101 protein-coding genes, 1 tRNA gene and 2 pseudogenes (2 of these 104 only partly in view) are annotated in these 113,021 nt (G+C 63.4%); 55 read left to right on the top strand and 49 right to left on the bottom strand.

The annotated features are described in order from the left end of the window. Window positions 1-915: pseudogene (locus tag CAG34_RS29440) on the bottom strand (cache domain-containing protein); its annotated part reaches 102 nt to the left of the window's first position; the annotation flags it as partial. A 170-nt stretch (window positions 916-1,085) separates the two neighbouring features. Here CAG34_RS29440 and CAG34_RS12890 point away from each other — a divergent pair. Then, window positions 1,086-2,561, top strand: a complete 1,476-nt coding sequence (locus CAG34_RS12890) for a helicase HerA-like domain-containing protein (protein WP_085590384.1) — start codon at window positions 1,086-1,088, stop codon at window positions 2,559-2,561. Between the two features lie 170 nt (window positions 2,562-2,731). Here the strand turns inward: CAG34_RS12890 and CAG34_RS12885 are convergent, their stop codons facing one another. Both CAG34_RS12885 and CAG34_RS28995 read right to left on the bottom strand, forming a co-directional pair. Further along, on the bottom strand, window positions 2,732-4,204 hold the full coding sequence (locus CAG34_RS12885) for an inorganic phosphate transporter (RefSeq protein ID WP_085590382.1): 1,473 nt from the start codon (window positions 4,202-4,204) through the stop codon (window positions 2,732-2,734). Window positions 4,205-4,516: 312 nt separating this feature from the next. Beyond that, window positions 4,517-4,717: a hypothetical protein gene (locus CAG34_RS28995; RefSeq protein ID WP_003259583.1), complete on the bottom strand. Its 201-nt coding sequence runs from the start codon at window positions 4,715-4,717 to the stop codon at window positions 4,517-4,519. A gap of 489 nt (window positions 4,718-5,206) precedes the next feature. Here CAG34_RS28995 and pcaR point away from each other — a divergent pair, with 489 nt between their 5' ends. From pcaR to pcaC, 9 genes are all read left to right on the top strand, one after another. After that, window positions 5,207-6,097, top strand: coding sequence for a pca regulon transcriptional regulator PcaR (gene pcaR, locus CAG34_RS12875; RefSeq protein ID WP_025340494.1), 891 nt, complete (start codon window positions 5,207-5,209; stop codon window positions 6,095-6,097). 330 nt (window positions 6,098-6,427) lie between these two features. Beyond that, complete coding sequence (locus tag CAG34_RS12870) at window positions 6,428-7,774, top strand: MFS transporter (RefSeq protein WP_025340493.1); 1,347 nt, start codon at window positions 6,428-6,430, stop codon at window positions 7,772-7,774. Between the two features lie 239 nt (window positions 7,775-8,013). Then, window positions 8,014-8,874: a CoA transferase subunit A gene (locus CAG34_RS12865; RefSeq protein WP_015271654.1), complete on the top strand. Its 861-nt coding sequence runs from the start codon at window positions 8,014-8,016 to the stop codon at window positions 8,872-8,874. Further along, window positions 8,871-9,650, top strand: coding sequence for a CoA-transferase subunit beta (locus tag CAG34_RS12860; protein ID WP_015271653.1), 780 nt, complete (start codon window positions 8,871-8,873; stop codon window positions 9,648-9,650). The genes CAG34_RS12865 and CAG34_RS12860 overlap by 4 nt, the downstream gene beginning before the upstream one ends. Continuing rightward, window positions 9,647-10,852: a 3-oxoadipyl-CoA thiolase gene (pcaF, locus tag CAG34_RS12855; RefSeq protein WP_178080880.1), complete on the top strand. Its 1,206-nt coding sequence runs from the start codon at window positions 9,647-9,649 to the stop codon at window positions 10,850-10,852. Before CAG34_RS12860 ends, pcaF begins: the two co-directional genes overlap by 4 nt. Before the next feature lie 188 nt (window positions 10,853-11,040). After that, window positions 11,041-12,330, top strand: a complete 1,290-nt coding sequence (locus tag CAG34_RS12850) for an MFS family transporter (protein WP_085590378.1) — start codon at window positions 11,041-11,043, stop codon at window positions 12,328-12,330. Between the two features lie 9 nt (window positions 12,331-12,339). Continuing rightward, on the top strand, window positions 12,340-13,692 hold the full coding sequence (locus CAG34_RS12845) for a 3-carboxy-cis,cis-muconate cycloisomerase (RefSeq protein WP_085590376.1): 1,353 nt from the start codon (window positions 12,340-12,342) through the stop codon (window positions 13,690-13,692). An 11-nt stretch (window positions 13,693-13,703) separates the two neighbouring features. Then, on the top strand, window positions 13,704-14,495 hold the full coding sequence (pcaD, locus tag CAG34_RS12840; protein WP_015271650.1) for a 3-oxoadipate enol-lactonase: 792 nt from the start codon (window positions 13,704-13,706) through the stop codon (window positions 14,493-14,495). 10 nt (window positions 14,496-14,505) lie between these two features. After that, on the top strand, window positions 14,506-14,901 hold the full coding sequence (gene pcaC / locus CAG34_RS12835) for a 4-carboxymuconolactone decarboxylase (RefSeq protein ID WP_003259581.1): 396 nt from the start codon (window positions 14,506-14,508) through the stop codon (window positions 14,899-14,901). Between the two features lie 113 nt (window positions 14,902-15,014). Here pcaC and CAG34_RS12830 read toward each other — a convergent pair whose 3' ends face one another. The 6 genes from CAG34_RS12830 to ttgA form a co-directional block, all read right to left on the bottom strand. Continuing rightward, window positions 15,015-15,539 (bottom strand): DUF962 domain-containing protein, encoded by a 525-nt coding sequence (locus tag CAG34_RS12830; protein ID WP_085590374.1) that lies wholly within the window; start codon window positions 15,537-15,539, stop codon window positions 15,015-15,017. Window positions 15,540-15,732: 193 nt separating this feature from the next. After that, a complete protein-coding gene (locus CAG34_RS12825) occupies window positions 15,733-16,656 on the bottom strand; it encodes a LysR family transcriptional regulator (protein ID WP_085590372.1) in 924 nt (307 codons plus the stop codon). 181 nt (window positions 16,657-16,837) lie between these two features. Then, on the bottom strand, window positions 16,838-18,094 hold the full coding sequence (locus CAG34_RS12820) for an OprD family porin (protein ID WP_085590370.1): 1,257 nt from the start codon (window positions 18,092-18,094) through the stop codon (window positions 16,838-16,840). Between the two features lie 360 nt (window positions 18,095-18,454). Next, entirely contained in the window at window positions 18,455-19,912 is a 1,458-nt protein-coding gene (locus CAG34_RS12815) for an AdeC/AdeK/OprM family multidrug efflux complex outer membrane factor (RefSeq protein WP_085590368.1), read from the bottom strand. Next, the gene (ttgB, locus tag CAG34_RS12810; protein ID WP_085590366.1) at window positions 19,909-23,061 is read right to left on the bottom strand and encodes a multidrug efflux RND transporter permease subunit TtgB; all 3,153 of its coding nucleotides are present in this window, start codon (window positions 23,059-23,061) and stop codon (window positions 19,909-19,911) included. Before ttgB ends, CAG34_RS12815 begins: the two co-directional genes overlap by 4 nt. Window positions 23,062-23,064: 3 nt before the next feature. Further along, window positions 23,065-24,219, bottom strand: coding sequence for a toluene efflux RND transporter periplasmic adaptor subunit TtgA (ttgA, locus tag CAG34_RS12805; protein WP_025340483.1), 1,155 nt, complete (start codon window positions 24,217-24,219; stop codon window positions 23,065-23,067). Window positions 24,220-24,477: 258 nt separating this feature from the next. Here ttgA and ttgR point away from each other — a divergent pair, with 258 nt between their 5' ends. Next, window positions 24,478-25,110, top strand: a complete 633-nt coding sequence (ttgR, locus tag CAG34_RS12800) for an efflux transport transcriptional regulator TtgR (protein ID WP_025340482.1) — start codon at window positions 24,478-24,480, stop codon at window positions 25,108-25,110. A gap of 221 nt (window positions 25,111-25,331) precedes the next feature. Here the strand turns inward: ttgR and CAG34_RS12795 are convergent, their stop codons facing one another. Continuing rightward, entirely contained in the window at window positions 25,332-26,783 is a 1,452-nt protein-coding gene (locus CAG34_RS12795; RefSeq protein ID WP_085590364.1) for an MDR family MFS transporter, read from the bottom strand. A 440-nt stretch (window positions 26,784-27,223) separates the two neighbouring features. On the opposite strand from CAG34_RS12795, the gene CAG34_RS12790 reads away from it, so the two are divergent. Continuing rightward, window positions 27,224-28,093, top strand: a complete 870-nt coding sequence (locus tag CAG34_RS12790) for an oxaloacetate decarboxylase (protein ID WP_025340480.1) — start codon at window positions 27,224-27,226, stop codon at window positions 28,091-28,093. 133 nt (window positions 28,094-28,226) lie between these two features. Here the strand turns inward: CAG34_RS12790 and CAG34_RS12785 are convergent, their stop codons facing one another. Further along, the gene (locus tag CAG34_RS12785; RefSeq protein WP_085590361.1) at window positions 28,227-29,132 is read right to left on the bottom strand and encodes a LysR family transcriptional regulator; all 906 of its coding nucleotides are present in this window, start codon (window positions 29,130-29,132) and stop codon (window positions 28,227-28,229) included. A gap of 103 nt (window positions 29,133-29,235) precedes the next feature. Here CAG34_RS12785 and CAG34_RS12780 point away from each other — a divergent pair, with 103 nt between their 5' ends. Further along, window positions 29,236-30,111, top strand: coding sequence for an MBL fold metallo-hydrolase (locus tag CAG34_RS12780; RefSeq protein ID WP_085590359.1), 876 nt, complete (start codon window positions 29,236-29,238; stop codon window positions 30,109-30,111). A gap of 27 nt (window positions 30,112-30,138) precedes the next feature. Continuing rightward, window positions 30,139-30,753 (top strand): NAD(P)-dependent oxidoreductase, encoded by a 615-nt coding sequence (locus CAG34_RS12775; protein ID WP_085590357.1) that lies wholly within the window; start codon window positions 30,139-30,141, stop codon window positions 30,751-30,753. 98 nt (window positions 30,754-30,851) lie between these two features. On the opposite strand, the gene CAG34_RS12770 is transcribed toward CAG34_RS12775, so the two are convergent. After that, the gene (locus tag CAG34_RS12770; RefSeq protein WP_085590354.1) at window positions 30,852-31,727 is read right to left on the bottom strand and encodes a LysR substrate-binding domain-containing protein; all 876 of its coding nucleotides are present in this window, start codon (window positions 31,725-31,727) and stop codon (window positions 30,852-30,854) included. A gap of 114 nt (window positions 31,728-31,841) precedes the next feature. Here CAG34_RS12770 and CAG34_RS12765 point away from each other — a divergent pair, with 114 nt between their 5' ends. After that, window positions 31,842-33,479, top strand: a complete 1,638-nt coding sequence (locus CAG34_RS12765; protein ID WP_085590352.1) for a 5-guanidino-2-oxopentanoate decarboxylase — start codon at window positions 31,842-31,844, stop codon at window positions 33,477-33,479. Window positions 33,480-33,614: 135 nt separating this feature from the next. On the opposite strand, the gene CAG34_RS12760 is transcribed toward CAG34_RS12765, so the two are convergent. Then, window positions 33,615-34,535: an AraC family transcriptional regulator gene (locus tag CAG34_RS12760; RefSeq protein ID WP_085590350.1), complete on the bottom strand. Its 921-nt coding sequence runs from the start codon at window positions 34,533-34,535 to the stop codon at window positions 33,615-33,617. A 202-nt stretch (window positions 34,536-34,737) separates the two neighbouring features. Here CAG34_RS12760 and CAG34_RS12755 point away from each other — a divergent pair, with 202 nt between their 5' ends. Together CAG34_RS12755 and CAG34_RS12750 are read left to right on the top strand one after the other, a co-directional pair. Further along, window positions 34,738-35,031 (top strand): putative quinol monooxygenase, encoded by a 294-nt coding sequence (locus tag CAG34_RS12755; RefSeq protein WP_075046210.1) that lies wholly within the window; start codon window positions 34,738-34,740, stop codon window positions 35,029-35,031. Between the two features lie 130 nt (window positions 35,032-35,161). Continuing rightward, window positions 35,162-35,428, top strand: coding sequence for a hypothetical protein (locus tag CAG34_RS12750; protein ID WP_015271637.1), 267 nt, complete (start codon window positions 35,162-35,164; stop codon window positions 35,426-35,428). Here CAG34_RS12750 and CAG34_RS12745 read toward each other — a convergent pair whose 3' ends face one another. Further along, complete coding sequence (locus CAG34_RS12745) at window positions 35,429-36,034, bottom strand: flavin reductase family protein (protein ID WP_085590347.1); 606 nt, start codon at window positions 36,032-36,034, stop codon at window positions 35,429-35,431. A gap of 238 nt (window positions 36,035-36,272) precedes the next feature. Then, window positions 36,273-36,635: pseudogene (locus CAG34_RS12740) on the bottom strand (heme utilization protein); the annotation flags it as partial. Between the two features lie 343 nt (window positions 36,636-36,978). Between CAG34_RS12740 and CAG34_RS12735 the strand changes: the two are divergent. Continuing rightward, window positions 36,979-37,731 carry a hypothetical protein gene (locus tag CAG34_RS12735; protein ID WP_085590343.1) on the top strand — a complete coding sequence of 251 codons (753 nt, stop codon included), beginning with the start codon at window positions 36,979-36,981 and terminating at the stop codon, window positions 37,729-37,731. A gap of 256 nt (window positions 37,732-37,987) precedes the next feature. Here CAG34_RS12735 and CAG34_RS12730 read toward each other — a convergent pair whose 3' ends face one another. From CAG34_RS12730 to bglX, 4 genes are all read right to left on the bottom strand, one after another. Further along, window positions 37,988-39,307 carry an MFS transporter gene (locus CAG34_RS12730; RefSeq protein ID WP_075046206.1) on the bottom strand — a complete coding sequence of 440 codons (1,320 nt, stop codon included), beginning with the start codon at window positions 39,305-39,307 and terminating at the stop codon, window positions 37,988-37,990. 279 nt (window positions 39,308-39,586) lie between these two features. Beyond that, window positions 39,587-40,921, bottom strand: coding sequence for a sigma-54 dependent transcriptional regulator (locus tag CAG34_RS12725; RefSeq protein WP_085590341.1), 1,335 nt, complete (start codon window positions 40,919-40,921; stop codon window positions 39,587-39,589). Next, on the bottom strand, window positions 40,915-42,672 hold the full coding sequence (locus tag CAG34_RS12720; RefSeq protein ID WP_085590339.1) for an ATP-binding protein: 1,758 nt from the start codon (window positions 42,670-42,672) through the stop codon (window positions 40,915-40,917). The genes CAG34_RS12725 and CAG34_RS12720 overlap by 7 nt, the downstream gene beginning before the upstream one ends. An 85-nt stretch (window positions 42,673-42,757) precedes the next feature. Then, on the bottom strand, window positions 42,758-45,049 hold the full coding sequence (gene bglX / locus CAG34_RS12715; RefSeq protein ID WP_085590337.1) for a beta-glucosidase BglX: 2,292 nt from the start codon (window positions 45,047-45,049) through the stop codon (window positions 42,758-42,760). Between the two features lie 186 nt (window positions 45,050-45,235). Between bglX and CAG34_RS12710 the strand changes: the two genes are divergently transcribed. Beyond that, window positions 45,236-45,853 (top strand): TPM domain-containing protein, encoded by a 618-nt coding sequence (locus CAG34_RS12710; protein WP_075046203.1) that lies wholly within the window; start codon window positions 45,236-45,238, stop codon window positions 45,851-45,853. Window positions 45,854-46,123: 270 nt separating this feature from the next. Continuing rightward, complete coding sequence (locus CAG34_RS12705; protein WP_085590335.1) at window positions 46,124-47,347, top strand: SAM-dependent methyltransferase; 1,224 nt, start codon at window positions 46,124-46,126, stop codon at window positions 47,345-47,347. A 4-nt stretch (window positions 47,348-47,351) separates the two neighbouring features. Here the strand turns inward: CAG34_RS12705 and CAG34_RS12700 are convergent, their stop codons facing one another. Continuing rightward, window positions 47,352-48,230 carry a DNA-binding response regulator gene (locus CAG34_RS12700; protein ID WP_085590333.1) on the bottom strand — a complete coding sequence of 293 codons (879 nt, stop codon included), beginning with the start codon at window positions 48,228-48,230 and terminating at the stop codon, window positions 47,352-47,354. Between the two features lie 448 nt (window positions 48,231-48,678). On the opposite strand from CAG34_RS12700, the gene CAG34_RS12695 reads away from it, so the two are divergent. The 14 genes from CAG34_RS12695 (at window position 48,679) to CAG34_RS12630 (ending at window position 61,480) form a co-directional block, all read left to right on the top strand. Continuing rightward, on the top strand, window positions 48,679-48,870 hold the full coding sequence (locus CAG34_RS12695; protein WP_054571983.1) for a Flp family type IVb pilin: 192 nt from the start codon (window positions 48,679-48,681) through the stop codon (window positions 48,868-48,870). 32 nt (window positions 48,871-48,902) lie between these two features. Then, window positions 48,903-49,433 carry a prepilin peptidase gene (locus CAG34_RS12690; RefSeq protein WP_085590389.1) on the top strand — a complete coding sequence of 177 codons (531 nt, stop codon included), beginning with the start codon at window positions 48,903-48,905 and terminating at the stop codon, window positions 49,431-49,433. A 2-nt stretch (window positions 49,434-49,435) separates the two neighbouring features. Then, a complete protein-coding gene (locus CAG34_RS12685; protein ID WP_085590331.1) occupies window positions 49,436-50,764 on the top strand; it encodes an AAA family ATPase in 1,329 nt (442 codons plus the stop codon). A gap of 12 nt (window positions 50,765-50,776) precedes the next feature. Continuing rightward, entirely contained in the window at window positions 50,777-51,589 is an 813-nt protein-coding gene (gene cpaB, locus CAG34_RS12680; RefSeq protein WP_085590329.1) for a Flp pilus assembly protein CpaB, read from the top strand. Window positions 51,590-51,676: 87 nt separating this feature from the next. Beyond that, window positions 51,677-53,164, top strand: coding sequence for a type II and III secretion system protein family protein (locus CAG34_RS12675; protein ID WP_085590327.1), 1,488 nt, complete (start codon window positions 51,677-51,679; stop codon window positions 53,162-53,164). A gap of 15 nt (window positions 53,165-53,179) precedes the next feature. Then, window positions 53,180-53,461, top strand: coding sequence for a hypothetical protein (locus tag CAG34_RS12670; protein ID WP_085590325.1), 282 nt, complete (start codon window positions 53,180-53,182; stop codon window positions 53,459-53,461). Between the two features lie 11 nt (window positions 53,462-53,472). After that, complete coding sequence (locus CAG34_RS12665) at window positions 53,473-54,816, top strand: TadE/TadG family type IV pilus assembly protein (RefSeq protein WP_085590323.1); 1,344 nt, start codon at window positions 53,473-53,475, stop codon at window positions 54,814-54,816. A gap of 9 nt (window positions 54,817-54,825) precedes the next feature. Further along, window positions 54,826-55,296 carry a TadE/TadG family type IV pilus assembly protein gene (locus tag CAG34_RS12660; RefSeq protein ID WP_085590321.1) on the top strand — a complete coding sequence of 157 codons (471 nt, stop codon included), beginning with the start codon at window positions 54,826-54,828 and terminating at the stop codon, window positions 55,294-55,296. Beyond that, on the top strand, window positions 55,296-55,799 hold the full coding sequence (locus tag CAG34_RS12655) for a TadE/TadG family type IV pilus assembly protein (protein ID WP_085590319.1): 504 nt from the start codon (window positions 55,296-55,298) through the stop codon (window positions 55,797-55,799). Before CAG34_RS12660 ends, CAG34_RS12655 begins: the two co-directional genes overlap by 1 nt. Further along, window positions 55,793-57,010 (top strand): AAA family ATPase, encoded by a 1,218-nt coding sequence (locus CAG34_RS12650; RefSeq protein WP_085590317.1) that lies wholly within the window; start codon window positions 55,793-55,795, stop codon window positions 57,008-57,010. Before CAG34_RS12655 ends, CAG34_RS12650 begins: the two co-directional genes overlap by 7 nt. Window positions 57,011-57,013: 3 nt before the next feature. Next, window positions 57,014-58,456 (top strand): CpaF family protein, encoded by a 1,443-nt coding sequence (locus CAG34_RS12645; RefSeq protein WP_085590315.1) that lies wholly within the window; start codon window positions 57,014-57,016, stop codon window positions 58,454-58,456. Beyond that, entirely contained in the window at window positions 58,453-59,439 is a 987-nt protein-coding gene (locus CAG34_RS12640; protein WP_085590313.1) for a type II secretion system F family protein, read from the top strand. Before CAG34_RS12645 ends, CAG34_RS12640 begins: the two co-directional genes overlap by 4 nt. Window positions 59,440-59,466: 27 nt before the next feature. Further along, the gene (locus tag CAG34_RS12635; protein ID WP_085590311.1) at window positions 59,467-60,435 is read left to right on the top strand and encodes a type II secretion system F family protein; all 969 of its coding nucleotides are present in this window, start codon (window positions 59,467-59,469) and stop codon (window positions 60,433-60,435) included. A gap of 1 nt (window position 60,436) precedes the next feature. After that, entirely contained in the window at window positions 60,437-61,480 is a 1,044-nt protein-coding gene (locus CAG34_RS12630; RefSeq protein ID WP_085590309.1) for a lipopolysaccharide assembly protein LapB, read from the top strand. Window positions 61,481-61,921: 441 nt separating this feature from the next. On the opposite strand, the gene CAG34_RS12625 is transcribed toward CAG34_RS12630, so the two are convergent. Then, window positions 61,922-62,932: a DUF4917 family protein gene (locus tag CAG34_RS12625; protein WP_085590307.1), complete on the bottom strand. Its 1,011-nt coding sequence runs from the start codon at window positions 62,930-62,932 to the stop codon at window positions 61,922-61,924. A 239-nt stretch (window positions 62,933-63,171) separates the two neighbouring features. Here CAG34_RS12625 and CAG34_RS12620 point away from each other — a divergent pair, with 239 nt between their 5' ends. After that, entirely contained in the window at window positions 63,172-64,239 is a 1,068-nt protein-coding gene (locus CAG34_RS12620) for a glycerophosphodiester phosphodiesterase family protein (protein ID WP_085590304.1), read from the top strand. Between the two features lie 82 nt (window positions 64,240-64,321). Here CAG34_RS12620 and CAG34_RS12615 read toward each other — a convergent pair whose 3' ends face one another. From CAG34_RS12615 to CAG34_RS12605, 3 genes are all read right to left on the bottom strand, one after another. Continuing rightward, complete coding sequence (locus CAG34_RS12615; RefSeq protein WP_085590302.1) at window positions 64,322-64,609, bottom strand: DNA-binding transcriptional regulator; 288 nt, start codon at window positions 64,607-64,609, stop codon at window positions 64,322-64,324. Further along, window positions 64,606-64,926 carry a type II toxin-antitoxin system RelE/ParE family toxin gene (locus CAG34_RS12610; protein ID WP_085590300.1) on the bottom strand — a complete coding sequence of 107 codons (321 nt, stop codon included), beginning with the start codon at window positions 64,924-64,926 and terminating at the stop codon, window positions 64,606-64,608. Before CAG34_RS12610 ends, CAG34_RS12615 begins: the two co-directional genes overlap by 4 nt. Window positions 64,927-65,112: 186 nt before the next feature. Further along, window positions 65,113-66,819, bottom strand: coding sequence for a SulP family inorganic anion transporter (locus CAG34_RS12605; protein ID WP_075046185.1), 1,707 nt, complete (start codon window positions 66,817-66,819; stop codon window positions 65,113-65,115). On the opposite strand from CAG34_RS12605, the gene CAG34_RS29075 reads away from it, so the two are divergent. Further along, entirely contained in the window at window positions 66,818-66,994 is a 177-nt protein-coding gene (locus CAG34_RS29075; protein WP_218191906.1) for a hypothetical protein, read from the top strand. The two genes, CAG34_RS12605 and CAG34_RS29075, sit on opposite strands and share 2 nt — an antisense overlap. Here the strand turns inward: CAG34_RS29075 and CAG34_RS12600 are convergent. The 4 genes from CAG34_RS12600 to CAG34_RS12585 all read right to left on the bottom strand — a co-directional run bounded on the left by CAG34_RS12600 (window position 66,983) and on the right by CAG34_RS12585 (window position 69,418). Then, window positions 66,983-67,056, bottom strand: a tRNA-Gly gene (locus CAG34_RS12600). The two genes, CAG34_RS29075 and CAG34_RS12600, sit on opposite strands and share 12 nt — an antisense overlap. Before the next feature lie 111 nt (window positions 67,057-67,167). Then, the gene (gene phaG, locus CAG34_RS12595) at window positions 67,168-68,055 is read right to left on the bottom strand and encodes a (R)-3-hydroxydecanoyl-ACP:CoA transacylase (protein WP_085590298.1); all 888 of its coding nucleotides are present in this window, start codon (window positions 68,053-68,055) and stop codon (window positions 67,168-67,170) included. Window positions 68,056-68,503: 448 nt separating this feature from the next. Beyond that, window positions 68,504-69,196, bottom strand: coding sequence for a pseudouridine synthase (locus tag CAG34_RS12590; RefSeq protein WP_085590296.1), 693 nt, complete (start codon window positions 69,194-69,196; stop codon window positions 68,504-68,506). Window positions 69,197-69,205: 9 nt separating this feature from the next. Then, window positions 69,206-69,418, bottom strand: coding sequence for a cysteine-rich CWC family protein (locus CAG34_RS12585; RefSeq protein ID WP_085590294.1), 213 nt, complete (start codon window positions 69,416-69,418; stop codon window positions 69,206-69,208). Window positions 69,419-69,561: 143 nt separating this feature from the next. Between CAG34_RS12585 and CAG34_RS12580 the strand changes: the two genes are divergently transcribed. Then, window positions 69,562-70,014: a hypothetical protein gene (locus tag CAG34_RS12580; RefSeq protein WP_085590292.1), complete on the top strand. Its 453-nt coding sequence runs from the start codon at window positions 69,562-69,564 to the stop codon at window positions 70,012-70,014. Window positions 70,015-70,144: 130 nt separating this feature from the next. Here the strand turns inward: CAG34_RS12580 and CAG34_RS12575 are convergent, their stop codons facing one another. Further along, window positions 70,145-71,251 carry an enoyl-CoA hydratase/isomerase family protein gene (locus CAG34_RS12575; RefSeq protein WP_025340440.1) on the bottom strand — a complete coding sequence of 369 codons (1,107 nt, stop codon included), beginning with the start codon at window positions 71,249-71,251 and terminating at the stop codon, window positions 70,145-70,147. A 126-nt stretch (window positions 71,252-71,377) separates the two neighbouring features. Between CAG34_RS12575 and ung the strand changes: the two genes are divergently transcribed. Next, window positions 71,378-72,070 carry a uracil-DNA glycosylase gene (ung, locus tag CAG34_RS12570; protein WP_085590289.1) on the top strand — a complete coding sequence of 231 codons (693 nt, stop codon included), beginning with the start codon at window positions 71,378-71,380 and terminating at the stop codon, window positions 72,068-72,070. A 120-nt stretch (window positions 72,071-72,190) separates the two neighbouring features. Here the strand turns inward: ung and CAG34_RS12565 are convergent, their stop codons facing one another. The 5 genes from CAG34_RS12565 to CAG34_RS12545 all read right to left on the bottom strand — a co-directional run bounded on the left by CAG34_RS12565 (window position 72,191) and on the right by CAG34_RS12545 (window position 77,646). Then, the gene (locus tag CAG34_RS12565; RefSeq protein ID WP_085590287.1) at window positions 72,191-73,222 is read right to left on the bottom strand and encodes an AbrB family transcriptional regulator; all 1,032 of its coding nucleotides are present in this window, start codon (window positions 73,220-73,222) and stop codon (window positions 72,191-72,193) included. Next, entirely contained in the window at window positions 73,215-74,729 is a 1,515-nt protein-coding gene (locus CAG34_RS12560) for a tripartite tricarboxylate transporter permease (protein ID WP_025340437.1), read from the bottom strand. Before CAG34_RS12560 ends, CAG34_RS12565 begins: the two co-directional genes overlap by 8 nt. A 3-nt stretch (window positions 74,730-74,732) precedes the next feature. Beyond that, complete coding sequence (locus CAG34_RS12555) at window positions 74,733-75,191, bottom strand: tripartite tricarboxylate transporter TctB family protein (RefSeq protein ID WP_085590285.1); 459 nt, start codon at window positions 75,189-75,191, stop codon at window positions 74,733-74,735. A gap of 138 nt (window positions 75,192-75,329) precedes the next feature. Then, window positions 75,330-76,310, bottom strand: a complete 981-nt coding sequence (locus CAG34_RS12550) for a tripartite tricarboxylate transporter substrate binding protein (RefSeq protein WP_025340435.1) — start codon at window positions 76,308-76,310, stop codon at window positions 75,330-75,332. A gap of 46 nt (window positions 76,311-76,356) precedes the next feature. Continuing rightward, window positions 76,357-77,646, bottom strand: a complete 1,290-nt coding sequence (locus CAG34_RS12545; RefSeq protein WP_025340434.1) for an OprD family porin — start codon at window positions 77,644-77,646, stop codon at window positions 76,357-76,359. A 199-nt stretch (window positions 77,647-77,845) separates the two neighbouring features. On the opposite strand from CAG34_RS12545, the gene CAG34_RS12540 reads away from it, so the two are divergent. Then, entirely contained in the window at window positions 77,846-78,517 is a 672-nt protein-coding gene (locus CAG34_RS12540; RefSeq protein WP_025340433.1) for a response regulator, read from the top strand. Then, on the top strand, window positions 78,510-79,889 hold the full coding sequence (locus CAG34_RS12535; RefSeq protein WP_085590282.1) for a sensor histidine kinase: 1,380 nt from the start codon (window positions 78,510-78,512) through the stop codon (window positions 79,887-79,889). Before CAG34_RS12540 ends, CAG34_RS12535 begins: the two co-directional genes overlap by 8 nt. A gap of 218 nt (window positions 79,890-80,107) precedes the next feature. Here CAG34_RS12535 and CAG34_RS12530 read toward each other — a convergent pair whose 3' ends face one another. Next, window positions 80,108-80,914, bottom strand: a complete 807-nt coding sequence (locus CAG34_RS12530; RefSeq protein ID WP_025340431.1) for an HDOD domain-containing protein — start codon at window positions 80,912-80,914, stop codon at window positions 80,108-80,110. Window positions 80,915-80,969: 55 nt separating this feature from the next. Then, a complete protein-coding gene (locus CAG34_RS12525; protein ID WP_085590280.1) occupies window positions 80,970-81,911 on the bottom strand; it encodes a folate-binding protein YgfZ in 942 nt (313 codons plus the stop codon). Window positions 81,912-82,044: 133 nt separating this feature from the next. Here CAG34_RS12525 and CAG34_RS12520 point away from each other — a divergent pair, with 133 nt between their 5' ends. Next, window positions 82,045-82,299 (top strand): succinate dehydrogenase assembly factor 2, encoded by a 255-nt coding sequence (locus CAG34_RS12520; protein ID WP_003252043.1) that lies wholly within the window; start codon window positions 82,045-82,047, stop codon window positions 82,297-82,299. Next, window positions 82,283-82,741: a protein YgfX gene (locus tag CAG34_RS12515; RefSeq protein WP_085590278.1), complete on the top strand. Its 459-nt coding sequence runs from the start codon at window positions 82,283-82,285 to the stop codon at window positions 82,739-82,741. The genes CAG34_RS12520 and CAG34_RS12515 overlap by 17 nt, the downstream gene beginning before the upstream one ends. A gap of 118 nt (window positions 82,742-82,859) precedes the next feature. On the opposite strand, the gene nadB is transcribed toward CAG34_RS12515, so the two are convergent. Continuing rightward, window positions 82,860-84,464 carry an L-aspartate oxidase gene (nadB, locus tag CAG34_RS12510; protein ID WP_085590276.1) on the bottom strand — a complete coding sequence of 535 codons (1,605 nt, stop codon included), beginning with the start codon at window positions 84,462-84,464 and terminating at the stop codon, window positions 82,860-82,862. Window positions 84,465-84,898: 434 nt separating this feature from the next. On the opposite strand from nadB, the gene rpoE reads away from it, so the two are divergent. The 10 genes from rpoE to pdxJ all read left to right on the top strand — a co-directional run bounded on the left by rpoE (window position 84,899) and on the right by pdxJ (window position 94,879). Then, window positions 84,899-85,480, top strand: coding sequence for an RNA polymerase sigma factor RpoE (gene rpoE / locus CAG34_RS12505; protein ID WP_003252049.1), 582 nt, complete (start codon window positions 84,899-84,901; stop codon window positions 85,478-85,480). Between the two features lie 31 nt (window positions 85,481-85,511). Then, a complete protein-coding gene (locus CAG34_RS12500; protein WP_013973999.1) occupies window positions 85,512-86,102 on the top strand; it encodes a sigma-E factor negative regulatory protein in 591 nt (196 codons plus the stop codon). Between the two features lie 12 nt (window positions 86,103-86,114). Next, window positions 86,115-87,077 carry a MucB/RseB C-terminal domain-containing protein gene (locus CAG34_RS12495; protein WP_085590274.1) on the top strand — a complete coding sequence of 321 codons (963 nt, stop codon included), beginning with the start codon at window positions 86,115-86,117 and terminating at the stop codon, window positions 87,075-87,077. Window positions 87,078-87,299: 222 nt separating this feature from the next. Continuing rightward, window positions 87,300-88,700 carry a DegQ family serine endoprotease gene (locus CAG34_RS12490; RefSeq protein WP_371257967.1) on the top strand — a complete coding sequence of 467 codons (1,401 nt, stop codon included), beginning with the start codon at window positions 87,300-87,302 and terminating at the stop codon, window positions 88,698-88,700. Window positions 88,701-88,881: 181 nt separating this feature from the next. Then, complete coding sequence (lepA, locus tag CAG34_RS12485) at window positions 88,882-90,681, top strand: translation elongation factor 4 (protein ID WP_063913174.1); 1,800 nt, start codon at window positions 88,882-88,884, stop codon at window positions 90,679-90,681. A gap of 5 nt (window positions 90,682-90,686) precedes the next feature. Further along, window positions 90,687-91,541 (top strand): signal peptidase I, encoded by an 855-nt coding sequence (gene lepB / locus CAG34_RS12480; RefSeq protein WP_003258486.1) that lies wholly within the window; start codon window positions 90,687-90,689, stop codon window positions 91,539-91,541. Between the two features lie 161 nt (window positions 91,542-91,702). After that, entirely contained in the window at window positions 91,703-92,392 is a 690-nt protein-coding gene (gene rnc, locus CAG34_RS12475) for a ribonuclease III (RefSeq protein WP_003258487.1), read from the top strand. Continuing rightward, window positions 92,385-93,287 carry a GTPase Era gene (era, locus tag CAG34_RS12470; RefSeq protein ID WP_015271595.1) on the top strand — a complete coding sequence of 301 codons (903 nt, stop codon included), beginning with the start codon at window positions 92,385-92,387 and terminating at the stop codon, window positions 93,285-93,287. Before rnc ends, era begins: the two co-directional genes overlap by 8 nt. Window positions 93,288-93,411: 124 nt before the next feature. After that, window positions 93,412-94,095: a DNA repair protein RecO gene (recO, locus tag CAG34_RS12465; protein ID WP_015271594.1), complete on the top strand. Its 684-nt coding sequence runs from the start codon at window positions 93,412-93,414 to the stop codon at window positions 94,093-94,095. 61 nt (window positions 94,096-94,156) lie between these two features. Beyond that, on the top strand, window positions 94,157-94,879 hold the full coding sequence (gene pdxJ / locus CAG34_RS12460) for a pyridoxine 5'-phosphate synthase (RefSeq protein WP_371858041.1): 723 nt from the start codon (window positions 94,157-94,159) through the stop codon (window positions 94,877-94,879). Between the two features lie 127 nt (window positions 94,880-95,006). On the opposite strand, the gene CAG34_RS12455 is transcribed toward pdxJ, so the two are convergent. Further along, on the bottom strand, window positions 95,007-96,389 hold the full coding sequence (locus tag CAG34_RS12455; RefSeq protein WP_085590268.1) for a heavy metal sensor histidine kinase: 1,383 nt from the start codon (window positions 96,387-96,389) through the stop codon (window positions 95,007-95,009). Further along, window positions 96,386-97,060: a heavy metal response regulator transcription factor gene (locus CAG34_RS12450; RefSeq protein ID WP_003258489.1), complete on the bottom strand. Its 675-nt coding sequence runs from the start codon at window positions 97,058-97,060 to the stop codon at window positions 96,386-96,388. Before CAG34_RS12450 ends, CAG34_RS12455 begins: the two co-directional genes overlap by 4 nt. A gap of 403 nt (window positions 97,061-97,463) precedes the next feature. On the opposite strand from CAG34_RS12450, the gene CAG34_RS12445 reads away from it, so the two are divergent. Continuing rightward, the gene (locus tag CAG34_RS12445) at window positions 97,464-97,667 is read left to right on the top strand and encodes a hypothetical protein (RefSeq protein ID WP_085590266.1); all 204 of its coding nucleotides are present in this window, start codon (window positions 97,464-97,466) and stop codon (window positions 97,665-97,667) included. A 69-nt stretch (window positions 97,668-97,736) separates the two neighbouring features. Here CAG34_RS12445 and cmoB read toward each other — a convergent pair whose 3' ends face one another. The 7 genes from cmoB to CAG34_RS12405 all read right to left on the bottom strand — a co-directional run bounded on the left by cmoB (window position 97,737) and on the right by CAG34_RS12405 (window position 108,943). Next, window positions 97,737-98,693, bottom strand: coding sequence for a tRNA 5-methoxyuridine(34)/uridine 5-oxyacetic acid(34) synthase CmoB (gene cmoB, locus CAG34_RS12440; protein WP_085590264.1), 957 nt, complete (start codon window positions 98,691-98,693; stop codon window positions 97,737-97,739). After that, window positions 98,690-99,433: a carboxy-S-adenosyl-L-methionine synthase CmoA gene (gene cmoA / locus CAG34_RS12435; protein ID WP_025340420.1), complete on the bottom strand. Its 744-nt coding sequence runs from the start codon at window positions 99,431-99,433 to the stop codon at window positions 98,690-98,692. Before cmoA ends, cmoB begins: the two co-directional genes overlap by 4 nt. Window positions 99,434-99,579: 146 nt before the next feature. Then, window positions 99,580-99,972: a protease inhibitor I42 family protein gene (locus tag CAG34_RS12430; protein ID WP_075046169.1), complete on the bottom strand. Its 393-nt coding sequence runs from the start codon at window positions 99,970-99,972 to the stop codon at window positions 99,580-99,582. Window positions 99,973-100,142: 170 nt separating this feature from the next. Then, on the bottom strand, window positions 100,143-102,563 hold the full coding sequence (gene lon, locus CAG34_RS12420; protein WP_025340416.1) for an endopeptidase La: 2,421 nt from the start codon (window positions 102,561-102,563) through the stop codon (window positions 100,143-100,145). Between the two features lie 237 nt (window positions 102,564-102,800). Then, window positions 102,801-105,212 (bottom strand): glucose/quinate/shikimate family membrane-bound PQQ-dependent dehydrogenase, encoded by a 2,412-nt coding sequence (locus CAG34_RS12415; RefSeq protein WP_075046167.1) that lies wholly within the window; start codon window positions 105,210-105,212, stop codon window positions 102,801-102,803. A 30-nt stretch (window positions 105,213-105,242) separates the two neighbouring features. After that, window positions 105,243-106,577 (bottom strand): carbohydrate porin, encoded by a 1,335-nt coding sequence (locus tag CAG34_RS12410; RefSeq protein ID WP_085590260.1) that lies wholly within the window; start codon window positions 106,575-106,577, stop codon window positions 105,243-105,245. Between the two features lie 320 nt (window positions 106,578-106,897). Continuing rightward, window positions 106,898-108,943 (bottom strand): TonB-dependent receptor, encoded by a 2,046-nt coding sequence (locus CAG34_RS12405; RefSeq protein ID WP_085590258.1) that lies wholly within the window; start codon window positions 108,941-108,943, stop codon window positions 106,898-106,900. A gap of 165 nt (window positions 108,944-109,108) precedes the next feature. Between CAG34_RS12405 and CAG34_RS12400 the strand changes: the two genes are divergently transcribed. Both CAG34_RS12400 and CAG34_RS12395 read left to right on the top strand, forming a co-directional pair. Then, a complete protein-coding gene (locus CAG34_RS12400) occupies window positions 109,109-109,330 on the top strand; it encodes a VF530 family DNA-binding protein (RefSeq protein WP_003252112.1) in 222 nt (73 codons plus the stop codon). Window position 109,331: 1 nt separating this feature from the next. Beyond that, window positions 109,332-109,967 (top strand): Pr6Pr family membrane protein, encoded by a 636-nt coding sequence (locus CAG34_RS12395; RefSeq protein ID WP_085590256.1) that lies wholly within the window; start codon window positions 109,332-109,334, stop codon window positions 109,965-109,967. Window positions 109,968-110,066: 99 nt separating this feature from the next. Here the strand turns inward: CAG34_RS12395 and CAG34_RS12390 are convergent, their stop codons facing one another. From CAG34_RS12390 to CAG34_RS12380, 3 genes are all read right to left on the bottom strand, one after another. Next, window positions 110,067-110,828, bottom strand: coding sequence for a siderophore-interacting protein (locus CAG34_RS12390; protein WP_085590254.1), 762 nt, complete (start codon window positions 110,826-110,828; stop codon window positions 110,067-110,069). Then, entirely contained in the window at window positions 110,821-111,366 is a 546-nt protein-coding gene (locus CAG34_RS12385) for a PadR family transcriptional regulator (RefSeq protein ID WP_046614772.1), read from the bottom strand. The genes CAG34_RS12390 and CAG34_RS12385 overlap by 8 nt, the downstream gene beginning before the upstream one ends. Before the next feature lie 89 nt (window positions 111,367-111,455). Further along, a protein-coding gene (locus tag CAG34_RS12380; RefSeq protein WP_085590251.1) for a transglycosylase domain-containing protein crosses the window boundary here: on the bottom strand, window positions 111,456-113,021 show its end. It continues 1,584 nt past the right edge of the window; the window shows 1,566 of its 3,150 coding nt (coding positions 1,585-3,150); its start codon lies beyond the right edge, outside the window; the stop codon is at window positions 111,456-111,458.

The raw sequence follows: 113,021 nt of genomic DNA, 5'->3' as shown, positions 1-113,021 counted from the left end.
GGCGCGGGTCATGGTGTGCAGCGGCTGCATCAGCACACGGATCAGCAGGCCGAGCAGGCCGATGATGATCACCACCGCCACCAGCGTGGCGATCACCGCCGAGGTGCGGAAGGTGCTGAGCATCGAGAAGGCCTTGTCCTTGTCCACCGACAGGCCGATGTACCAGTTGGCCGAAGGCAGGCCGGTGATCGGGGTGAAGGTCAGCAGGCGGGCCTGGCCTTCGCTCTGCACTTCGGTCAGCTCACCGGTCAGTTTCGGCGTGTGCTGCGGGAACAGGTCCGACAGCGACTTCATCACCAGGTCTTTGTCCGGGTGCACCAGGATCTTGCCCTGGTCGTTGACCAGGAAGGCGTAGCCCATGCCGCCGAAGTTCAGCGAGTTGATGATCTGCACCAGGCCGTCCAGGGCCAGGTCGCCACCGACCACGCCGACACTGGCGGAAACCTTGCTGAGGATGCCGATGACCATCTTGTTGGTGGTCATGTCGATGTACGGCTCGGTCAGGGTCGCGCCGGCGGCATTCATGCCGTCCTTGTACCAGGGGCGGGTGCGCGGGTCGTAGCCGTCGGGCATTTTCGAATCAGGGCGCACGCTGAAGCCGCCGTCGACCTTGCCCAGGTAGACGGTGAGGAAGCTGGAAACCAGCGCATTCTGGCCCATCAGGGTTTCGGCGTTGGTCGGGTCCTGGGCTATGTTCTGTGCCAGGTTTTCCACCAGCTTGATACGGCCTTCGAACAGGTTGCGGATATTGGTCGAAGTGGAAGCGCCCATTTCAGCCAGATAGTTTTCGAGGTCCTCGCGGATCGCATTACGCTGGAGGTAATCGTTGTAGAGCGTGAAAAGGCTGAAGGCGAGTATCACGATCAGTGACGCTGCCAAAAGAATCTTGTGGCTGAAACGAAGGCTTTTGTTCATGGCGTAATCGGTTCCGCTAAGGTTTCATATCAGGCGTTTGCACGCGTGGAGTCGCAAAGCAGTGCAACATCCCGAAAAAGTCCCTTTTCGGTTGTTCCTCTCTATTAAGGCGAATATCACCCACAGGTATCGGCCGAATTACGGTAAAGCTTGAGCAGAGGATTAAAGAGATGTCGGAAATTTCGACCATCGTTGTAGGTGCTGGCCCGGATGGCCAGCCAGTTGGGCAAGCGATGAGGCTGGCTAACCGCCATGGCCTGGTGGCGGGCGCGACGGGTACTGGCAAGACCGTCACCCTGCAGCATCTGGCGGAAGCGTTCAGTGACGCGGGGGTTGCGGTGTTCGCCGCCGATGTCAAAGGTGACCTGTGCGGCCTGGGCGCTGCTGGTGCGCCGCAGGGCAAGGTGGCTGAGCGCATCGCCGGCATGCCCTGGCTGGGGCACAGGCCCCAGGCTTACCCGGTGAGCCTGTGGGACATTGCCGGGCAGTCCGGCCACCCGCTGCGCACCACCCTCAGTGAAATGGGGCCGCTGCTGCTGGGCAACCTGCTGGAACTGACAGACAGCCAACAGGCGGCGCTGTACGCGGCGTTCAAGGTGGCCGACCGTGAAGGCCTGCTGCTGCTCGACCTCAAGGACCTCAAGGCGCTGCTCGCGCACCTGAAGGACAACCCGCAATTGCTGGGCGAAGACAGTGCGCTGATGACCACGGCCTCCACCCAGGCGCTGTTGCGTCGATTGGCGACCCTGGAACAGCAGGGCGCCGAGGCGTTGTTCGGTGAACCGGGGCTGCAGCTTGAGGACCTCCTGCGGCCAGACCCGGATGGCCGTGGGCGTATCCACCTGCTGGACGCCAGCCGGTTGGTTCACGATGCCCCCAAGGTGTACGCGACCTTCCTGTTGTGGCTGCTGGCCGAGTTGTTCGAGCAACTGCCCGAGCGCGGTGATGCCGACAAGCCGGTGCTGGCGTTGTTCTTCGATGAAGCGCACTTGTTGTTCAACGATACGCCCAAGGCATTGCAGGATCGCCTGGAGCAGGTGGTGCGGCTGATTCGTTCCAAGGGTGTGGGGGTGTACTTCGTTACCCAGTCGCCGGGGGACTTGCCAGATGCGGTGCTGGCCCAGTTGGGCTTGCGCATTCAACATGGCTTGCGGGCGTTCACTGCCAAGGAGCAGAAGTCGCTGCGGGCGGTGGCTGATGGCTTCCGCCCCAACCCGGCGTTCGACACCCTGGCGGTGCTGACCGAACTGGGCATTGGCGAGGCGCTGGTGGGGACGCTGGAAGAGAAGGGCACGCCTGCGATGGTGCAGCGGGTACTGATTGCACCGCCGCAGTCGCGTATCGGGCCGTTGAGTGCGGCTGAGCGCAGTGCGCTGATTGCCGATTCGCCGCTGGCGGGGCGTTACGACAAGCCGGTGGACCGTGAGTCGGCGTATGAGATGCTGACCCAGCGTAAGGGCGAGCCGGTGGAGCCCGTGCCGCAACCCAAGGCGGATGAAGAGAGCTTTGCCGACAAGGCTGGTGAGTTCTTGCAGAGTGCGGCAGGGCAGGCCATCAAGTCGGCGGTGCGCCAGGCGGCCAACCAGTTGGGGCGGCAGTTGGTGCGAGGGTTGATGGGGTCGTTGCTGGGGGGCAAGAAAAGGTAGTTTGCCTGTACCGGCCCTATCGCCGGCAAGCCAGCTCCCACAGGTACTGCACAGGCCTTGCGGGCGGTGCAGTACCTGTGGGAGCTGGCTTGCCGGCGATAGGGCCGGTACAGGAATGACACCTATGAAAAAGGCGCCCTTCAGGCGCCTTCTTCTTATTGCGGTATCACTCAGCCAATGGCTTTGGACGCCAGCCAGAACAGGCCGGCCGCCAGGCCCATCGACGCAGGCAGGGTCAGTACCCAGGCCAGCAGGATGGTCTTCACGGTGCCGCCTTGCAGGCCGCTCTTGTTGGCGACCATGGTGCCGGCCACGCCGGACGACAACACGTGGGTGGTCGATACCGGCAGGGCGAAGATGTTGGCCATGCCGATGGCGCAAGCCGCGGTGATCTGCGCCGACATGCCCTGGGCATAGGTCATGCCCTGCTTGCCGATCTTCTCGCCAACGGTCAGTACCACGCGCTTCCAGCCGACCATGGTGCCCAGGCCCAGGGCCAGGGCGACGGCCACGATCACCCAGAACGGGGCGTACTCGGTGGTGGCGGTCAGGTCTTTGCGCAGTTTTTCCAGGTCGGCCTTTTCACGGGCTTCCAGGCCTGGCAGCTTGCCGACCTTCTTCGCCGTGTCGTCCAGGCACAGCAGGTAGCGGCGCACTTCGACACGCTTGTCGGCACTCAGGCTGTGGTAGTCGGTCACGCCCTGCAGCGAGGACTGCAGCGCGGCAATGGTCGGCTCGGTCTGCTGCGGGTTGCAGCTGAACTGCTCCGGCAGGTCGCTGGACTTGGCTTTGCCCAGTGCCAGGAACTCGCCCAGGGTGGCGGCGTTGCGCTGGTAGAACTGGCTCATGTGCAGGGTGGCGTCGCGGGTACGCTCGATCTGGTAGGTGGTGCTGTTCAGGTCGAGAACGAACTTGGCCGGGACGATACCGATCAGCACCAGCATGATCAGGCCGATGCCTTTCTGGCCGTCGTTGGAGCCGTGCACGAAGCTCACGCCCATGGCCGAAACCACCAGTACCAGGCGGTTCCAGAACGGCGGGTGCTTCTTGTCGTCGAGCTTGCGGCGCTGCTCGGGGGTCTTGTGCATCTTCGACAGCGGGCGCCACCACTTCAGGCCGATCAGTACCAGGGCGGCAACGGCGAAGCCGGCCATCGGCGAGACCACCAGCGACATGGCGATGTCGATCGCCTTCTGCCAGTTGACGCCGTCGCCCAGCGGGATGTCGTTGATCAGGGCGTTGGCCAGGCCGACGCCGAGGATGGAGCCGATCAGCGTGTGCGAGCTGGAGGCGGGGATACCGAAGTACCAGGTGCCCAGGTTCCAGGTGATGGCCGCAGCCAGCAGCGAGAAGACCATGGCCAGGCCGTGTCCGGTGTTCACATTGATCAGCAGCTCTACCGGCAGCAGGTGCACGATGGCATAGGCCACCCCGACACCGCCGAGCAGAACGCCAAGGAAGTTGAACACGCCGGAGAAGAACACGGCGAGGTGCGGCGGCATGGCTTTGGTATAGATGACGGTAGCTACCGCGTTGGCGGTGTCATGAAAGCCATTGATGAACTCGAAGGCGAGCACGAAGGTCAAGGCGAGCAGCAGGCTCACCAACACCCAGGCATCCAGTCCGCTGAATAATTCGATCATGAAGGTTGTCTGGCGGTCTTAGGGGGGCGGGATTATGCCAGAAAACCTTGGCAATCGATGCATCCGCGACAGACCGACGGCAATCTTCCTGTCGGGAGCGCGATGTGCACGGTGGGGCGTGCAGGCAGGGAAATGTCCGCTAAAACGCGAAAAACCTGGCGAAAACCGGCAAAAAGCTGGAGAAAAAGCCGCTTCGCTTCTGTTCAAACGGCCGTATGAAATTTGTGTAATTCCATTTCACCTTCGGCCGGACAGTAAAGATCGACCGCGCCCGGGCTGGCCGGGCGACGACGCGCTGGCGTGGTCCCGGGGTCAGGGAGTGTCGCTGCGCAGTTCCTTTTCCATACGTTCCAGTTCCTGGCTGAAGGCCTGGTCGCGCACGCTCGCGCGCTTGCGCCAAGGTTTGCGTTCCGGATCCGGTTGTGCGGCGTAAGTGGTGACTTCGCCACCGTAAACATCCTTGTAACGTTCAGCCTGGCGCTCGAGTTCCGCGCGCAGTTCATCTTTCGTCACAGTAGTACCTGAATTAAGTTTGATGAGTGTTGTTATGCGCTGTGCAGCGTGCACATGCCTTGCTGGCCGCAACGGCTTGATACAGCGGAAGGTTCCATTGCCACGGCATCGTCGAGGCCTGCGCAATCGATTATAGCAACCGATATTTCGCCGAACATCGTTATTTACCCAACCCTGACATCACCAGACGCAAGTAACGCAATGCATCCGACTACAGTTTGGCCCTTTCGTACAAGTTTGAAAGGCAAGACGGACAAAAGTTCGTTGCAATGCAGCAGCGGGACCGTCGACCGGGAGGGTAATGAAAAACGGCCTCGCCAAAAGGCGAGGCCGTTGCCTGGGGACTTCTACGGTGGGTACCTGACCAGTCTCTCCAAAGAAGCCACAAGTGGCATGAGAAAGGTATAAGTAAAAGTGTCAGCGGTCAATTGCGATTATCGGCCGTTTGTTCGATAATCGCACGAGTGGGCGTTTTTTTTGAGGTGTGCGATGAGTGACGAAACCCTGGCCAACGATTCCGTCAATCCAGAGTCGGGCAACCCGGAGCAGGGGCGATCTGCCTCGGCAGCCCTGGCACCGCCGATCGTGGCTTCCCCGGCAAAGCGCATCCAGGCCTTTACTGGCGACCCGGACTTCATGACCTCCCTGGCGCGAGGCCTGGCTGTGATCCAGGCTTTTCAGGAACGCAAGCGTCACCTGACCATCGCCCAGATCAGCCACCGCACCGAAATCCCCCGTGCGGCGGTACGCCGTTGCCTGCACACGTTGATCAAGCTGGGTTACGCCACCACCGACGGGCGCACCTATTCACTGTTGCCCAAAGTGCTGACGCTGGGGCATGCGTACCTGTCGTCGACGCCGCTGGCGATTTCCGCCCAGCCTTACCTGGACCGCATCAGCGACCAGCTGCACGAGGCGGCCAACATGGCCACGCTCGAAGGTGACGACATTCTTTATATAGCCCGTTCGGCCACCGTGGAGCGGCTGATTTCGGTCGACCTGTCGGTGGGCGGGCGCCTGCCGGCCTATTGCACATCGATGGGGCGCATTCTGTTGGCGGCCATGGACGACACCAGCCTGCGGGAATACCTGGAACGTGCCGACCTGAAGGCGCGAACCAGCCGTACCTTGCATGACCCCGAGTCGCTGTTCGCCTGTATCCAGCAGGTGCGCGCCCAGGGCTGGTGCGTGGTAGACCAGGAGCTGGAGCAGGGGCTGCGCTCGATTGCGGTGCCGGTGTATGACGCCTCGGGGCAGGTGTTGGCGGCGTTGAATGTGAGTACCCATGTCGGGCGGGTGACGCGCAGTGAACTGGAGCAGCGGTTCTTGCCGATCCTGCTGGCGGCCAGCCGGGACCTTTGCCATCAGTTGTTTGGCTGAGCCTGCAGGGGGCGCATAGCGCCCCCTTTCAAATTTAGAACAGGCAAAACCGTTTCCTGTGCGATAAACGCACAGTGTCGTTCGCGGTCAATTGCGCCACCACCGCCCGCTGATTAATGTCTCTCGCAACGGTCGGCTGTGCCGACCGAACAAGAAAAACATAATAAGAGGCACTTACATGAATACTGTCCCCTCGCTGCCGCGGCCGCACCCGCGCGCGGTACCGTTATATCCAGGCTGACGCCGGCCGCATTCCCTCAAACTACCGTCCTCTGTACCGGTTTATCGCGTGCAGTGGCCTGGCTGTGCCCCTCATTCTGGATAACAACAATGAACCAAGCGCAAACCAACGTCGGCAAAAGCCTCGACGTCCAGTCGTTCATCAATCAGCAGCCGCTGTCCCGCTACCAATGGCGGGTGGTGTTGCTGTGCTTCCTGATCGTCTTCCTCGATGGCCTGGACACCGCCGCCATGGGCTTCATCGCCCCGGCCCTGTCGCAGGAGTGGGGGATTGACCGCGCCAGCCTCGGCCCAGTCATGAGTGCTGCATTGATCGGCATGGTTTTCGGTGCCCTCGGCTCCGGCCCGCTGGCGGACCGGTTTGGCCGCAAGGGCGTGCTGGTGGGGGCGGTGCTGGTATTTGGCGGCTTCAGCCTGGCCTCGGCCTATGCCACCAACGTCGACCAGTTGCTGGTGTTGCGCTTCCTGACCGGCCTGGGCCTTGGCGCAGGCATGCCCAACGCCACCACGCTGTTGTCTGAATACACCCCCGAGCGCCTCAAGTCGCTGCTGGTGACCAGCATGTTCTGCGGCTTCAACCTGGGCATGGCCGGTGGTGGTTTCATTTCCGCCAAGATGATCCCGGCTTACGGCTGGCACAGCCTGCTGGTGATCGGTGGCGTGCTGCCGTTGCTGCTGGCACTGGTGCTGATGGTATGGCTGCCGGAGTCGGCGCGGTTCCTGGTGGTGCGCAATCGGGGCACCGACAAGGTGCGCCAGACCTTGTCGCCCATCGCGCCGCAGGTGGTGGCCGAGGCGGGCAGCTTCAGCGTGCCGGAGCAGAAGGCGGTGGCAGCGCGCAACGTGTTCGCGCTGATCTTCTCCGGTACCTACGGCATGGGCACCATGCTGTTGTGGCTGACCTACTTCATGGGCCTGGTGATCGTCTATCTGCTGACCAGCTGGCTGCCAACCTTGATGCGCGACAGCGGCGCGAGCATGGAGCAGGCTGCCTTCATCGGCGCACTGTTCCAGTTCGGTGGCGTGCTGAGTGCCGTCGGCGTGGGCTGGGCAATGGACCGCTTCAATCCGCACAAGGTGATCGGCATTTTCTACCTGCTGGCCGGGGTGTTCGCCTACGCCGTCGGGCAGAGCCTGGGCAACATCACCGTATTGGCCACGCTGGTGCTGGTTGCCGGCATGTGCGTGAACGGCGCCCAGTCGGCGATGCCTTCGCTGGCGGCGCGCTTCTATCCGACACAGGGCCGCGCCACAGGGGTATCGTGGATGCTGGGTATCGGCCGCTTCGGGGCGATTCTCGGGGCCTGGAGTGGCGCGACGCTGCTGGGGCTGGGCTGGAACTTCGAACAGGTGCTGACGGCGTTGCTGGTGCCGGCGGGGCTGGCGACCGTGGGTGTGATCGTGAAAGGGCTGGTGAGCCACGCTGACGCGACCTGACGCAGTGGCCTCATCGCCGGCAAGCCAGCTCCCACAGGAATGTATCAGGCCCCGAGCCGGTGCGGTACCTGTGGGAGCTGGCTTGCCGGCGATGAGGCCAGTACAGGCAGTGAGGGGAGATAGGTAGGGATGCAACAAATGGTTCGATAATCGCACAAATAGTCGATTATCGGATTGTAAGCCACCCACCAGTCTCCTTAATCTGAGCTCACCGAAGCACCCTGACCAGGAGTCTCCAAATGGCTGCAATTCTCCCGCTTCACGAAGCCGTGAAGCAGTTCATCCAGGATGGCGATACCGTCGCCCTCGAAGGTTTCACCCACCTGATCCCGACTGCCGCCGGCCACGAGATCATCCGTCAGGGCAAGCGCGACCTGACTCTGGTGCGCATGACTCCGGACCTGATCTACGACCAGCTGATCGGCGCCGGTTGCGCCAGCAAGCTGATCTTCTCCTGGGGTGGTAACCCGGGTGTCGGTTCGCTGCACCGCCTGCGTGATGCCGTCGAGAAGCAATGGCCACACGCCATCGAAATCGAAGAACACAGCCACGCCGACCTGGCCAACGCCTATGTCGCCGGTGCTTCTGGCCTGCCGTTCGCCGTGCTGCGTGCCTACGCCGGCTCCGACCTGCCGAAGGTCAACCCTCTGATCAAGAGTGTCACCTGCCCGTTTACCGGTGAAGTGCTGGCAGCCGTGCCGTCGGTGCGCCCGGACGTGACCGTGATTCACGCGCAAAAGGCCGACCGTAAAGGCAACGTGCTGCTGTGGGGCATCCTCGGTGTGCAGAAGGAAGCCGCCCTGGCCGCCAAGCGCTGCATCGTCACCGTCGAGGAAATCGTCGACGACCTGCAGGCCCCGATGAACGCCTGCGTGCTGCCGACCTGGGCGCTGAGCGCGGTATGCCTGGTACCTGGTGGTGCGCACCCGTCCTATGCCCACGGCTACTACGAGCGTGACAACCGCTTCTACCAGGCCTGGGACCCGATCGCGCGTAGCCGCGAATCGTTCACCGCCTGGATCGACACCTACATCCGTGGCACTGCCGATTTCAACGAATTCAAGGCCAAGCTGGCCAGCACTGCGGAGGCCGCACAATGAGCTACTCCACTTCCGAAATGATGACCGTCGCCGCAGCCCGTCGCCTGCGCAACGGTGCTGTGTGCTTCGTCGGCATCGGCCTGCCATCCAAGGCTGCCAACCTGGCGCGCCTGACCTCATCGCCAGATGTGGTGCTGATCTACGAATCCGGCCCGATCGGCGCCAAGCCCAGCGTGCTGCCGCTGTCGATCGGCGACGGCGAGCTGGCCGAAACCGCTGACACCGTGGTGCCGACCGGCGAGATATTCCGCTACTGGCTGCAAGGTGGGCGCATCGACGTCGGCTTCCTCGGCGCCGCCCAGGTCGACCGCTTCGGCAACATCAACACGACTGTGGTCGGTGACTATCACGCCCCGAAAACCCGCCTGCCGGGTGCCGGTGGCGCACCGGAAATCGCCGGTTCCGCCAAGCAGGTGCTGATCATCCTCAAGCAGTCGCCGCGTGCCTTCGTCGACAAGCTGGACTTCATCACCTCGGTTGGCCACGGTGAAGGCGGCGACTCGCGCAAGCGCCTTGGCCTGCCAGGCGACGGCCCGGTCGGCATCATCACCGACCTGTGCATCATGGAGCCGGAAGCCGGCACCCACGAATTCGTCGTCACCGCGATCCACCCGGGTGTGACCCGCGAGCAGATCATCGCCGCCACTGGCTGGGCGATCCGCTTTGCCGACGATGTGCAGACCACTGCCGAACCTACCGAAGTCGAGCTGTCCGCCCTGCGTGACCTCGAAGCCCGTACCGCCGCGGCCCATGGCCAGGTGGCAGGAGAAGCCTGATGCGCGACGTATTCATCTGTGACGCCATCCGTACCCCGATCGGCCGCTTCGGCGGCGCCCTGGCCGGCGTGCGGGCCGACGACCTGGCCGCCGTGCCGCTGAAGGCGCTGATCGAGCGCAACCCGAGCGTGCAGTGGGATCAGGTTGACGAAGTGTTCTTCGGCTGCGCCAACCAGGCCGGTGAAGACAACCGCAACGTGGCGCGCATGGCGCTGCTGCTGGCCGGCCTGCCGCAGAGCATCCCGGGCGTTACCCTGAACCGCCTGTGCGCGTCGGGCATGGATGCCATCGGCACTGCCTTCCGCGCCATTGCCAGCGGCGAAATGGAGCTGGCGATTGCCGGCGGCGTCGAGTCGATGTCGCGTGCCCCGTTCGTCATGGGCAAGGCCGAAAGCGGCTATTCGCGCAACATGAAGCTCGAAGACACCACCATCGGCTGGCGTTTCATCAACCCACTGATGAAGAGCCAGTACGGTGTGGATTCCATGCCGGAAACCGCCGACAACGTGGCCGACGATTACCAGATTTCGCGTGCTGACCAGGACGCCTTTGCCCTGCGCAGCCAGCAGAAGGCAGCTGCCGCCCAGGCTGCCGGGTTCTTCGCCGAAGAAATCGTGCCGGTGCGTATCGCGCACAGGAAGGGTGAGACCATCGTCGAGCATGACGAGCACCTGCGCCCGGAAACCACGCTGGAAGCCCTGACCAAGCTCAAGCCGGTCAACGGCCCGGACAAGACCGTCACCGCCGGCAATGCCTCGGGCGTGAACGACGGTGCCGCGGCGTTGATCCTGGCCTCGGCCGAGGCGGTGAAGAAACACGGCCTGACCCCACGTGCCCGGGTACTGGGCATGGCCAGCGCCGGTGTTGCACCGCGGGTGATGGGCATTGGCCCGGTGCCGGCAGTGCGCAAGCTGACCGAGCGCCTGGGTGTGGCGGTGAATGATTTCGATGTGATCGAGCTCAACGAAGCCTTTGCCAGCCAAGGTCTGGCGGTGCTGCGTGAGCTGGGTGTGGCCGACGATGCACCGCAGGTGAACCCCAACGGCGGTGCCATCGCCCTGGGCCACCCGCTGGGCATGAGCGGTGCGCGCCTGGTGCTGACTGCGCTTCACCAGCTGGAAAAGAGCGGTGGGCGTAAAGGCCTGGCGACCATGTGTGTGGGCGTTGGCCAAGGTTTGGCGCTGGCCATCGAGCGGGTTTGACCTGTACCGGCCTCTTCGCGGGCACGCCCGCTCCCACAGGGGAACCACGCCTCCCACTGTGGGAGCGGGCGTGCCCGCGAAGAGGCCGGTCCTGCCAGACTCAAGGCCAATTGCCAGGCAAATAGCGGAACGAGTGTGTTACCAGGTGTGTCTAGAATTACCTGCGACCCTCCAGGAGTAAACTCACCATGACCTCAGCCTATTACACCGGCGAAGAACGCAGCAAACGCATCTTCGCTATCGTTGGTGCCTCTTCAGGCAACCTGGTGGAATGGTTCGACTTCTACGTCTATGCCTTCTGCGCGATCTACTTTGCCCCGGCTTTCTTCCCCTCCGACGACCCCACCGTGCAGTTGTTGAACACGGCAGGCGTGTTCGCCGCGGGCTTTCTGATGCGCCCCATCGGTGGCTGGATCTTCGGCCGCCTCGCTGACCGCCATGGTCGCAAGAATTCCCTGATGATCTCGGTGCTGATGATGTGCTTCGGCTCGCTGATGATCGCCTGCCTGCCCACCTATGCCAGCATCGGCACCTGGGCCCCGGCGCTGCTGTTGCTGGCCCGGCTGATCCAGGGCCTTTCGGTAGGCGGCGAATATGGCACTACTGCCACCTACATGAGTGAAGTGGCCCTGCGCGGCCAGCGCGGCTTCTTCGCCTCGTTCCAGTACGTGACCCTGATCGGCGGCCAGTTGCTGGCGGTGCTGGTGGTGGTGATCCTGCAGCAGCTGCTCACCGAAGAAGAACTGCGCGCCTGGGGCTGGCGCATTCCGTTTGTGGTCGGCGCCATTGCTGCGCTGATCTCGCTGATGCTGCGCCGCTCGCTGCATGAGACCAGCAGCGCCGAAACCCGCCAGGACAAGGACGCCGGCACCATCAAGGGCCTGTTCCGCGACCACGCGGCGGCCTTCATCACCGTGCTCGGCTATACCGCGGGCGGTTCGCTGATCTTCTATACCTTCACCACCTACATGCAGAAGTACCTGGTCAACACCGCTGGCATGACTGCGAAAAACGCCAGCTACGTGATGACCGGCGCGCTGTTCCTGTTCATGGTGCTGCAGCCGTTCTTCGGCATGCTCTCCGACCGCATCGGCCGGCGTAATTCGATGATGCTGTTCGGCGCCCTGGGTACGCTGTTCACCGTGCCGTTGCTGATGGCGCTGAAAACCGTGAGCAGCCCGTTCATGGCCTTCGTGCTGATTACCCTGGCGTTGTGTATCGTCAGTTTCTACACCTCGATCAGCGGGCTGGTGAAGGCCGAGATGTTCCCGCCGCAGGTGCGCGCACTGGGTGTGGGCCTGGCCTATGCGGTGGCCAACGCGGCGTTCGGCGGTTCGGCCGAGTACGTGGCCCTGGGCCTGAAGACCTTGGGCATGGAAAACACTTTCTACTGGTACGTGACGGCGATGATGGCGATTGCCTTCCTGTTCAGCTTGCGCCTGCCGAAGCAGGCTGCGTACCTGCACCACGATAATTAAGGACGTGGCATGACCAACCAACTGTTCGACGCCTACTTCACCGCACCGGCCATGCGCGAGATCTTCTCCGACCGTGGCCGCCTGCAGGGCATGCTCGATTTCGAAGCGGCGCTGGCGCGGGCCGAGGCGGCTGCCGGGCTGGTCCCGCATAGCGCGGTAGCGGCCATCGAGGCGGCGTGCCACGCCGAGCGCTATGACGTTGGCGCGCTGGCCAATGCCATCGCCACTGCTGGCAACTCGGCGATCCCGCTGGTGAAGGCGTTGGGCAAGGTGATTGCCAGTGGCGTGCCCGAGGCCGAGCGCTATGTGCACCTGGGCGCCACCAGCCAGGACGCGATGGACACTGGCCTGGTCCTGCAGTTGCGTGCTGCCCTCGACCTGATCGAAGCCGACCTCGGCAAGCTGGCCGATACCCTGTCGCGCCAGGCCTTGCAGCACGCCGACACGCCGCTGGTGGGGCGCACCTGGCTGCAGCATGCCACCCCGGTGACCCTGGGCATGAAACTGGCCGGTGTGCTGGGCGCCTTGACCCGTCACCGCCAGCGCCTGCAGGAGCTGCGCCCACGCTTGCTGGTGCTGCAGTTCGGCGGTGCCTCGGGCAGCCTGGCGGCTTTGGGCAGCAAGGCGATGCCGGTGGCCGAAACCCTGGCCGAGCAGCTAAAGCTGACCCTGCCCGAGCAGCCCTGGCACACCCAGCGCGACCGCCTGGTGGAGTTTGCCTCGGTGCTGGGGCTGGTCGCCGGTAGCCTGGGCAAGTTCGGCCGTGATGTCAGCCTGCTGATGCAGACCGAGGCGGGGGAGCTGTTCGAGCCTTCCGCGCCGGGCAAGGGTGGGTCTTCGACCATGCCGCACAAGCGCAACCCTGTCGGCGCCGCGGTGCTGATCGGTGCCGCGACCCGCGTGCCGGGGCTGGTTTCGACGCTGTTCGCCGCCATGCCCCAGGAGCATGAGCGCAGCCTCGGCCTGTGGCATGCCGAATGGGAAACCCTGCCGGACATCTGCTGCCTGGTATCTGGTGCGCTGCGCCAGGCCCAGGTGATTGCCGAGGGCATGGAAGTGGATGCCGCGCGCATGCGCCGTAACCTCGACCTGACCCAGGGCCTGGTGCTGGCCGAAGCGGTGAGCATCGTCCTTGCCCAGCGCCTGGGCCGCGACCACGCCCACCACCTGCTGGAGCAGTGCTGCCAGCGCGCGGTGGCCGAACAGCGCCACCTGCGCACCGTGCTGGGTGAAGAGCCGCAGGTCAGCGCCGAACTGTCCGCCGAAGAACTCGATCGCTTGCTCGACCCTGCCCATTACCTGGGCCAGGCCCGCGTCTGGGTGGCGCGCGCCGTGTCCGAACATCAACGTTTCACTGCCTGAAGGAGACCGCTGTGGCGCACTTGCAACTGGCCGATGGCGTTTTGAATTACCAGATCGATGGCCCGGAAAACGCCCCGGTGCTGGTCCTGTCCAACTCGCTCGGTACCGACCTGGGCATGTGGGACACGCAGATTCCACTGTGGAGCCAGCACTTGCGCGTGCTGCGCTACGACACCCGTGGCCACGGTGGGTCGCTGGTCACTGAAGGCCCTTACAGCATCGAACAGCTGGGCCGTGACGTGCTGGCCCTGCTCGATGGGCTGGATATCGCCAAGGCGCACTTCGTCGGCCTGTCGATGGGTGGCCTGATCGGCCAGTGGCTGGGCATCAATGCCGGCGAGCGCCTGCACAGTCTGACCCTGTGCAATACCGCCGCCAAGATCGCCAACGACGAGGTGTGGAACACCCGTATCGACACCGTGCTCAAGGGCGGCCAGCAGGCCATGGTCGACCTGCGCGATGCCTCCATCGCCCGCTGGTTCACCCCGGGCTTCGCCCAGGCCCAGCCAGCGCAGGCCCAGCGCATCTGCCAGATGCTGGCGCAAACCAGTCCGCAAGGTTATGCCGGCAACTGTGCGGCGGTGCGTGATGCCGATTACCGCGAGCAACTGGGCCGTATCCAGGTGCCGGCGCTGATCGTTGCCGGTACCGAGGACGTGGTGACCACTCCGGAGCACGGCCGCTTCATGCAGGCCGGTATCGCGGGTGCCGAGTACGTCGACTTCCCGGCGGCGCACCTGTCCAACGTCGAGATCGGCGAGGCGTTCAGCCGCCGCGTGCTCGACTTCCTGCTGGCTCACTGAGGATACCGCCATGGACGAGAAACAACGTTACGACGCCGGCATGCAAGTACGCCGCGCAGTGCTTGGCGATGCCCACGTGGACCGCAGCCTGGAGAAGCTCAACGACTTCAACGGCGAGTTCCAGGAGATGATCACCCGCCACGCCTGGGGGGACATCTGGACTCGCCCTGGCCTGCCGCGCCATACCCGTAGCCTGATCACCATCGCCATGCTGATTGGCATGAACCGCAACGACGAGCTGAAACTGCACCTGCGCGCGGCGGCCAACAACGGCGTGACCCGCGACGAGATCAAGGAAGTGCTGATGCAGAGCGCGATCTATTGCGGCATTCCGGCGGCCAATGCCACCTTCCACATGGCTGAGTCGGTGTGGGATGAGCTGGGCGTGGAGTCGCGACAGCAGTAATGCCTGTACCGGCCCTATCGCCGGCAAGCCAGCTCCCACAGGGATTGCATCAGGCTTGAGGGCAGTGCAGTCCCTGTGGGAGCTGGCTTGCCGGCGATAGGGCCATGGAATGTTTACATGGCCGCATTCTTCTGCCGCATGGCCACTGGGCCGGCGTTGTTTTCCACGGCTTGCTTCAGGGCCGGGCACAGGCCAAGCATGAATGCCGCTTCTGCCACCACGAACAACGGCCCGATGATCAATCCGCTGACATCGTCGACAAACGCCGGCTTGCGGCCTTCGTAGTAATGGCCGACGAACTGGATGATCCAGCCCACCACGAACGCCCCCAGCCCGGCACCGAGCCACAGCGCTGTCGTCTGCATCGCCAGCACCTGGCCGACCCACAGGCATAGCCCAAGCAACAACCCCATCACCAGGCCGAAGCGCAGGTCCAGGCGCAGGTAGAACCAGACCGAGGCTGCCGCCGCCGGCAGGGCAGGGGACAGCCACATGCCGGCTACCTCCCAGCCAGGGCGCGACAGCAGGATGGTGACCGCCAGCACGATCATCGGGATGCCGACGAAGTGGGTGGCGATGTTGCGTGGGTCGCGGTGGTAGCTGGCGTATTGGCTCAGGTGGTCGACGAGGGTTTTCATTGTTGTGCCTCCCTGTTCAGCTTTGTTTTGCCTGAACCGGCCTCTTCGCGGGCTTGCCCGCTCCCACAGGATCACCACAGTTTCAAGCCAGGTGGATTACCTGTGGGAGCGGGCGAGCCCGCGAAGAGGCCAGTACAGGCAACCTGTGACCGGATAGTGATCAGGATAGCCCGCAGCCACCACCATCATCAGCTCAGCGAATGGCAGCAGCCCGCACTGGCATATCCAGCCCCACCAGCGTCTCGATCATCGCTCGCGCCGCCGGCGACAGCCGGTAACCGCTGCGGCTGACCACGCCACAGCGCACGCTCAGCACTTCCAGCGCCGGTGGCAGGTTGCGCCAGTGCAGGCGCACCAGGCGGCCGCTGGCCAGGTCTTCGGCCACGGCTTCCTCGCTGGCGGTGCCGATGGCATCGCTGGCCTGCACCACGCTGCGCAGCACGGCCAGGTGCTCGGTTTGCAGGTGCGGGGTGAAATCGCTGCGCCCGCTCAGGTTGGCCAGGCGCTTGCGCACGCCGGGGGCGAGCAGGGCGCTGGCCAGGGGGTAGCTGAACAGGTCGTTGGTCGACAGGCTGTCCTTGGCCAGCAATGGGTGCCCTGGGCGGCAGAAGAACAGGCCGGGGCGCGGTGAAAGGGGCTCGGTGTGGAAGTTGGGGTCGGCCTCGAACGGGCGGATATCGTCGACGAAAAACTCGATCTGCTCGCGGCGCAGGGCCTGGCCCAGGCGTTCGGCGTTGTCCACCAGCAGCGAGGTGCGGATGCCCGGGTGGCGTTCGATAAAGTGGCGCAGGGCATCGGGCACCAGGCGCACGGCCAGCGCCGGGCCGCTGCCGAAATGCAGCTCGCCGGCGTCGAGCTTGGTCATCTGCAGCACTTCGTTGCTCAGCTGCGCGGCACCTTGTACCAGGCGCCGGGCATGTTGCAGCACCACCAGGCCTTCGGGGGTGGGCGGCAGGGCTTTGCTGGCGCGGTCGACCAGTGGGCAGCCGAAGCTGTGTTCCAGGCTCTGGATGGCACGGCTGAAGGCGGGTTGGGTGATGCCCATGGCCTCGGCGGCACGGACGAAGCTGCGGTATTCGGTGAGGGCGATGAAGTAGCGCAGCTGACGGAGGTCCATGTCACGGCTCTGGGGCGGGGATCAGGGGCCTATTCAAGCGGTTGCTGCATATGTCGTCAAAGAAGGTTTATTGATTTGTTTATAGCTTATGGTTATTTGCTGGGGCTTCTGGCCTCTTCGCGGGTAAACCCGCTCCCACAGGTTCACCACAGATTCTGAAACTGTGGTGAACCTGAAGAATTCAGAGGAGATTCAGCGGGTAACTCACGATCAACCGGTTCTCATCGAACGAGTTGGTGCTGAAGTCCCGGCGCATGGTGGAGTTGCGCCACTTCACCGACAGGTCCTTGAAGCTGCCCGACTGCACCACATAGGCCAATTCGGTTTCCCGCGCCCATTCCTTGCCATCGTCCACGCCGCCTGCGGTGACGTTGTCACCCTTGATGTAGCGGTTCATCAGGGTCAGGCCTGGCACGCCGACGGTGGCGAAGTTGAAGTCATGGCGCACCTGCCAGGAGCGCTCCTTGGCGTTGTCGAAGCTGGAGTTGTAGCTGTCGTTTGCCAGGGTGCCGCCGCTGGTGCCGTTGACCCGCATCCAGGCGTCGTCGCCGCTGACTTTCTGCAGGCCGACGTAGAAGGTGTGGCCCTGATAGCGCGCCGAGAGCATGGCCGAGACGGTGCGGTTGTCCAGTTCGCCAGCGCGTTCGGCGCCGTCTTCCTTGCCGATGAAGTAGCCCAGGTTGGCGCCCAGGGTCCAGTCACCCAGGGGTTGGCTGTGCACCAGGTTGAGGTACTGCTGGCGGTAGATGTCCTTGAGCTGGGCATCCCACAGGCCGATCATGGTGCGCTTGTCGTTGAAGGTGTACTCGCCGCCGCCAAAGTTGAAACGGTCGGAGGTGAATGCGGCCTTACCATTCAGCGACATGTCTTCCATGCTGGCGTCGTTGCGCGGGCTGTTGCCGCGGAACTGGCCGGCGTACAGGGTCAGGCCGGCGATTTCCTTCGAGGTCAGCTGGCCGCCGCGGAAGGTCTGCGGCAGCGAGCGGCCATCGTCCGAGCGCAGGATCGGCAGTACCGGCATCCATTCACCCACTTTCAGCTCGGTTTCGGACAGCTTGGCTTTCAGTGCCACGCCCAGGCGGCCGAAGTCATCGGCCGGGCGGCCGTCGTCGTGCACCGGCAGCAGGTGGGTGTTGGTGGTGCCTTTGCCGCCGTCGAGCTTGACCGAGTACAGGCCCAGTACGTCCACGCCGAAACCGACGGTGCCTTGGGTGAAGCCGGAGCGGGCGTCGAGGATGAAGCTCTGCGTCCACTCTTCGGCCTTGGCCTGCGGGTGGGCCGGGTCGACGAAGTTGCGGTTGATGTAGAAGTTGCGCAGGTTGAGGGTGGCCTTGGCGTCCTCCAGGAAACCACCTTGGTCGGCGGCGAACACGGGGAGTGCGCAGGACATGGCCAACAGGCCGGGCAGCAGCTGGCGTGCGGGTTGCAAAGTGCTCATCTGTCGTGGATCTCTTGTTTTTATGGGCGAGCCGGTACGCTGCAGGATGCGGCCTGCAGGTGCGGGTCTTTTGGGATGAACCGGGGCAACGTTGCGTGGGAGGATGGTGCGGGGTAGGGCTGGGGTGAGGCAATTCGCCACAAACGGAAGCGGGCGATAATCGAACGGAATGTTCTGGTTGGTTAATTGTTCTCCTGCACTGGCCTCTTCGCGGGTAAACCCGCTCCCACAGGTACTGCACAGCCTTCAGCATTTATGCAAAACATTGTGGGAGCGGGTGAGCCCGCGAAGAGGCCGGTTCAGGCAACACAAAACAAAAAGCCCACCGCGAGGGTGGGCTTGATGCTTTGACAGCTTCAATCAGCTCTTCGGTGCTTCCACCGCTGCCTGCTGGTTGTTGGCCTGCCCGGTCTGCTCGTACCAGCCACCGCCAAGCGCCTTGTACAGGTTGACTTCGCTGGTCAGCTGCGACAAGCGGTCGCCGATCAGTGCCTGCTGGGCGCTGAACAGGTTGCGCTGGGCGTCGAGGAAGGTCAGGTTGCTGTCGATACCGATGCGATAGCGGCGTTCGGCGAGGCGGTAGTAGTCCTGGTTCGCCTGCACCAGGTCGCGTTGCGCCTGCAGCTGCTCTTCGAAGGTCTTGCGTGCCGCCAGGCCATCGGAGACTTCCTGGAAGGCGGTCTGGATGGTCTTTTCGTACTTGGCGACGTTGATGTCCTTCTGGATCTTCGAGTAGTCCAGGCTGGCCTTCAGGCTGCCGGCGTTGAAGATCGGCAGGTTGATCTGCGGCTGGAACAGCCAGGTGCCCTGGCCGCCCGAGAACAGGTGGCCCATGTCGGGGCTCAGGCTGCCGGCATTGGCGGTCAGGCTGATGCTCGGGAAGAACGCTGCGCGGGCCGCGCCAATGTTGGCATTGGCGGCCTTGAGCAGGTGCTCGGCTTCCTGGATGTCCGGGCGACGCTGGAGGATGTCCGACGGCAGGCCGGCCGGTACTTCGGCCAGCTGGTCGGCATTGAGCTCCAGCGGCTTGGCCAGGTCGGCGGGAATGCCGGTGCCCAGCAGCACGGTCAGGCTGTTGACGTCCTGGGCGACCAGGCGCTGGTACTGCGAGTACTTGACCCGGGCGCCTTCCACGGCGGTACGCGCCTGGCTGACGTCGAGTGCCGAGGCTACGCCGACTTCGTTGCTGCGACGGGTGAGGTTGTAGCTTTCCTCGTAGGTCTTCAGCGTTTCTTCGGTCAGCTTGAACAGCGCCTGGTCGGCCTGCCAGGTGTAGTAGGCGTTGGCCACGCTGGCCACCAGGCTGATCTGCGTGGAGCGACGCGCCTGCTCGCTGGACAGGTAGGTTTCCAGGGCCTGCTCGGTCAGGCTGCTCACGCGGCCGAACAGGTCCAGCTCATAGGCGCTTACGCCCAGGGTGGCCGAGTACTGGCTGGTGATGCCCGCTTCGCCCGTCTGCGACATGTTCGCCGGTACGCGCTGGCGGCTGCCGCTGCCGGTGGCCGAAACCGCCGGGAACAGGTCGGCACGCTGGATGCGGTACTGCGCACGGTAGGCGTCGATGTTCAACGCGGCAACGCGCAGGTCGCGGTTGTTGACCAGCGATGTCTGGATCAGCTGCTGCAGTGCCGGGTCGTGGAAGAACTGGCGCCAGCCCTGCTCGGCGGCGGCAACTTCCGCCGATTGCGTCGGCGAGTACGCAGGGCCTTGCGGCCACTGCGCAGCCACCGGCGATTCCGGGGTCTGGTAGTCAGGGATCAGCGAGCAGCCGCCAAGAATGAAAGCGGTTACTGCCAGGGACAACAAAGACTTGGTCATTGCCCAGCCTCATAACGTGGAGTTTCAGGGGTGACGTCTTTTTCCGGCTCTTTGCTGCCGAACAGTGACGACACTGCGACGAAGAACAGTGGTACCCAGAAGATAGCCAGCACGGTCGCACTGATCATGCCGCCGATCACGCCAGTACCGATGGCGTGCTGGCTGCCGGCGCCGGCGCCGCTGGCGATAGTCAACGGTACCACGCCGAGGATGAACGCCAGCGAGGTCATGATGATCGGGCGCAGACGCATGCGGCACGCCTCGATCGCCGCGTCGTACAGGCTGCGGCCTTGCTCGTGCAGTTCCTTGGCGAATTCGACGATCAGGATGGCGTTTTTCGCCGCCAGGCCGATGGTGGTCAACAGGCCGACCAGGAAGTACACGTCGTTGGACAACCCGCGCAGGCTGGTGGCGATCAGGGCACCGATGATACCCAGCGGTACTACCAGTACCACGGCGATCGGGATCGACCAGCTTTCGTACAGGGCTGCCAGGCACAGGAACACGAACAGTACCGAGAGGGCGAACAGTGCCGGCATCTGCGAACCGGAGAGTTTTTCCTCGTAGGACATGCCGGTCCAGGAGAAGCCGATGCCGCTTGGCAGTTCGCCAGCAATGCGCTCGACCTCGGCCATGGCTTCACCGGTACTGTAGCCCGGGGCCGGAGCACCGAGGATTTCCATTGCCTCGACGCCGTTGTAACGCGACAGCTTCGGCGAACCGTAGGTCCATTCGCCCTTGGCGAAGGAGGAGAACGGCACCATTTCGCCGGCGCCATTGCGCACGTACCACTTCTGCAGGTCTTCCGGGCTCATCCGCGCGTTCGGCTCGCCCTGGATGTACACCTTCTTGACCCGGCCACGGTCGATGAAGTCGTTGACGTAGCTGGCACCCAGGGCGATCGACAGGGTGTTGTTGATGTCGGCGATGGTCACGCCCAGGGCGCTGGCACGCTCGTCATCGATGGTCAGCTGGTACTGCGGCTCGTCGTTCAGGCCGTTCGGGCGCACGGCGCTGAGGATCTTGCTCTGCGCAGCCTTGGCCAGGAACTGGTTGCGCGCTTCCATCAGCTTGGCATGGCCGACACCGCCGCGGTCCTGCAGGAACACGTCGAAGCCGGTGGCGTTACCCAGTTCGAGCACCGCAGGCGGGGCAAAGGCGAACACCATCGCATCGCGGAAGGTGAAGAAGTGCTGCTGGGCGCGCTGGGCAAGGGCGAACACGCTGTTTTCCTTGGAGCGCTCATCCCACGGCTTGAGCATGATGAACGCCATACCCGAGCTCTGGCCACGGCCAGCGAAGTTGAAGCCGTTGACGGTGAACACCGAAGCCACGGTGTCGGACTCTTCGCTGAGCAGGTACTCACGCATCTGGTCGACCACCACCTGGGTGCGCTCGGCACTGGAGCCGGCTGGGGTCTGTACCTGGGCGAACAATACGCCTTGGTCTTCTTCCGGCAGGAACGCGGTAGGGATGCGGGCGAACAGCCAGATCATGCCGACCACGATCAGCGCGTAGGCCAGCAGGAACGGTACCTTGTTGCGCAGGATGGTACCCACGCTGCGCTCGTAGCCGGTTACGCTGCGGTCGAAGTTGCGGTTGAACCAGCCAAAGAAGCCACGCTTGGCCACATGGTGCTCGCCCTTCTTCAGCGGCTTGAGCATGGTGGCGCACAGGGCCGGGGTGAAGATGAGCGCCACCAGCACCGACAGGCCCATGGCCGAGACGATGGTGATGGAGAACTGCCGGTAGATCACACCCGTGGAGCCGCCGAAGAACGCCATGGGCAGCAGTACCGCCGACAGCACCAGGGCGATACCCACCAGGGCACCCTGGATCTGCTCCATCGAGCGCTTGGTCGCTTCCTTGGGCGGCAAGCCTTCCTCGGACATCACCCGCTCGACGTTCTCCACCACGACGATGGCGTCGTCCACCAGCAGGCCGATGGCCAGGACCATGGCGAACATGGTCAGGGTGTTGATGCTGAAGCCGGCAGCGGCAAGGATGCCGAAGGTACCCAGCAACACAACCGGTACGGTCATGGTGGTGATGATGGTGGCGCGGAAGTTCTGCAGGAACAGGTACATCACCAGGAACACCAGGACCACGGCTTCGATCAGGGTATGGATAACGCCACTGATCGATTCGGTGACCACCGGGGTGGTGTCATACGGGAATACTGCTTTCACCCCAGGCGGGAAGAACGGTTCCAGGTCGGCGATGGTCTGGCGCAGGGCCTTGGCGGTGTCCAGGGCGTTGGCACCGGTAGCCAGTTTAACTGCCAGGCCGGAGGCCGGCTTGCCGTTGAACTGGGCGCTGACGGCATAGTTTTCACCACCCAGGCCAACCTGGGCGACATCACCCAGACGCACCTGCGAACCGTCGCTGTTGACCTTGAGCAGGATCTTTTCGAACTGCTCGGCAGTCTGCAGGCGGGTCTTGCCGATGATGGTGGCGTTCAGCTGGGTACCCGGCATGGCCGGCAGGCCGCCGAGCTGGCCGGAGGACACCTGCACGTTCTGCGCGGCCACGGCGGTCTTGACGTCGACCGGGGTCAGCTGGAACTTGTTCAGCTTGGCCGGATCGAGCCAGATACGCATGGCGTACTGCGCACCGAACACCTGGAAGTCACCCACACCCGCGGTACGCGAGATCGGGTCCTGCATGTTGGAGACGATGTAGTTGGCCAGATCGTCCTTGGTCATGCTGCCGTCTTCGGACACCAGGCCGATCACCAGCAGGAAGTTCTTCACTGCCTTTGTGACGCGGATACCTTGCTGCTGCACTTCCTGCGGCAGCAGCGGGGTGGCCAGGTTCAGCTTGTTCTGCACCTGCACCTGTGCGGTGTCTGGGTTGGTGCCCTGCTCGAAGGTGGCGGTAATGGTCATGCTGCCGTCGGAGTTACTTTCCGACGACACATAACGCAGGTTGTCGATACCGTTGAGCTGCTGCTCGATCACCTGTACCACGGTGTCCTGCACGGTTTGCGCCGAGGCGCCCGGGTATGTCACGGCGATGGCGATGGCCGGCGGCGCGATGCTGGGGTACTGGTTGATCGGCAGCTTCAGGATCGACAAGGCGCCGACCAGCATGATCACCAAGGCGATCACCCAGGCGAAGATCGGGCGATCGATAAAGAACTTCGACATGGTTTACTCCGCTTTGGCGTCTGCTTTCGCCGCGTTGGCCTGAACAGGGCTGGCCGGCTTCTTGACGTTGGTGGCTTCGCTGACCTTGACCTCGACGCCCGGCCGCACGTATTGCAGCCCTTCGGTGATCAGGCGGTCGCCCGGGTTCAGGCCTTCCTCGATCAGCCAGTCGCTGCCCAGGGTACGGTTGGCCTTGAGCTGGCGCAGTTCGACCTTGTTCTCCTGGTTGACCACCAGCGCGGTCGGCGCGCCTTTCAGGTCGCGGGTCACGCCCTGTTGCGGGGCCAGGATGGCGTTGGCGTTGACCCCGGCCTTGAGCCGCGCATGCACGAACATGCCTGGCAGCAGGGTGTGATCGGGGTTGGGGAACAGGGCGCGCAGGGTGACCGAGCCGGTGGTCTCGTCGACCGCGACTTCGGAGAACTCCAGGCGGCCTTCCTGCTTGAACAGGCTGCCGTCTTCCAGCACCAGCTGCACCGAGGCGGCGTTGTCACCGGCCTTTTGCAACTGGCCGCTTTCCAGGTCACGGCGCAGCTTGAGCAGCTCGGCGGTGGACTGGGTGACGTCGACGTAGATCGGGTCGAGTTGCTGGATGGTGGCCATGGCGTTGGCCTGGCCATTGCTCACCAGTGCACCTTCGGTGAACGAAGAACGGCCGATACGGCCGCTGATCGGTGCCAGGACCTTGGTGTAGCGCAGGTCGATCTGCGCGCTTTTGAGCGAAGCCTCGGCCTGCAATCGTTTGGCATTGGCGTCGTCGTATTCCTGCTTGGAGACAGCCTGTTCGTCGATCAGCTGCTTGTAGCGCTCGGCCAGCGAGCGGGTTGCCTGCAGGTTGGCCTGGGCATTGGCCAGGGTGGCTTCGTACACGGCAGGGTCGATCTGGTACAGCTGCTGGCCTTCCTTGACCTCACTGCCTTCCTTGAACAGGCGCTTGAGGATGATGCCGTTGACCTGCGGGCGCACTTCGGCGACGCGGTAGGCACTGGTACGCCCCGGCAATTCCGAGGTCAGGGTGAAGGCTTGGGGCTGGATGGTCACGACGCCGACCTGAGGAGCCTGCGCCGCTGGCGCTGCTTCTTCTTTCTTACAGCCACTGAGCAGGGTTGCCAGGGCGACGGCGGAAACCAGAGCGGTAACGGCTGGCTTGAATTGCATGAGGATCCTCGGGTCGCTGGAGCTGGGAGACGCTCAAGAGTAATGGAAGAGTCTTGATCTGGAAAAATTGCTATCCGGTGGATAAATAGCTTGCTAAGGAATATACTTACATTCATGGTTGTTTGTAAATACCGCTGGGTTGTACTCGGGTACTGCCACAGCCCTTGATTAGCTCCTCCGCGAGGCACCCTGCAGAGGTGCCCCCGGAGTGTTCCCCGCACGCGCCGCGCGTTCGGGGCAGATGAGGTTTGTACTGCCATGGTCCGTCGAACCAAAGAAGAAGCCCAGGAAACCCGCGCCCAGATCATCGAGGCGGCGGAAAAGGCCTTCTACAAGCGCGGGGTTGCGCGAACCACCCTGGCCGACATCGCCGAACTGGCGGGTGTGACGCGGGGGGCGATCTACTGGCACTTCAACAACAAGGCCGAGTTGGTGCAGGCGCTGCTCGACAGCCTGCATGAAACCCATGACCACCTGGCGCGGGCGAGCGAAAGCGAGGACGAAGTGGACCCGCTTGGCTGCATGCGCAAGCTGTTGCTGCAAGTGTTCAACGAGCTGGTGCTTGATGCCCGAACCCGGCGTATCAATGAAATCCTGCATCACAAGTGCGAGTTCACCGATGACATGTGTGAAATTCGCCAGCAGCGCCAGGGTGCGGTGCTGGATTGCCACAAGGGCATCACCCTGGCGTTGGCCAATGCCGTGCGCCGGGGCCAGTTGCCAGGCGAGCTGGATGTCGAGCGCGCGGCGGTGGCCATGTTTGCCTATGTCGATGGCCTGATCGGGCGCTGGCTGTTGCTGCCTGACAGTGTCGATCTGTTGAAGGATGTCGAAAAATGGGTCGACACCGGGCTGGATATGCTGCGCTTGAGCCCGGCTCTGCGCAAATGACACTTTGTTAAGGATTGTGAGGGAGTGTTACCCCTTTGTGTTAAGGGGGGATTAATGCTTTCGGGTGACCTTGAACAAATCACAGATCCTGTGGGAGCGGCCTTGTGTCGCGATAGGGCTGCGCAGCAGCCCCGGCAATTTGTGCATCACTGCTGAAATCCTGGGGCCGCTTCGCGGCCCTTTCGCGACACAAGGCCGCTCCCACAGAGATCGCGTAGCTTCTAGCGTCCGCGCAGTTGCCGGTCGGGCAATGCAAACGCTGCAAACAGTCCCAGCACGGCTACCCCAGCACTCCCCATCAACAACTGCTGGAACGTCTCGAGCAACCGCCCCTGTGTCACCAGGTCCACTTCACCGGCCTTCAGGCTCCCCAGCAACGGATTACCCAGCGACTCGAACCCGCCCTGGTGCAGCAGCGCCAGCAGCAGGCTGGACATGCACGCCACCCCCATGGCCCCGCCCAGCGAGCGGAACAGGTTGGTGGTGCTGGTGGCCACGCCGATGTCCTTGCTGTCCACCGCGCTTTGCGTGCCTACCAGCGAGGTCGGGAACTGCAGCCCGCACGCTATGCCGGTCAGCAGCATGAACAGTGCACTGAGCAAGGCCGACTGCGGCGGGGTCAGCGCCATGGCGAAAATGGCCAGCGGCATCAGCAGTGCACCGGCCAGGATCTGCGGCTTGTAGCGCCCGGTCAGGCTGGTCATGCGCCCGCCGGTGAAGGCACCCATGGGTAGCCCCATCACCAGCGGCAGGAGGTGCAAGGCCGCGCTGTCGGCACCGGCGCCGGTGATGCCCTGGTAGCGCAACGGCATGAGCATGGTCAGGGAGATCGACTGGAAGCTGGCGAAGAAGATCACGCCCCAGCACAGCACCGCCACGCGGTTGCCGAACAGACCGAGTGGCAGCAGTGGCTCCCGGCAGCGGCGCTCATGGGCGATGAACAGCACCAGGCCCAGCGCGGCGCAGGCGAACAGGGCCAGCACGGCCGGGTCGGCCCAGGCGTGGCCCTGGCCGACCAGGGTAATGCCCAGCAACAGGCTACCCAGGCCGAGAATCAGCAGCACGGCGCCAAGGTAGTCCACCTGCGCCTCGCGGCGCTGCGCCGGCATGCCGCCGAGGGCGCGGCGGATCGCCCACAGTGCAACCAGCCCCAGCGGCAGGTTGATCCAGAACACCCAGCGCCATGACAGGTATTCGGTCAGCCAGCCGCCCAGCACTGGCCCGGCGACGCTGGCCACCGCGTACATGCTGCTGAAATAGCCCTGGTAGCGGCCGCGCTCTCGCGGGGGCACGAAGTCGCCGATGATCGCCTGGCTCACCGAGACCATGCCACCGGCGCCAATGCCCTGCAGTACCCGGGCCAGCACCAGTTGCTGCATGTCCTGGGCCAGGGCGCAGGCGATCGAGGCCAGGGTGAACAGGCTGATGCCGGTGAGGATCATCCTGCGCCGCCCGTACAGGTCGCCCAGCTTGCCGTAGATCGGCACGGCCACGGTCATTGCCACCATGTAGCCGGAGATGACCCAGGCCAGCAGGCCGACATCGTTGAACTGCGCCGAGATCGCCGGCAGCGAGACGGCAACGATGGTCTGGTCCAGGGCACCGAGGAAGATCGCCAGCATCAGGGCGGTGAGCACGTTGCGCAGGGTGGTGGGGGGCAGGGCGGCGGTCACGGGGATACCTTGTTTATCGGTTGAGACCCCTTCGCGGGCACGCCCGCTCCCACAGGTACAACTCAGGGCTTGAAGGCTGTGATGTACCTGTGGGAGCGGGCGTGCCCGCGAAGGGGCCCCGAAATTGTAACCTGAGTTAGGTAGCTTCCTATGTACTATCTGCATCCCCTATGCAAGATCGGCATTGGCGCATTCATCCAGTGCTGCATGGCTGCGTGATATCGTTGGTATGCCACAGAGGCTGAAAACCGGGGGCTTGCACCAGATTGGTGCAACATTATGCCGCAGGGTTTCGCGCCGCTGTCTCCCACACCTTTTATTCCTCTGCCTGCATGTCGAGCATGACCGCCCAGATGGCGACGGTTGGAACAGGTCAGGTAGACCCGATTACAGGGGTCGGTAGTTACCGTTCGAATTTCAACTTATTTTGCGGAGTGATCATGCCCAAGGCTTCCCATCAAGATCTGCGTTTTGCCTTCCGCGAGCTGCTCGCTTCAGGTTCCTGTTATCACACCGCATCGGTGTTCGACCCGATGTCGGCACGCATTGCCGCAGACCTGGGCTTCGAGGTCGGCATCCTCGGTGGTTCGGTCGCTTCGTTGCAGGTACTGGCTGCACCGGACTTCGCCCTGATCACCCTCAGCGAGTTCGTCGAGCAGGCCACCCGTATTGGTCGCGTGGCGCAACTGCCGGTGCTGGCTGACGCCGACCACGGCTATGGCAACGCGCTGAATGTCATGCGCACGGTCATCGAACTGGAGCGTGCCGGCGTGGCTGCGCTGACCATCGAGGACACCCTGCTGCCTGCCCAGTTCGGGCGCAAGTCCACCGACCTGATCCCGGTTGAAGAGGGCGTCGGCAAGATCCGTGCGGCGCTGGAGGCGCGGGTCGATTCGTCGCTGTCGATCATTGCCAGGACCAACGCTGGCGTGCTCACCACCGAAGAAATCATCGTGCGTACCCAGAGCTACCAGAAGGCCGGAGCCGACGGTATCTGCATGGTTGGGGTGAAGGACTTCGAGCAACTCGAGCAGATTGCCGAGCACCTGACGGTGCCGCTGATGCTGGTGACCTACGGCAACCCGAGCCTGCGCGACGACGAGCGTCTGGCACGCCTGGGCGTGCGCATCGTGGTCGATGGTCACGCCGCCTATTTTGCCGCGATCAAGGCCACCTACGATTGCCTGCGGCTGCAGCGCGGCCAGCAGAACAAGTCGGAAAACCTCAGCGCCACCGAACTCTCGCACACCTACACCCAGCCCGAGGACTACATCCGCTGGGCCAAGGAATACATGAGCGTCGAGGAGTGACAACGCCATCCCTGTAGGAGCGGCCTTGTGTCGCGAAAGGGCTGCGTAGCAGCCCCGACAATATTTGATGTGGCCAAGATCCCGGGACCGCTGCGCGGTCCTTTCGCGACGCAACGCCGCTCCCACATGGGCCTTACAAGTCCTGATCCCACTCCGGTTCGTCCTTGAACCGCTGCACCAGAAATTCCAGCATGCTGCGCAAGGTCGCCGGCATGTGCTTGCGTGAGGTGTACACCGCATTCAGGTTCAGCTCGCGTGGCCTGGCTTCGGGCAGCAGGCGCACCAGTTCACCCCGGCGCAGGGCCTCCGCGGCCTGGTAGGTCGGCAGCATGGCGATACCTGCGCCGGCCAGCGCCGCCTTCTGCAGTGTCATCGCCTCGTTGGCACTGATGTTCCCCGCCACCGGCACGGCGACTTGCTGGCCGGCCACCTCGAAATGCCACAGGCTGTGGCCGAAGTAGGCATGGGTCAGGCAGTTGTGCCGGCTCAATTCCTCGACCCGTTGCGGCGTGCCGTGCTCGCGCAGGTAGGCCGGTGCCGCACACACTGCCGAGCGGCACACGCTGAGGCGCCGGGCGATCAGGTTGGGGTCCAGGTCATTGCTGGTGCGGATGGCCAGGTCGATGCGCTCGTCCACCAGGTTGACCGTGCGATCGAGCATCTGCAGTTCCACCTTCACCCCGGGGTAGCGCCGGACGTAGGCGGCCACTGCATCCACCAGCTGGGCCTGGCCGAACGAGGTGCTGACGCTGATGCGCAGTGCGCCCTTGGGCGCGTCATCCGGCTGCTGCACCGCGGCCTGCAGGTCGCCGACCAGTTCCAGCAGTTGCCGGCAGCGGGGCAGGGTTTCCTGGCCGGCGGCGGTGAGGCTGAGCTTGCGTGTGGTGCGCTGCATCAGCCGTGCGCCAACCCAGTCTTCCAGCTCTGCCAGGTAGCGCGATACCACCGGCCGCGACAGTTGCAGATGATCCGCCGCCGCCGACTGGCTGCCCAGGTCGACGACGGTGACGAATACGCGCATGGCGTTGAGACGGTCCATGATTTGCCCGGTTTCAGAAACAAACTATGTTCGAGCATCGCATTTTTTGTCACGGATTGGGCAACTAAGCTGTTGGGCATTGTTCATCTGACGGGCGTTTGCGATGTCTCTTTTCACTCCTCTGCGTGGCCTGCTGCTGGCCTGTGTGACCCTGGCCGGCCCCGCGCTGGCTGCCGACCCCTTGCGGCTGGAGGTTTACAACCCCGGGCATGAGGCGATCTTCCCGGTCAGTTCGGTGATCGTCAGCGGCGAGCACGACGCCATCCTCGTCGATGCCCAGTTCGGCAAGGCCCAGGCCGAGCAGCTGGTGCAGCGCCTGCGGGCGGGCGGCAAGCAGCTGACCAGCATCTACATCAGCCATGGCGACCCGGACTACTACTTCGGCCTGGATACCCTGACCCAGGCCTTCCCGGAAGCCAAGGTGCTGGCGTCGGCCGCCACGGTTGCCCATATCCGCCAGACCATGGATGCCAAGCTGGCCTACTGGGGCCCGCAGATGGGCACGGACAAGCCGGCGCGACTGGTGCTGCCGCAGGTGCTCGAAGGCAACCGCCTGACGCTGGAAGGGCAGGCCCTCGAAGTGGTCGGCCTGGACGGCCCGCAACCTGACCGCAGTTTTGTGTGGATCCCGTCGATCAAGGCGGTGGTCGGTGGCGTGGTGGTGTCGGAGAACATTCATGTATGGATGGCCGACACGCAAACGGCCAAGTCCCACGCCGACTGGCTCGGCACTCTGGCGCACATCGAAGCGCTGGCGCCGCGCACGGTCATCCCCGGGCATTACCTGGAAGACAGCAGCCGATCGCTGCAGGCCGTGCGTTTCACGGCGAACTACATTCGTGATTTCGATGCCGAGACCGCCAAGGCGAAAGACGCCGGCGCGTTGATCGCGGCGATGAAGCAACGTTACCCGGGGCTGGCCGATGAAAGCTCTCTGGAGCTGGGGGCCAAGGTCGCCAAGGGCGAGATGAAGTGGTAATTCCGTTCAACTGATGGAGAGTATCCCATGAGCAAGATTGCAATCATCGGTGCCACTGGCCGCGCTGGCAGGCAGTTGCTGGAAGAGGCCCTGCGCCGTGGCCACAGTGTGCTGGCCATCGCCCGCGACCCGTCCCGGTTGCAGGGGCGGGACGGGGTGACGGTCAAGGCGCTGGATGCCAAGGACAGCGCGGCCCTGCAAGCGGCGGTCGCGGGTGTGGATGCGGTGCTGAGTGCGGCGCATTTCTCGACCATCGAGCCACACGCCATCATCGAACCGGTCAAGCGGGCCGGGGTCAGGCGCCTGCTGGTGGTGGGTGGGGCCGGCAGCCTGTTGCTGCCGTCTGGGCATCGGGTGATCGACAGCCCGGACTTCCCCGAGGCATACAAGGCCGAGGCCACTGCCGGGGTGCGTTTTCTGGAAGCGTTGCAACGGGAGCCGAACCTGGACTGGACCTTCCTGTCGCCGTCGGCGGAGTTCGTTGAAGGTGAGCGCAGCGGGCATTACAAGCTGGGCAAGGATCATCTGTTGATCGGCGCGGATGGCAAGAGCTGGATCACCTTTGCCGATTACGCGATTGCCATGCTCGACGAACTGGAAAAGCCGCAACATTCGCGGCAGCGGTTCACGGTCGGGTACTGAGTCGCCTGCTTCGCGGGCACGCCCGCTCCCACAGGTAAAGCACAGGTCTTGGAATCTGTGCTGTACCTGTGGGAGCGGGCGTGCCCGCGAAGAGGCCCTCACTGGCTGGCCTGGTGTTCCAGCCAATCCAGCAACTCCACAAGCCCCGCCGGCAAGCTCTTGGTCTGGCTCACCAGGTAATACCCCTTGCCGGTCATCACCTTCAGCGCAAACGGCATGCACAACCGCCCCCCGCGCAAGTCATTGCCGATCAGCGACCAGTCGCCGATGGCCACGCCGGTCCCCTGCGAGGCCATGGCCATCGCCATGTCCAGCGTCTCGAAATGCTGCTTCGGCCCTTGAGTGCCCAGCGTCACCCCGGCTGCCTGAAGCCATAACCGCCAGTCATGCTCATCCCGCGACGGGTGTAGCAGCATGTGTAGCGCCAGGTCCTCGACCTGCTGCAACGGTACCGGCCCTTGGCGCAATGACGGCGCGCACACCGGCGTCAGCTGTTCATCGAACAGCTTGCGCACGCGCAGCCCATGGTTCGGCGCCTCACCATAGACCACCGCCGCATCGAAACCCTCGCGGCGAAAGTCCACTCCATGTTGCACCGTGGTGGTCAGCTCTACAGGTACATCCGGGCGTAGCGCCTGCCATTCCATCAGGCGTGGCAGCAGCCAGCGCATCACGCAGGTCGGTGCCTTGAGCTGCAAGGTAGTGCTGCGCCCACCCACCTCGCGCACCCCTTGTTCGATCAGCGCGAACACCTGCTGCACCCTTGGCAGCCAGTCCTGGCCTTCACGGGTCAGGCTCAGCCCACGGGCCTGGCGCTGGAACAAGGCATAACCCAGATGCTCTTCGAGGGCCGCGATCTGCCGGCTGACGGCGCCCTGGGTGATATGCAACTGCTGCCCGGCACGGGTGAAATTGCAGTGCTGGGCGGTTACCAGGAAGGTATGCAGGGCGGGCAGGGGCGGGAGGCGTTTCATTGTGCTGAGCCATGATTGCAGGACATGGCTAGTATGTGTTTTTTTGCATTGTGGCGATAGCCGTGGCTGGGTCCAATAAGGGCATAACCCAACCAAGATTCATGGTGAAACCCGATGGCAACCTGCGGCGAAGTACTGGTAAAACTCCTTGAAGGCTATGGCGTTGACCATGTCTTCGGCATTCCTGGTGTACATACCGTGGAGCTCTACCGCGGCCTGGCGGGCTCGTCCATCCGCCATGTCACCCCGCGCCACGAGCAGGGGGCCGGGTTCATGGCCGACGGCTATGCGCGGACCCGCGGCAAGCCCGGGGTGTGCTTCATCATCACCGGCCCGGGCATGACCAACATCACCACCGCCATGGGCCAGGCCTATGCCGACTCGATCCCGATGCTGGTGATTTCCAGCGTGCAGGCCCGCGACCAGCTGGGCGGTGGCCGCGGCAAGCTGCACGAGTTGCCCAACCAGGCAGCGCTGGTGTCTGGTGTGGCGGCGTTTTCCCACACCCTGATGAGTGCCGATGACCTGCCGCAGGTGCTGGCCCGGGCATTCGCCGTGTTCGAAGGCGCCCGGCCGCGCCCGGTGCATATCGAGATCCCGCTCGACGTGCTGGTCGAACCGGGCGACCACCTGCTGCCGGGGCGCGTGGTGCGCAGCAGCCGGGCGGGGGCAGCGCCGCAGGCCGTGGCGCAGATGGCCGAGCGCCTGGCCAATGCACGGCGACCATTGATCCTGGCCGGGGGCGGCGCATTGGCCGCGGGCGCTGCGCTGGCGCGCCTGGCCGAACACCTGCAGGCGCCGGTGGCGCTGACCATCAATGCCAAGGGGCTGCTGCCGGCCAGCCACCCGCTGCAGATTGGCTCGACCCAGTCACTGCCAGCCACGCGGGCGCTGGTGGCCGAGGCCGATGTGGTGCTGGCGATCGGCACCGAACTGGCCGAAACCGACTATGACGTCACCTTCAAAGGTGGTTTCGATATCCCGGGCAGCCTGTTGCGCATCGACATCGACCCGGACCAGACCGTGCGCAATTACCTGCCGGAGCTGTCGCTGGTGGCCGATGCCGAACTGGCCACCGAGGCGCTGCTTGGCGCCTTGCAAGCATTGCCGCAACCCGTGCGTGAAAGTACGTGGGGGGCCGCCCGGGTGGCCAAGCTGCGCCAGGCACTGGCGGCGGGTTGGGACCAGCCGACCCTGAGCCAGACACGTTTGCTGAATGCAATTATCGAGCGCCTGCCCAATGCCATTCTGGTGGGCGATTCGACCCAACCGGTGTACACCGGCAACCTGACCCTGGACATGGACCAGCCACGCCGTTGGTTCAATGCCTCGACCGGCTACGGCACCTTGGGTTATGCATTGCCGGCGGCCATGGGCGCCTGGCTGGGCAGCGCGGAGCAGGTCGGTGAGCGTGCGCCTGCGGTGTGCCTGATTGGTGATGGCGGTTTGCAGTTCACCTTGCCGGAGCTGGCCAGCGCGGTGGAAGCACAGGTGCCGCTGATCGTGCTGCTGTGGAACAACCAGGGATACGAGGAAATCAAGAAGTACATGGTCAACCGGGCCATCGAGCCGGTCGGGGTGGATATCCATACGCCAGACTTCATCGGTGTGGCGCGGGCCCTGGGCGCGGCGGCGGAGCAGGTGGCAGATGTGGCGCAGCTGCAGGTGGCGTTGGGTCAGGCAGTGGAGCGCAAGGGGCCGACCTTGATCCAGGTTGACCAGAATCAGTGGCAGGGGGCTGTGTTGGGTTGAAGTGAAGCTATTGCCTGTACCGGCCCTTTCGCGGGCTTGCCCGCTCCCACAGGATTTTGCACAGGCTCTGAACGTTGTGCTGTACCTGTGGGAGCGGGCAAGCCCGCGAAGAGGCCGGTACTGCCAGCCAAAATTTCAGCCAGCAGTCGCCCGCAACCTGGCCACATCACGAATCGGCGGCGCGCCATACAGCCGGCTGTATTCACGGCTGAACTGTGACGGGCTTTCATACCCCACCCGGTAGGCAGCCACCGCTGCCTCGAGCCCGTCATTCAGCATCAAGCGCCGCGCTTCCTGCAGGCGCAGTTGCTTCTGATACTGCAACGGGCTCATCGACGTCACGGCCTTGAACCGGTGGTGCAAGGTCGAGGTGCTGAGGTTGACCTCCCGCGCCAGGTCCTCGATGCGCAAAGGCAGCTGGTAGTTCTGGTTGAGCCAGGTGATGGCCTGGCAAACCCGGTGGGTCTGGCTGTTGGCCAAGGCGATTTCGTACAACCGATAGCCCTGCGGCCCGCGCAGCAGGCGGTACAGAATCTCCCGACGGAACAGCGGCGCGAGCATCGCGATGTCGCGAGGGGTGTCCAGCAGGCGTATCAGCCGCAGCAAGGCGTCGAGCAACGCGGCATCGGTTCTTTCCACATACAAGCCACGACCGGAAGGCCGGTTGGGCACCAGCATCGGCCCGCTTTCGGCGATCAGCTGGCTGATTTCGGCCGGGTCCAGGTCCATGCGCAGGCCAAGGCTCGGGTACTCGGGGCTGGCGTCGAGCTTTACGCCGCTAAGCGGCAAGGTTACCGAGACCACCATGTAGTGCAGCGGGTCGTAGGCGTACTGCTCGTCACCCAGGAACAGGCTTTTGCTGCCCTGGGCGAGGATGCACAGCGCGGGTTGCGCCAGGGTCGGTACCGAGCGCACGTTTTCGGTGTAGCGCACCAGGTACAGGTCATCGATGGCCGATGCCGGGCCGTGGGGCTCCCCGGCGTGGCGGCGGATCAGCTCGGCGAGCTCCTGGCGTTGCAGTTCCAGGCTCGGGTCGATGGACGTGGCGGTGGTCATGATGGCTTTCCTCTGCTGACCGACGCAGCATAGGTTTGGGCAATGGCGGGCGCTAGTCAAAAGCTGCACGCCGATTGCCTGATCCTGCCGCGCTGCAGGATCAGGCAATCGGCGAGCAGTAATGGCCTAACGCGTCGCGCGGGTGAGGCCCTAACCTTGGCAGCCTGGCTTTTCCGTCCGCCTGCTTCAAGGAGATTGTGCAATGACCCCGACACAACCGGTCACCCACCTTGCTTTCATCCGTGCCAGCAGCGGGCGCTCGGCGGAGCTGGGCGCGCGCCTGCGTGACCTGCTCGAGCCCTCGTTGCGGGCACCGGGCTGCCTGAGTTTCACGGTGCAGCGTTCGCAGGCTGATGCCGATTTATGGTTGCTCAGTGGCAGCTGGCAAGACCAGCAGGCGATGACTGGCTACTTTGCTTCGCCGACGCTGGAAGTGTTTGGTGAGTTGGTGCAGGAACAGGTGGTCAGCAGCCTGGACCTGCATACCTTTGATTGAGGTATTGCCTGTTCTGGCCTCATCGCCGGCAAGCCAGCTCCCACAGGGGCATCACAGGTCTTGAGGGCGGTACAGTACCTGTGGGAGCTGGCTTGCCGGCGATAGGGACGGTACAGATGAATAGGGTAAGATGCTGCCCTTGATCAACCAGGTAGATAGCAACATGGCACGTAGGGAATTCCCGCATTTCGAAGCGGTTTCGGCGATGGTCCCGGTGGAAGGTGGCGGCTACAACGCGGCCATCGCGGTCAAGGCCCTGGGCATGGGCGGCGCGCCGCGCTTTCACAAGATTCTCGACGGCCAGGTGTTCAAGGGCGCCGTGGCCGCCGATGAAGCGGCCACGGCCGAGCTGCAACGCCTGCAGGGCGTCAGCGAAGAGGGTGAGCTGATCTGGTGATCAGGCCGGCGGGCGGGCCATCTTGAACAGGTTGCCCAGCTCGAAATAGTCTGCCGGGCCACCGCCACGCAGGATCGGCTCGGCGGCAGCGGTATCGTAGATACCGTTCTTCAACAGGTGCTCGGCAATGTGCACCGCCACCACTTCACCCAGGATCAGCCAGCTGGGCACCAGTTCCTGGTCGGCCCGCTTGAGCTGGACAATCTGGCTGACCTTGCACTCGAAGGCCACCGGGGTTTCGCCGACACGCGGCACGTTGACGATGTTCGACGGCTTGGCGGTGAGGCCGCTCAATTCAAATTCGTTTATCTCGGCGGCAACCGGTGCGCAGCTCTGGTTCATCTGCTCGGCCAACGGGCGGGTTGCCAGGTTCCAGACGAATTCGCCGGTCTGCTCGATGTTGTTCAGGCTGTCTTTGCGCCCGACGCTGCAGAAACCGATGATCGGCGGAATGTAGTTGAAGGCGTTGAAGAAGCTGTAGGGCGCCAGGTTCAGGCGGCCTTCGCGGTCCTGTGAGGAGATCCAGCCGATAGGGCGGGGGCCGACGATGGCGTTGAACGGGTCGTGGGGCAGGCCGTGGCCTTTGGCGGGTTCGTAGTAATACATCTGTGCTGGGCTTGCTGGCCCTACCTCCTGGTGGACAAGGTGCCTAGTGTGCCAAGCCTGTGCCCGCCTGCAAATGATCAAGCCCGGCCGAAGCCGGGCTGGGTGCTCGCATCAGGGATCAGCTGATGCGGTGGGCGTTGGTGCGATCGAAGCCATCTTCGGCGAAACGTTGGCCGCCAGTGCGGTCGAAGCCGTCTTCGGCGAAGCGCTGGCCACCGGTGCGGTCGAAGCCGTCTTCGGCGAAGCGCTGGCCACCGGTGCGGTCGAAGCCGTCTTCGGCGAAGCGCTGGCCACCGGTGCGGTCGAAGCCGTCTTCGGCGAAGCGCTGGCCACCGGTGCGGTCGAAGCCGTCTTCGGCGAAGCGCTGGCCACCGGTGCGGTCGAAGCCGTCTTCGGCGAAGCGCTGGCCACCGGTGCGGTCGAAGCCGTCTTCGGCGAAACGCTGGCCGCCAGTGCGGTCGAAGCCATCTTCAGCGTAGGCAGCGGATTGGCTCTGGGTCGCTGCGAAGGTGTGGGCGTTGGTGCGGTTGAAGCCATCTTCGGCGAAGGCGCCAGCAGCGAAAACCGAGAGGGCCAGGGTGAGGATCAGTTTGTTTTTCATGGTCGTTGCTCCAGGGGTTCTTGAGGTTGTTTTGTTTCTATGGGTTTAATCCTACGCCGATTAACTTGATTAAAAAGCGCAAATAATAGCGCTTAAAAATCGAATAATTAGATATATATTGGCGCGCATCTTGGGCTCTGGCAGCGGTTCTGGCTCAGGATATGTCTGCCCATGCGCCGACGTTCTGCCAGCCATTGCAGCTTGAAGGGGTGGAATTAATGGGGCGTTAAGGATGAAAAATCTGTCATTGAAGGCTTCTCAACGCATTTTTCATACATCACCAACCGATTTTTCAAATGCTGCTCAGCACCATCGCCGCACCTCAAACCGGAGCGGCACAACAATGAACAAACTTCCGCAAATCACCTTGGCCTTCTGGGTCATGAAGATCTGCGCTACCACCCTTGGCGAAACGGCGGGTGATTTGCTGTCGATGACCCTGAACATCGGCTATGCCCTCAGCTCGCTGCTGCTGATCAGCGTGTTCCTGCTGACCTTGCTCGGCCAGCTGTACTCGCGCCGCTACCACCCGATGCTGTACTGGCTGGTGATCCTCTCCACCAGCACCGCCGGCACTACCATGTCCGACTTCATGGACCGCACCTTGGGCCTGGGCTACGCCGCGGGTTCGGCCATCCTCATCGGCATCCTGCTGCTGACCTTCCTGGTATGGCGCCTGAGCGGCAACCCGCTGGATGTCACCCGCATCAAGAACCGCACGGGCGAATTGTTCTACTGGGTGGCGATCCTGTTTTCCAACACCCTCGGCACGGCGCTGGGCGATTACCTGGCAGATGACTCGGGGCTCGGTTTTGCCGGTGGTGCACTCTTGATCGGCAGTGCCATCGCCTTGGTAATGGTGGCCCGCTACTGGACACGCATTCCTGGCGTGGTGTTGTTCTGGGTTGCGTTCGTGCTTACCCGCCCGTTCGGCGCCACCTTGGGCGACTTCCTCACCAAGCCCCACGAGAAGGGCGGCCTGGACTTCGGCACGGTCGGCTCTTCGGCAGTGCTGGGCGGGGTGTTGCTGGTACTGGTGCTGATGGCCACTTGGTACCAGCGCCGTGAGCCGCGTCAGGCGTTGGAGATGTCCTGAGCCTGCTTTCCGATACCAGTGAGCCGATTAACTGGGCTATTCGGCTCACATGGTGAGCCGAATAGGATTTCTAATCGGCTCATCAGAAGGCTTCGGAGGTATGGCTTGATGTTTGCGCTGTTGCTCGTCCGCGCGGTGCGTCTCGCATGCGCTGGAGCCCTCAAACCGTACACCTGGATTGCAATGACGCATTCGCATGTATGAAAAAAGGCGCCCCGAAAACGGGGCGCCCTTCTTCATTACCGCAAGCTCACACTCACTCAGTGGTAATCCGCGAGTGCTGCTTGGTGTCCTTCATGGTCGCGTAAACCAGCAGCGAGCAGGCGATGCAGGCGGTGACGTACCAGTAGAAGCCACTCTCCATGCCGGCGCTCTTGAACCACAGGGCCACGTACTCGGCGGTGCCGCCGAAGATCGACACGGTCAGGGCATACGGCAGGCCCACGCCCAGGGCGCGGATTTCGGTGGGGAACAGCTCGGCTTTGACCACGGCGTTGATCGAGGTGTAGCCGCTGACGATGATCAGCGCCGCCATGATCAGGAAGAACGCGCCCCACCAGGTCTGGATGGTGTGCAGGGTGCTGAGGATCGGTACGGTGAACAGAGTGCCGAGTACACCGAAGGCGATCAGGATCGGGCGTCGACCGATCTTGTCGGACAGGCCGCCGATCACCGGCTGCAGGCACATGAACAGGAACAGCGTGGCGGCCGAGATGGTGGTCGAGTCGCTGATGCTCATGCCCACGGTGTTGACCAGGTACTTCTGCATGTAGGTGGTGTAGGTGTAGAAGGCCAGGGTGCCGCCCATGGTCAGGCCGACCACGGTCATCAGCTCCTTGGGGTGGCGCAGCAGGGTGCGCATCAGGCTTTCCTTGGCCTTTTCCTTCTTGGTGAAGGAGGCGGTTTCTTCCATGCCGCGACGCAGGTACAGGGCCACCACGGCGCACAGCGCACCGATCACGAACGGTACGCGCCAGCCCCAGGCATACAGCTGCTCGGTGGTCAGGGTCTGTTGCAGGACGATCAATACCGCCAGGGCGATGAGCTGGCCGGAGATCAGGGTCACGTACTGGAAGCTGGAGAAGAAGCCACGGCGATCCTTGCTGGCCATTTCGCTGAGGTAGGTGGCCGAGGTGCCATATTCACCGCCCACCGACAAGCCCTGCAGCAGGCGTGCGATGACCAGCAGGATTGGCGCGGCGACGCCGATGGTTTCGTAGCCCGGGGTCAGGGCGATGACCAGCGAGCCGGCGCACATCAGCAGCACCGAGGCCATCAATGCGGCCTTGCGGCCTTTGCGGTCGGCGTACAGGCCCATCAGCCAACCACCGATCGGGCGCATGAGGAAGCCCACGGCGAAGATCGCGGCGGTATTGAGCAATTGTGCGGTGGAATCGCCGGCTGGGAAGAAGGCCTTGGCGAAGTACAGCGAGAATGCGGCGTAGACGTACCAGTCGTACCATTCGACCATGTTGCCGATGGACCCGCTGAAGATCGACTTCAGGCGGCTGGCGGTGGTTTTTTCTGTGGCAGGCGCGGTGGCCGCCCCGGCTGGCAGGGAGGTGGCATTATCCATCAGGGATACCTTCTCGTTGTTTTTGTGGAGCGCGCCGTGGCGCAGCTTGCCAAGGCAATTGCAGAAGGTGTGCCAAATGGGTGCGTTGGGCTTCAAGTTGGGGCGCTGCGCGCCCCTTCGCGAGCACGCCCGCTCCCACAGGGACCGCGTGACGTCTGACTCTTCGCGTTTCCCTGTGGGAGCGGGCGTGCCCGCGAAGGGCTGCAACGCAGCCCCAAAAGAATCCTGCTAATGAGCGGTTATTTGCTTAGTGACCGAGCGCGATAGGCGGATTTCCGCTCATTCCCGCCCAATGAAGTCCTCGCGCACCAACCCATGCCGCTGCATCTTCTCGTTCAGCGTGCGCCGCGGCAGCTGCAACATTTCCATCACAGCATTGATCGCGCCCCCGTGCTGGCGCAGCGCCGCGCGCAGGCATTGCGCCTCGAACGCTTCCATCTGCTCGCTCAGCGACTGCCCGGCAGGCGCCACCTCGATGTTCGGTGAACCCAGCCCCAACGCATGGCGTTCCGCCGCATTGGCCAGTTCACGCACGTTGCCCGGCCAGTCATGCGATAGCAGCTGCGCCAGTTGCGCGCCCGACAGTGGTGGGGCTGCGCGGCCAAGCTTTTCGCCGGCGGCACGGGCAAAGTGCTCGAACAGCAGTGGAATGTCCTCACGCCGTTCACGCAATGGCGCCAGGCGCAGCTCGGCCACGTTCAGGCGATAGGCAAGGTCTTCGCGAAAGCGCCCGGCGCGGGCTTCTTCGAGCAGGTCGGGCTTGGTCGCGGCAATGATGCGCAGGTCGACGCTGATGCTCTGGTTGGCCCCCAGGCGCTCCAGCTTCTGTTCCTGGATCACCCGCAGCAGCTTGGCCTGTTGGGCCAGTGGCATGCTTTCGATTTCGTCGAGGAACACCGTGCCACCGTTGGCGTATTCCAGCTTGCCGATGCGCTTGCCCTGGGCGCCGGTGAAGGCACCGCTTTCATGGCCGAACAGCTCGGCCTCGAACAGCGACTCGGGGATGGCTGCACAGTTGAGGGCGACGAACGGCTTGCCGGCGCGCGGGCCAAAATCGTGCAGGCAGCGGGCCACGCGCTCCTTGCCACTGCCGGTTTCGCCGCGGATCAGCACATTGACCGGCAGGCTGGCCAAGTCCAGTACTTGCCGGCGCAGCTGTTGCAGGCCTTGGGACATGCCAAGCAGCGTGCCTTCCAGGCGTGACTTGAGGTCGGCCTGCTCGTGCAGGCGGCGGTTTTCCAGGACCAGCTGGCGCTTTTCCAGGGCCCGGCGCAGGCTGCCCAGCAGGTGCTGGGGGGTAAAGGGCTTTTCCAGGAAGTCGTAGGCCCCGCTGCGCATGGCCTCCACTGCCATGGGCACATCGCCGTGGCCGGTCAGCAGGATCACCGGCAAGTCGGGGTCGTCCGCCTGCAGGCGTTCGAGCAACTGCAGGCCATCCATGCCCGGCATGCGTACATCGCTGATGATCACCCCGGGAAAGTGCCGTGGCAGGTGTGCCAGGCATTCTTCGGCGCGGGCGAACAGTTGCACGCTGAAGCCGGACAGGCTCAGCCATTGCTCGACCGCGGTGCGGATACTGGCTTCATCATCGACGACGATCACTGAATTCAACATACAGGCTCCAGGTCACGGGGCAGGGTAAGGCTCAGGCGCGCGCCGCCAGGCAGGTTTTCGGCCTGCAGCTGGCCACCGGCCTCGTGGACGATACCGTAGGAAATGGCCAGGCCCAGCCCCAGGCCTTCGCCCACCGGCTTGGTGGTGAAGAACGGGTCGAAGACCTTGGCCAGGTCGGCCTCGGCAATGCCGCCACCCGAATCCAGCACGCTCAGGCGCCACAGCTCGCCGTCGGGCTCGATGCGGATCTCCAAGCGTTTGTAGCGCTTGTCGGCCATGGCGTCGAGGGCATTGCGCAGCAGGTTGATCAGCACCTGCTCCAGGCGAATGGCATCGCCGCGCACCCAGGCCGGGCGCGCCAGGTACAGGGCTACTTCCACTTCTTCGCTGCGAATGCGTGCTTCCAGCAGGTGCAGGGCCTGGTCGACCACCGTGGCCAGGTCGAGGCGCTCGCGCAGGCCGACCGGGCTGTTGCGGGCGAAGGTTTTCAGGTGGCTGGTGAGCGCGGCCATGCGTGTGAGCATCTGCTCCAGCGGCTCCAGTGCCTGGCGTGCTTCGTCATGTCGGCCATGGTCGAGCAGCAGGCGCAGGGTTTCCAGCTGCATGCGCTGGGTGGTCAGCGGCTGGTTGATTTCATGGGCCATGGCTGCCGACATCTGCCCCAGCGCCGCCAGCTTGGCCGATTGCACCAGCCCCTCCTGGGCGGTGCGCAGCTCACGGGTGCGCTCCTCGACCTGGCGCTTGAGCTCCTCCCGGCTGCGCTGGCGCAGGCGGGCCAGGCGCAGGCGCTGGCTGACGAACAGCACAGCGAACACCAAGCTCAGCCACACGGCGGCGGCGCCGAGGGCGGCATTGCGACCGTCGGCGGCCACCTGCGGCTTGCGCAGCAGATGCAAAGTCCAGTTTTCACCCTCCAGTGGCAGGCTTTCCCACAGGTATTCGGCGCTGCCCTCCGGGCCTTGCACGCGGCTGAGGGTGCTGTTGGCGGCAAAGCGGGTCAGCACCTGGTGCTGCAGCGGCACCAGCGGTTGCTTGTCGTACTGACGGGTTTCGGCCAGTTCGGCACGGTCGGCACCACTGAGTGGCTGCAGTTCGCGGTAGCGCCAGCCGTCCTGGTTGGCGATGAAGGTGATGCCACGGGCATCGCTGACCAGCAGGATGTCGCTGCCCTGGCGCCACTCGCGTTCCAGCTCGGGGAACTCCAGCTTCACCACCATGGCGCCGAGAAAGCGGCCATGCTCGTCGTTCACCGCGCTGGCGAGGAAGTAGCCCGGCACGCCACTGGTCACGCCCACGGCGTAGAAGCGACCACTGCCCTGGCTGCGAGTCTGCTTGAAATAGGGGCGGAAACCGTAGTTGGAGCCCACGTAGCTGCTGGGCAACCGCCAATTGCTGGCGGCGATGGCCAGGCCGGTGCGGTCGAGCAGTTCGAGGGTGGAGGAGTTGGCGGCGCCATTGATGCGTTCGAGCTTGCGGTTCAGGGCGTCCTGCACCGGTTCGCTGACCGGGCCGCGCAGGGCGGCGATCAGTTCCGGGTCCAGCGCCAGCACGGCGGGCAGGGCGCGGTAGCGGTCGATCAGCGTGTGCAGGGCATTGGCATACAAGCCCAACTGCTGGCTGGCACGCTGGGCGTCGGCTTCCATGGCCTGGCGCTTGGCCTGGTGCATGGCCCAGCCGGCGCTGAAGGCGGTGCCCAGCACGATCAGCAGGGTGATCAGCCCCAGACGCAGGGCGCGAACGGAAAAGGGCATGGGGCGGATCCGGATGAATGAGATATCAGGGCGGGCCTCTTCGCGGGTTTACCCGCGAAGGGGCCGGTACAGGCAAACCTGTCAGTTACAGCAGTTCAAAGCTCTGCTGCTGCACCGCCTGGGAATCCAGCCCGACCTGGACATTGAATTCCCCTGGCTCGGCAACCCGCTGCAGTTGGCCATTGTAGAACTTCAGGTCTTCTTCGCTGATGCGGAAGCTCAACGTGCGCGATTCGCCAGGCTTGAGCATCAGCTTCTGGAAGTTCTTCAGTTCCTTCACCGGGCGGCTCATCGATGCCGATACATCCTGCAGGTACAGCTGCACCACGGTCTCGCCTGCCACCTTGCCGGTGTTCTTCACTGTCACCTTGGCTTCCAGCGTGTCGCCACGCTTGAGGTCCTTGTTCGAAAGCTTCAGCCCCGACAGCTCGAAGCTGCTGTAGCTCAGGCCATAGCCGAACGGGTACAGCGGGCCATTGGGCTCCTCGAAGTACTGCGAGGTGTAGTTGCCCGGCTTGCCCGGCGTGAAGGGCCGGCCAATACGGGTGTGGTTGTAGTACATCGGGATCTGCCCGACCGAACGCGGGAAGGTGATGGCCAGCTTGCCGGACGGGTTGTAATCGCCGAACAGCACGTCGGCGATCGCGTTGCCGCCTTCGGTACCGGCGAACCAGGTTTCCAGAATGGCGTCGGCCTGCTCGCGTTCCCAGGCAATCGACAGTGGGCGGCCGTTCATCAGCACCAGCACCAGTGGCTTGCCGGTGGCCTTCAGGGCCTTGATCAGCTCCCGCTGGCTGGCCGGGATTTCCAGGGTGGTACGGCTCGACGACTCGTGGGACATGCCGCGGGATTCACCCACCACTGCCACCACCACATCGGACTGCTTCGCCGCCTTCACCGCCTCGTCGATCAGCACCGCGGGCGGGCGCGGGTCGTCGACGATTTCCGGGGCATCGAAGTTGAGGAAGTTCAGGTAATCGAACATCGCCTTGTCGCCGGTGACGTTGGAACCTTTGGCGTAGACCAGCTTGGCCTTGCCCTCCACGGCGCGGCGCAGGCCTTCGCGCACGGTCACCGAGTGCACTGGTTTGCCGTCGGCAGCCCAGCTGCCCATCATGTCGATCGGGGCATCGGCCAGCGGGCCGACCAGGGCGATGGTGCCGGCCTTTTTCAGCGGCAGGGTCTGGTTGCGGTTTTCCAGCAGCACCAGGCTGCGGCGCGCCACGTCACGCGCGGCATCGCGGTGCAGGCGGTCGTTGCCGTAGTAGTCCTTCAGGTCGGTTTCGGCCTTGCCGATGCGCACGTACGGGTCCTTGAACAGGCCCATGTCGTACTTGGCACCCAGCACTTCGCGCACCGCCTGGTCCAGCTCGCCCTGGGTCACTTCGCCGGACTTCAGCAGGCCTGGCAGCTCTTCGCCGTACAGGGTGTCGTTCATGCTCATGTCGATGCCGGCCTTGATCGCCAGCTTGGCGGCTTCGCGGCCGTCGCGGGCGACGCCATGGCGGATCAGCTCCTGGATGGCGCCGTGGTCGCTGATGGTCACGCCCTTGAAGCCCCACTCCTTGCGCAGCAGGTCGTTCATCAGCCAGGTGTTGGAGGTGGCCGGCACGCCGTTGATCGAGTTCAGCGCCACCATCACCCCGCCGGCACCGGCGTCGAGCGCGGCGCGGTAGGGCGGCAGGTAGTCGTTGTACATTTTTGGCAGGCTCATATCGACCGTGTTGTAGTCGCGCCCGCCTTCCACCGCGCCATACAGGGCGAAGTGCTTGACGATGGCCATGATGCTGTCGGGGTTGGCCGGGCTGCTGCCCTGGAACGAGCGGACCATCACCTGGCCGATCTTCGAGGTCAGGTAGGTGTCTTCGCCAAAGCCCTCACTGGTGCGGCCCCAGCGCGGGTCGCGAGCGATGTCGACCATCGGTGCGAAGGTCATGTCCAGGGCGTCGGCCGCGGCTTCGATGGCGGCGGTGCGGCCGACCTTGGCGACGGCGTCCATGTCCCAGGTCGCGGCCATGCCCAGGCCGATCGGGAAAATGGTGCGTTCGCCGTGGACGGTATCGTAGGCGAAGAACATCGGGATCTTCAGGCGGCTGCGCATGGCCGCGTCCTGCATCGGCCGGTTCTCGGGCGCGGTACGCGAGTTGAAGGTACCACCGATGCGGCCGGCGGCGATTTCCTCGCGGATCTTGTCGTGGGGCATTTCCGGGCCGATGCTGATCAGGCGCAGCTGGCCGATCTTTTCGGCTTCGGTCATCTGGCTGATCAGATGGTCGATGAACGCCTGCTTGTCCTGCAGGGGCGGGGCGGAGGGGGCGGCGAGGGCCGCCTGACTGGCAAGGCCCATGGCCAGGCCCAGCAAAGACAGTTTCATCATCAATTCCGTTGTGGGGCCTCTGCCGTATCCACGGTGATACGCGCGCGGCCGAAGTTTTCAGGCGGCTATTGTTGTACGATTTGCAGGCATTTCTTCCAGCGGCGGATTATGCCTGAATATGTCGCCTGCGGACGAAGCCCCGAATGCCGGGACAACAACTATAAGAACGCTCAAGAGACCGACGGCATGACCCCCCTCGACGAATACCATCAGCGCCAGATCGCCGAAGCCATTGCCCGTGCCGAACGGCGCACCGATGCCGAACTGGTGACGGTGCTGGCCCGCCGGGCCGATGACTACGCCTACTGGCCGTTGTTCTGGGCCGCCGTGCTGGCGCTGGCCGTGCCGGCCCTGTTGCACTGGCTGCTGGGTTGGCCCGGAGTGCGTGGCTTGCTGGTGGCCAATGTGCTGCTGTTCGTCGGCTTGTGCCTGCTGCTGCGCAGTCCACGCCTGGCCGGCTGGCTGATCCCCCGTGCCCTGCGCCGCTGGCGCGCCTCGCGCCTGGCCCGCCAGCAGTTTCGCGAACAGAACCTGCAGCGCACTGCTGGTGCCACGGGCGTACTGATCTTCGTCAGCGAGGCGGAGCGGCATGTGGAGATCCTGGTCGACCGTGGTATCGAACACCATCTGGATGCCACCGCCCGCGCGGCCATCGTCGCCCGCTTTGCCGAACAGGTACGCCAGGGCCGCACCTTGCAGGGTTTTGTAGAGTGCATCGAGGCGTGCGGCGAACTGCTCAGCGAACATGTGCCGCCTACCCATGCACGTAACGAGTTGCCCAACCGGTTGGTGATTCTCGATTGAGCCCTAATGCCAGTCAGTCAAGCGAATTGGGGCCGCTTTGCGGCCCTTCGCGGGCTTGCCCGCTCCCACAGGTGTGTCGCTGAGCCCATGATTTGCGCGACCCCTGTGGGAGCGGGCAAGCCCGCGAAGGGCTGCAAAGCAGCCCCAATTAAACAGGCAAACCTTAACTGACTGGCATTAGGGCAAGCCCGCTCCCACAGGAAGTTAGCCACCCTGTAGAATGCGCGCATTGCGCCATGCGCTCCCCGCTATCCGAGGCACCGTTTTTCCATGTCCGCCAGTTCTTCTGCCCCATCCGCGCCGGATGCGCGCACCCAGTTTCTCGACCAGCTGAACGCCGCCCTGCATGGCAATACCCTGGTCAAACTGGTATTGGCGCGCCATGTCGGTGCCGACCAGACCTTGCAACGGATCATTGCCAAGCCGCTGCAGGTCAAGGGCCAGCCGTGCCTGTCGCTGGTCTATCGCCACCAGACCCGCGACATCACCCGCAACCTGGCGCTGGATCAGGCCCAGGCGCTGGTCGCCGAGCTGCTGCCGGACAGCTTCCGTAACGCGCACCTGTTCGACGCCGACGGTGAAGTGCAGTTGACCTTCAGCAAGAAGGGCAAGCCCATGCTCCAGCGCCACGGCGCACAGGCACCGCGCGAAGCTGCCAGCAGCAGCGGCCATGACCGCGAGAAGAAGCGCTATCTGGAGCTGTCGCGGCCGTTCCTGCGTGACCTCGGCGTGACTGACGCACAAGGCGCGCTGATCCCGTCCATGTCGCGCAAGTGGAAGCAGATCAACAAGTTCATCGAAGTCTTCGACCACGCCCTGGCCAGCGCCCCGGTGCCGGCGGAGCAGGCGCTGCGGGTGGCCGACTTCGGCTCTGGCAAGGGCTACCTGACCTTTGCCATGCACGACTACCTGCGCAACAGCCTGGGCCGCGAAGCGCAGGTAACCGGCGTCGAGCTGCGCCAGGACATGGTCGACTTGTGCAACGCCGCCGCCTTGCGCCTGGAGCACCCGGGCCTGGAGTTCCAGTGTGGTGACGTGCGTAGCGTGGTGCCCGAGGCCATCGAGGTGATGATCGCCCTGCATGCCTGCGACATCGCCACCGACTACGCCATCCACACCGGCATCCGCTGCAACGCCGCGATCATCATGTGCTCGCCGTGCTGCCACAAGCAGATCCGCCCGCAACTGCACAGCCCGGGGTTGTTGCAGCCGATGCTGCAGTACGGCCTGCACCTGGGCCAGCAGGCCGAGATGCTGACCGACAGCCTGCGCGCGCTGTACCTGGAAGCCTGCGGATACGAGACCAAGGTGTTCGAGTTCATCTCGCTGGAGCACACCAACAAGAACAAGATGATTCTTGCGGTGAAGCGGCGCCAGGCAGGGGACAACGGCACGTTGCTGGAGAAGATCGGGCAGCTCAAGGCGTTCTATGGGGTGCAGGAGCATTGCCTGGAGACGTTGTTGCGAGGGGACGGGTTGCTGCCTGGCGTGTGATTCTTCAGCGGCTCTTGTGAAACGCCGCACTCGGTAACACGTTATCCAGAAGTGGCGCATTCGTACCTTTCAGGGGCTCGCTTTCGCTGGCCGTCGCTTCGAGCTGGCGGGCCTGGCGGTATTCGCTGGGCGTGCAGTTGCTGACCTGCTTGAAGGTACGGGCGAAGTAGGACGGGTCCTTGAAGCCTGCCTCATAGCCGATGCTGGTAATCGGCATCTGGCTGTTGACGAGCAGGTCCATGGCCAGATTCATGCGCTTGCTCAGGATGTAATCCAGAAACCCAACGCCGTTGACTTCCTTGAACAGGCGGCTGAAGCGGGCCGTGGTCATGCCGCAGCGCTGCGCGAGGTCCTTTTGATCGACACATTCGCGAAAGTGCTGGTCGATGTACGGCATGACCTTGCTGAGCGCCTGGTGCTTGTGGTGTTCGCCGGTCAGGCGAATGCTGTCCGGCAGGGAGGGAAGGTGATCGATGCGCTGCGCATTGCCTGAGGCCTTGCTGGCGCGGCGTATGTCGCAAAGCTGCTTGAGGACATCGATGTAGCGACTTTTCTCACCGCTTGTCAGCGGCAATACCAGATACTCCCAGACCCGCGAACGCATGGCCCAGACAGCCAACTCTTCGGAGTGCTGCACGGTGAACATGGTGACCGGGATGGATGGTGAGTTGCGTTTCACTTCCAGCAGCAGGTTGAGGTTGAGGGTGTCGGGGCGATCGAAATGCATGCAGATCATGTCTGCCTGCTGGCGTTCGGAATGCGCGACGGCCTTCGCCAGTTTGCAATCGCAGACATGACTGAACTGTGCCATCAGCGCTTCGGTGGAATGATCGCGTGTCAGATCGAACCACAACAACAGCGGCTTTGTGCCCGGGTTAGACATCGTGACTTAACCTTAGTGCTGGGAGTTTCCCTACGAGCAGCAGTATTGTCAAAACACTATTAGTTCGACGAGCAATTTGGTTATTAACTTAGATCGTTTTTGCTTAAGGGGTTCTATGCGTTTTGTAAAACCCTGATGTTAGACAGGTTCCGCAGCCAGGCTGGTCTTTGATCATGGCGACCGCTCGTCGGCTTTGAACAAACGTGCCAGAACCTTTCCCTGAGCCGGCTGCAAATGCGTACGAAAGTGCTTCTCATATTGACGCTTGCTACCTGTTTTCCTGGTGGCATTGTCACTTTTTGGATGCTGGCCAATGGCCGCAAAAAAGTCCTAGCGATTCGCAAAAATCTCCTAACGACTGTCGCCTCCCCCTGACTAGGATTCCCATCAGGTAGTGCAATCGCCACTGCCCGGGAAGAAAAACAATGTCCTTAGCGAGGTGAGCGAAATGACTCTGCAAACAATCAAGGCTTCGGTCGTGAAGTTCGTCAAAGATGAAGATGGCCTGACCGTTGTGGAATATGCGGTGGCTGGTGGGTTGGTGACGGCACTTGTTGTTGGGATATTCACTAGTCTCGGAACTGCAGTGCAGACAAAGATGCAGACTCTTTGCACTGCCATCAAAGGGTCGGCGTGCTAATAGAAATAATCATCCAGCAGGGAGAGGCGGTGATGACCAGAGAGCAGTTGGTTATGACTGTTTTGCTGATGGGGCTGCTGGGTATCGCGGTGGCGAGCGACATTCGTCGCCACCGCATTCCCAACCTCCTGATTCTGGTGGGACTGGGGTTGGGCTTGGCTGGTCAGGCTTACTCCATCGGAGTCAGTGGTTTCGGTTATGGGTTGCTGGGGGTGCTGATTGCCTTCGCCATTTTTCTCCCAATGTACGCCTTGGGTGGGATGGCTGCCGGCGATGTCAAGCTGATGGCTATGGTCGGCGCTTTTCTTCCTTTAAACGGCGCGCTCAACGCGGCACTCCTGAGTCTGATTGCCGGATGTCTATGTGGTCTTCTTCTAATTCTAGTGCGTGGCCAATTACCGATGACCTTATCGCGTTACTGGTTGATGTTGAGAGCACAGGCGTATTTCGCGCCGGAGGCTGATGAGGTGGCCGGAAAGCCCTTCCCATACGCCGTGGCAATTCTTCTCGGAACCCTTGTCAGCCTTTTCTGGCAACCGCTGGCCTTTAGCCTAGGAGGCTGAAAATGTACGCACTCAGAGACAGCGGTGCCTGTGACAAGGACGCAGTGCAGAGCCTGGCACCACAACCTCGCACAGTCCGTGAGACTGGACTGGCGGAAAGCTTTCTCGGTGATTTGCTGTGCAAGCACCTGTACGACGCCGGTACGCTGGATCTGTCGCGCCTGGTCGAGCGCCTGGCGCTGACCGGTGCGGTGGTGGAGGAGATACTGGCTTTTCTACGCAAGGATGGCCGCGTTGAAGTACTGGGCCAGGTCGGTGTGCAAACGGGGGGGCAGGTGCTGCGTTACGGCTTGACCGAACGCGGCCGCGGTACCGCCCGTGATGCACTGGCGCGCAGCGGCTACATCGGCGCGGCGCCCTTCCCGGTAAGTGCCTATCGTGACCTGCTCAAGCTGCAGACCATCCACCATGGCCGCATCAGTACGCAGGACATGCACAAGGCCTTTGCGGGCGTAGTGTTGTCGGAGAGCATGCTCGACCAGCTAGGGGTAGCGCTGAACTCCGGACGCGCCATCATGATTTATGGCCCCGCAGGCACCGGCAAGACCTACGTCAGCAGCCGCCTGATCCGCCTGTTCGCCGAAGCCATCTGGGTACCCCATGCCATCGAGATCAACGAGTCGGTCATCGAGGTATACGACCCCCAGGTGCATCAGCGCCTGGAGGAAGAAAGCCAATCTACCAGCCTGTTGCTCAACGAAGGAATCGATCGTCGGCTGGTGCGCTGCAAACGCCCGGTTGTGATCACTGGCGGTGAGTTGGGCATGGAGCAACTGGACGTCCGCTTCGATCCCGGTACCCGTCAGTACCAGGCCTCCTTGCAACTCAAGGCCAGCAACGGCCTGTTCATCATCGACGACATGGGGCGCCAGCGCATGGCCCCGGCCGAACTGTTCAACCGCTGGATCGTGCCGATGGAAGAGAAGCGCGACTTCCTCAACCTGGGTGGCGGGCGCCATTGCGAGCTGCCGTTCGATCTGGTGCTGGTGTTCTCCACCAACCTCAACCCGCTGGAGTTGGCTGACGAAGCCTTCTTGCGGCGCATTGGCTACAAGCTGCAGTTCAGCTACCTGAAAGTCGATGAGTACGAACGCATCTGGCGTCAGGAATGCGAACGCCTGGGCCTGGCTTACGACCCGCTGCTGTTGCGTTACGCGCTACAGGCCCTGTACGAGGCAGAAGGCGTGCCGCTGGTGCCCTGCCACCCTCGCGATCTGCTGAACATGGCACTTGACCGCCAGCGTTACATGGGGGGCGAGGGGCCGTTGTCGGAGCAGGAGCTGAAATGGGCCTGGCAAAGCTACTTCGTGCAGATCGACTTCCTTGGATAAGGAGATGCAGACATGAGTGCCCGTACGCTGACCTTGGTTGCCGTGTCCCTGACCCTGGGGCTTGGCGCCGCCTTGATGGCGAACAACTGGCTCAATGGTCGGCTCAACGCCGCCCCGGATGACAACATGAAGAACGTGGTGGTCGCCACGGTGGAGATCCCGTTCGGGCAGATGATCGAGGCGCAGCAAGTCGCCATCGTGCGCATGCCCAAGGATGCGGTACCTGACGATGCCTTTGACAGCAATGAAAAGGTGGTTGGCAAGATTGCCACTTTTGCATTGTTGCGCGGCGATGTGCTGCGTAGCGCTCGCCTGGCCGAGCACCTGGGTGGCAGTACCCTGGCTTCGTTGATTGCTCCAGACAAGCGCGCCATTTCGGTGCGTGTGGATGATGTGGTCGGGGTGGGCGGGTTCCTGTTGCCGGGCAACCGGGTCGATGTTCTGGCAACCAAGCAAAGCAATGGCGGTAGTAATGACGCCGAATCCAGAACCATCCTCCAGGACCTCCGGGTATTGGCTGTGGACCAGACAGCGGGGACGGACAAGACCCAGCCGGTGGTGGTACGTGCCGTGACCCTGGAAATGTCGGCCAAAGAGGCCGAGGTGCTGGTCAGGGCGCAATCCGAAGGGAAGTTGCAACTGGCTCTGCGCAACCCGCTGGACGCTCAGAAGCAGGCGCCAGCCGTTGCCGCTGTCGAGCCGGTGAAGGCTGCAACGCCAGCATTCAAACCCCAAACAAGACCGGTGGTAAATCGCAGTAGTGACGGTGGCGCGGTCACCATCATCCGTGGGACTGAAGTTGAAGTAGCGAAAGCACGGTTCTAAAGCAGCTGGCGTCCGAATGGTTAACCTTCGGCAGGAACAAGAATACCTCGCAAGGAGTTGTGCATGAATACTTTGCAGAGACTAGGGATGTACCTGTTGTGCGGGCTGGGTACGCAGCTGCTGTTCGTCGGTGTGACGCAGGCTGCAGAACCAGGATCGGGATACAGCGCCATGCCGGCGGCCAACACCAACATGGTCCAGGTGCCCATCTACAAGTCGCGGACGATCAGTGCTCGTACGCCGGTGAGGAAAATCTCGGTCGGCAACCCGGATATCGCCGATATCCTGATCACCAGCCCGACCCAGCTCTACCTGCTCGGCCGTTCCCTGGGCACTACCAACGTACTGCTGTGGGACAGCAATAACCGCTTGATCGATACCCTGGATGTGGAGGTCGTGCATGACCTCACCGGGCTCAAGACCAAACTGCACCAGCTGCTGCCCGAGGAGAACATCGAGGTGTTCAGCGCCCAGGGCGCGTTGGTACTGCGTGGTCAGGTGCGCAGCGCCGCGGCCATGGACACGGCGATGAAAGTGGCCAAGACCTATGCCGCGCAAACCTCGAGTGTGGTGCAAGGCAAGGGTGAAGCCGCCGAGGCGGCCCCGGCCCAGTCGCTGGAGGTGATCAACCTGCTCAGCGTCGGTGGCAGCCAGCAGGTGATGCTGGAAGTCAAAGTGGCAGAGATGCAGCGCAGCCTGATCAAGAACCTTAACGTGCGCTTCAATGCCCTTGGATCATCCGGCAACTGGAGCGGTGGCGGGTTCAACAATGGTCAAGGACTGGGCCTGACTCCAGGCGGCGGGTCGATCCTTTCGCCAGGTTCGCTGATTGGTGGCGGCAAAGGCTTGTTCGCCCAGTTCCTGTCCGACGATTTCCTCTTCAACGTGGTGCTGGAAGCGTCCAAGGACAATGGTTCGGCCAAGGTACTGGCGGAGCCCACCCTGACCACGCTGACTGGCCAGCAGGCTGAGTTCATTTCTGGTGGCGAGTTTCCGGTGCCAATCACCGAGGATGATGGCATCACCATCGAATACAAGGAATTCGGTGTCGGCGTGAAGTTCCTGCCGGTGGTGCTCGACTCCGGGCGTATCAACCTCAACCTGAATGTCTCGGTGAGCGAGCTTTCCAACGCCAACTCGCTGGTACTCGACACGGGCCTCAGCAGCATCCTGGGCGATGGAGTTTCCCAGGTTATTCCGTCGCTGACCAAGCGCAGCGCAGAGTCCACGGTCGAACTGGGCAATGGCCAGACCATTGCCATCGCCGGCTTGATCAGCGAAAACACTCGCGATTTCGTCAGCCGTTTCCCGGGTCTGGGGGACCTGCCGATACTCGGGCACCTGTTCCGCAGCCAATCGTTCATCAACGGTGAAACCGAACTGGTGATCCTGGTGACGCCGCACCTCGCCAAGCCCGTGGATGCCAAGGCGGTGCGCCTGCCCACTGAGAAGTTCGTCGAGCCCAGTGACCTGGACTTCTACCTGCTCGGCAAGACCAAGGGCAGTGAGCCGGGGCGCGCGGTGCCCGTCAGCCTCGGTGTCAGCGGTGGCAACTTTGGCCATGATCTGAACTGATCGGAGAGAACCAGCATGAGAACCATGATCGTGTGTTGCGCGCTGCTGTCGGGGGTGTCCGGTTGCATGTCGTACGACGAGGGGCGCGTCGGCCCGCTGGGTTACAGCGTCTACCAGACAACCTACCAGCAGATTGCCGACAAGCAGGTGGCCGCCAATCCAGGCACCGAACTGCCTGCCGTCGGCGCCGATGGGCCGTTGCTGGAGAAGGTGATGAATGGTTATCGGGGGGCGACTGGCGATGCGCAGCAGATCGGTCAGCCGATCCAGATCCAAGTCACTGATTCAACTCGCTGATTGAGGGCGTAATCATGACTCCTCGAGCTCAACGGATGTTCACCGCGCCGCGAGGCCAACAGCGGGGGGCAGTGACTGTCATCATCGTGATCGCCTTGTTGGCGATACTGATGATGGCAGCGTTGGTGCTCGATGGCGGTCACATGTTGTTGAACAAGACTCGACTGCAGAATGCCGTGGACGCCGCCGCCCTCAGTGGCGCCAAGACCCTGAGCCAGGTGATGGGCACTGGCAATTCTGCCAGTACCACGCGAGCAGCCGCGCTCTTCACCCTCAACGAAAATGCCAAGGCCGCTGGCAACATGGAGCTGTTGACGGCAATCGGCGGCAACCCTGGCGGATTTGCCGTGGTGGAGTTGGCAGACAATGTCTATGGGCCTTTCTCCTTCCCCGGGCCGGCCAATGCCACCTATGTGCGGGTCTCGGTATCGAACTACTCACTGGCGGGCTTTTTCTGGAGCTTCGCCCAGTCAATCGGTACAGGAACCGTGGGGACCAAAAGTGTGACGGCGATTGCAACCGCCGGGCCGAGCCCCACCAGTCCATGTGATCTTGCGCCGCTGCTGGTGTGTGGGGACCCGACCAAATACAACCCGGACACCGGCATGTTCTGGGGGTATCGCTTTGGTGACCTGGAGGTCTTGAAATCAGCTTCCAAGGACAGCGACCCGATTGGCCCGGGCAATTTTCAGCTGCTCGATTTTGGCTCGGGCGGCAAGGAGGTTGGCGAACTCATGGCTGGCGGCGCCTCGGTTTGCCGAAATGTCGGTGACAACGCCGCTACCAAGCCTGGCAACACGGTTGGTCCTGCTGTGAAAGGCCTGAATACTCGCTTCGGCCAGTATGCCGGGTCGCTCAATAGTTCGGACTATCCGCCAGACCTGGTGACGACCTATAGCAATCCGGTAATGAAGTACAACGACGCAATCACGCCTAACCAAGTGGAGCAGCAGGGCCAAGTCGTCACTTCGAGCAATGGCAACCTGTCTGCTGGCGGCACGCCGCTGTTCGACTACAACGACTATGCCGCGCAGACCGCCGCATGTGTCGCAGGCGGTACGGGTTGCCAGTCGAGTGGAGTTTTCGAGCGACGGATGCTGAAGATCGTGGTAGGCGACTGCTCGGGCAAGAACTCGGGGGCATCATCGATTCCGGTCCTTGGTTTCGGTTGCTTCTATGTGGTGCAGCCTGCCGACAACTCAGGTGGGGATTCGCAGATCTTTGGCCAGTTCGTCAAGCAATGCGAGGGTGACGGCGTGCCTGGGCCTACTCCGCAGGACGATTCCGGCCCGCAGATCATCCAGTTGTACAAAACCTTTATCAATGGCAGTGGCACACCGAGCACCGACTCCTAGGAGCGTGTCATGGAACTTTATCGGTTCAAGCGTGCACAACGTCAGCAAGGGGTGGCAATCGTCGAGTTCACCATCACCCTGCCACTGTTGCTCCTGACCTTGCTGGCTTTCGGCGAATTTGGCCGCATGCTTTACCAGTACAACAGCTTGCTGCAGGGCAGCCGGGATGCCGCACGCTTTGTCGCCAGCCAGGCCTGGAACTCGACCCTTGGCAAGGTCGAAGTGAGCGCCGACCTCGAGTGCATGACCAAGAAAGTGGCGGTGTACGGTGCACCTTCAGCGCCGCCCTGCAGCCTGACCGGGATGCCGGCTGATACTACCGTGCAGGTGGCCAAGGTGGCGGGCACCAACGACCACGTTCAGGTCACCATCAGCGCGGTCTTTTCCCCACTGATCGCCAACGGCATTCCGGCCTTTATCGGAGGCGGCACGGCGCTGAACTTTCCGTTGGTCGCCACCACTGTGATGAGGGCACTGTGATGAAGCGCAGAGGCATGCAGGGCGTTTACGTGGTGGAGTTCGCCATCGTCAGTGCGTTGATGTTCACGCTGCTGTTCGGGGTGCTGGAAATAGGCCGGCTGTACTACACCGTGAATGTGCTGAATGAGTCCGTTCGGCGTGGCGCACGGCTGGCAGCGGTGTGCAATATCAGCGATCCGGTGGTGCTGCGCCGGGCAATATTCAACAGTGCGGGCGACAGCGGAGCCAGTGGCCTGCTGGCCGACCTGGACACTTCGGACCTTACCCTGCGTTATCTGGACAAGAACGGTGCACAGGTCGCCAACCCCGGTGATCTGGTGAACGCCACCGGGTTTGCCGCTGTCCGCTATGTCCAGCTGACGCTGCAGAACTTTCAATTCAGCCTGTTTATTCCAGGTTTTGGGGTGCCCATTACCCTGCCAGTATTCAAGGCGACCTTACCTCGCGAGAGCCTCGGGCGTCATACCGGGGCGGGTGTCGTACCGGAGATCACGCCATGCTGAATCTTAGGGAGAGTTCCGTATCCGCTACTTCCATCAAGCCCGGGATGCGTCTGTTGATCAGCAGTTCCGACGCCTTGGCCTTGCGTCAATTGCAAGAAATCTGTCAGCGCATCTCCGGTCTGGAGGTGAATGTTCGTCAGGTGAGCAATGGGCATTGCGACCCGCTTTACGGGCTCGACCGGATGCCCGATTTCCTGCTGCTGCGCGTTGGCCAGCTGTGGCGTGAGGAACTGGCAGCCTTGTTGCAACGCCCGGCCCATGAGCGCCCGCCGCTGTTGGTGTGTGGCCTGCTGGACGATCGGGAAGGCATGCGCCTGGCGATGCAGGCCGGTGCGCGTGATTTTCTGCCAGAGCCTATCGTTGCCACGGAGCTTATCGCTGCCTTGAACCGTATGGTCATGGAAACCCAGACCAACAGCACGGCAACAGGCAAACTGGTCGCGGTGATGAATGCCAAGGGTGGCTCCGGCGGCACGGTGCTGGCCTGCAACCTGGCGCATCAGCTCAGCCTCAAGGGCAACACCCTGTTGCTTGACCTGGACCTGCAGTTTGGCAGCGTGTCGCATCATCTGGATGTGGCGCAGTCGCACAGCCAACTGGACGTGTTGCAGCAGATAAAAGAAATGGATGGTGTTGCACTGCGCGGCTTCTGCAGCCATTTCAGCCCGTCCTTGCATGTGCTTGGCAGCCGCGCCAATGAGCTGTGCCTGCCGCAGGATGTGCAGGCCGAACAGCTCGATGCGCTGCTGCAGCTGGCGCGGGCCAACTATGACTGGGTGGTGACGGACTTGCCGCGGCAGATCGATCACATCACCGCTTCGGTGCTGGAGCAGGCCGACCGGGTGTACGTCGTGGTGCAGCAGAGCGTCAACCACCTGCGCGACGCCAGTTCCCTGGCGCGCATTCTGCGCGATGACCTGGGCGTGCGCGGCAATCAGCTGGAGGTGGTGGTCAACCGCTACGACAAGGCGGCGCCGGTCAGCCTCAAGGATATCGGCGAGGCGCTGCGCTGCACCAATATCGTGAAACTGCCGAATGACTTCAGCGTCATCAATCAGAGCCAGAACACGGGTGTGCCATTAGGCTTGCAAGCACCTCGCTCCGCGATCACCCAGGCGCTGCGTGGGCTGGCCGAGGAATTGGTTGGCAAGCAGGTGGACACTGACACGGGACTGTTCAAACGCGCCTTCAAGCGTGTTTTTCGGGGGTGAACCATGCTTAGCGATTTCCGTAACCGTTTGCGCAAACAGGCAGCCACCCCCGAGGCGTTGACGCCGTCGAAGCAGGGTGGAGGCGCGAAGGACCCGGCAGAGGCGTTGATGGCGTGGGAACATTCGGCACCGGATGTTCTGTTTGAAACGAAAAGCCAGGTCACATCGGTGGAAGCCGAGTGGCGGGAGAAGACCTATCAGCAACTGCTCAAGGTCATGGACCTGTCCTTGCTCGACTCGCTCGAGCAGGCCGAGGCCGTGCGGCAGATCCGTGATATCTGCCAGCGTCTGCTCGATGAGCATTCGGCGCCGGTAAGCTCTGCCAGCCGCCAGTTGATCATCAAGCAGATCACCGACGAAGTGCTTGGCCTTGGCCCGCTGGAGCCGCTGCTGGCCGACCATACGGTGTCCGACATTCTGGTCAACGGGCATGACTCGGTGTACGTCGAACGGTTCGGCAAGTTGCAGCGCACCGATGTGCGATTTCGCGATGATCAGCACCTGCTGAACATCATTGACCGCATCGTCTCCAGCCTCGGCCGGCGTATCGACGAGTCTTCGCCGTTGGTCGATGCACGCCTCAAGGACGGTTCGCGGGTCAATGCGATCATCCCGCCGCTGGCCATCGACGGGCCAAGTATCTCGATACGCCGCTTTGCGGTGGACCTGCTCAATACCGACAGCCTGATCCAGGCGGGCGCGCTGACGCCGGCCATCGCCTTGCTGCTCAAGGCGATCGTGCGGGGGCGGCTGAACGTGCTGATCTCCGGCGGCACCGGCTGCGGCAAGACCACCATGCTCAATGTGCTGTCCAGTTTCATTCCCCACAACGAGCGCATCGTCACCATCGAGGACTCGGCCGAGCTGCAGCTGCAGCAGCCGCATGTGGTGCGCCTGGAAACACGGCCGGCGAACATCGAAGGGCGCGGCGAGGTGGGCCAGCGTGAGCTGGTGCGCAACAGCCTGCGGATGCGCCCCGACCGCATCGTGATCGGTGAGGTGCGCGGCGCCGAGGCGCTGGACATGCTGACGGCGATGAACACTGGTCACGATGGTTCTCTGACTACCATCCACGCCAACACCGCGCGCGATGCGTTGGGCCGGGTGGAGAACATGGTCTTGATGTCTGGCGCTACATTCCCGATCAAGGCCATGCGCCAGCAGATCGCATCGGCCATCGATGTGGTGATCCAGCTGGAGCGACAGGAAGACGGCAAGCGGCGGTTGGTCAGTGTGCAGGAGATCAACGGCATGGAGGGCGAAATCATCACCATGACCGAGATATTCTCGTTCGTCCGCAATGGCCTGGGCGAGCAGGGCCAGGTGCTCGGCGACTTCCGGCCAAGCGGCATGGTCCCGGCCTTTCGCGATTCTTTGGCCAAGCGCGGGATCGAGTTGCCGTTGACTATGTTCAGGCCGGAATGGATGGAGGTTGGTCAGCCATGAGCCAGATACCCGTTGAATACATCCTGATATTTCTAGGCATGGTGTTTGTTGCCGTGTTTCTCCTCAGCCAAGGATTGGTCGTGCCAGTGTTCGGCGAAGCGGGCAAGGTACGCAAACGTATTCGCGGCCGACTGGTGCTCCTGGAGCGGGCAAGCCATCTGCCGAACATGCAGACTGTGCTGCGGCAGAAGTACCTGACCCGCTTGTCGCCGCTGGAGGCGCGGCTCGAGCAGTTACCCTTCATGGCGTCGCTGACGCAAATGATCGAGCAAGCCGGGCATGAGTACCGGGCCTATCGGGTATTTCTGATGGGGCTCGTTCTGGCAGCGGCTGCCGGGATGCTGGCCTGGATGTTCTTTCCTTACTGGTGGTTGGCGCTGGCGGTAGCGTTCGTGGCGTTCTGGTTGCCGCTGCTGAAAATCACCCATGACCGTGGCATGCGTTTCGCCAGATTCGAGGAGGGTTTGCCGGATGCGCTGGAAGCCATGTGCCGGGCATTGCGCGCTGGGCATCCCTTCAATGAAACCCTGCGCCTGGTGGCAGAGGAGCACAAGGGACCGGTGGCGCATGAATTCGGCCTGACCTTCGCCGATATCAACTACGGTAACGATGTGCGCCGGGCCATGCTTGGCCTGCTGGAACGGGTGCCGAGTATGACGGTGATGATGATGGTGACTTCGATCCTCATTCATCGCGAGACTGGCGGCAACCTGACCGAAGTTCTGGAGCGTCTGAGTAGCCTGATCCGGGGGCGTTTTCGCTTTCAACGCAAGGTCAAGACCATGTCGGCCGAAGGGCGAATGTCGGCTTGGGTGCTGGTGGCCGTACCCTTTGTGCTGGCGGCGGGGATCATGCTCACTAGCCCCACGTATTTGCCAACGCTGGTCAACGATCCTTTCGGCCAAAAGCTTATCATGGCGGCTTTTGGCTCCATGCTGGTCGGGATCTTCTGGATTCGCAAGATCATCCGAATCCAGGTTTAAGCAGTTCTCGCAACGGGGGCGTCGGTCATGGATTATTTGCTCGGTTTATTGAGTCGGGTGACGGACAATGAGGCACTGACACGCCTGCTGATCGTCGGCGCGATCGGGGTAAGTACGGTCATTGCGGTGATCACCGTAACGTTACTGGTGCTGGGGTTGCAGAGCCCTCTGCAACGTCGTCTTGCATTAATCAAGCGTGATCACTCCGGCGCTGCGGCCGGGCGGGAGGCGCCAGGCAATCTGCAACTCCTGCTGGAGCGGGTCGGTCGGCGCCTTGGCCCGTCTGAGCAAGGGCAGGCGTCAGCCACCCGAACCCTTTTGACCCACGCGGGTTACGGCTCGGCGTCAGCGGTACAGGTGTACTGGGCGGTTCGTTTGCTGTTGCCGCTGATTCTGGTTGGTATATCACTGTTGACACTGCCACTGGTACCCAACCTTTCCTCAACCGTGATTATCGCTGTGGTGCTCATAGGGGCTGCTGTCGGATGGTTGCTGCCGGCACTGTATATCGACAAGCGCAAGACGGCTCGGCAGGGTCGGTTGCGTGCGGCCTTTCCAGATGCCCTGGACTTGATGGTGGTGTGCGTAGAATCGGGTCTGGCGTTACCCCATGCAATCGAGCGGGTGGCCGAAGAAATGTCGGTCAGCCAGGCCGAGCTGGCCGAGGAACTGGCGTTGGTCAATGCGCAAATCCGCGCCGGTATTTCCAGTACCGAAGCGCTCAGGCAACTGGCGGACCGGACCGGGCTGGAAGACATCCAAGGCTTGGTCAGCCTGTTGGCCCAAAGCATCCGCTTCGGCACCAGCGTAGCGGCCACCTTGCGAATCTACGCCGAGGAGTTTCGTGACCGGCGCATGCAGGCCGCCGAGGAAATGGGCGCGAAGATCGGAACAAAGCTGGTTTTTCCGCTAATTTTCTGTCTGTGGCCAAGCTTCTTTCTGGTAGCCATCGGCCCGGTGATCATCGGGATACTTAAAACGTTCGGGAATCCATGACATGAACAGGATCAGCTTGCTGTTGACCATGATCGCCGTGCTCTCGGGTTGCCAGAGCACTGGGCCAGACTTGAATGGGGTGCGTTCTGTCTACTCCGCTGGCAATTCGGTGCTCTACCAAGTGCAGTCGCAAAGCAACTCGCCCGACCAGGCGATGCAGATGGCTGCTATGGCTTACCAGGCCGGTGACCTGGACCAGGCGCTGTACCAGTACCTGCGCGTCCTCGAGCTGGCGCCCGAACGTTATGAGGCCCTGGTCTGGGTTGGCCGTATCCACCGCGAACGGGGCAATAACCAGCTTGCCGAGATGGCCTTCACCGAGGTACTGAGCAAGGCACCTGAAAACCCCGATGCCTTGACGGAAATGGGCCTGCTGAACCTGTCCATGCGTAAACATGAGCAGGCCAAGGTGATGTTGTTAAAGGCAGTTGCCGTGGATCAGAAACGCTTCGCCAAGGACGCGGCCAACACCCAGACAGGGGCGGCTGCGCTCAGGGTCGACAGCAAGTCACCGCTCAAGGCCTACAACGGGCTGGGGGTGCTCGCGGATCTGGCCGACAACTTCGCCGAGGCGCAGACCTACTACCGCCTGGCCGAGCTCATCGATCCACGTTCGGCGTTGGTGCAGAACAGCCTGGGGTATTCCTACTACATGGCCGGGCAATGGGCCGATGCCGAGCTCCGGTACAAGCGTGGTGTGAGCTACGACGGCACCTACAAACCGCTTTGGCGCAACTATGGGTTGCTGCTGGCTCGCATGGGGCGCTATGAGGAGGCGGTGTCTGCCTTCGAACAGGTCGAAAAGCGTGCCGAGGCCAGCAATGATGTCGGCTATGTCTGCCTGGTGGAAGGCAAGCTGGATGTGGCTGAGCAGTTCTTCCGCAGCGCGATCGAGTTGTCGCCGGGGCACTATCCCGTCGCCTGGGAAAACCTGAACAGGGTCCAGCAGATTCGGCAGATCCGCCAGCTGGGCGGCGATGTCGCGATGCCCGAGCCGGTTGCAGTTGGCCCGGCCGTGCAGGTGACAACCGCGTCGGCGCCTTGATGGGGCGAGTGGTTAAGCGGGCAAGCCCTGATGCCTGACAGATAGCGTAAACGGGGCTGCTACGCAGCCCATCGCCGGCAAGCCGGCTCCCACAGGTACCGCGCAGAATTCAGGAGTTGCGCGAACCCTGTGGGAGCGGGCAAGCCCTGATGCCTGTCAGATAGCGTAAACGGGGCTGCTACGCAGCCCATCGCCGGCAAGCCAGCTCCCACAGGTACCGCGCAGAATTCAGGAGCTGCGCGATCCCTGTGGGAGCGGGCAAGCCCTGATGCCTGTCAGATAGCGTAAACGGGGCTGCTACGCAGCCCATCGCCGGCAAGCCGGCTCCCACAGGTACCGCGCAGAATTCAGGAGTTGCGCGAACCCTGTGGGAGCGGGCAAGCCCTGATGCCTGACAGATAGCGTAAACGGGGCTGCTACGCAGCCCCCAATTGGTCCACTTCACCTGTGGGTGAGCGGTGCTTCAATAGCCAACGCTGCTTGCCCCAACGGATGCGTACTGGCATCGAAGAAATGCAGCACGGTCCCGGGCATATCCCCGAACCTGTCGACAAAATGCTGCTTCTGGTTGATCACCGATGCCTCGCTCAACGGCCTTATGGCAATCGACAGATGCATCGGTCGGGCCTGTCGGATGGCTTCGAGCAGATGCTGGTCACTGCTGTCCAGGTGCAGCCCGAACAGGCATAGCCCCTGGCTTTCCCGCGCCAGTTGCCCCAGGCACCAGCCCAGGTAGTCAGAGTTGCGGATGGCGCGCAGTTTCTCGTCGCTGCGGTCTTCGTTGATGAACAGCGGCACTTCGCCCGGGATGTTCACGGCAAAACCATCGAGCAGTTCGGCGCTGTCGGCGCTGCGTTGGCGGGTGGTGCCGTCGGGCAGCTTGAGCAGGTGCAGGCCGCCATGCAGATGCAGCACCCGCGTGCCTTCGCCGTTGGTGCGGCGCACGTCGAAGAAGCCTTGCTCGTCGAACAGTTCGGCGAAGCCGTGCGGGGCGTGTTGCACGGCCCACGGTAGCAGCAGGTCGTAGTTGCTGGTGTAGACGCTGCGGTAGCCGCGCAGGGCCTGGTTGAGGGTTGCCAGGGTCGTGGCCGGCATGAGTGGCCACGGCAGGTGCACCGTGCGTACGGCGTGTATCAGCGCTTCCTTGATCGAGTAGTAGCGGTTCAGCGGCGCGGTGGAGTTGATGGCCAGCGCGGCGTTGGTTCGCACGGTGGTGTTGAGGGCGCTGAGCACCGGCTCGAACAGTTCCGTACCCAGCGACTTGAAGAGTGCCTGGTCGCTCACGGCCAGGCCTTTCTTGCGGCCGGCACGTTGCGCTTCCTCGAACAGCGAGAAGTAGCCGAACGGCTTCCACAGCACGCGGCTGGCGCCGTTGCCCAGCAGCAGGGCGTCGCAAGGGTGGTGGGTGGCGAGTTCCGGCCAGGGGGTGAGGGTGGCGTCTAGTGCGGGCATGCTGGGGTCCGTTGGGTGGAGCGGGAACGGGGGCGACTTTAGCATGTCATGCAAGGTGTGCGAGGGTTGTATCCAGGCAAGGGCCTTGTGTCGGCAATGCCGGCCCCTTCGCGGGCACGCCCGCTCCCACAGGAATTACACTGCCCATGAATTCAATGCAGTACCTGTGGGAGCGGGCGTGCCCGCGAAGGGGCCAGAACAGGCAGCGCAAGGTTCACAGGACGATAAAGGACTTATCCATGCGCAATCCCATGTTCAGTTTCTTGGCTCTGACCGCTTTGTTCACTGTATCGGCCGCTTCCGCCAGCAATGGCAAGGCCCTGGCCACCGCCCACGGCATTGCGCACCCGGCGGTGATCGCCCACCGCGGCGCCTCGTACGATGCCCCGGAATCCACCACCCCTGCATACCTGCTGGCCCGCGACCAGGGCGCCGACTACCTGGAACTCGACCTGCAACGCAGCAGTGACGGCGTGCTGGTGGTGGTCCATGACGATGTGCTGTCGCGTACCAGCGATGTCGCCGAGCGCTTCCCAGAGCGAAAGGACAGCCCGGTCAGCGCCTTCACGCTCGCCGAGCTGAAGTCGCTGGATGCTGGCAGCTGGTTCAACCAGGCCTACCCGGCGCGCGCCCGGGCCTCTTTCCGCAAACTGCCGATCCTCACCCTGGACGAGGTCATCGACATCGCCGAAGGCAACCCCGAGCGGCACCCCGGGTTGTACATCGAGACCAAGGTCCCCAAGCAGTTCCCGGGTATCGAGCAGGACCTGAAGGCGCGCCTCGCAGCCCGCGGCTGGCTCGACCGGCCAGGCCGTGTGGTGTTGCAGACCTTCGACCGCAACAGCCTGGCGTTGCTGCACGAGGCCATGCCGCAGGTGCCGAAGGTACTCCTGCTGTGGGTGGGGACAAAAACCATCGAGCCCGCTTCCGGGCAGGATTTCGCTGACTCGGGTGAAACCGACAAGGCCGTGTTCTATGCCCGTCAGCAGCCGAAGGACCAGGCAGAATTCCTGCGCTGGCTCGATCAGGCCAGGCAGGGCGGTGCGGTCGGTACGGGGCCTTCTGCCATGCGCACTCATCTGGGCGAACAGAGCTATGCCGACCTGATCCAGCCCTGGATGAACCAGGCCAGCCAGGCGCGGGATTTGCTGGTGCATGCGTACACCCTCGACGAACCGGTGGACTTCGACAAGGCGATGAAGGCGGGTGTCGACGGGATCTTTACCAACCGCACGGGGGCGTTGCTACGGTTCTATCAGCGTCCGGCGGAGCCAGAGGTTGTGATGCTGGAGAGGTTGGGATACTGAATGGTTGCAGGCGGACGGTTTGTAGCGGCCAAAGCGCTGAACAGTCGGTCACAGGTGATCATGCTGGTCAGGCGGGCCTATGTCAGTGAGCAAGGGCCTTCAGTACATGATCTGGATCGTTGCGTATCGCACGTAACAATGCCTTGGCTGGCCCGGTCGGTTCTCGTCGGCCTTGTTCCCAATTTCTCAGCGTGGCGACCTGAACATCGATCATCTCGGCAAAGCGTACTTGTGAAAGCCCTGTTACCCTGCGGATGCTTCGTACCTGAAGAGCATCGATTGCGAATTCGCGAGACGGCGCGCACTTGCCCTGGACGATGTCGTCCATCTGTTGAACGCTCTCCATCAGTTCGTCAAAAAAGCGGTTCATGCATGCCTCCAGTGTTCAATGATGGACTTCAATGCCTTGCGCTGCTCGCTGGACAGATCGGGCTGCTCATTTTTGCCGTAGATGTAGAGCATGGCTATCTGTGATCTGGATATGAAGTGGTAGTAGATAACCCTGGCACCACCGCGTTTTCCATGCCCGTTAGCGGGCACTCGTATTTTGCGTAGGCCACCGGTTCCCTCAATCAGGTCTCCTGCCTCAGGTGAAGCCATGAGCCTGACTTGCAGCAAGCGATAGGTGTCATCATCAAGGAGTTCTCTGACTCGTTTGGTGAACAAGGTTGTTTCAGTGAAAAGCATAGCAGAGTGTACGCCATTGGCGTAGCTGCCGGTTATCCAGCGCTACAGATAAGGGAGTGCCCGGCCGTGTTTTCAGAGCGGGAAAACGAGGCTAGCGAACAAGGTTGTCGCTAGCCCATCATCCCTTTCCGAATGCCGAGTAGTCCTTTCCTCTGTAGGAGGCAAATTTGTGGCATCAACTCGCCGTCAGCCTTGTTCGGTCACCTTCACAATACGACTCCTGTTGCGCCAAACCCGATAGGCGCGAATGCCCGCCCGCACCGAGCCGAACAGCAGTTTGTCTTCCATCTCGCGGGCCATCCCCGAGCGCACCAGCATGCGCAGGAAGGTGCCGCGGGCGCGGGCGATGGCGAAGAAGATGCCCTGGGCGGCCAGGGTGTCGCGCACTTCGCGCAGGGCGGCGATACCGCTGACGTCGATGCTGGTTACCGCTTCGGCATCGAACAGCACGGCCTTGGGCTGGTCCTGGCTCTGCACCGCCTCGAGCAGGCGCATCTTGAAGTAGTCGGCGTTGAAGAACAGGATCGCGTCGTCGAAGCGGTACACCACCAGGCCTGGCACGGTGCGGGCATCCTTGTGTTTGCGGATGTCCACCTGGCCTTCGGTGCCCGGTAGCCAGCCCAGCACCGCGTCGGTGGGCTGATAGATGCTGTACAGCAGGCGCAGGATTGCCAGGGTCACGGCAAACACGATACCGGGTAGTACGCCCAGGCTCAGCACGCCGACCGTGGTCAGCAGGCACAGCCAGAACTCGAAGCGGCTCAGGCGGCGAATGTGCCCCAGCGACTTGATGTCTATAAGCCCCCAGCCGGCCATCAGCAGCACGGCGCCCAGCGCGGCCTGCGGGATCCACGCCATCGGCGCGGTGAAGAACAGCAGGATCAGGGCGATGACCAGCGCGGCGATGATACCCACCAGCTGGCTCTTGCCACCGACCATGTCGTTGACCGCCGTGCGCGAGTCTGCGCCGCTGATGGCAAAGCCCTGGGAAACACCGGCAGCCAGGTTGCTTACGCCCAGGGCGACGAATTCGTGGTTGGCGTTGATCGCGTAGCCGTGCCGGGCGGCAAAGCTGCGTGCGGTAAGCATGGCGCTGCAGAAGCTGACGGTGGCGATACCCAGGGCGTCGCGCAGCAGGCTTTTCATTTCTGCCAGGTTACTGTGTGGCCAGGCCAGCTGCGGGATGCCGGCAGGCACCGGGCCGAGAATGGCGACGCCGAAGCGGTCGAGGCCGAACAGGCCGACCAGCAGCATGAACAGCGCCACTACCGTCAGCGCCGCAGGCAGGCGGGGGTAGCGCCGTGGCAGCCAGATCAGCAGGCCCAGAGCGGCGAGACCGATGAGCAGCGTCACCCAGTGGATTTCGCCCAGGCGCTGGAAGAAGTTGATCAGGCTGAGGATGAAGCCGTCACCCTCGATCTTGAACCCCACCACCTTGGACAACTGCCCGGCGATCAGGCTCAGGCCGATACCGTTGAGATAGCCGATCAGGATCGGCCGCGAGAAGAAGCTGGCGATGAACCCGGCCCGGGCCACTCCGGCCGCGATCAGCATTACCCCGACCAGCAAGGTGACGATCACCGACAGTTCGGCAATCCGGTGCGGCTCGCCCATGGCCAACGGCGCCACGGCGCCTGCGATCATCGCGCAGGTTGCGGCGTCAGGGCCGACCATCAGCTGGCGCGAGCTGCCGATCAGGGCGTAGACCATCATCGGCAGCACACAGGCGTACAGGCCGTACTGCGGCGGCAGGCCGACGATCTGCGCGTAGGCGATGGCTATGGGAATCTGGATCGCTGCCACCGAGAGGCCGGCCTGCAGGTCGGCGTGGAACCACTCGCGGCGGTAGTGCAGCAGGTTGGCAAGGCCCGGTAGCCAGCGGGAGAGAAACATGCGTCGTCCTTTCGAAATGCTTCACGAATCCATCCACGCATTGAAGCGGATCGGCAGGCAAATGGCCATGGGGCAGGTCAAAGGGAGGGGAGAAACGAAAAAAGGAGCCTGGGCTCCTTTTGACAGCGATGACGTTGCGGGAACGCCATGCGGGAATGCGATGTGGAGCGGGTAGAGGGAATCGAACCCTCAACTAAAGCTTGGGAAGCTTTCGTTTTGCCACTAAACTATACCCGCGTTTGCGCAGCACTTTTTACCAGAACCCTCAACGAATTAGAAGCCCAAGTTATAAAAAAGCTTGTCGGCGCCCCCTGGCTTGCGGGTCTCAACCACAGGACGCCGAGCTGCTCAGATGGCCAATGCATGCTGCCCCTGTTTTACAGGCTGGTAACGGTGACGAGATTCACGCATGGTTGGCTTCAGGAACCCCAGCATGACGCTGCGGGTATCCTCGCAAGCGGTCTTGTTTTCCATGTCCAGGAAGTGGCCTGCGTCGCGGATCACGCTGAAGTGGCTGCGGCCCACGTGCTTGCTGAACTGCCGCGCATCTTCGACCGTGGTGTACTCGTCGCGGTCGCCGTTGATGAACAGCACCGGGATGTCGATATTGCGTGCACCATCCAGCGCCCGCTCCAGGTCATGTTGCAGCACCTCGTTGATGTGGAAGTGCATCTGCGCGTACTCGTGGCTGTCCAGGCTGCTGACGTGGCGGTAGTTGAAGCGCTTGAACAGTGACGGCAGGTGCTTGCCGATGGTGTCGTTGACCAGGTTGCCGACCTGATAGCGGTCGCAGGCGGCCAGGTACTGGCAACCACGGTCCAGGTAGTCGCGCATCGGTTCGTTGATCACCGGCGAGAAAGAACTCACTACAGCCTTCTTCACACCCCGCGGCTGGTGCGCCAGCGCCAGCAGCGTACTTGCGCCACCCCACGAGAACGACATCACGTGGTCTGCCTGGAAGTGCTCGATCAGCTCGAGGAGGATATGTGCTTCGGTCTCCTTGCTGATAAAGCGTTCCTGGCGATTGTGCGGCTTGGATTTGCCCGCGTATGGCTGGTCGAACAGTACTACGTTGAACTGCGGGTGCAGGTTACGTACCGTCTGGGCGAACGAGGCCGTGGTGGCCAGCGAGCCATTGATCAGGATGATCGTATTCTCGGCCGCATCCGCGCGATAGAACTCCGTGTAAACCCGATACTGACCTTGGATATCAAGTACAGCGATTTCTGGCCTCATGTCATCGACTCCTGGCGCAAAAAGGGTATTCGCGTCACCTAGGGTGCACGTTCTTTATGACAGGTAGGCATTTGCCTGAAGAGAAACCGGGGGGCCCTGTGTCGATCCTTGGCACGTGCGTCGACGGTATTGTTTTTGGTGGGCAATTTGCCGTGCCCCAAGGCATCGAGGCCTTGGGTGGCCGGCAAAAAGTGTCTTCGACTGCGGGCGTGACTTGGTAGTCACATGCAGACTGACGATTTGGATTCAAGCAGTGGGTCGGGGATCCCGCAAGTGCCGTTCGGGGGAAAATGTGACTTTTGTCGCTGAGCGGTCGTATGACGACCCTGATCTGTCTGCTCCGGCCTCTTCGCGGGCTCGCCCGCTCCCACAGGTACACCACAGGTCTCCGGGCTGGTGTGATCCCTGTGGGAGCGGGCGAGCCCGCGAAGAGGCCGGAACAGCCAACCTAGACCGTCGCTATTTCATCCGCCGTCAGCTCACGAAACGCCCCAGGCGCCAACCCCGGGTCCAGCCGGATCGCCCCCATGCTCTCCCGATGCAACCCCACCACCTTGTTGTCGAAATGGCCGAACATGCGCTTCACCTGGTGATAGCGCCCTTCGACGATTGCCAGCCGCGCCTGGCGCGGCCCGAGGATGTCCAGCTGGGCGGGCAGGGTGGTGAGGTCTTCGAAGGCGAAGTAGAAGCCCTCCCGAAACTTGGCCACATAGTGCTCGCCAATCTCGTCCTCGGTTTCCACCAGGTAGTGCTTGGGCAGCTTGGTCGTGGGCTGGGTAAGCCGCCGTGACCATTGGCCATCGTTGGTCAGGATCATCAGGCCGGTGGTGTTGAAGTCCAGGCGCCCGGCAATGTGCAGGTCCTCACGCAACGCGGCGGGCAGCAGGTCGAGCACGGTGCGGTGTTGCGGGTCCTGGGTGGCGCTGACGCAGCCAGCGGGCTTGTGCAGCATCAGGTAGCGCGCCGGGCGGCCAGCCTGCAGCAGCTGGTCGTCCAGCTCCACGCGGCTGAATTCGCGCACCTCGGCCAGCGGGTCGCTGACCACCTGGCCATCCAGCCGCACGCGGCGTTGCGCCAGCATCAGGCGGACTTGCTGGCGGTTGTGGCTGGGCAGGTTGGCGAGGAAACGGTCGAGGCGCATGGCAAACGGTCAGTCGGAAGCGGGGGAGCGAAGTTGTTCTTCGACGGCGGCGCAGCGCGGGCACAGGCAGGCTTTGTCGCGCAGCTCGGCGGGCAGGGCCTCGAGCACGGCAGGGTCGATGGTCACGTTGTAACACCAGCAGGCCTGGGTGGCCCGGCGCGGGTCGGCCAGGCTGCACTGGTTGAGGGCGCCACAAGCGGGGCAGTGCTGGTTGTCGGGCATGGCTGCCGCTCACCTGTATCAAATTGTTGCAGAAATGGCACTGCACCTTGGCGGCACTGTCTTATTCAATGTCGATGATCGCATTTCGCATCGATGCTCGCCAGCGCCGCTGTTCGGGCACTCCAGCGGTCCAGGAGGCCGCCATGTCCTATCGAATCCTGTTGATCGCCCTGCTGGGGCTGATGACTTCCGCCTGCGTTCCGTACTACGAGAGCGGGGGCTATTACCGGTCGGACCACTACTATTCCGACCGTTATGTGTCACCGGATTATTACCGCTATGACCGCTATTACGTAACGCCGCAACAGCGCTATTACTACCAGCCGGCGCCGCGTTACTACTACCGCTCGGCGCCTGCGCCTCACTACCGGTCTCATCCACAGCCGGGGATGAGGCAGTGGCATGGCAACCCACGCTATGACTATGGCAATCGCCAGCGGTATGACTATGGGCGCGACCGGGACCGTCATGATTATCGCGGTGGCAGCCAGCGCTACCAGCAGCATGACCGTTGGCACTCCAACGGGCGGGGGGATGGTGACCGGCGCGGGGACGGGCGGCGTGGGCACGGGCAAGGGGGGAACTGGCAGCGGTAGATGAATTGAAAATCGGGGGCGCGGTGCGCCCCTTTCGCGACGCAAGGCCGCTCCCACAGGGGACCGCGATCCGTTTGTAGGAGCGGCCTTGTGTCGCGATGGGCTGCAAGGCAGCCCCAACTTCTCGAAGCTACCCGAGATCCGCCAGCGGATGCCGCCCCTCCCACACCTTGGCAAAATGCGCCTCCACCACCGCCGCCGGCACTTGCGCCACATCGGGCCAGTGCCAATGCGGCTGGTTGTCCTTGTCCAGCAAGCGCGCACGCACGCCTTCGCTGAATTCCGGGTGGCGGCAGCAGTTCAGGCTCATGCTGTACTCCATCTGAAACACCTGCGCCAACGACAGGTGCCGTGCCCGGCGGATCTGTTCCCACACCAGGTGTGCGGTCAGCGGGCAACCTTCATGCAACCGTTGGCCGGCATCTGCCAGCAGCGGGTCGTCGTGGTGCTTGAGCCCCTCCAGCGCACGCCAGGCGGCTGCTGCGTCGGCCACGTCGAGCAACTGATCGATTACCTGTCGCCGCGGCAGCCACTGGGCCTCGGGCAACTCGGCGCAGGCGCGGTGCTGTTCGGCCTTGAGCAGGCTGTTCAGTTGCAGGGCAGTCTGTTCCTGCCAGTTCAGTTGCAGCAGTTCTTCGATCAGCGCCTCTTGCTGGTACTCACCCAGAAAGCGGTCGGCCAGGCCCAGGTCCAAGGCGTCGTGGGCATTGATCGGCGCGCCTGTCAGGCCGAGGAACAACCCCAGCTTGCCCGGCAGGCGCGCAAGGAACCAGCTGGCGCCCACATCCGGGTACAGGCCGATGCTGATTTCCGGCATGGCCAGCCGACTGCTGGGGGTGACGATACGTACATTGGCGCCCTGCAGCAGGCCCATGCCGCCGCCCAGCACATGCCCGTGCCCCCAGCACAGCAGCGGCTTGGGATAGGTGTGCAGGGCAAAGTCCAGGCGATATTCGGCGGCGAAGAAGGTGGCGGCCAGCGGGGGTACGCTGCCGGGGTGGTCGCGGCAGGCTTGCACCAGCGCACGCACATCACCGCCGGCACAGAAAGCCTTGGCACCGTTGCCGCGCAGCAGCACGCAAACGATCCCTGGGTCGCGAGCCCAGGCGTGCAACTGTTCACCCAATACCTCGATCATCGGCAGGTTCAGGGCATTGAGCGCCTTGGGCGCATCCAGGGTGGCGATGCCGATGCGGGCGCCATCGGCGCCGGTGAGTACCTCGCAATGAATGGTCATGGACTACCTCGCGCAAGTCATCGGACAAGTATGGCTTGCCTGGCCGAACATGCCGGTCGTCGGTCGGATCGTTTGACAAGCGGGAAGGGCTTACCTAGTGTCGCGCCATTGTTTATGGAAGGCCCCATGACTGACGACGATCGCATCAAACTCGAACCCAGCTGGAAGGCTGCCTTGCGCGCCGAATTCGACCAGCCCTACATGCATCAGCTGCGCGAGTTCCTGCGCGGCGAGTACGCCGCCGGCAAAGAGATCTACCCGCCAGGGCCGTTGATCTTCAATGCGCTCAACTCGACGCCGCTGGACCAGGTGAAGGTAGTCATCCTCGGCCAGGACCCGTACCACGGGCCGGGCCAGGCGCATGGCCTGTGCTTCTCGGTGCAGCCGGGCGTGGCCACGCCACCGTCGCTGGTCAACATCTACAAGGAGCTGCAGCGCGACCTGAACATCCCGATTGCCAACCATGGCTACCTGCAGAGCTGGGCCGAGCAGGGCGTGCTGTTGCTCAACACGACCATGACCGTGGAGCGCGCCAATGCCGCGTCGCATGCCAAGAAGGGCTGGGAGTTCTTTACCGACCGGGTCATCCAGGTGGTCAGCGAGCAGTGCCCGAACGTGGTGTTCCTGCTGTGGGGCTCGCATGCGCAAAGCAAGCAGAAGCTGATCGACGGGACCAAGCACCTGGTGCTGAAATCGGTGCATCCATCGCCGTTGTCGGCTTACCGTGGGTTCCTGGGGTGCGGGCATTTCAGCCGGGCCAACAGTTTCCTCGAGCAGCGCGGGCTGGCGCCGATCAACTGGGCATTGCCACCGCTCTGATCACCTGAAAGAACGCGTCGCCTGCTTCGCGGGCTTGCCCGCTCCCACAGGGATAGCACCTGCCTTGAGGGCGGTGCAGTACCTGTGGGAGCGGGCAAGCCCGCGAAGCAGGCGACGCGATTATTCCGAGTTGGTGTTCCACACCCGGAACAACGGCTCTGCCAGAAACAGCACGAACAACAAGCGCATCACCTGCAGCGCCGTCACCAGCGGCACCGACAGTTGCAGGGTCTCTGCCGTCAGGCTCATCTCGGCAATTCCGCCCGGCATCATCCCCAATGTCAGCGAACGCAGGTCCAGCGCGGTCATCACGCTCAATACCCAAGCGGCGCTGCCGGCAATCGCCATGCACAACGCCGTGGCCACCAGGGTACGCCCCAGGAACGACGGTGCGCGGCGGAAGAACGCGCGGTTGAAGTGGCAGGCCAGGCCACTGCCGATCAACCACTGGCCGATCTGGCTGGCGCCATTGGGCAGGGTTATCTGCAGGTTGCCCGCCAGGCTCACGGTGGCTGCCACCAGCAATGGCCCGAACAGCCACGGGTTGGGCTGGCGCAAGCGCTGCCAGAGCAGGGCGACGGCAACGCCCAGCGGCGCAATCAGCGCCAGCCAGCCCCAGCTCACACTTCCGGTGTGATTCAGCGGTACTCCGTCACCCAGCAGGAACTTGAACAGCGCCGGCACGCACAGTACCACCGCCAGCACGCGCAGGCTCTGCGCCGCCGCTACCTGGCTGAGCACCGCGCCGTTGCGCGCGCCAAGGTTGACCATCTCCCCCGAACCGCCCGGCATGCTGGCGAAGAACGCCGTGGCACGGTCTTCACCGGTGCGCCGCAACAGCCATACGCTGATCACGCTGGACAGGGTGGTGAACAGCGCGCCGAAAAAGATCAGCGCGAAATGGCTGGCCACCTGCTCGATCACCGCCGGGGTGAAGTGCAGGCCGATACCGATGCCGATGATCCACTGCCCGCATTTGCGACCATTGGGGATTTCCGGCAGCTGCCAGGGTGTCAGGCAGCGCACCAGGATGATCGCCAGCAACGAGCCGACCATCCACGGCAAAGGCCAGCCGACCTTGCTGGCGGCAAAACCGCCAGCGAGGCCGACCAGCCCGGTCGCGACAAACAACGGCAACGAGCGATCAGGCATCGGCCATCGCCCGGCGCTGCTGGCTGCGTTTGCGCCAGATGCGCAGCAGCGGCAGGGTCAGCATGCAAATGGTCAGTACCCATACCGACATGCTGATCGGGCTCGACCAGAGGATGCCCAGTTCGCCGTTGGAGATCGACAGCGCCCGACGCAGGTTCTGTTCCATCAGCCCGCCGAGGATGAAGCCGAGCAGGATCGGCGAAAGCGGGAAGTCCAGCTTGCGCAGGATATAGCCCATGATGCCGATGCCGACCATCAGGAACAGGTCGAAGGTGGTGGCATGCACGGCGTACACCCCGATCCCCGTGATGATGGCGATCACCGGCACCAGCGCCCAGTTCGGCACGGCGAGGATGCGGGTGAAGATGCGGATCATCGGGATGTTGAGGATCACCAGCATGATGTTGGCGATGAACAGCGAGGCGATCAGGCCCCAGACGATGTCTGGCTGCTGTTCGAACAGCAGTGGGCCCGGGGTGATGTTGTACAAGGTCAGCGCACCGATCATCACCGCGGTGGTGCCCGAGCCGGGTACGCCCAGGGTCAGCATCGGTACCAGTGCGCCACAGCAGGAGGCGCCGATGGCGGTTTCCGGGGCGGCCAGGCCGCGGGCGTCGCCCTTGCCGAACTTGCCCTTGTCACCTGCCAGGCGTTTTTCGGTCATGTAGGCCACGGCGCTGGCCAGTGTCGCACCGGCGCCAGGCAGCACACCCATGATGAAACCCAGCAGGCCGCAGCGGATGTTGACCACGAACACCGAGGCCGCTTCCTTGAAGTTGAACAGCATGCGCCCGGTGGCCTTGACTGCCTGGTGGCCATGGTGGGTCTTTTCCAGCAGCAGGAGGATTTCGCTGATGGAGAACAGGCCCAGCACTAGCACCACGAACTGGATGCCGTCGGCCAGATGCACGCTGTCGCCGGTGAAGCGGTACACGCCACTGTTGGCGTCGATGCCGACTGCCGACAGGAACAGGCCGATCAGTGCGGCAATGAAGGTTTTCAGCGGCTTGTCGCCGGCCATGCCACCGAGGGCGACGATGGCGAACACCATCAGCACGAAGTACTCCGCCGGGCCGAAGGCGATTGCCCATTTCGCCAGCAGCGGGGCGAACAGCACCATGCCGCAGGTGGCGATCAGCGCACCGATGAACGAACTCCAGGCCGACAGCGACAGCGCTACGCCAGCCAGGCCATTGCGGGCCATCGGGTAGCCATCGAGGGTGGTCATCACGGTCGAGGCTTCGCCGGGGATGTTCAGCAGGATCGAACTTATGCGCCCCCCGTACTCGCAGCCCAGGTACACCGCCGCCAGCAGGATCAGCGCCGACTCCGGCGGCAGGCCGAGGGCGAAGGCGATGGGGATCAGCAAGGCCACGCCGTTGATCGGGCCCAGGCCCGGCAGCAGGCCGACCACGGTGCCGATCAGCGTGCCGGAGAGGGCGGTGACCAGGTTGTAGGGGGACAGGGCGACGCCGAAGCCCTGGCCCAGGTAGCTCAAGGTATCCATGTGTCAGTTCTCCAGTACGCTCAGCAGGCCAAGGGGCAGGGGCACGTCCATCACGCGGTCGAACAGCCAGTAGAGGAACAGGCTCATGCCCACCACCACGATGGCGCTGTGCAGCCAGCGGCCGCCGTACAGGCGGGCCATGGGCACGCCAACCAGGATGGCGCTTAGGATGAAGCCCAAGGCTTCGAAGGTGCTGGCGAAAACGATCAGCAGGCCGACGCAGGCGGTGATCTTGATCAGGGTTTCGCGGTCCAGCTCTGGTTCGTCGTCCTTGCGCACGATGGGCGTGGGGCGGAACACCAGGTACAGCAGGCCCAGGCAAAGCAGGCCGAGCATCAACAGCGGGTAGGCGCGCGGGCCCACCGGTTCATAGGAAAACGCCGCCTGGTAAGGCCAGGCCATCACGGCCAGGGCGGCGCACACCGCCAGCAGGGCCAGGGCGAAGATGCGTTGCAGGATCATCAGAGAGTCCTCATTGAGCACGGACTCTGTGGGAGCGGGCGTGCCCGCGAACACCGGCAACGCCGGTGCCAGGCACCGCGGTGTCTTCTTCGCGGGCACGCCCGCTCCCACAGGGATCAGTGAAAGATCGTGGGTGGCTTACTGGATCAGGCCAAACTCCCTGGCCAGTGCCTTGTAGTCAGCCACTTGCTTCTTCACATAGCCGTCCAGCTCTGCACCGGTCATGGCGAAGGGGAACAGTTCGCGCTGGTCACGCAGCTTGGCGAAGTCTTCCGAGGCCAGCATCTTGTCGAATGACTGTTTCCACCAGGCGTAGTCCTCGTCGCTCACCTTTGGCCCCAGGTAGAAACCGCGTACCACCGGCCAGACGATGTCGTAGCCCTGCTCCTTGGCGGTGGGGATGTCTTTCATCTCGGGCTCGTCCAGGCGGTTTTCCGAGAACACCGCGAGGATGCGCATGTTGCCGCTCTGAATGTGCGGCATGGAGTCGGAGATGTCGGTCGAGCCTACCTGGATATGCCCGCCCAGCAACGCCGTGGCGATTTCGCCGCCGCCTTCCAGGGCCACGTAGCGCAGGTCACGCGGGTTGATGCCGGCGGCCTTGGCGATTAGGGCGGTCTGCATCCAGTCCTGGCTGCCGACCGTACCGCCGGAGCCGATCACCACCTTGCTCGGGTCTTTCTTCAGCGCCGCGACCAGGTCGTCGAGGGTCTTGTAGGGCGAGTCGCTTTTCACTGCGATGGCGCCGTAGCTGGTGCCGACGGCGGCCAGCCATTTCACCGCGTTTTCGTCAAAGCGGCCGAACTTGCCCTGGGCCAGGTTCAGCAGCGAGCCGCTGGACCAGGCCACCAGGGTGCCGGCATCGGCCGGGCGCTGGGCGACCACGGCGTTGTAGGCCACCGCGCCGACACCGCCGGGCATGTAGGTGACGCGCATCGGCTTGGTGAGGATCTTTTCCTGCACCAGGGCGCTCTGCACCAGTTTGCAGGTCAGGTCGAAGCCGCCGCCGGGCGAGGCGGGGGCAATGCATTCGGGGCGTTTCGGTTCGGCAGCAAGGGCGTTGCCGGCCAGCAGCAGGCAGCCGGTAGCAAGGACGAGGCGGCGCAGTGAAAAGGTCATCGTCTATCTCCGTGAGCGTTGTTGTTATCAAGTTATCGCTATGGGGTTACCACAGCGCCACGCTGTAGCTCACCAGCAGCCGCACCTCGTCCGCGTCGCGGGCGAAGTTGGAGCGGAAGGTGGCGTTGCGCAGGCGCACGGCGACGTTCTTCAACGGGCCGCTTTGTACCACGTACTTCAGTTCGGTGTTGCGCTCCCACTCCTTGCCCTCGCCACCGGCCGCGCGGCTGACGTTGTCGCCGCTGATATAGCGGGTCATGAAGGTCAGGCCGGGCACGCCGAGTGCGGCGAAGTTGTAGTCGTAGCGCGCCTGCCAGGAGCGCTCGTCGGCGCCGGCGAAGTCGTTGATCTGGACGAAGTTGACCAGGTACGGGTCGGCACCATCGACGTACGGGAAGGCGCTGTCGCCGGACAGCTGCTGCCAGGCGGCGCTGACCTTGTGCCCGCCCAGGGCGTAGCTGAGCATGCCGTTGACGGTGGTGTTGTCGATGTTGCCGGCCTTGGCGGCGCCGGCGTCGTCACTCACCGCCAGGCGCAGGTCGGCGCCGAAGGTGCCCGGGCCCCATGGCTGGGTGGCGACCATGCCGATGAAGTGCTGGCGGTAGATATCGTCGAGCTGGGCAAAGTGGTAGCTGCCGGTGATGCGATCGGTGAACTGGTAGTCGAGGCCGGCCAGGTCTAGGTTGTCGGCGCTGAACGAGCCACCGAAGCGGCCGTTCTTGTTGTTCAGGGCCAGGTCTTCCCAGTTGGTGTCGTTGCGGTCCTTGGCCTTGTCCAGTCGGCCGCCGGTGAAGGTCAGGCCCTTGACCTCCTTCGAGGTGAGCAGGCCGCCTTCGAAGGTTTGCGGCAGGATGCGCCCATCGTTGGGCTGCAGGGTCGGCAGTTCGGGGATCAGCGTGCCGATCTTCAGTTCGGTCTGCGACACCTTCACCTTGCCGGTCAGGCCGAGCTTGGAGTACTCGTCGGCGGCCTTGCCGTCATCGTGGGTCGGCAGCAGGCCGGTGTCGGTGCGGTCGGGGCTGGAGTCGAGCTTGATGCCGAGCATGCCCAGCGCATCCAGGCCGAAGCCCACGGTGCCATCGGTGTAGCCAGACTCGAAGTTGAGCATGAAGCCCTGGGCCCACTCGTCGCGCTTGGATTGCTGCGCACTGGTGCCGTCGCGGAAGTCGCGGTTGAAGTACATGTTGCGGGTTTCGAAGGTGGCCGTGCTGTCTTCGAAGAAGGCGGCCTGGCTCATCGGGGCGACACCGGCAAGCGCAAGGGCGCTGGCGATGGCGGAGGGGCGTGCGGCAAAGGAACGGGTAGGCGCGAACGCCTGCGGCTGCGATGACAGCATCACTGATGGCTCCGTTTATTGTTCTTATTCGTTGCACCTTGCTGGTGCTTTTTTCGGCGCGAAGGGCGACCGTGGTGCGATGCTAGGTAACCAACCTTTCGCTAACCTTTCAGCGTGAAAGGTTTGTCGACAGGGCTTCACAGGCCTGCCGACAGCGGTACACTCCGCGCCACCGTCCCACCCGAGCAGGGAGAATCCGATGCGTGTGCTGCTGGTCGAAGACCACCTGCAACTGGCCGAAAGCGTGGCCCAGGCCTTGAAAAGCCATGGCCTGACCGTGGATGTGCTGCATGACGGCGTGGCCGCCGACCTGGCCCTGGCCAGCGAGGAATACGCCGTGGCCGTGCTGGATGTCGGCTTGCCGCGCATGGACGGCTTCGAGGTGCTGGCGCGCCTGCGCGGCCGTGGCAAGACCCTGCCGGTGCTGATGCTGACCGCGCGCAGCGACGTCAAGGACCGGGTCCACGGCCTGAACCTGGGCGCCGACGACTACCTGGCCAAGCCGTTCGAGCTGACCGAACTGGAAGCACGGGTCAAGGCCCTGCTGCGGCGCAGCGTGCTCGGTGGCGAGCGCCAGCAACGCTGCGGGCCGCTGGTGTACGACCTGGACACCCGGCGCTTTGCCCTGGGTGGGGAAAACCTGACCCTGACCTCGCGCGAACAGAGCGTACTGGAAGCGCTGATCGCCCGACCGGGCCGGGTGATGAGCAAGGAGCAACTGGCCGCCCAGGTGTTCGGCCTGGACGAAGAGGCCAGCCCCGACGCCATCGAAATCTACATCCACCGCCTGCGCAAGAAGCTCGACGGCCACCCGGTGGCCATCGTCACCTTCCGTGGCCTGGGCTACCTGCTCGAGCACCGCGATGCGTGACAACGGTAGCCTGCGCGGGCGCTTGCTCGGCAACCTGGCCTTGCTGCTGGTGGTGCTGATGCTGGCGAGTGGCCTGAGCGCTTATTGGAATGGCCGCGAGGCCGCCGACACCGCCTACGACCGGACCCTGCTGGCCTCGGCGCGGACCATTGCCGCAGGCCTGTCCCAGCGTGACGGCTCGCTGAGCGCAGATGTGCCCTACGTGGCCCTGGACACCTTCGCCTACGACAGTGCCGGGCGCATCTACTACCAGGTGCTGGACATCCAGCAGCGGCTGATTTCCGGTTACGAGAACCTGCCAGCGCCGCCGCCGGGCACGCCGCGTACCGACGATTACCCGGCGCTGGCGCGGTTCTACAACGCCACCTACCTGGGCCAGGACGTGCGGGTGGTCAGCCTGCTGAAGCCGGTGAGCGAGCCGAATATGAACGGCATGGCGGAAATCCGTGTGGCCGAGACCGAGGAAGCGCGGGTGCGCATGGCCCGTGGCCTGATGGCCGATACCCTGCTGCGCCTGGGGATGCTGGCACTGGGCGCGCTGGTGATGGTGTGGTTTGCCGTGAGTGCCGCGTTGCGGCCGCTGGAGCGCCTGCGCACGGCGGTGGAAGAGCGCCAGCCGGACGACCTGCGGGCCTTGCCGGTGGTGCAGGTGCAGCGTGAGCTGGGCCCACTGGTGCGGGCTTTGAACCATTTCACCGAGCGTTTGCGCGGCCAGTTCGAGCGCCAGGCGCAGTTCATCGCCGACGCCGCCCACGAGTTGCGCACGCCACTGGCCGCGCTGAAGGCACGTGTCGAGCTGGGCCTGCGTTCGGCCGAGCCGCAGGAGTGGCGGCAGACACTGGAGTCCGCGGCCCAGGGCACTGACCGGCTGACCCACCTGGCCAACCAGCTGCTGTCGCTGGCGCGGGTCGAGAACGGTGCGCGGGCGATTGCCGAAGGCGGGGCGCAGCGACTGGACCTGAGCCAGTTGGCTCGTGAGCTGGGCATGGCCATGGCACCGCTGGCGCACAAGCGCGGGGTGGCGCTGGCCCTGGAGGCCGAGGCGCCGGTGTGGCTGAAGGGGGAGCCGACGCTGCTCAACGAGCTGTTGAGCAACCTGGTGGACAATGCCTTGGCGCATACGCCGGCTGGCGGCAACGTGATCTTGCGGGTGCTGGCGCCGGCGGTGCTTGAGGTGGAGGACGACGGGCCGGGGATTCCCGAGGCCGAGCGTGAGCGGGTATTCGAGCGCTTCTACCGGCGCAGTGCGCAGGGCAGTGGGCTTGGCTTGGCGATTGTCGGCGAGATCTGCCGGGCGCACTTGGCGCAGGTGAGCCTGCATGACGGTGCGAATGGCGGGTTGCGGGTGCGGGTGAGTTTTATCGCGGATTGATGTGTGGCCTGTACCGGCCCTTTCGCCGGCAAGCCAGCCCCCACCTCGACTGCATTGACCTCAAGTCATGTGCTATCCCTGTGGGAGCTGGCTTGCCGGCGATGAGGCCAGTACAGGCAGCACAAGATATGCTGCCACAGGTTTAACTGCCCTCGAGAACAGCGAGCAACTTGTGGGAGCTGGCTTGCCGGCGATAGGGCCGAACAGGCTGACACCGGTCAGCGCAACATGCTCCGCGCCTCGATCAGTTCACCCACTTCAAGCTCGGTACCGTACGGCAGGCCCAGATGGCGGTATGCCGGCAGTGCCGCCAGCGGCCGGTGGCGCCCGCGCTGGCTGATGCAGCGGGCGATCTGCACGATGTCGATGTAGTCGATCTTGTCAGTCTGCCGGTCCAGGTCCTGCACTTGGCTCGGCAGGTTGACCAGTTGCTCCGGAAACTCCCAGGCCTTGAGGATCTTGTCGCCCAGCACCGGCTGGATCTGCTCGATCACATAATGCAGGCACACCGGGTCGGACAGCAGTTCGTTGTGCTCTTCGGCATAGATCAGCACCGGTAGTGCGCCAATCTGGTTGACCAGCCCGCCGAGGGTAGCCTGGTCGGGCTTGAGTTGTGTATAGCGGCGGCAGATTTCGTAGCTGATGCCCGCCACATCCAGGCTGTTGGCCCAGATATCACGTAACTTCTGTTCCACTGCCGGCGCCCGGGCGTGGAAAATCTGCTCGATCACCAGGCCAATGGCCAGGTTGCAGCTGTAGTTGATGCCCAGCCGCGTGATGGCGGTGTGCAGGTCGGTGACCTCGACCGCCGCGCGCAGCAGCGGGCTGTTGACGACCTTGATCAGGCGCGCTGAAAGGGCCGCATCGCGACCGATCACCTTGCTCAGGGCCGCCACGCTGATCTCGCTGTCTTCCGCCGCCTCGCGGATGCTCAAGGCAACCTCGGGCAGGGTCGGCAGGACCAGGTCATCCTTTTCGATGGCATCGAGCAACTGTGCTTGAACCATCTCGGCCAGCTTGTTCATGGGCGTGTCTACCGCAGTGGTGGTGCGGCCCCGCCACGTAGGCGGGGCAGGCTGGTCAACGCTGGATTTCCCGGTCGCGGTCCAGTTCGTAGGGCAGGGTCAGCACCTGCAGGCGTGGGCCTTCCAGGCTGCCCAGGTGCAGGTTGTCGTCTTCCACCGCTTCGGCGCTGAGCACGGCGAGCAGTTCGCAGCCGGTGCCGTTGCTGGCAGCAATGACCACTTCACCGACCGACGAACCATGGGTGGGCGAGAAGATCTCGGCACCCGGGGCTGGAATGGCCTGCTGGTCCAGTGCCAGGCGGTACTGGCGGCGCTTGAGCTTGCCCAGGTACTGCATGCGGGCAACGATTTCCTGACCGGTGTAGCAGCCCTTCTTGAAGCTGACGCCGTCGACGGCCTGCAGGTTGATCATCTGCGGGATGAACAGCTCGCGGGTCGGCCCCATTACCTGGCCGATCCCGGCGCGAATCTGCCCCAGTAGCCAGTTGTCGAGGCTACCTTCGGGCAGTGCGGCGGCCAGCGCCTGGCGAACGCTGTCGGCTTTGTCTGCCGGTATCCACAGCTCCACGCGGCCAGCGGACACGGCAATGGCGATCAACCCGTCGTGGCGCACGGTGCTGCCAGCTGCCGCAGGCACATCGAGCCCCAGGGCCTGCAGCGCCGCATCGCCGCCTTGCAGGCCGAAGCGTGCCCAGGCAGCGCTTTCATCGGTCAGCGTCGCCTTCGAGAACACGGCGTACTTCTTGAGGTCGGCCAGCTGGGCGTCGAGCAGCTCGCTGGCCATGGCCAGCAGGTAGCCGTTGCCTTCGGGCAGGATGCGGAAACTCGACTGCATGCGCCCCTTGACCATGCAGCGGGCGCCGAGGCTGGCGTGTTCCGGGCTGAGGTAGTTGATGTTGCAGGTCAGCTGGCCTTGCAGGAACTTGCCTGCATCGGAGCCGCGGACGGCGAGGATGCCCTCGTGGGACAGGGGGCAGAAGAAAGCGGAATCGGCCATGGGTCATCGCGGTGGCTAAAGACTGGCGGCCATCATAGAACGCCGGTAACAAAATAGGTAGGTGACTAGACCAACGCCCGGTGTCGCTTCGCTCGCCTGGCTGTATACTGGCGGGCCATTCGAGGAGGGCCCCATGGTCGAACAAACTGAACTCAACCGGCTTTTCTGGCACAGCCGCCGCGGCATGCTGGAACTGGACGTACTGTTGGTGCCTTTCACCCAGGAAGTCTACCCCACGCTCAACGAAACCGACCGCGAACTCTACGTGCGTCTGTTGAGCTGCGAGGATCAGGACATGTTCGGCTGGTTCATGGAGCGCACCGAGTCCGAAGACCCGGAGCTGCAGCGCATGGTTCGCATCATCCTGGACCGTGTCCAGCCCAAGTGAGTGCTTCGAGTGCCGCTGGCAAGGCTCGCGCCTGCTGCTGGCGGCCTACCTGGGGTGCCAGGTACTGGCGTGGTTCGCCGTATGGGCGAGCCCGCTGCCCGGGTGGTCGGCCCTTGCTGTTGTCGCCGCCTGTATGGCCCACGCTGGCTGGGCCATTCCCCGACGTATTCTGCTGACGCATGAGCATGCCGTTGTTGGCCTGCGACGTGATGTGCGCGGCTGGCAGGTGTTCAGCCGTGCCCGTGGCTGGCAGCCGGTGCGCTTGTGCCGGGACAGCGTGGCGTTGCCGGCGCTGGTGGTGTTGCGCTTTGTGCGGGAGGGGCGCTGGTTGGGGGAGAGCCAATGCGTGCCACGGGATGCGCTGGGGGCTGATGAGCACAGGCGCTTGCGGGTGCGGTTGAAATTCAGCCGGCGCAGGTGGGCAGGGGTGAGCCGGGCATAAAACCATACCGAGTTGGCGTCTTCGCGGGCCTGCCCGCTCCCACAGGTACTGCGCAAGCCTGCAAGGCAGTGGGATTCCTGTGGGAGCGGGCGCGCCCGCGAAGGCCGCGACGCCGATTTCAGATCGGGCTGAGAATGGTGTCCTTGGCCTCGTCCAGCATCCCCGGGTAATCCAGGGTGTAATGCAGTCCGCGGCTTTCCTTGCGCTGCATGGCCGACAGGATCATCAACTCGGCCACCTGCGCCAGGTTGCGCAATTCGATCAGGTCGCGGCTGACCTTGTAGTTGCTGTAGAACTCGTCGATTTCGTCCAGCAGCAGGCGAATGCGGTGCTGCGCTCGCTGCAGGCGCTTGCTGGTACGCACGATGCCGACGTAGTCCCACATGAAGCGCCGCAGTTCGTCCCAGTTGTGCGCAATGATCACGTCCTCGTCCGAGTCGGTGACCTGGCTGGCGTCCCAGCCGGGCAGGGCCTTGGGCATGACCACTTCATCCAGGTGCGCCTGGATGTCGGCCGCGGCGGCACGGCCATAGACGAAGCACTCCAGCAGCGAGTTGCTGGCCATGCGGTTGGCGCCGTGCAGGCCGGTGAAGCTGGTTTCACCTATGGCATACAGGCCCGGCACGTCGGTATGGCCGCGGTCGTCGACCATCACTCCGCCGCAGGTGTAGTGCGCCGCAGGTACTACCGGGATCGGCTGACGGGTGATGTCGATACCGAAGGCCAGGCAGCGCTCGTACACGGTGGGGAAGTGGCTCTTGATGAAGTCGGCCGGCTTGTGGGTGATGTCCAGGTACACGCAGTCCACACCCAGGCGCTTCATTTCGTGGTCGATGGCGCGGGCCACGATGTCGCGCGGGGCCAGTTCTTCGCGGGGGTCGAAGCGTGGCATGAAACGCTCGCCATTGGGCAGGCGCAGCAGGGCGCCTTCGCCGCGCAGGGCTTCGGTAACCAGGAAACTCTTGGCCTGCGGGTGGTACAGGCAAGTCGGGTGGAACTGGTTGAACTCCAGGTTCGCCACCCGGCAACCGGCCCGCCAGGCCATGGCGATGCCGTCGCCGCAGGCACCATCGGGGTTGCTGGTATACAGGTAGACCTTGGCCGCGCCGCCAGTGGCCAGCACGGTGAAGCGCGCACCGAAGGTGTCCACCTCGCCGGTGTTGCGGTCGAGCACATAGGCACCCAGGCAGCGCTCGCCGGGCAGGCCGAGGCGACGTTCGGTAATCAGGTCGACCGCCACGCGCTGCTCCAGCAGCTGGATGTTCGGGCGTAGGCGGGCCTGCTCCAGCAGCGTGGTGAAGATGGCTGCGCCGGTGGCGTCGGCGGCATGGATGATGCGCCGGTGGCTATGGCCGCCTTCGCGGGTCAGGTGGAACTCGAAGCCACCGTCGTCGACGCTGTAGTGCTCGTCGCGGGTAAAGGGCACGCCTTGCTCGATCAGCCACTCGATGGCTTCGCGGCTGTGCTCGACGGTAAAGCGCACAGCTTCTTCATGGCACAGGCCGCCGCCGGCATTGAGGGTGTCCTCGACATGCGACTGCACGGTATCGGTATTGTCCAGCACTGCCGCGACACCGCCCTGGGCCCAGAAGGTCGAGCCGTTGGCCAGGTCGCCCTTGCTGAGCACGGCGACTCGCAGGTGGCTGGGGAGGTTCAGTGCCAGGCTGAGACCGGCGGCACCGCTGCCGATCACCAGGACATCATGTTGGAATTGTTGGCTCATGTCGGGACACTAGTATTCTTTGGAAGGGGCGCGGCACAATAGTCACGCGCCGATGGCATTGTGAAACTATCGTTAAAGCTGGCCGGGTTGCCTTTATAGCAGCCCCTGGTGGCCAATTTCCATGCCACTTGCCTGGTCGCGACAACCTTTGTGGGAACTTTCCGACATGGCCGGAAATCCTATGAAGGCTGCCCACGCGCCACAACTTGCCGCGGCGACGCAGGGCGGCAGGCCTGTCCGGGCTGTCCCTGCGTACTCGAAACCTGATTATCGACGTAGCCGGCCGTGACCGTGCCGCGTCTTCCGTGCAACCCGACCAAGGGCTGCAGGAAACTTGCTTGGAGGGGAGAACTTTTGCGCAAAGCCCGAGTCTATGGTTGCAAGCCTGAACGATGGCTGTTGCAACGCTCCTTCGAGTTCACTGAGGAGTGTTCATGCTAACCCAGGAAGAGGATCAGCAGCTTGTCGAGCGCGTTCAGCGCGGTGACAGGCGAGCTTTCGATCTGTTGGTGCTGAAGTATCAGCACAAGATTCTCGGGTTGATCGTGCGGTTCGTTCACGATACCCACGAGGCCCAGGATGTAGCACAGGAAGCCTTCATCAAGGCCTACCGTGCGCTTGGCAACTTCCGCGGAGACAGTGCGTTCTATACGTGGCTGTACCGCATCGCCATCAACACGGCGAAGAACTACCTGGTGTCCCGTGGAAGACGGCCGCCAGACAGTGATGTGAGCTCCGAGGATGCGGAGTTTTACGACGGCGATCATGGTCTCAAGGATCTCGAGTCCCCAGAACGCTCGTTGTTGCGGGATGAAATCGAAGGCACTGTCCATCGCACCATCCAGCAACTGCCTGAAGACTTGCGCACGGCACTGACCCTGCGCGAGTTCGACGGGCTGAGTTACGAAGACATTGCCAGTGTCATGCAATGTCCGGTGGGTACCGTGCGCTCTCGAATCTTCCGCGCTCGGGAGGCCATAGACAAAGCCCTGCAACCTTTGCTGCAGGAAACCTGAGACAGCGGCGACAGCCAAGAGAGGAACCGCCATGAGTCGTGAAGCTTTGCAGGAATCGCTGTCCGCGGTGATGGATAACGAAGCGGACGAGCTTGAACTGCGTCGTGTGTTGAACGCCGTAGACGATGCTGAAACCCGTGCCACCTGGTCGCGTTACCAGGTTGCCCGCGCAGCCATGCACAAGGAGCTGCTGCTGCCCAACCTGGATATCGCCTCGGCGGTGTCTGCAGCGCTGGCTGACGAAGCCGTGCCGGCCAAGGCCAAGAAAGGGCCATGGCGCAGCATTGGCCGCCTGGCGGTAGCTGCCTCGGTCACCGTAGCGGTGCTGGCCGGTGTGCGCATGTACAACCAGGACGAGATCACTGGCGCCGAGCTTGCTGCCCAGCAACCTGCCCAGCAAGGCCTGAGTGTGCCACAAGCACAAGGCCCGGCCGTTTTGGCAGGCTATAGTGAGAGCAGTGAGCAACCGACCGGGCCGATGGCCAACGGCGTGCTGCAGAACCAGGCCGGCTGGGACCAGCGTCTGCCAGGCTACCTGCGCCAGCATGCCCAGGAATCTGCGCTCAAGGGCACTGAAACCGCATTGCCGTATGCCCGCGCCGCCAGCCTGGAAAACCGTTAAGTAAGGAGGATCATGCGCGCGCTACCTCTCCTGTCGCTGCTGATTGGCAGCTGCATGACGGTGCCAGCATTGGCGGCCAATTCCTCGCCCGAGGCGAGCGAGTGGCTTAGCAAGCTGGCACAGGCCGAGCAAAAGCAGAGCTACCAAGGCTCTTTTGTCTACGAACGCAATGGCAGCTTCTCTTCCCACGAGATCTGGCACAGGGTCGACGACGGCAAGGTCAGCGAGCGGCTGTTGCAGCTCGATGGCGCCGCCCAGGAGATCGTGCGCGTGGATGGCAAGGTAGAGTGCGTCAGCGGGGCCTTGGCCAGTGGTGTGACAACGCCCCCGGACACCGCGCAGCGTGTGCTTGATCCGCTGAAACTGATGGGCTGGTATGACTTGAGCGTGGCGGGCAAGTCACGGGTCGCCGGGCGCGATGCCGTGATCGTGACGCTCACCCCGCGCGACCAGCACCGTTACGCCTTCGAATTGCACCTGGACCGTGCTACCGGCCTGCCGCTGCGCTCGTTGATGGTCAACGACAAGGGGCAGTTGCTGGAGCGCTTCCAGATGACCCGTCTCGATACCGAAGCACCTAGCGACGACGACCTGCGCGCCAGCGCTGCGTGCAAGCCGGTGCAGCATGTGGCCGCTGCCGCCAATGACACGGTCGCCGGCTGGCGTTCGGACTGGCTGCCGCCTGGCTTCGAACTGGTCAACAGCTCGGTACGCCGCGACCCCAAGAATGACAGCACGGTCAGCAGCCTGATGTACGACGATGGCCTGGCGCGCTTCTCGGTGTTCCTCGAGTCGGTAAAGGATGAGGGCGGGACCGACATGCGCACCCAGCTTGGCCCGACTTCGGCGGTCTCGCGTCGGCTGAACACGCCCAAGGGCAAGGTGATGGTCACAGTGGTCGGCGAGATTCCGCTGGGTACCGCAGAGCGTGTGGCGCTGTCGATGCGCCCCCAGGATGGCCAGGCGCGCCAGTGATGGCGCGCATTTGCGGGCCTGGCGTGCGGGCCATGCCAAGGCGTGCGGACATGCCTCTGAAATGAAATTAAAGCATTGTCATTTGCAATCCATCGGCAAATTTTCTATAGGTCAGGCTTCTTGGAGCCTGGCCTTTCCTGCTTTGTGCAGGGGCCTTTCTAAACTACCGCTCGTTGTGACGGGAGCCGTATGTCAATACCACGCTTGAAAACCTACCTATCGATGTTCGCCGCCGTGCTGATGCTCGGCCAGGTGCTCAGCGCCCAGGCCGAGGAAGCCCTGCCGGACTTCACTACCCTGGTCGAGCAGGCCTCGCCAGCCGTGGTCAACATCAGTACCAAGCAGAAGCTGCCGGACCGCCGCATGGCCGCCGGGCAGATGCCCGACCTGGAAGGCCTGCCGCCGATGTTCCGCGAGTTCTTCGAGCGCAACATGCCGCAGCAGCCGCGCTCGCCGCGTGGCGACCGCCAGCGCGAGGCCCAGTCGCTGGGTTCGGGCTTCATCATTTCCAGCGATGGCTACGTGCTGACCAACAACCACGTGGTAGCTGATGCCGACGAGATCATCGTCCGCCTGTCGGACCGCAGCGAGCTGCAGGCCAAGCTGGTCGGCACCGACCCGCGCACCGACGTGGCCTTGCTCAAGGTCGAGGGCAAGAACCTGCCGACCGTCAAGCTGGGTGATTCCGAGAAGCTCAAGGTGGGCGAGTGGGTACTGGCCATCGGTTCGCCGTTCGGCTTCGACCATTCGGTGACCAAAGGTATCGTCAGCGCCAAGGGCCGTACCTTGCCCAACGACACCTACGTACCGTTCATCCAGACGGACGTAGCCATCAACCCGGGCAACTCCGGCGGCCCGCTGTTCAACATGAACGGCGAAGTGGTGGGTATCAACTCGCAGATCTTCACCCGTTCCGGCGGTTTCATGGGCCTGTCGTTCGCCATCCCGATCGATGTGGCGATCGATGTCTCCAACCAGCTGAAGAAAGACGGCAAGGTCAGCCGCGGCTGGCTGGGCGTGGTGATCCAGGAGGTCAACAAGGACCTGGCTGAGTCGTTCGGCCTGGACAAGCCGGCCGGTGCCCTGGTGGCCCAGGTGCTGGAAAACGGCCCGGCAGCCAAGGGCGGCCTGCAGGTGGGTGACGTGATCCTGAGCATGAACGGCCAGCCGATCGTCATGTCGGCCGACCTGCCGCACCTGGTCGGCAGCCTCAAGGACGGCGAAAAGGCCAAGCTGGAGATCATCCGCAACGGCAAGCGCCAGAACCTCGACATCAGCGTTGGCGCACTGCCGGACGACGATGCCGACATCGGTACCGGCGCCGAAGGCAGCGCCGAGCGCAGCAGCAACCGCCTGGGCGTCTCGGTGGCCGACCTGACCGCCGAGCAGAAGAAAGCCCTGGAGCTCAAGGGCGGCGTGGTCATCAAGGAAGTCCAGGATGGCCCGGCCGCGATGATCGGCCTGCGCCCGGGTGACGTGATCAGCCACCTGAACAACCAGGCCATCGGTTCGGCCAAGGAATTCACCGAAATCGCCAAGGAACTGCCGAAGAACCGTTCGGTGTCGATGCGCGTGCTGCGTCAGGGCCGTGCCAGCTTCATTACCTTCAAGCTGGCTGAATAAGCGGCTTGGCAAGGAGAAAAGGGCAGCTTCGGCTGCCCTTTTTCATGAAAGTTCACAAGTGCAGGGGTGAATGCTGTGTACAGCCCGATAGAGGAATCTCCCATATCCCGGCAGCTTAAGGTACAATTCCCGGCTATTTTTCGGCGGGCGTCCGGCTCGCAGCCTTTTCGAGTGTTGACCCGTGAGTGATTTGAGTCATATCCGCAATTTCTCCATCATCGCCCACATCGACCATGGCAAGTCGACGCTGGCCGACCGTTTCATCCAAATGTGCGGTGGCCTGTCGGCACGCGAGATGGAAGCCCAGGTGCTCGATTCCATGGACCTGGAGCGTGAGCGCGGTATCACCATCAAGGCCCACAGCGTCACGCTCAACTACAAGGCGCAGGACGGCAAGGTCTACCAGCTGAACTTCATCGATACCCCCGGCCACGTCGACTTCACCTACGAAGTCTCGCGTTCGCTGGCGGCCTGTGAAGGCGCGCTGCTGGTGGTGGATGCCGGCCAGGGCGTCGAGGCCCAGTCCGTAGCCAACTGCTACACCGCCATCGAGCAGGGCCTTGAGGTCATGCCGGTACTGAACAAGATGGACCTGCCCCAGGCCGATCCGGATCGCGTCAAGGACGAGATCGAGAAGATCATCGGCATCGACGCCACCGACGCCGTGGCCTGCAGTGCCAAGAGCGGCATGGGCGTGGACGAGGTGCTCGAGCGCCTGGTGCAGACCATCCCCGCGCCGGAAGGCGATATCGAGGCGCCGCTGCAGGCGCTGATCATCGACTCCTGGTTCGACAACTACCTGGGCGTGGTCTCGTTGGTGCGCGTGCGCCACGGCCGCGTCAAGAAAGGCGACAAGATCCTGGTCAAGTCCACCGGCAAGGTGCACCTGGTCGACAGCGTGGGCGTGTTCACCCCGAAACACACCCAGACCGCCGACCTGAAGGCCGGCGAAGTGGGCTTCATCATCGCCAGCATCAAGGACATCCACGGTGCCCCGGTCGGTGATACCCTGACCCTGTCCACCACCCCTGAGGTCGAGGTGCTGCCAGGCTTCAAGAAGATCCAGCCGCAGGTCTACGCCGGCCTGTTCCCGGTCAGCTCCGACGACTTCGAGGACTTCCGCGATGCGCTGCAGAAGCTGACCCTGAACGACTCGTCGCTGCAATACATGCCGGAAAGCTCCGACGCCCTGGGCTTCGGCTTCCGTTGCGGCTTCCTCGGCATGCTGCACATGGAGATCATCCAGGAGCGCCTGGAGCGCGAATACGACCTGGACCTGATCACCACGGCGCCAAGCGTGATCTACGAGCTGGAGCTGAAAACCGGCGAGACCATCACCGTCGACAACCCGTCGAAGCTGCCAGACGTCTCGGCGGTCGCCGACTTCCGCGAGCCGATCGTCACCGCCACCATCCTGGTGCCGCAGGAGCACCTGGGCAACGTCATCACCCTGTGCATCGAGAAGCGTGGCGTGCAGCGCGACATGCAGTTCCTCGGCAGCCAGGTGCAGGTGCGCTACGACCTGCCGATGAACGAAGTGGTGCTGGACTTCTTCGACCGCCTCAAGTCCACCAGCCGCGGCTATGCTTCGCTGGACTATCATTTCGATCGCTACCAGTCGGCCAACCTGGTCAAGCTGGATGTACTGATCAACGGCGACAAGGTCGATGCCCTGGCATTGATCGTGCACCGCGACAACGCGGCCTACAAAGGCCGTGCGTTGACCGAGAAGATGAAGGAACTGATCCCTCGGCAGATGTTCGACGTGGCGATCCAGGCAGCTATCGGCGGCCAGATCATCGCGCGGACAACCGTCAAGGCGCTCAGAAAGAACGTACTGGCCAAGTGCTACGGCGGTGACGTCAGCCGTAAGAAGAAGCTGCTGGAGAAGCAGAAGGCCGGTAAGAAACGCATGAAACAGGTGGGTAACGTGGAGATTCCACAGGAAGCCTTCCTCGCCGTGCTCAGGTTGGATAGCTAGGTCCTATGTCGCTAAATTTCCCGCTGTTGCTAGTCATCGCCGTCTTCGTCTGCGGCCTGCTGGGCTTGATCGACCTGCTGTTCCTGGCTCCGCGCCGGCGTGCGGCAATCGCCAACTACCAGGGCAGCGTCAGCCAGCCCGAGATGGCGGTGGTCGAGCGCCTGGGCAAGGAGCCGTTGCTGGTCGAGTACGGCAAGTCGTTCTTCCCGGTGCTGTTCATCGTGCTGGTGCTGCGTTCGTTCCTGGTCGAGCCGTTCCAGATCCCTTCGGGGTCGATGAAGCCGACCCTGGAAGTGGGCGACTTCATCCTGGTGAACAAGTTCTCGTACGGCATTCGCCTGCCGGTGATCGACAAGAAGGTCATCGAGGTGGGTGACCCGCAACGCGGTGATGTGATGGTGTTCCGCTACCCGAGCGACCCGAACGTCAACTACATCAAGCGTGTGGTAGGCCTGCCGGGTGACCAGGTGCGCTACACCAGCGACAAGCGGTTGTTCGTCAACGGCCAGCCGATTGCCGAACAACTGGTGGGCACCGAGCCGGGCACCCTGGGCAGCGCCGAGCTGTACAAGGAAAAGCTCGGCGAGGCCGAACACCTGATCCGCAAGGAAATGAGCCGTTACCGCATGCCGCCGGACCAGCAATGGACCGTGCCGGCAGGCCATTACTTCATGATGGGCGACAACCGCGACAACTCCAACGACAGCCGTTACTGGGATGACCCGAACATCCCGAAGGAACTGCACGGCATGGTTCCGGACCGGAACATCGTCGGCAAGGCCTTCGCGGTGTGGATGAGCTGGCCAGAGCCCAAGCTCAGCCACCTGCCCAACCTGTCGCGGGTCGGTCTGATCCATTGATACCCATCGGCGCTGGCCAGCAGGCAGCGCCGAATGCATTTCTGACATAGGCTGTGTTCTCAGGGATCGGGAGATTCGCCGCACATCGCGGCGGGCCACAGCCAAACAGTCTTTCAGGATGTTGATTTGAACAACGCGTTGAACAACGAACGGGTGGCTGCATGAGTGCTCCCCTTGCCCGTCTGGAGCGAAAGCTCGGTTATACCTTCAAGAACCAGGACCAGATGCTCCTGGCACTGACCCATCGCAGTTACGCCGGGCGCAACAATGAGCGCCTGGAGTTTCTCGGTGACGCCATTCTCAACTTCGTCGCCGGCGAAGCGCTGTTCGAGCGTTTCCCGCAGGCCCGCGAAGGCCAGCTGTCGCGCCTGCGCGCGCGCCTGGTCAAGGGTGAGACCCTGGCCCGCCTGGCCCGTGGTTTCGACCTGGGCGATCACCTGCGCCTGGGTTCGGGTGAGCTCAAGAGCGGTGGCTTCCGCCGCGAGTCGATCCTGGCCGATGCCCTGGAGGCGCTGATTGGCGCCATCTACCTGGACGCCGACATGGAAACGGCCCGGGAGCGCGTGCTGGCGTGGCTGGCCGATGAGTTCGAAGGCCTGACCCTGGTCGATACCAACAAGGACCCGAAAACCCGCCTGCAGGAGTTCCTGCAGTCGCGCAGCTGCGAGCTGCCGCGTTACGAAGTGGTGGACATCCAGGGCGAACCGCACTGCCGGACCTTCTTCGTCGAATGCGAAGTGGTGCTGCTGAACAACAAGAGCCGTGGCCAGGGCGTTAGCCGGCGTATCGCCGAGCAAGTCGCTGCCGCGTCTGCACTGATCGCCCTGGGCGTGGAGAATGGCAATGACTGATAGCAACCCGACCCGCTGCGGCTACGTAGCCATTGTCGGCCGCCCGAACGTGGGCAAGTCGACCTTGCTCAACCACATCCTCGGCCAGAAGCTGGCGATCACCTCGCGCAAGCCGCAGACCACCCGCCACAACATGCTCGGCATCAAGACCGAGGGTGACGTGCAGGCGATCTACGTCGATACCCCCGGTATGCACAAGGCCAACGACAAGGCCTTGAACCGCTACATGAACCGCAACGCCTCGGCGGCCCTGAAGGACGTCGACGTGGTGATCTTCGTGGTCGACCGCACCAAATGGACCGACGAGGACCAACTGGTGCTGGAGCGCGTGCAGTACGTGACGGGCCCACTGATCATCGCGGTCAACAAGACCGACCGCATGGAAGAGAAGGCCGAACTGATCCCGCACCTGCAATGGCTGCAGGAGCAGTTGCCGAACGCCGAAGTGATGCCTATTTCCGCGCAACAGGGGCACAACCTGCAGGCGCTGGAAGCACAGATCGCCAAGCACCTCCCCGAGAACGAGCACTTCTTCCCCGAAGACCAGATCACCGACCGCAGCAGCCGCTTCCTGGCCGCCGAACTGGTGCGCGAGAAGATCATGCGCCAGCTGGGTGCGGAATTGCCGTACCAGATCACCGTGGAAATTGAAGAATTCAAGCAGCAGGGCCACGTGCTGCACATCCATGCGCTGATCCTGGTCGAGCGCGACGGCCAGAAAAAGATCATCATCGGCGACAAGGGCGAGCGCATCAAGCGCATCGGCTCCGAGGCGCGCAAGGACATGGAGGTGCTGTTCGACTCCAAGGTCATGCTCAACCTGTGGGTCAAGGTGAAAGGCGGCTGGTCCGATGACGAGCGCGCCCTGCGCTCGCTGGGCTACGGCGACCTGTAAATTCGCCTGACGGCTCAGGTTACTCTGTGGGAGCGGGTTTACCCGCGAATGCGTCAGTGGGTTCACCATCGCATTCGCGGGTAAACCCGCTCCCACAGTTGTCTGGGGCTTTTAGAGAGCGTTTATGGAACAACCTGTCGGCCAGCCAGCCTATGTGCTGCACAGCCGTGCCTACAAGGAAACCAGCGCGCTGGTGGACTTCTTCACCCCGCAGGGCCGCATGCGCGCGGTGCTGCGCCGTGCGCGTGGCAAGGGTGGCAGCCTGGTGCGGCCGTTCGTGCCGCTGGAGCTGGAACTGCGTGGGCGTGGCGAGCTGAAAAATGTCGGGCGCATGGACAGTGCCGGCATCGCCGCCTGGCTGCATGGCGATGCCCTGTTCAGCGGGTTGTACCTCAACGAACTGCTCATGCGCCTGCTGCCCGCCGAAGCGCCTTTCCCGGCGCTGTTCGAGCACTACACCCTGACCTTGCAAGCCTTGGCCGCCGGTCGCCCGCTGGAGCCGCTGCTGCGCTCCTTCGAATGGCGGCTGCTGGACGAGCTCGGTTACGCGTTTTCGTTGCACCACGACGTCAATGACCAGGCGATCGCGGTCGATGGCCTGTACCGCTTGCGTGTGGACGCCGGCCTGGAGCGGGTCGAGCTGGTGCAACCCGGGCTGTTCCGCGGCACCGAACTGCTGGCCCTGGCCGAAGCCGACTGGGATGCCCCAGGTGCCTTGCTCGCCGCCAAGCGCCTGATGCGCCAGGCACTGGCGGTTCATCTGGGGGCAAAACCGCTGGTCAGCCGGGAACTGTTTCGCAAGCGCTGATCACGACGTATGCTGTGGGGCTCAATCTTCAGGAGAGCCTTTCGTGACTCACAGCAACCGCATGCTTCTCGGCGTAAACATCGACCACGTGGCGACCCTGCGCCAGGCCCGGGGCACGCGTTACCCTGATCCGGTCAAGGCTGCCCTGGATGCCGAGGAAGCAGGCGCCGATGGCATCACCGTGCACCTGCGTGAAGACCGCCGGCACATCCAGGAGCGTGACGTGGTGCTGCTCAAGGACGTGCTGCAGACCCGCATGAACTTCGAGATGGGCGTCACCGAAGAGATGATGGCCTTTGCCGAGAAGATCCGCCCGGCGCATATCTGCCTGGTACCCGAAACCCGTCAGGAGCTGACCACCGAAGGCGGCCTGGACGTGGCGGGCCAGGGAGCACGGATCAAGGCTGCGGTTGAGCGCCTGTCGCGTACCGGTGCCGAAGTGTCGCTGTTCATCGATGCCGACGAGCGGCAGATCGAGGCTTCGCGTCGCGTTGGCGCGCCTGCCATCGAACTGCACACCGGGCGTTACGCCGATGCCGAAACCCCGACCGAAGTGGCCGAGGAACTCAAGCGTATCGTCGATGGTGTGGCGTTTGGCGTGGGGCAGGGGCTGATCGTCAATGCCGGTCACGGGCTGCATTACCACAACGTCGAGGCGGTGGCGGCGATCAAGGGCATCAATGAGCTGAACATCGGCCATGCGCTGGTGGCGCATGCGCTGTTCGTCGGCTTCAAGGCCGCTGTGGCGGAGATGAAGGCGCTGATCGTGGCGGCTTCGCGCTAATCGTTGGTCGCCTGTACCGGCCTCTTCGCGGGCTTGCCCGCTCCCACAGGGATTGCACAAGCTTCAAGGCCTGTGGGGTACCTGTGGGAGCGGGCAAGCCCGCGAAGAGGCCGGTGCAGGCAGCCGATCACTCGGCAGGAAACACCAGGGTAAACCGGGTAGGCCCCAAGGGGCTGCTGCTGACCTCGACCCGCCCGCCATGCAACTGCATGATCGATTTCACGATCGCCAGCCCCAACCCGGTCCCTCCCTCCAGCCGCGAGCGCCCCGAGCCCACTCGGTAAAACCGCTCGAACAAGCGCGACTGGTGTTCTTCAGCAATACCAGGCCCCTGGTTTTCCACTGAAAGCCGAACTTCGCTGCCCACGCGCTCGATACGTAGTTCCACAGGCTTGTCATCGGGGCAGTGCCGAATGGCATTGCTCAACAGGTTCGACAGTGCCCGCTGAAACATCAGCCGATCACCCTGCGCCGTCCCCCAGCCTTGCACACGCAACTCAACCCCTTTCAGTTCGGCACTGAACGCAAACAGCTCGACAACCCGCGCCGTCTCGTCGGCCAATGCCATGGGCTTGAGCGCGACCTGGGCCTGGGGTTGGCTGACCTGGGCGAGAAACAGCATGTCATTGATGATGCGGTTGAGCCGGGTCAGTTCTTCGATGCTGTCTTCCAGCACTTCCCGGTAATTCGCGTTGTCCCGTTCGCGGGCCAGCGTCACTTGCGCCTTGCCCATCAGGTTGCTCAACGGTGTGCGCAGTTCATGGGCCAGATCATCGGAGAACTGCGACAGCTGGCTGACGCCCTGATCGAGGCGGTCGAGCATCACGTTGATGCTGCTGGCCAGCTCTGCCAGCTCCAGCGGCAGGCCGGTAGCGGGAAGGCGATGTTGCAGGTCCTGGGCCGACACCCGCCCGGCAATGCGCCGGAAGTGCCGCAGTGGCCTCAGGCCGCGCTGCATCAGCCACCAGGCACCGGCCCCGATCAGCAACAGCAGCAACGGTAGCGCGAGCAAGGTGGAGTGCAGGTAGGCCTGCAGCAGGGCGTTGTCGTCGGCGCGGTTGAGCGACATCATCACCTTGACCGGGGTGTCGTCGCGCAGGTGCATCAGCCGGGTCACGGTGAGTATCTGGTTGCCATTGCTGTCGCGCCACGCATGAAAGGCCAGGCGGGCATCGGTGCGCAAATCGCCTACCTGCGATTCCAGCGCTGGCCCCAGGCTGAGCAGGTGCGGATGGCGGCCTTCGAGGGCCAGCACGCTGAGGCTGAGGTTGTCGTGGCCCATCACCAGGTCGAGCAAGGGATGGGCGCGGCTGCCCAGGTCTTCGCTACGCAGGTCGACCCGCAGGTTGTGCTCGACCTGCAGCATCTTGCGCGCCAGGTCCTTGCGTGCGCGGCTGTCCAGTTCGTGATCGAGGGCGAACACGGCCAGGCAGGCCAGCAGCAGCACCAGTGCGGCGCCCATCAGCGTCACGCTCAGGCCCAGGCGCAGTGACAGGCTGGCGTTTTTCAAAAGCGTGCCTCGAGCACGTAGCCGACGCCGCGCAGGGTATGGATCAGCTTGTTGTCGAACGGGTCGTCGATCTTTGCCCGCAGGCGCCGGATCGAAACCTCGACCACATTGGTGTCGCAGTCGAAGTTCATGTCCCACACCAGCGAGATGATCTGGGTGCGCGACAGCACCTCGCCGGTCTGGCGCATCAGCAGGTGCAGCAGGGCGAATTCCTTGGCGGTCAGGTCGATACGCTGCCCCGCGCGGTAGGCGCGGTGGCGGCCGGGGTCCAGCTCCAGATCGGCGACGCGCAGGGTGCTGGGCTGCAGTTGCTGGTCGTTGCGGCGCAGCAGGCTGCGGATACGGGCCAGCAGTTCCGGGAACTCGAAAGGTTTGAGCAGGTAATCGTCGGCCCCCAGGTCCAGGCCCTTGACCCGGTCGGCCAGGCGGCCGTGGGCGGTAAGCATCATGATGCGCGTGGCCGATTCGGCGCGCAGCCGCTGCAGCACGGTCCAGCCATCGAGTTCGGGCAGGTTGACGTCGAGGATGACCAGGTCGTAGGGCTGCTGGCGGGCCAGGTGCAGGCCATCGGTGCCGGTGTGGGCGCAGTCGACCACGTAGCCGTTCTCGCGCAGGCCCTGCTGCAGGTAGTCGGCGGTACGCAGTTCGTCCTCGATGATCAGTAGACGCATGGGGGGGCTCGGTGTGATGAAAGGGGGCGATTCTCGACCCTGTAGTGGCATCAGGGTCAAGGCGTGGGATGTTACGGCATGAGTAAGGGCGCGCGGCGCAGATAACGGATTTGTAATCCTGGTGTTATCTGGCTGTCTGTTCGGGCCCTATCGCCGGCAAGCCAGCTCCCACAGGTACTGCACAGTTTTCAAGACCTGTGGTGATCCTGTGGGAGCCAGCTCCCACAGGTACTGCACAGTTTTCAAGACTTGTGATGATCTTGTGGAAGCTGGCTTGCCGGCGATAGGGCCTGAACAGGCAAAACAAGGCCACATTGCAAGACTGTAATCCCCGCCTCACCTTGCCGTTAGCTGGCCCTCGCTAGGATGGCCCTGTCTGATCGGTTATCACGAGGCAACCACGATGAACCTGACCAAATACCTGCTGTTGGCCACCCTTGCCCTGGGCAGCGCCAGTGTTTACGCCGAGGGCGGTGCGGAACGTTCCAAACAATTCTGGCAAGCGTTCCGCGAAGACCAGCAGCGCCTGCACGACGACAAGCAACAGGCCGTTGCCGAGCGTGAGCGCAAGGTGCAGGAGAAGGCCCGCGAGTTGGCCAAGGACTGAGGTAACAGCACCTACGCCGTGACAGCTCCTCGGCGCAGGTGTATTCGGGCGCCCATCCGGGCGCCTTTTTTATTTGCGCGCCAGCAGGGTGGCGCGGCGTGGGGCCGGCAGGCCTTCGATGGTCTTGCTGTGGTCGTTCGGGTCGAGGAAGTCGCCCAGTGACTGGTAGCGCATCCACTCGGTGCTGCGCTGTTCCTCGACGCTGGTCACGCTTACGTCGACGCAACGCACGTCGCTGAAACCGGCACGGCGCAACCAGCGCTCCAGGGCCGGTACCGACGGCAGGTACCAGACGTTGCGCATCTGTGCATAGCGGTCCTCAGGTACCAGCACCTGGTTTTCGTCACCCTCGATCACCAGGGTTTCCAGCACCAGTTCACCGCCTTTGACCAGGCAGTCCTTGAGCGCCAGCAGGTGCTCGATGGGCGAGCGGCGATGGTAGAACACCCCCATGGAAAACACCGTGTCGAAACCTTCGAGGTTGGCCGGCAGGTCTTCCAGGGCGAATGGCAGGTGCCAGGCGGGCAGCTCTGGCAGGTATTGCTGAACGGCCTGGAACTGGCAGAAGAACAGCCAGTTGGGATCGACGCCAATCACCATGTCGGCGCCGGCACCGAGCATGCGCCACTGGTAGTAGCCGTTACCGCAGCCCACGTCGAGCACGCGCTTGCCCTTGAGGTCCAGGTGCGGGCCGACCCGGGACCATTTCCAGTCCGAACGCCATTCGGTGTCCACATGCACGCCGAACAGGTCGAATGGCCCTTTGCGCCAAGGGGACAGGCCCATCAGTGCCTGGCGCATCTGCGCGCGGGTGGCGTCGTCGCAATCGCAGTCCAGGCGCAGCCCGTTGACCAGGTCGATTTCGCTCGGATTCAGGGCGGGCAAGGCTTCCAGCGCACCGCGCCAGCGGTCGAGGTCACCGTGACCCTTCTCCAGCTTGGCTTCCAGTTGCGCTTGCAGGCCTTGCGACCAGGAAGCCAGGGGCGTGCCCGCCAGGCGGCGGACGAGGGGGGACAGATCGATCATGGCAGGGCAATCAAAGAGGCGAAATTAAGGCATTGGAACCAGGGCACCACCTTCGAGAAACCGGCTGCGCGCAGGCGCGCCTGGTGGGCTTCGAGGGTGTCGGGCCTCATCACGTTCTCGATGGCGCTGCGCTTCTGGGCAATTTCCAGTTCGCTGTAGCCATTGGCACGTTTGAAGTCCAGGTGCAGTTCATTGAGCAAGTCCTGCTGTTCATCATCGGCGAAGCGCAGTTTTTCCGAGAGGATCAGCGCACCACCGGGCAACAGTGCCTGGCGGATGCGGCCGAGCAGCTCCAGGCGCTGGTCGGGGGCGATGAATTGCAGGGTGAAATTCATCGCCACCACCGAGGCGGGCTCGAAGGGCAGGGCCAGGATGTCGGCTTCCAGCACCTGCACCGGCAGCAGTTCCTGGAACATCGAGTCCTGGGCGGTGAGGTACTGGCGGCAACGCTCGACCATCGCCGCGGAGTTGTCCACGGCGATTACCCGGCAGCCGTCACTGCGCACATGGCGGCGCAGCGATTGAGTAACGGCACCCAACGACGCACCCAGGTCGTACAGCGCGGTATGCGGCTGGGCGAAGCGCGCGGCCAGCACGCCGAGGTTCTCGACGATGGTCGGGTAGCCCGGAACCGAGCGCTTGATCATGTCCGGGAACACACGCACCACATCCTCGTTGAAGACGAAGTCGGGCACTTGCTCCAAGGGCTGGGCGAAAAGGCGGTCGGGTTGTTTGCTCACGGCGGGCTCGATACAGGGTGAAACGGAGGCGCATTTTAGCCAAAGGCCGCGATTCTTGCCATGGCAGCGCTTCAGGGGCGGGCGCTGAGGGACCTCTGCGCCTGCCTGGTGGGTGTGCAGGTTGCCTATGAGCGAAGCTGCGGACTTTAGCGGACGATGATCTTGCAGTCGAAGGTTTGCACGGGGGCGATATCTGCGGCCCACGGCTGTTGGTACACCAGCACCAACTGACCATCGCCGGTATCGCTGGCCTGGTAGCGCCAGGTGGAGACACCGGCGCTGCCGACCACGTCTTCCTCCTCGGGAGCGCTATACACCTCCGGGCCAAGGCTGCGCAGTACGTTGGAGGCAGGTGCTTCGACGCGCCAGCGGTAGCCGGTGGACGGGTTGCTGGGCAAGCTCAGGATCAGCGCCTGGCCAACCTGCAGTCGCGTCGGGCATTCGCTTTCGGCGTCCAGTTCGACGGGTTGCGTGGGCTGTTGGGCGCAGGCGGAAATCAGGGCGAAGCTCAGGGGAACGAGCAGACGAGGGGCGGTCATGTTGGCTCCGGAGGCTGACGATGGCCTGAGGATAACCGATGATCAAGGAGATTTGTGTTGCTTGTGCCGGCCCCTTCGCGGGCTTGCCCGCTCCCACAGGTATTGCACAGTATTTGAAAACTGTGGTTTCCCTGTGGGAGCGGGCAAGCCCGCGAAGGGGCCGGAGCAGCTCAGAACAGGACTTTGGCCACGTCGGCGAAGCGCTTGGCGAAATGCACCGTCAGGCCTTCGCGCAGGTAGTCCGGCAGCTCCTCATAGTCCCCACGGTTAGGCTCCGGCAAGATCAGCTCGAAGATCTTCTGCCGCCGCGCCGCAATCACCTTCTCGCGCACACCGCCAATCGGCAGTACCTGCCCGGTCAGGGTCAGCTCGCCGGTCATGGCCACGCCCTTCTTCGGCGCCTGGTCTCGGGCCAGCGACAGCAGGGCGCTGGCCATGGTGATGCCGGCACTCGGGCCGTCCTTGGGCGTGGCGCCTTCGGGCACGTGCAGATGAATGAACGCTTCGTTGAAGAAGCCAGGATCACCACCAAACTGCTTGAGGTTGGAGCTGACGTAGCTGTAGGCGATTTCGGCCGACTCTTTCATCACATCACCCAGCTTGCCGGTCAGCTTGAAGCCGCGGTTGAGGGTGTGGATGCGGGTGGCTTCGATCGGCAGCGTGGCGCCGCCCATGCTGGTCCAGGCCAGGCCGGTGATCACGCCTTTGCCAGCCAGCACCTGCTCGCTGCGGAACACCGGCATGCCGAGCGCGGCTTCCAGGTCCTTGGTGCCGATCTTCAGTTTGGCCTCGGGGTTTTCCAGCAGCTTGACCACGGCCTTGCGCACCAGCTTGCCCAGTTGTTTCTCCAGCTGGCGTACCCCGGCTTCGCGGGCATAGCCTTCGATCACCGCGCGCAGGGCGCTGTCGCTGATACCGAGGCTGGTCTTGGCCACGCCGGCCTTTTCCAGCTGCTTGGGCCACAGGTGGCGCTTGGCGATGGCCAGTTTCTCTTCGGTGATGTAGCCGGACAGGCGGATCACTTCCATGCGGTCGAGCAATGGCCCGGGGATCGAATCCAGGGTGTTGGCGGTGCACACGAACAGCACCTTGGACAGGTCCAGGCGCAGGTCGAGGTAGTGGTCGAGGAAGTCGACGTTCTGCTCCGGGTCGAGGGTTTCCAGCAGCGCTGAAGCCGGGTCGCCCTGGTAGCTCTGGCCCATCTTGTCGATCTCGTCGAGCATGATCACCGGGTTCATCACTTCGACGTCTTTCAGGGCCTGCACCAGCTTGCCGGGCTGGGCGCCGATGTAGGTGCGGCGGTGGCCCTTGATCTCGGCCTCGTCACGCATGCCGCCGACACTGAAGCGGTAGAACGGCCGGCCGAGCGATTCGGCGATGGATTTGCCGATGCTGGTCTTGCCTACCCCGGGCGGGCCCACCAGCAGCACGATCGAGCCGCTGATCTCGCCTTTCCAGGCGCCCACGGCGAGGAATTCGAGTATGCGCTCCTTGATGTCGTCGAGGCCGGCGTGGTGCTGGTCGAGGACCTTGCGTGCGTGCTTGAGGTCGAGCTTGTCCTTGCCGTACACGCCCCAGGGCAGGGCGGTGGCCCAGTCCAGGTAGTTGCGGGTGACGGCGTATTCGGGCGAGCCGGTTTCGAGGATGGCCAGCTTGCCCATCTCTTCGTCGATGCGCTTGCGTGCCTGGTCCGGCAGGGTCTTGCCTTCGAGGCGCTGCTCGAACTGCTCGAGGTCGGCGCTGCGGTCGTCCTTGGTCAGGCCCAGCTCCTGCTGGATGACCTTGAGCTGTTCCTTGAGGAAGAACTCGCGCTGGTGCTCGCCGATCTGCCGGTTGACCTCGGCCGAGATCTCGTTCTGCAGGCGCGCCACCTCGACTTCCTTGCGCAGCATCGGCAGGACCTTTTCCATGCGCTTGAGCATGGGTACGCAGTCGAGCACTTCCTGCAACTGGTTGCCGGTGGCCGAGGTGAGGGCGGCGGCGAAGTCGGTGAGCGGCGACGGGTCGTTGGGGCTGAAGCGGTTGAGGTAGTTCTTCAGCTCTTCGCTGTACAGCGGGTTGAGCGGCAGCAGCTCCTTGATCGCGTTGATCAGCGCCATGCCGTAGGCCTTGACCTCGTCAGTCGGCTCGGCTGGCTGACGCGGGTATTCCACCTCGACGAGGTACGGCGGGCGGTGGTGCTTGAGCCAGGTACGGATGCGTACCCGGGTCAGGCCCTGGGCGACGAACTGCAGCTTGCCGTTTTCGCGGCTGGCGTGGTGCACCTTCACCAGCGTGCCGTACTGCGGCAGCGCCGAGGTGTCGAAGTGGCGGTGGTCTTCTGGCGGGGTATCCATGAAGAACAGGGCCAGGCTGTGGTCTGGCGACTTGGCCACCAGGTCGAGGGTTTCTGCCCAAGGGTCTTCATTGACGATGACCGGCAGCACCTGGGCCGGGAAGAACGGACGGTTGTGGATCGGGATCACGTAGACCTTGTCCGGCAGCTGCTGGCCGGGCAGGGCGAGGGCGTGGCCGGTTTCGGCCTGGGGAGTGGTGTGTTCGACTTCGCTGTGTTCGTCGGGATGTTCCGGGAAATCCTGCTGGTCGCTCATGGGGCACCTGCGTGAATGACTATGGTGCTTAGATGGGGGGGGGGGGGATGGGTTTCAATGGTAGATGATGGCAGGAGGGAAGGGGATCTTTGGTGGCCTGTTCCGGCCCTATCGCCGGCAAGCCAGCTCCCACAGGTGACCCACTGCTTTCAAGGCTAGTGGAGTACCTGTGGGAGCTGGCTTGCCGGCGATGAGGCCAGTACAGCGGGTGAGCCCCGCTGGCGGGGCTCGGCAGCTTTACTCAGCCAGTTTGTAGGCGATGATGTAGTCGCCCATCCTGGTGCCCAGCGAGCCATGCCCGCCGGCAGTCACCAGCACGTACTGCTTGCCATCCTTGCCGCTGTAGCTCATCGGCGTGGCCTGGCCACCCGCTGGCAGGCGGGCTTTCCACAGTTCCTTGCCGTTGTTCACGTCATAGGCGCGCAGGTACTGGTCCAGGGTGCCGCTGAGGAAGCCGACGCCACCGGCGGTGACGATCGAACCACCCATGCTCGGCACGCCAACCGGCAGGCCGATCGGCACCGGGGTGCTGTCGCGGGTGGTGCCGTTCTTGTGCTTCCACACCACCTTGTTGGTGAACAGGTCGATGGCGGCGACATAGCCCCAGGCCGGGGCCTGGCACGGTACGCCCAGTGGCGACATGAACGGGTGCATGGTCACCGCGTACGGCGCACCGGTGTTCGGCTGCACGCCGCTGGTCTCGCTTTCGCGCTTGCTGCCCTCGGCCACCTGCTCACGCGGGATCATCTTCGACACGAAGGCCATGTAGTTGGGCGAGGTGAACAGCAGTTGGCGCACCGGGTCGACCGACACGCTACCCCAGTTGAACACACCGACGTTGCCCGGGTAGATCAGCGAGCCTTGCTCGGACGGCGGGGTGTACTGGCCTTCGTAACGCAGCTCGCGGAACTGGATGCGGCACAGCATCTGGTCGAACGGCGTGGCGCCCCACATGGCCTGCTCGGTCAGTTCAGGGCCGAGCAGGTTGAGGTCGGAGCGGGCCTGGGTCGGCGAGGTGTGGTCGCCCTTCACCGCGCCTTGCGGGGTGGGGATCTCGCGGATCGGCACGATCGGCGTACCGTCGCGGCGGTCGAGCACGTACAGGCTGCCTTGCTTGGTCGGCACGATGATTGCCGGCTTCACGCCATCGTCGGTCTTCAGGTGGACCAGGGTCGGCTGGCTGCCGACGTCCATGTCCCACAGGTCGTGGTGGGTGAACTGGTAGTTCCAGCGAGCCTTGCCGGTGGCAAGGTCCAGGGCGACCACGCCGGCGCTGTACTTCTCGGCGCCTGGGGTGCGGTTGGCGCCCCACTGGTCCGGGGTCTGGTTGCCCAGTGGCAGGTAGATCATGCCGAGGTCTTCGTCGACGCTGGCGATCGACCACATGTTGGCCGAGTTGCGGCTGTACATCTTGCCGGGAGCCAGTGGCTGGGTGTCGTCCGGGTTGTTGCTGTCCCAGTTCCACACCAGGTGGCCATCGTGCACATCGTAGGCGCGGATAACGCCGGATGGCTCGTTGGTCGACTCGTTGTCGGTGACATGGCCACCGATGATCACCAGGTCACGGGTGACCGCGGCTGGCGAGGTGGAGTAGTAGCCGCCGGCGGTGAACGGGCCGATGCCGGTGGTGAGGTCGATCACGCCCTGGTTGGCGAAGCCTTCGCAGACCTTGCCGTTGTCGGCGTTGATGGCGATCAGGCGGGCGTCTGCGGTAGGCAGGTAGAGGCGGCGCGGGCAGGCCTGGGCCACGGCCTGGCCGGCGTCGGTAATTTTCGGTACCGGGCTGCCGTCGCGGCTGACGTAGCGGTTTTCGTCATAGTACGAAACGCCACGGCAGGTCATGTGGGCGAAGCCCTTGAAGGTGCCGACCGGGCTCTTGACCTGCGGGTCGTAGCGCCAGATTTCCGCGCCGGTGTCCGGGTCCAGGGCCAGCACGCGGCTGTGCGCGGTGCAGGCATAGAGCATGCCGTTGACCTTCAGCGGGGTGTTCTGGTTGGTCAGCTCCACCGGGTCGTTTTCGGTCGGCAGGTCACCGGTGCGGATGCGCCAGGCTTCTTCCAGGCGGTAGGCGTTCTGCGGGGTGATCTGGCGCAGCGGCGAATAGCGGTCGCCGTGCTCGGTGCGGCCGTAGGCCTGCCATTCGCCGTCGGGCATGGCCGGGGCGGCGCTGGCCATTTCGCTGCTGTCGCGGCCCAGTTCGCCGAACACTTCACCGGGGTGGGTGAACTGGCTGCCCAGGGCGCAAGCGCCCGAAGCGACCACTGCAATGCCGAGCAGCGCAGTGTTGGCCTTGTTGGCCGGGCCGATCAGCGGGCGACGCGCCCAGGGCAGCAGCAGGACCACACCGATGGCAAACCAGATGGCCAGGCGCGGTACCAGTTGCCACCAGTCCAGGCCCACTTCGAGCAGGGCCCACACGGTGCTGCCCAGCAGTACCAGGCCGTACAGGCCCAGGGCGATGCGGCGCTGGGCCAGCAGCAGGATGCCCGACAGGGCAAAGCCGATACCGGCGATCAGGTAGTACAGCGATCCGCCCAGCTGGCTCAGCTTGATGCCGCCGGCCAGCAGGGCCAGGCCCATCAGCAACAGCAGCGCGCCGATCAGGCGCGGTAGCCAGCGGCTTCCATTGTTGGCACCTTCAGTGCTCATCGTAGGTTCTCCGTCAGGTCAAAAAGGGGGTTAGAAACTGCTCTGGATCTTCAGGCCGCCGATCAGGGCGCCATCGACCTGCGACACCCCGCCCGGGTGGCGGATGTACTGCAGGTTGGGGCGGACCGTGAGCCAGTCGGCCAGGTGGATGCCGTAGTACAGCTCGGCGCTGTACTCGGTGTCCTGCACCGGCAGGAAACCGGGGTTGTCGTAGTCGTAGAGGCCGGCGGCCTGGTTGGCCAGGCGCGCGTTCTTGCGATAGGCAGGGTTGACGTGCACACGGGCCAGGGCGAAACCGATGTCGTCCTTGGCGCGGGCGTCGAAGGGCCCTTTGTATACCAGTCCTGCCTGCACATAGTTGTCGATGGCATTGGTCTTCTTGTCGTGCACCGTGGCGTTGGCGAACAGGCTCAGGCCACGCGACTGGTCGGACGCCAGCGAAGTCACCTGCTGCTGGGCGCCGAGCCACAAGCCGTGCTTGCTCGAACTGCTGCGGTAGGCGGCGCCGCTGAGGGCTGCCGGCTGGCCGTTGCTGTCCTTGAGAACATCCTGTGCCTTGGCATTACTGTAGTAGTAGCCGGCGCGATATTCCCCTTTCAGACCATTGACCTGTGGACTCCATACCAGTTCTATCGGCATTACCGCGCCTTGGGTGCCGCTGCCGCTGAGCTTGAAGCCGTTGCCCGATTCCAGGTTCGAGGGGTTCTGCTCGAACACGCCGACCTGGGCGTAGAGCGCGTCGCTGAGGTTGTAGCGCACGCGCAGGGCCCACTGGCTGACCGGCCAGTTGTACCAGATGCCGCCCACCCAGTTGCCTACCTGTGAGCCGCAGAAGGCCAGGTTCTGGAAGTCGCACGGGAAGCTGTTGAAGTCCTCGCCTTCGCCGAAACGGCCGAATTTCACATCCAGTGCGCCGTCGAAGTACTTCTGCTTGATCCACATCTGCGTCAGCCGCCAGGTTTCGCCACGGCCCCATACCTCCTGGGCCGAGGTGAAGCCGCCGACACGCGGGTCGTTGATGCGGTCGTTGCTGATGTTGTCGCCGTGGCGCTCGGTGATGGTCAGCTGAAATTCGGTGTCGTGCCAGCCAAGGATCTTCTCCAGGTCCAGGTGGCTGCCGAAGGTGAACTGGTCGCTGTAGCGCGCGGTGCGGTCGTGGTCGTAGCCACCATGCAGGTTGCTGCCCATCTCGCCGGTGTAGCCGAGGGTGAAGTCGTAGCCTTTTTCCAGCAGTTCGCTGCGGGTGCCACCCCAGTCGCCGAGCATCCAGGGGGAGTCGCTGGCGAACATCTCGCTGGCGCCGGTGGGGGCCGCCAGGGCGCTGAGGGCAAGGCCGATGTAACAGGTTTTGGGCAGTTGGAGCATGAGATAGCGCTATCTTTTGATTATTGAATAAACGGCAAGCGCATCGAAGGGCGGGCCCCTCAATGGATATGGCGACAAGATGGTTTCGATGAAGCGATTCAGCTTGCGGCGGGGAGGATATAGGGGAAGTTGTAAGAAAAAAAGACAAATTGTCGCAGTGGATTGTTGTTCGACAGGTAACAATTGGCTGCAGAGGGGGCTGCTTTGCAGCCCAATCGCCGGCAAGCCAGCTCCCACAGGATCGCGTTGCACTTGAGGCAGAAGCAATACCGGTGGGAGCTGGCTTGCCGGCGAAAGGGGCGCGAAGCGCCCCCGCGATTTCAGAAGGTGGTACGCAGACCCACTTCCACACTACGCCCCGGCGCCGGGGCGATATCGCGCAGGATCGAGCTGGCATAGCGCACGGTCTGGTCAGTCAGGTTCTCGCCGCGCACAAACGCCAGCCACTGGCTCTGGCCAACTTCGAAGCGGTAGCCAACGCTGGCCCCCAGCGTGGTATAGCCATCGGTGCTGGTTTCGTTGGCCGGTTTGCGATGCTGCGACGCAGCATGCTGCACGTCGACCCGCGCCTGCCAGCGGTCCAGCTCCCAGACCAGGCCGCTGTTCAGGCGCAGTGGGGCGATGCGTGGCAGCGGCTCGCCACTGTCGAGGTTTTTCGCCCGGGTGTAGTCACCGGAGAGCTCCAGGGCAAAGCTGCCATAGCGGTTCTCGGCCAGTTGCCAGCGGTCCTGGGCCTCGATGCCATAGAAGCGCGCCCGCACGCCCTGGTACTGGTATTCCGGGAAACCGTCATGGTCGTGATCGTGGTCATGGTCATCCTCGCCATGGTCGTGGTCATGCCCCTCGCGGGTGTTGCCGGTGCCGATCAGGCCGATGTAGTTGCGGAAGTGGCTGTAGAACACCCCGACACTGCCCTTGTGGGTGCCATTGTCGAAACGCAAGGCCAGGTCGGTAGAAATTGCTTTTTCCTTGTTCAGGCTGGCATCGCCGACTTCAAAGGCTCCAGTGGCCACGTGGGCACCATTGGCATACAGCTCGTAGAAGGTCGGGGCGCGCTCGGTGTAGCCGAGGTTGGCGGCCAGCGACCAGATCGGGTCGAGCTGGTACACCGCCCCGGAAGACAGGCTGAAAGCGTTGAAACTGCTGGCGCTGTTGGCGTCGGCGAAGTTCTCGTTGCCTTTGGCATCCGGGTCGACCCGGGTGTGCTCCATGCGTGCGCCCAGGCTCAGGTTCAGGCGCTCGGTGGCTTGCCACTGCTCCAGCATGAACAGCGCCAGGCTGTCGGTGTCGGTGTGCGGGACGAAGGCTTCCTCGCCCAAGGCGGAGAATTCGTTGCGGCTGACCTGGGCGCCGATCACGCCTTCTACCGGCCCTAGCGGTTGGTGGCGGGCTTCGATACGTGCTTCATAGCCCTTGTTCCTGAAGGTGGTGTGGACTTCGCCTTCTTCTATTTCACGGTGCTCGTAGTCGGTGTAGCCGGCATCGACCTTGACCGAAGTGAACGGGCCGTCCAGGTCACGCAGTTCGGAGGCGAAGGCGTAGTGGTCCTGCTTCATGTCCAGGCGCACACCTGGCTCGGCCACCGAGCCATAGTTGCTGTCGTAGCGGCTGTACGACAGGCCGGCGTAACCGTGGTCCCAATGGTAGGCGCCACCCACGGCGCCACCGTCCTGGCGGCCGTCGCTGTTTTCCAGACGGTGCTTGCTACCGGGTTCGTCGGCGTTGCGCACCTTGGAACTGCGCGCGTAACCGGGGATGCGCAGGTCGTTGAACTGGCGGCTGTTGGCATCCAGGTGCAGGGCGAAGGCACCGTTGCCGGCCTCCAGCTTGCCAGCGCTGCTGCGGGTGGTATCGGCGCCGCCGTAGCGCAGTTCACCGGCACCTTGGATGCCCTCGATGGGGGTATCCGGGATGCGATTGTCGAAGGTATTGACCACGCCTCCGATGGCGTTGCCGCCGTAGAGCAGGGCAGCCGGGCCACGGACGATCTCGACACGGTCGACGGTCACCGGGTCCAGCGGCACGGCGTGGTCGTAGGACAGCGATGAAGCATCCAGGGCGCCGACGCCATTGCGCAGGATGCGAATGCGGTCGCCATCCAGGCCACGAATCACCGGGCGACTGGCGCCTGGGCCGAACCAGGTGGAGGCGACCCCGGGCTGCTTGTTCAGGGTTTCACCGAGGCTGCCGTGCTGCTGTTGCAGCAGGTTGTCGCCTTCGAGCACGGTGCTGGGTGCGGCCAGCTGGCTGTTGCCCAAAGGGTTGGCGGTGATGACCTGGGGTTCGAGTTCCACGGCGTGGCTGGGTGATGCGGCCAGCCACAGCGCCACGGCGAGGGGAGAGAGGCGAAGCGGTGTGTACAGCATGGGGATGGGGCGTTCCTTGGCAGATGCTTTTGTATTGTTACAATATAACATCTCTATTTCAGCACAGAGGTTTTGCGCCTGGCCAGCGGTTTTTCTGTCGACACACCTGATCCCACCCACCACTACACTCGTGTAAGGTGCGCATCTTTCCTACGGAGCACTGGCATGAGCACGGCCCAACACAACGCGCTGCACGGCAAGACCCTCGAACAGATCCTCACCGAGTTGGTGGCGCACTACCAATGGCAGGGCCTGGCCGAGCGCATCGATGTGCGCTGCTTCAAAAGCAACCCGACCATCAAGTCGAGCCTGACCTTCCTGCGCAAGACGCCGTGGGCACGGGAAAAGGTCGAGCAGCTGTACGTGAAGCTGCAGCGCCAGGCCTGACATGCCGCGCCGTCCCTGGCTGACCGGCATGGCCGTGCTGGGTTGGTTCGGCCTGGCCGTGCAGGTGTACCTGGTGCTGTTGGCGCGTTGGCAGGAACAGGCCAGTCTGGTGGGTGGCCTGATCAATGTGTTCGGGTATTTCACCGTGTTGACCAATACCCTGGTGGCAACGGTGCTCAGTTATGCGGCGTTCGGCCGGGAAGGCCGTGCCAAGCGCTTTTTCCTGTCGCCTGCGGTGAGTTCCGCGGTGGCCGCCAGCATCGTGCTGGTGGCATTGGCCTACAGCGTGCTGTTGCGTCATTTGTGGCAACCGCAGGGCTGGCAATGGCTGGCGGACGAGTTGCTGCACGATGTGATGCCCGTGCTATATGCCTTGTACTGGTGGTGCGAGGTGCCCAAGGGCAGGTTGCGGCTATGGCATCTGCTGGTCTGGGCGGTGTACCCGGCGACGTATTTTGCTTACGCGCTGTGGCGGGGGAGTGAGATTGGCGTGTATGCCTACCCGTTCATCGATGTGGCGAGCCTGGGGTATGGGCAGGTATTGCTCAATGCCCTGGGGGTGTTGGCGGGGTTCTGGGGGATTGGGCTGGTGTTGCTGGGGCTGGACAGGTGGCGGGGGCTGCACAGATTGGCTTGACCTGCACTGGCCCTATTGCCGGCAAGCCAGCTCCCACAGGGGCTGCGCGATTCCTGTGGCTGGCTTGCCGGCGATAGGGCCAGTGCAGGCAACAAACAATCATTCGTCGTCCGCAGTCCCGTCGGCACGCCAGTAGGCCACAGCCTTGAGCGCATCCTCAGGCAAACCTTTCTCCAGCAACAGTGCCTTGGCCTGGCGGGTCAGGGCTTTTTCCAGTGCCACCCAGCCATACAACCGGCCTTGCGGCAAGGTAAGGTTCTTCACCAGCGCCAGCAGGTCTTCATGTTGGCGACGTACCCAGATCACTTCCACCTGTGCCTTGCTCGGCAGTGGCTGGCGTTCCTGCTCGTCCTCGATCTGGATAACCGCCAGTACCTGGCGGCCCGCTGGCAATTCCTCCAGGCGGCGGCCAATGGCCGGAATGGCGGTTTCGTCGCCGATCAGCAGGTAGCTGTCGAAGATGTCCGGCACCACCATCGAAGCCCGCGGCCCGGCAATGTCCAGGGTTTGCCCGGGTGCCGCCTGGGCTGCCCAGGTAGAGGCAGGGCCATCGCCGTGCAGCACGAAGTCGATGTCCAGCTCATTGGCCACCAGGTCGATGCGCCGTGGCGTGTATTCGCGCATGGTAGGCCGCGCGCCACCTTCTCGGCCCAGGTTACGAGCCTCGATGGCCTGCTGTTGCTCCGGCGTTTCGGCGAACAGCAGCTTGATATGGTCGTCGCTGCCCACGCTGGTGAAGCCTTGCAGCTCGGCACCCCCGAGGGTGATGCGGCGCATGCGCGGGGTCAGTTCGGTGACCCGCAGCACCTGCAGATGGCGTTGGCGGATTTCGTGGTTGACGCGGTGAATGGTGTCACTCATGGGGTGTCTCCCTGACAGGTTCGGCCGGCCCGGAGGCGATGGCCTTGGCGGTGTGGTTGAGCAGGTCGCGGACCCGCTCGATTTCTTCCGGTGTCCAGCGGCCACTGTGCATGTGCAGTGCGTGGCGCAGGTTGCCGACCGCTTCATGAATCTCTGGTGGGCGGTCGTGGCCGCGCAGGGCGCGCTTGCTGACTTCGATGCGCATGCGCACGCCGTCCAGTGCGACGGCCTGTTCGGCCAGGGCGGTGCGGCCGGCTTCGGTAATGGCATAGAGGCGTTTGCTGCCCTGCACCTGGCCGCTGATCAGCTCGGCCTCCTCGAGGAAGTTGAGGGTGGGGTAGATCACCCCGGGGCTTGGGCTGTAGCTGCCGTCGAACAGGTTTTCGATCTGGCGGATCAGGTCGTAGCCGTGGCCTGGCTGCTCGGCGAGCAGGGCCAGCATCAGCAGCTTGAGGTCGCCGGGGGCGAAGACGCGCGGGCCGCGTTCGCCACGACCTGGGCGCCGCTCGAAGGGGTCATGGGGGGTATGTTCGCGCATGGGGACAGGGCTCCGTCGTTTTCGATATATCGTAAGATATTACTCAAGATATATCTAAAGACAAGCCCTTAATTGCAGATGATTATCATCTAGTTGTTCGATGTATCCCCTTGCGGCGCGGCTGTGTGCATGGCCACCTGCGGCGCTTTGCACTCATTCGGATTGCCCGGTTGCAGGTATGGCATGAGAATCGGAGCCATGCCCTTGAGTACCTGCACCGGCAGCGCCGAGGTGAACTTGAAGGCCTCTGCCGAGCGCCCCGGCACGAACGCGGTCAAGGTGCCGAAGTGGTTGTCGCCCAGGAAGAACACGAAGGTGGCGGTACGGTTCAGCGAGCGCGAGCCGATCAGCCGGCCGCCAGCACCAAAGCTTTCGATGCGGTTGTCACCGGTACCGGTCTTGCCGCCCATCACCAATGGCGTGCCGTCCTGCAGCTTGAAACTGCCGGAAATACGCCGCGCGGTGCCCGCATCCACCACCTGCGACATGGCGCCTTTGAGGGCGCGCGCCACTTCGACCGGCAGAATCCGCACACCCCGGTCCGGGTCGGTGACCAGCTTGGTCTCGTAAGGCGTGTTGGCAGCGAAGTGCAGGGTGTCGATCCGCAAGGTCGGCAGGCGCACGCCGTCGTTCTGGATGATGCCGACCAGCTCGGAGAGGGCGGCGGGGCGGTCGCCCGAGCTGCCAATGGCGGTGGCCAGCGAGGGCACCAGGTGGTCGAATGGATAGCCCACGCGCTTCCAGCGCTGGTGAATGTCGAGGAACGCTTCGATCTCGACCATGGTGCGAATGCGGCTGTCACGGGCGCCCTGATGGCGGCTCTTGAACAGCCAGCCGTATACCTCCTGGCGCTCGAAGCGGCTGGCATTGACCATTTCGGTCAAGGTCGAACCTGGGTTCTTCAGCAGGTAACCCAACAGCCACAAGTCCAGCGGGTGGACCTTGGCGATATAGCCCTGGTCGGGCAGGTCGTACTTGCCCGGGCCGTAGGCGTCGTACATCTCCGACAGGCGGCCATCGGTCAGTTTGCCCAGGACGATCTTGTCACCCTTGAGGTGGGCGCGGACGAAGGCGTTGAAGGTTTCCTGGCCAGCCTCGGGGAACAGGTAGCGGTGCACGGCCGCCAACCGTTGTGGGGTCACGCGCATGCTGTCGAGGAAGGTGTCCAGGCGCTGCTGCGAGGTCTTGCGCTGGTATTTCTTCCAGAAGCGCATCAGGTAGTTGGTGCCTTCCTTGTCGGCGAAACGGGCCAGGTATTCCTGGCGGCGCGGGTCGGAGTCGTCCTTGAGCAGCGGCACGCGGTTGTACGGTTGCTGGTAGGTCACGTAGCGCACCAGGTCGCGCATCAGGCGGATGAACGGCAGGTTGATCGACTCGCGCAATGCATCCTTGAGGGTTGGGTTGCGGCTGTTGTCTTCCTTGCGGAAGTTGTTGAACACATGCATGCCGCCGCCGGTGAAGAAGGCTTCGCCGGTGTTGGCCGAATACTTGCGTTCCAGCGCCGCATCGAGCATGGCGTCCAGGCTCTGGTTCTTGCTGTTCTGCGCCAGCCATTCCAGCGACCACTGGCTGATGCGGTCGAGTTCGGCGACTTCGACTTTCTTCAACTCGGCGGCTGGCTTGCCGGCGTACTTGTCGTGCAGTTCGGCGATGAT

The organism is Pseudomonas sp. B14(2017), from assembly GCF_002113255.1.
GTDB lineage: Bacteria > Pseudomonadota > Gammaproteobacteria > Pseudomonadales > Pseudomonadaceae > Aquipseudomonas > Aquipseudomonas putida_Z.
Note: the sequence above shows the minus strand (reverse complement) of the source record. Positions and strands in the feature narration are given on the sequence as shown.

Bases quoted from the DNA above. Each gene is read 5' to 3' on its own strand.
- CAG34_RS12620 (WP_085590304.1), top strand. From the start codon at position 63,172: ATGCGCAATCCCATGTTCAGTTTCTTGGCTCTGACCGCTTTGTTCACT.
- CAG34_RS12640 (WP_085590313.1), top strand. From the start codon at position 58,453: ATGAGCCAGATACCCGTTGAATACATCCTGATATTTCTAGGCATGGTG.
- ttgR (WP_025340482.1), top strand. From the start codon at position 24,478: ATGGTCCGTCGAACCAAAGAAGAAGCCCAGGAAACCCGCGCCCAGATC.
- CAG34_RS12625 (WP_085590307.1), bottom strand. From the start codon at position 62,932: ATGCCCGCACTAGACGCCACCCTCACCCCCTGGCCGGAACTCGCCACC.
- CAG34_RS12745 (WP_085590347.1), bottom strand. From the start codon at position 36,034: ATGTATTACTACGAACCCGCCAAAGGCCACGGCCTGCCCCACGACCCG.
- CAG34_RS12650 (WP_085590317.1), top strand. From the start codon at position 55,793: ATGCTGAATCTTAGGGAGAGTTCCGTATCCGCTACTTCCATCAAGCCC.
- CAG34_RS12605 (WP_075046185.1), bottom strand. From the start codon at position 66,819: ATGTTTCTCTCCCGCTGGCTACCGGGCCTTGCCAACCTGCTGCACTAC.
- CAG34_RS12730 (WP_075046206.1), bottom strand. From the start codon at position 39,307: ATGGATAATGCCACCTCCCTGCCAGCCGGGGCGGCCACCGCGCCTGCC.
- CAG34_RS12530 (WP_025340431.1), bottom strand. From the start codon at position 80,914: ATGAACAAGCTGGCCGAGATGGTTCAAGCACAGTTGCTCGATGCCATC.
- CAG34_RS12590 (WP_085590296.1), bottom strand. From the start codon at position 69,196: ATGCGCCTCGACCGTTTCCTCGCCAACCTGCCCAGCCACAACCGCCAG.
- CAG34_RS12705 (WP_085590335.1), top strand. From the start codon at position 46,124: ATGTCCGCCAGTTCTTCTGCCCCATCCGCGCCGGATGCGCGCACCCAG.
- CAG34_RS12870 (WP_025340493.1), top strand. From the start codon at position 6,428: ATGAACCAAGCGCAAACCAACGTCGGCAAAAGCCTCGACGTCCAGTCG.
- CAG34_RS12575 (WP_025340440.1), bottom strand. From the start codon at position 71,251: ATGACCATTCATTGCGAGGTACTCACCGGCGCCGATGGCGCCCGCATC.
- CAG34_RS12755 (WP_075046210.1), top strand. From the start codon at position 34,738: ATGACCCCGACACAACCGGTCACCCACCTTGCTTTCATCCGTGCCAGC.
- CAG34_RS12415 (WP_075046167.1), bottom strand. From the start codon at position 105,212: ATGAGCACTGAAGGTGCCAACAATGGAAGCCGCTGGCTACCGCGCCTG.
- CAG34_RS12450 (WP_003258489.1), bottom strand. From the start codon at position 97,060: ATGCGTCTACTGATCATCGAGGACGAACTGCGTACCGCCGACTACCTG.
- CAG34_RS12825 (WP_085590372.1), bottom strand. From the start codon at position 16,656: ATGGACCTCCGTCAGCTGCGCTACTTCATCGCCCTCACCGAATACCGC.
- CAG34_RS12410 (WP_085590260.1), bottom strand. From the start codon at position 106,577: ATGCTCCAACTGCCCAAAACCTGTTACATCGGCCTTGCCCTCAGCGCC.
- cpaB (WP_085590329.1), top strand. From the start codon at position 50,777: ATGAGTGCCCGTACGCTGACCTTGGTTGCCGTGTCCCTGACCCTGGGG.
- ttgB (WP_085590366.1), bottom strand. From the start codon at position 23,061: ATGTCGAAGTTCTTTATCGATCGCCCGATCTTCGCCTGGGTGATCGCC.
- CAG34_RS12775 (WP_085590357.1), top strand. From the start codon at position 30,139: ATGAGCAAGATTGCAATCATCGGTGCCACTGGCCGCGCTGGCAGGCAG.
- CAG34_RS12670 (WP_085590325.1), top strand. From the start codon at position 53,180: ATGAGAACCATGATCGTGTGTTGCGCGCTGCTGTCGGGGGTGTCCGGT.
- CAG34_RS12400 (WP_003252112.1), top strand. From the start codon at position 109,109: ATGAGCACGGCCCAACACAACGCGCTGCACGGCAAGACCCTCGAACAG.
- CAG34_RS12565 (WP_085590287.1), bottom strand. From the start codon at position 73,222: ATGCCTGATCGCTCGTTGCCGTTGTTTGTCGCGACCGGGCTGGTCGGC.
- pcaC (WP_003259581.1), top strand. From the start codon at position 14,506: ATGGACGAGAAACAACGTTACGACGCCGGCATGCAAGTACGCCGCGCA.
- CAG34_RS12405 (WP_085590258.1), bottom strand. From the start codon at position 108,943: ATGCTGTACACACCGCTTCGCCTCTCTCCCCTCGCCGTGGCGCTGTGG.
- CAG34_RS12535 (WP_085590282.1), top strand. From the start codon at position 78,510: ATGCGTGACAACGGTAGCCTGCGCGGGCGCTTGCTCGGCAACCTGGCC.
- CAG34_RS12710 (WP_075046203.1), top strand. From the start codon at position 45,236: ATGACCCCCCTCGACGAATACCATCAGCGCCAGATCGCCGAAGCCATT.
- CAG34_RS12830 (WP_085590374.1), bottom strand. From the start codon at position 15,539: ATGAAAACCCTCGTCGACCACCTGAGCCAATACGCCAGCTACCACCGC.
- CAG34_RS12720 (WP_085590339.1), bottom strand. From the start codon at position 42,672: ATGCCCTTTTCCGTTCGCGCCCTGCGTCTGGGGCTGATCACCCTGCTG.
- rpoE (WP_003252049.1), top strand. From the start codon at position 84,899: ATGCTAACCCAGGAAGAGGATCAGCAGCTTGTCGAGCGCGTTCAGCGC.
- phaG (WP_085590298.1), bottom strand. From the start codon at position 68,055: ATGAGGCCAGAAATCGCTGTACTTGATATCCAAGGTCAGTATCGGGTT.
- CAG34_RS12785 (WP_085590361.1), bottom strand. From the start codon at position 29,132: ATGGACCGTCTCAACGCCATGCGCGTATTCGTCACCGTCGTCGACCTG.
- CAG34_RS12780 (WP_085590359.1), top strand. From the start codon at position 29,236: ATGTCTCTTTTCACTCCTCTGCGTGGCCTGCTGCTGGCCTGTGTGACC.
- CAG34_RS12660 (WP_085590321.1), top strand. From the start codon at position 54,826: ATGGAACTTTATCGGTTCAAGCGTGCACAACGTCAGCAAGGGGTGGCA.
- CAG34_RS12445 (WP_085590266.1), top strand. From the start codon at position 97,464: ATGAACCTGACCAAATACCTGCTGTTGGCCACCCTTGCCCTGGGCAGC.
- CAG34_RS12890 (WP_085590384.1), top strand. From the start codon at position 1,086: ATGTCGGAAATTTCGACCATCGTTGTAGGTGCTGGCCCGGATGGCCAG.
- CAG34_RS12885 (WP_085590382.1), bottom strand. From the start codon at position 4,204: ATGATCGAATTATTCAGCGGACTGGATGCCTGGGTGTTGGTGAGCCTG.
- CAG34_RS12815 (WP_085590368.1), bottom strand. From the start codon at position 19,912: ATGACCAAGTCTTTGTTGTCCCTGGCAGTAACCGCTTTCATTCTTGGC.
- CAG34_RS12615 (WP_085590302.1), bottom strand. From the start codon at position 64,609: ATGAACCGCTTTTTTGACGAACTGATGGAGAGCGTTCAACAGATGGAC.
- CAG34_RS12630 (WP_085590309.1), top strand. From the start codon at position 60,437: ATGAACAGGATCAGCTTGCTGTTGACCATGATCGCCGTGCTCTCGGGT.
- CAG34_RS12555 (WP_085590285.1), bottom strand. From the start codon at position 75,191: ATGATCCTGCAACGCATCTTCGCCCTGGCCCTGCTGGCGGTGTGCGCC.
- CAG34_RS12850 (WP_085590378.1), top strand. From the start codon at position 11,041: ATGACCTCAGCCTATTACACCGGCGAAGAACGCAGCAAACGCATCTTC.
- CAG34_RS12690 (WP_085590389.1), top strand. From the start codon at position 48,903: ATGACCAGAGAGCAGTTGGTTATGACTGTTTTGCTGATGGGGCTGCTG.
- CAG34_RS12540 (WP_025340433.1), top strand. From the start codon at position 77,846: ATGCGTGTGCTGCTGGTCGAAGACCACCTGCAACTGGCCGAAAGCGTG.
- CAG34_RS12700 (WP_085590333.1), bottom strand. From the start codon at position 48,230: ATGTCTAACCCGGGCACAAAGCCGCTGTTGTTGTGGTTCGATCTGACA.
- ung (WP_085590289.1), top strand. From the start codon at position 71,378: ATGACTGACGACGATCGCATCAAACTCGAACCCAGCTGGAAGGCTGCC.
- pdxJ (WP_371858041.1), top strand. From the start codon at position 94,157: ATGCTTCTCGGCGTAAACATCGACCACGTGGCGACCCTGCGCCAGGCC.
- CAG34_RS12430 (WP_075046169.1), bottom strand. From the start codon at position 99,972: ATGACCGCCCCTCGTCTGCTCGTTCCCCTGAGCTTCGCCCTGATTTCC.
- CAG34_RS12390 (WP_085590254.1), bottom strand. From the start codon at position 110,828: ATGAGTGACACCATTCACCGCGTCAACCACGAAATCCGCCAACGCCAT.
- era (WP_015271595.1), top strand. From the start codon at position 92,385: ATGACTGATAGCAACCCGACCCGCTGCGGCTACGTAGCCATTGTCGGC.
- rnc (WP_003258487.1), top strand. From the start codon at position 91,703: ATGAGTGCTCCCCTTGCCCGTCTGGAGCGAAAGCTCGGTTATACCTTC.
- CAG34_RS12635 (WP_085590311.1), top strand. From the start codon at position 59,467: ATGGATTATTTGCTCGGTTTATTGAGTCGGGTGACGGACAATGAGGCA.
- CAG34_RS12610 (WP_085590300.1), bottom strand. From the start codon at position 64,926: ATGCTTTTCACTGAAACAACCTTGTTCACCAAACGAGTCAGAGAACTC.
- ttgA (WP_025340483.1), bottom strand. From the start codon at position 24,219: ATGCAATTCAAGCCAGCCGTTACCGCTCTGGTTTCCGCCGTCGCCCTG.
- CAG34_RS12490 (WP_371257967.1), top strand. From the start codon at position 87,300: ATGTTCGCCGCCGTGCTGATGCTCGGCCAGGTGCTCAGCGCCCAGGCC.
- CAG34_RS12500 (WP_013973999.1), top strand. From the start codon at position 85,512: ATGAGTCGTGAAGCTTTGCAGGAATCGCTGTCCGCGGTGATGGATAAC.
- CAG34_RS12580 (WP_085590292.1), top strand. From the start codon at position 69,562: ATGTCCTATCGAATCCTGTTGATCGCCCTGCTGGGGCTGATGACTTCC.
- CAG34_RS12385 (WP_046614772.1), bottom strand. From the start codon at position 111,366: ATGCGCGAACATACCCCCCATGACCCCTTCGAGCGGCGCCCAGGTCGT.
- lon (WP_025340416.1), bottom strand. From the start codon at position 102,563: ATGAGCGACCAGCAGGATTTCCCGGAACATCCCGACGAACACAGCGAA.
- CAG34_RS12645 (WP_085590315.1), top strand. From the start codon at position 57,014: ATGCTTAGCGATTTCCGTAACCGTTTGCGCAAACAGGCAGCCACCCCC.
- CAG34_RS12525 (WP_085590280.1), bottom strand. From the start codon at position 81,911: ATGGCCGATTCCGCTTTCTTCTGCCCCCTGTCCCACGAGGGCATCCTC.
- CAG34_RS12770 (WP_085590354.1), bottom strand. From the start codon at position 31,727: ATGAAACGCCTCCCGCCCCTGCCCGCCCTGCATACCTTCCTGGTAACC.
- CAG34_RS12560 (WP_025340437.1), bottom strand. From the start codon at position 74,729: ATGGATACCTTGAGCTACCTGGGCCAGGGCTTCGGCGTCGCCCTGTCC.
- CAG34_RS12860 (WP_015271653.1), top strand. From the start codon at position 8,871: ATGAGCTACTCCACTTCCGAAATGATGACCGTCGCCGCAGCCCGTCGC.
- CAG34_RS12655 (WP_085590319.1), top strand. From the start codon at position 55,296: ATGAAGCGCAGAGGCATGCAGGGCGTTTACGTGGTGGAGTTCGCCATC.
- CAG34_RS12675 (WP_085590327.1), top strand. From the start codon at position 51,677: ATGTACCTGTTGTGCGGGCTGGGTACGCAGCTGCTGTTCGTCGGTGTG.
- CAG34_RS12495 (WP_085590274.1), top strand. From the start codon at position 86,115: ATGCGCGCGCTACCTCTCCTGTCGCTGCTGATTGGCAGCTGCATGACG.
- recO (WP_015271594.1), top strand. From the start codon at position 93,412: ATGGAACAACCTGTCGGCCAGCCAGCCTATGTGCTGCACAGCCGTGCC.
- CAG34_RS12520 (WP_003252043.1), top strand. From the start codon at position 82,045: ATGGTCGAACAAACTGAACTCAACCGGCTTTTCTGGCACAGCCGCCGC.
- CAG34_RS12550 (WP_025340435.1), bottom strand. From the start codon at position 76,310: ATGACCTTTTCACTGCGCCGCCTCGTCCTTGCTACCGGCTGCCTGCTG.
- pcaR (WP_025340494.1), top strand. From the start codon at position 5,207: ATGAGTGACGAAACCCTGGCCAACGATTCCGTCAATCCAGAGTCGGGC.
- CAG34_RS12545 (WP_025340434.1), bottom strand. From the start codon at position 77,646: ATGCTGTCATCGCAGCCGCAGGCGTTCGCGCCTACCCGTTCCTTTGCC.
- CAG34_RS12585 (WP_085590294.1), bottom strand. From the start codon at position 69,418: ATGCCCGACAACCAGCACTGCCCCGCTTGTGGCGCCCTCAACCAGTGC.
- CAG34_RS12725 (WP_085590341.1), bottom strand. From the start codon at position 40,921: ATGTTGAATTCAGTGATCGTCGTCGATGATGAAGCCAGTATCCGCACC.
- CAG34_RS12760 (WP_085590350.1), bottom strand. From the start codon at position 34,535: ATGACCACCGCCACGTCCATCGACCCGAGCCTGGAACTGCAACGCCAG.
- lepB (WP_003258486.1), top strand. From the start codon at position 90,687: ATGTCGCTAAATTTCCCGCTGTTGCTAGTCATCGCCGTCTTCGTCTGC.
- CAG34_RS12845 (WP_085590376.1), top strand. From the start codon at position 12,340: ATGACCAACCAACTGTTCGACGCCTACTTCACCGCACCGGCCATGCGC.
- CAG34_RS12695 (WP_054571983.1), top strand. From the start codon at position 48,679: ATGACTCTGCAAACAATCAAGGCTTCGGTCGTGAAGTTCGTCAAAGAT.
- CAG34_RS12820 (WP_085590370.1), bottom strand. From the start codon at position 18,094: ATGAGCACTTTGCAACCCGCACGCCAGCTGCTGCCCGGCCTGTTGGCC.
- nadB (WP_085590276.1), bottom strand. From the start codon at position 84,464: ATGAGCCAACAATTCCAACATGATGTCCTGGTGATCGGCAGCGGTGCC.
- CAG34_RS12765 (WP_085590352.1), top strand. From the start codon at position 31,842: ATGGCAACCTGCGGCGAAGTACTGGTAAAACTCCTTGAAGGCTATGGC.
- CAG34_RS12865 (WP_015271654.1), top strand. From the start codon at position 8,014: ATGGCTGCAATTCTCCCGCTTCACGAAGCCGTGAAGCAGTTCATCCAG.
- CAG34_RS12685 (WP_085590331.1), top strand. From the start codon at position 49,436: ATGTACGCACTCAGAGACAGCGGTGCCTGTGACAAGGACGCAGTGCAG.
- cmoB (WP_085590264.1), bottom strand. From the start codon at position 98,693: ATGATCGATCTGTCCCCCCTCGTCCGCCGCCTGGCGGGCACGCCCCTG.
- CAG34_RS12750 (WP_015271637.1), top strand. From the start codon at position 35,162: ATGCTGCCCTTGATCAACCAGGTAGATAGCAACATGGCACGTAGGGAA.
- CAG34_RS29075 (WP_218191906.1), top strand. From the start codon at position 66,818: ATGCGTCGTCCTTTCGAAATGCTTCACGAATCCATCCACGCATTGAAG.
- bglX (WP_085590337.1), bottom strand. From the start codon at position 45,049: ATGATGAAACTGTCTTTGCTGGGCCTGGCCATGGGCCTTGCCAGTCAG.
- CAG34_RS12790 (WP_025340480.1), top strand. From the start codon at position 27,224: ATGCCCAAGGCTTCCCATCAAGATCTGCGTTTTGCCTTCCGCGAGCTG.
- CAG34_RS12395 (WP_085590256.1), top strand. From the start codon at position 109,332: ATGCCGCGCCGTCCCTGGCTGACCGGCATGGCCGTGCTGGGTTGGTTC.
- CAG34_RS12735 (WP_085590343.1), top strand. From the start codon at position 36,979: ATGAACAAACTTCCGCAAATCACCTTGGCCTTCTGGGTCATGAAGATC.